Annotated in this window: 90 protein-coding genes, 1 tRNA gene and 2 pseudogenes (2 of these 93 cut by a window edge); 50 read left to right on the top strand and 43 right to left on the bottom strand. The window is 59.3% G+C overall.

Translation table 11 applies throughout. The features are described 5' to 3' along the window. Window positions 1-4434 carry the 3' portion of a dermonecrotic toxin domain-containing protein gene (locus tag AB4O45_RS26620; protein WP_460160871.1) on the top strand. Its footprint begins 414 nt before the window's first position, so the window shows 4434 of its 4848 coding nt (coding positions 415-4848); its start codon lies off the left edge, out of view; the stop codon is at window positions 4432-4434. Window positions 4435-4504: 70 nt separating this feature from the next. Here AB4O45_RS26620 and AB4O45_RS26615 read toward each other — a convergent pair whose 3' ends face one another. Next, complete coding sequence (locus AB4O45_RS26615) at window positions 4505-4774, bottom strand: PepSY domain-containing protein (RefSeq protein ID WP_252869499.1); 270 nt, start codon at window positions 4772-4774, stop codon at window positions 4505-4507. Window positions 4775-4927: 153 nt separating this feature from the next. On the opposite strand from AB4O45_RS26615, the gene AB4O45_RS26610 reads away from it, so the two are divergent. Beyond that, window positions 4928-5929, top strand: coding sequence for a FecR family protein (locus tag AB4O45_RS26610; protein WP_236168862.1), 1002 nt, complete (start codon window positions 4928-4930; stop codon window positions 5927-5929). Window positions 5930-5982: 53 nt separating this feature from the next. Here AB4O45_RS26610 and pvdQ read toward each other — a convergent pair whose 3' ends face one another. Then, window positions 5983-8328, bottom strand: coding sequence for a bifunctional acylase PvdQ (gene pvdQ / locus AB4O45_RS26605; RefSeq protein WP_460160870.1), 2346 nt, complete (start codon window positions 8326-8328; stop codon window positions 5983-5985). A 243-nt stretch (window positions 8329-8571) separates the two neighbouring features. On the opposite strand from pvdQ, the gene AB4O45_RS26600 reads away from it, so the two are divergent. After that, complete coding sequence (locus tag AB4O45_RS26600; protein WP_041480968.1) at window positions 8572-8949, top strand: fe2+ zn2+ uptake regulation protein; 378 nt, start codon at window positions 8572-8574, stop codon at window positions 8947-8949. A gap of 9 nt (window positions 8950-8958) precedes the next feature. Here AB4O45_RS26600 and AB4O45_RS26595 read toward each other — a convergent pair whose 3' ends face one another. Beyond that, entirely contained in the window at window positions 8959-9147 is a 189-nt protein-coding gene (locus AB4O45_RS26595) for a hypothetical protein (RefSeq protein WP_041480969.1), read from the bottom strand. A 359-nt stretch (window positions 9148-9506) separates the two neighbouring features. On the opposite strand from AB4O45_RS26595, the gene AB4O45_RS26590 reads away from it, so the two are divergent. Genes AB4O45_RS26590 through AB4O45_RS26570 form a run of 5 tightly spaced genes read left to right on the top strand, consistent with a single transcriptional unit; the run spans window position 9507 to window position 16557 of the window. Further along, complete coding sequence (locus AB4O45_RS26590) at window positions 9507-10754, top strand: MFS transporter (RefSeq protein WP_315435037.1); 1248 nt, start codon at window positions 9507-9509, stop codon at window positions 10752-10754. Between the two features lie 10 nt (window positions 10755-10764). Beyond that, a complete protein-coding gene (locus AB4O45_RS26585; protein ID WP_460160869.1) occupies window positions 10765-11895 on the top strand; it encodes a LuxE/PaaK family acyltransferase in 1131 nt (376 codons plus the stop codon). A 1-nt stretch (window position 11896) separates the two neighbouring features. Beyond that, window positions 11897-14299, top strand: coding sequence for an aldehyde dehydrogenase family protein (locus tag AB4O45_RS26580; protein ID WP_460160868.1), 2403 nt, complete (start codon window positions 11897-11899; stop codon window positions 14297-14299). A 43-nt stretch (window positions 14300-14342) separates the two neighbouring features. Further along, window positions 14343-15653, top strand: a complete 1311-nt coding sequence (locus AB4O45_RS26575) for a phenylacetate--CoA ligase family protein (protein ID WP_460160867.1) — start codon at window positions 14343-14345, stop codon at window positions 15651-15653. Further along, on the top strand, window positions 15622-16557 hold the full coding sequence (locus AB4O45_RS26570) for a GNAT family N-acetyltransferase (RefSeq protein WP_460160866.1): 936 nt from the start codon (window positions 15622-15624) through the stop codon (window positions 16555-16557). The genes AB4O45_RS26575 and AB4O45_RS26570 overlap by 32 nt, the downstream gene beginning before the upstream one ends. 45 nt (window positions 16558-16602) lie before the next feature. On the opposite strand, the gene AB4O45_RS26565 is transcribed toward AB4O45_RS26570, so the two are convergent. Continuing rightward, window positions 16603-17130: a hypothetical protein gene (locus tag AB4O45_RS26565; protein ID WP_310215854.1), complete on the bottom strand. Its 528-nt coding sequence runs from the start codon at window positions 17128-17130 to the stop codon at window positions 16603-16605. Between the two features lie 353 nt (window positions 17131-17483). On the opposite strand from AB4O45_RS26565, the pseudogene AB4O45_RS26560 reads away from it, so the two are divergent. The 19 genes and pseudogenes from AB4O45_RS26560 to AB4O45_RS26470 all read left to right on the top strand — a co-directional run. After that, window positions 17484-18566, top strand: a pseudogene (locus AB4O45_RS26560) (cache domain-containing protein); the annotation flags it as partial. A 390-nt stretch (window positions 18567-18956) separates the two neighbouring features. Continuing rightward, a pseudogene (locus AB4O45_RS26555) lies at window positions 18957-19475 on the top strand (methyl-accepting chemotaxis protein); the annotation flags it as partial. 240 nt (window positions 19476-19715) lie between these two features. Then, entirely contained in the window at window positions 19716-20162 is a 447-nt protein-coding gene (locus AB4O45_RS26550; RefSeq protein ID WP_252878133.1) for a DUF411 domain-containing protein, read from the top strand. Beyond that, a complete protein-coding gene (locus AB4O45_RS26545; RefSeq protein WP_056785840.1) occupies window positions 20162-20596 on the top strand; it encodes a YqaA family protein in 435 nt (144 codons plus the stop codon). Before AB4O45_RS26550 ends, AB4O45_RS26545 begins: the two co-directional genes overlap by 1 nt. 86 nt (window positions 20597-20682) lie before the next feature. Further along, window positions 20683-21729 (top strand): alpha/beta fold hydrolase, encoded by a 1047-nt coding sequence (locus tag AB4O45_RS26540; protein WP_252883778.1) that lies wholly within the window; start codon window positions 20683-20685, stop codon window positions 21727-21729. Window positions 21730-21741: 12 nt separating this feature from the next. Further along, a complete protein-coding gene (locus AB4O45_RS26535) occupies window positions 21742-22695 on the top strand; it encodes a D-2-hydroxyacid dehydrogenase family protein (protein ID WP_460160865.1) in 954 nt (317 codons plus the stop codon). Between the two features lie 590 nt (window positions 22696-23285). After that, window positions 23286-24872 (top strand): glycogen synthase GlgA, encoded by a 1587-nt coding sequence (glgA, locus tag AB4O45_RS26530; RefSeq protein WP_016774645.1) that lies wholly within the window; start codon window positions 23286-23288, stop codon window positions 24870-24872. Window positions 24873-24889: 17 nt separating this feature from the next. Further along, complete coding sequence (gene treZ / locus AB4O45_RS26525; protein WP_460160864.1) at window positions 24890-26692, top strand: malto-oligosyltrehalose trehalohydrolase; 1803 nt, start codon at window positions 24890-24892, stop codon at window positions 26690-26692. After that, window positions 26689-28767, top strand: a complete 2079-nt coding sequence (malQ, locus tag AB4O45_RS26520; protein ID WP_095179954.1) for a 4-alpha-glucanotransferase — start codon at window positions 26689-26691, stop codon at window positions 28765-28767. The genes treZ and malQ overlap by 4 nt, the downstream gene beginning before the upstream one ends. After that, complete coding sequence (locus AB4O45_RS26515; RefSeq protein WP_460160863.1) at window positions 28764-31538, top strand: malto-oligosyltrehalose synthase; 2775 nt, start codon at window positions 28764-28766, stop codon at window positions 31536-31538. The genes malQ and AB4O45_RS26515 overlap by 4 nt, the downstream gene beginning before the upstream one ends. Window positions 31539-31559: 21 nt before the next feature. Continuing rightward, window positions 31560-31898 (top strand): DUF2934 domain-containing protein, encoded by a 339-nt coding sequence (locus tag AB4O45_RS26510; protein WP_252885989.1) that lies wholly within the window; start codon window positions 31560-31562, stop codon window positions 31896-31898. 241 nt (window positions 31899-32139) lie between these two features. Continuing rightward, complete coding sequence (glgX, locus tag AB4O45_RS26505) at window positions 32140-34299, top strand: glycogen debranching protein GlgX (protein ID WP_024012878.1); 2160 nt, start codon at window positions 32140-32142, stop codon at window positions 34297-34299. Between the two features lies 1 nt (window position 34300). Beyond that, window positions 34301-35299 carry an acyl-CoA dehydrogenase family protein gene (locus AB4O45_RS26500; protein WP_041480984.1) on the top strand — a complete coding sequence of 333 codons (999 nt, stop codon included), beginning with the start codon at window positions 34301-34303 and terminating at the stop codon, window positions 35297-35299. Further along, window positions 35296-36054 (top strand): PIG-L deacetylase family protein, encoded by a 759-nt coding sequence (locus AB4O45_RS26495; RefSeq protein WP_252878128.1) that lies wholly within the window; start codon window positions 35296-35298, stop codon window positions 36052-36054. The genes AB4O45_RS26500 and AB4O45_RS26495 overlap by 4 nt, the downstream gene beginning before the upstream one ends. Next, a complete protein-coding gene (locus AB4O45_RS26490) occupies window positions 36051-36650 on the top strand; it encodes an SAM-dependent methyltransferase (RefSeq protein ID WP_056785814.1) in 600 nt (199 codons plus the stop codon). The genes AB4O45_RS26495 and AB4O45_RS26490 overlap by 4 nt, the downstream gene beginning before the upstream one ends. After that, on the top strand, window positions 36647-37306 hold the full coding sequence (locus AB4O45_RS26485; RefSeq protein ID WP_460160862.1) for a glycosyltransferase family 2 protein: 660 nt from the start codon (window positions 36647-36649) through the stop codon (window positions 37304-37306). The genes AB4O45_RS26490 and AB4O45_RS26485 overlap by 4 nt, the downstream gene beginning before the upstream one ends. Before the next feature lie 178 nt (window positions 37307-37484). Continuing rightward, window positions 37485-38243, top strand: coding sequence for a PIG-L deacetylase family protein (locus AB4O45_RS26480; RefSeq protein WP_095179945.1), 759 nt, complete (start codon window positions 37485-37487; stop codon window positions 38241-38243). A gap of 198 nt (window positions 38244-38441) precedes the next feature. Beyond that, complete coding sequence (locus AB4O45_RS26475) at window positions 38442-39224, top strand: endonuclease/exonuclease/phosphatase family protein (protein ID WP_056786852.1); 783 nt, start codon at window positions 38442-38444, stop codon at window positions 39222-39224. A gap of 379 nt (window positions 39225-39603) precedes the next feature. After that, window positions 39604-40656, top strand: a complete 1053-nt coding sequence (locus AB4O45_RS26470) for an autotransporter outer membrane beta-barrel domain-containing protein (RefSeq protein WP_150742077.1) — start codon at window positions 39604-39606, stop codon at window positions 40654-40656. A gap of 116 nt (window positions 40657-40772) precedes the next feature. On the opposite strand, the gene glgB is transcribed toward AB4O45_RS26470, so the two are convergent. The 3 genes from glgB to AB4O45_RS26455 all read right to left on the bottom strand — a co-directional run bounded on the left by glgB (window position 40773) and on the right by AB4O45_RS26455 (window position 48532). Next, the gene (gene glgB, locus AB4O45_RS26465) at window positions 40773-43004 is read right to left on the bottom strand and encodes a 1,4-alpha-glucan branching protein GlgB (protein WP_236168877.1); all 2232 of its coding nucleotides are present in this window, start codon (window positions 43002-43004) and stop codon (window positions 40773-40775) included. A gap of 2 nt (window positions 43005-43006) precedes the next feature. Further along, on the bottom strand, window positions 43007-46348 hold the full coding sequence (treS, locus tag AB4O45_RS26460) for a maltose alpha-D-glucosyltransferase (RefSeq protein WP_460143209.1): 3342 nt from the start codon (window positions 46346-46348) through the stop codon (window positions 43007-43009). A 186-nt stretch (window positions 46349-46534) separates the two neighbouring features. Next, window positions 46535-48532 carry an alpha-1,4-glucan--maltose-1-phosphate maltosyltransferase gene (locus AB4O45_RS26455; protein WP_095179938.1) on the bottom strand — a complete coding sequence of 666 codons (1998 nt, stop codon included), beginning with the start codon at window positions 48530-48532 and terminating at the stop codon, window positions 46535-46537. Window positions 48533-48749: 217 nt separating this feature from the next. Here AB4O45_RS26455 and AB4O45_RS26450 point away from each other — a divergent pair, with 217 nt between their 5' ends. Further along, window positions 48750-48908, top strand: coding sequence for a hypothetical protein (locus AB4O45_RS26450; RefSeq protein ID WP_167351302.1), 159 nt, complete (start codon window positions 48750-48752; stop codon window positions 48906-48908). Between the two features lie 69 nt (window positions 48909-48977). Here AB4O45_RS26450 and AB4O45_RS26445 read toward each other — a convergent pair whose 3' ends face one another. After that, window positions 48978-49490 (bottom strand): MgtC/SapB family protein, encoded by a 513-nt coding sequence (locus AB4O45_RS26445; RefSeq protein WP_460160861.1) that lies wholly within the window; start codon window positions 49488-49490, stop codon window positions 48978-48980. A 121-nt stretch (window positions 49491-49611) separates the two neighbouring features. Between AB4O45_RS26445 and AB4O45_RS26440 the strand changes: the two genes are divergently transcribed. The 3 genes from AB4O45_RS26440 to mapR all read left to right on the top strand — a co-directional run bounded on the left by AB4O45_RS26440 (window position 49612) and on the right by mapR (window position 53264). Further along, the gene (locus tag AB4O45_RS26440) at window positions 49612-49860 is read left to right on the top strand and encodes a DUF3203 family protein (protein WP_056785796.1); all 249 of its coding nucleotides are present in this window, start codon (window positions 49612-49614) and stop codon (window positions 49858-49860) included. Between the two features lie 195 nt (window positions 49861-50055). Continuing rightward, window positions 50056-51486 (top strand): cytochrome c oxidase accessory protein CcoG, encoded by a 1431-nt coding sequence (ccoG, locus tag AB4O45_RS26435; RefSeq protein WP_460160860.1) that lies wholly within the window; start codon window positions 50056-50058, stop codon window positions 51484-51486. A 368-nt stretch (window positions 51487-51854) separates the two neighbouring features. Beyond that, a complete protein-coding gene (gene mapR, locus AB4O45_RS26430; protein ID WP_041480995.1) occupies window positions 51855-53264 on the top strand; it encodes a GntR family transcriptional regulator MpaR in 1410 nt (469 codons plus the stop codon). A 131-nt stretch (window positions 53265-53395) separates the two neighbouring features. On the opposite strand, the gene AB4O45_RS26425 is transcribed toward mapR, so the two are convergent. The 10 genes from AB4O45_RS26425 to AB4O45_RS26380 form a co-directional block, all read right to left on the bottom strand. Beyond that, complete coding sequence (locus AB4O45_RS26425) at window positions 53396-54142, bottom strand: SDR family oxidoreductase (protein WP_460160859.1); 747 nt, start codon at window positions 54140-54142, stop codon at window positions 53396-53398. 178 nt (window positions 54143-54320) lie between these two features. Beyond that, window positions 54321-56402: a putative bifunctional diguanylate cyclase/phosphodiesterase gene (locus AB4O45_RS26420; RefSeq protein ID WP_041480997.1), complete on the bottom strand. Its 2082-nt coding sequence runs from the start codon at window positions 56400-56402 to the stop codon at window positions 54321-54323. Window positions 56403-56703: 301 nt separating this feature from the next. Then, window positions 56704-58173, bottom strand: coding sequence for an efflux transporter outer membrane subunit (locus AB4O45_RS26415; protein WP_252883767.1), 1470 nt, complete (start codon window positions 58171-58173; stop codon window positions 56704-56706). After that, window positions 58170-61277 (bottom strand): efflux RND transporter permease subunit, encoded by a 3108-nt coding sequence (locus AB4O45_RS26410; RefSeq protein ID WP_041480999.1) that lies wholly within the window; start codon window positions 61275-61277, stop codon window positions 58170-58172. The genes AB4O45_RS26415 and AB4O45_RS26410 overlap by 4 nt, the downstream gene beginning before the upstream one ends. 136 nt (window positions 61278-61413) lie before the next feature. After that, window positions 61414-64515: an MdtB/MuxB family multidrug efflux RND transporter permease subunit gene (locus tag AB4O45_RS26405; RefSeq protein WP_375123669.1), complete on the bottom strand. Its 3102-nt coding sequence runs from the start codon at window positions 64513-64515 to the stop codon at window positions 61414-61416. Continuing rightward, window positions 64512-65816, bottom strand: coding sequence for an MdtA/MuxA family multidrug efflux RND transporter periplasmic adaptor subunit (locus AB4O45_RS26400; protein WP_041481001.1), 1305 nt, complete (start codon window positions 65814-65816; stop codon window positions 64512-64514). The genes AB4O45_RS26405 and AB4O45_RS26400 overlap by 4 nt, the downstream gene beginning before the upstream one ends. A 174-nt stretch (window positions 65817-65990) precedes the next feature. Next, window positions 65991-66491 (bottom strand): thiol peroxidase, encoded by a 501-nt coding sequence (gene tpx / locus AB4O45_RS26395; protein ID WP_076563099.1) that lies wholly within the window; start codon window positions 66489-66491, stop codon window positions 65991-65993. Window positions 66492-66779: 288 nt separating this feature from the next. After that, the gene (locus tag AB4O45_RS26390) at window positions 66780-67457 is read right to left on the bottom strand and encodes a DUF3313 domain-containing protein (protein WP_071172345.1); all 678 of its coding nucleotides are present in this window, start codon (window positions 67455-67457) and stop codon (window positions 66780-66782) included. A 129-nt stretch (window positions 67458-67586) separates the two neighbouring features. Further along, window positions 67587-68561, bottom strand: a complete 975-nt coding sequence (locus AB4O45_RS26385; RefSeq protein WP_150635397.1) for a hypothetical protein — start codon at window positions 68559-68561, stop codon at window positions 67587-67589. Between the two features lie 429 nt (window positions 68562-68990). Beyond that, window positions 68991-69482 carry a hypothetical protein gene (locus AB4O45_RS26380; protein ID WP_375123667.1) on the bottom strand — a complete coding sequence of 164 codons (492 nt, stop codon included), beginning with the start codon at window positions 69480-69482 and terminating at the stop codon, window positions 68991-68993. Between the two features lie 197 nt (window positions 69483-69679). Between AB4O45_RS26380 and AB4O45_RS26375 the strand changes: the two genes are divergently transcribed. After that, complete coding sequence (locus AB4O45_RS26375; RefSeq protein ID WP_095179921.1) at window positions 69680-70372, top strand: aspartate/glutamate racemase family protein; 693 nt, start codon at window positions 69680-69682, stop codon at window positions 70370-70372. Window position 70373: 1 nt separating this feature from the next. On the opposite strand, the gene AB4O45_RS26370 is transcribed toward AB4O45_RS26375, so the two are convergent. Further along, window positions 70374-70892 carry a GNAT family N-acetyltransferase gene (locus AB4O45_RS26370; protein WP_460160858.1) on the bottom strand — a complete coding sequence of 173 codons (519 nt, stop codon included), beginning with the start codon at window positions 70890-70892 and terminating at the stop codon, window positions 70374-70376. A 627-nt stretch (window positions 70893-71519) separates the two neighbouring features. Here AB4O45_RS26370 and AB4O45_RS26365 point away from each other — a divergent pair. The 3 genes from AB4O45_RS26365 (at window position 71520) to AB4O45_RS26355 (ending at window position 75696) form a co-directional block, all read left to right on the top strand. Further along, a complete protein-coding gene (locus AB4O45_RS26365) occupies window positions 71520-71879 on the top strand; it encodes a DUF6124 family protein (RefSeq protein WP_252878118.1) in 360 nt (119 codons plus the stop codon). A 402-nt stretch (window positions 71880-72281) separates the two neighbouring features. After that, complete coding sequence (locus AB4O45_RS26360) at window positions 72282-74864, top strand: hypothetical protein (RefSeq protein WP_460160857.1); 2583 nt, start codon at window positions 72282-72284, stop codon at window positions 74862-74864. Between the two features lie 472 nt (window positions 74865-75336). Further along, complete coding sequence (locus tag AB4O45_RS26355) at window positions 75337-75696, top strand: DUF6124 family protein (RefSeq protein WP_095179914.1); 360 nt, start codon at window positions 75337-75339, stop codon at window positions 75694-75696. Window positions 75697-76290: 594 nt separating this feature from the next. On the opposite strand, the gene AB4O45_RS26350 is transcribed toward AB4O45_RS26355, so the two are convergent. The 10 genes from AB4O45_RS26350 to AB4O45_RS26305 form a co-directional block, all read right to left on the bottom strand. Continuing rightward, complete coding sequence (locus tag AB4O45_RS26350; protein WP_460160856.1) at window positions 76291-77271, bottom strand: LysR substrate-binding domain-containing protein; 981 nt, start codon at window positions 77269-77271, stop codon at window positions 76291-76293. 165 nt (window positions 77272-77436) lie between these two features. Further along, window positions 77437-78384 carry a peptidylprolyl isomerase gene (locus AB4O45_RS26345; protein WP_460160855.1) on the bottom strand — a complete coding sequence of 316 codons (948 nt, stop codon included), beginning with the start codon at window positions 78382-78384 and terminating at the stop codon, window positions 77437-77439. Next, window positions 78381-78851, bottom strand: a complete 471-nt coding sequence (locus tag AB4O45_RS26340; RefSeq protein WP_460160854.1) for a YbjN domain-containing protein — start codon at window positions 78849-78851, stop codon at window positions 78381-78383. The genes AB4O45_RS26345 and AB4O45_RS26340 overlap by 4 nt, the downstream gene beginning before the upstream one ends. A gap of 17 nt (window positions 78852-78868) precedes the next feature. Continuing rightward, the gene (locus AB4O45_RS26335) at window positions 78869-79498 is read right to left on the bottom strand and encodes a DNA repair protein (RefSeq protein ID WP_460160853.1); all 630 of its coding nucleotides are present in this window, start codon (window positions 79496-79498) and stop codon (window positions 78869-78871) included. Between the two features lie 17 nt (window positions 79499-79515). Continuing rightward, a complete protein-coding gene (locus AB4O45_RS26330; protein WP_056785750.1) occupies window positions 79516-81213 on the bottom strand; it encodes a putative porin in 1698 nt (565 codons plus the stop codon). Between the two features lie 39 nt (window positions 81214-81252). Beyond that, window positions 81253-81957 (bottom strand): energy transducer TonB family protein, encoded by a 705-nt coding sequence (locus AB4O45_RS26325; protein WP_122692655.1) that lies wholly within the window; start codon window positions 81955-81957, stop codon window positions 81253-81255. Window positions 81958-81960: 3 nt separating this feature from the next. Continuing rightward, window positions 81961-82386 (bottom strand): ExbD/TolR family protein, encoded by a 426-nt coding sequence (locus tag AB4O45_RS26320; protein ID WP_003201710.1) that lies wholly within the window; start codon window positions 82384-82386, stop codon window positions 81961-81963. A gap of 11 nt (window positions 82387-82397) precedes the next feature. Beyond that, window positions 82398-84197: a DUF2341 domain-containing protein gene (locus AB4O45_RS26315; RefSeq protein ID WP_460160852.1), complete on the bottom strand. Its 1800-nt coding sequence runs from the start codon at window positions 84195-84197 to the stop codon at window positions 82398-82400. A 12-nt stretch (window positions 84198-84209) separates the two neighbouring features. Further along, window positions 84210-85808 carry a ShlB/FhaC/HecB family hemolysin secretion/activation protein gene (locus tag AB4O45_RS26310; RefSeq protein ID WP_095179900.1) on the bottom strand — a complete coding sequence of 533 codons (1599 nt, stop codon included), beginning with the start codon at window positions 85806-85808 and terminating at the stop codon, window positions 84210-84212. A 54-nt stretch (window positions 85809-85862) separates the two neighbouring features. Next, entirely contained in the window at window positions 85863-86474 is a 612-nt protein-coding gene (locus AB4O45_RS26305; protein WP_080902524.1) for a transposase, read from the bottom strand. A gap of 376 nt (window positions 86475-86850) precedes the next feature. On the opposite strand from AB4O45_RS26305, the gene AB4O45_RS26300 reads away from it, so the two are divergent. From AB4O45_RS26300 to AB4O45_RS26285, 4 genes are all read left to right on the top strand, one after another. Beyond that, on the top strand, window positions 86851-88473 hold the full coding sequence (locus tag AB4O45_RS26300; RefSeq protein ID WP_122704468.1) for an NADP-dependent glyceraldehyde-3-phosphate dehydrogenase: 1623 nt from the start codon (window positions 86851-86853) through the stop codon (window positions 88471-88473). A gap of 102 nt (window positions 88474-88575) precedes the next feature. Beyond that, the gene (locus AB4O45_RS26295) at window positions 88576-88932 is read left to right on the top strand and encodes a DUF3302 domain-containing protein (protein WP_016774599.1); all 357 of its coding nucleotides are present in this window, start codon (window positions 88576-88578) and stop codon (window positions 88930-88932) included. Between the two features lie 2 nt (window positions 88933-88934). Continuing rightward, the gene (locus tag AB4O45_RS26290) at window positions 88935-89894 is read left to right on the top strand and encodes an HlyD family secretion protein (RefSeq protein ID WP_056785734.1); all 960 of its coding nucleotides are present in this window, start codon (window positions 88935-88937) and stop codon (window positions 89892-89894) included. Window positions 89895-89951: 57 nt separating this feature from the next. Then, window positions 89952-90992: an FUSC family protein gene (locus tag AB4O45_RS26285; protein ID WP_041481018.1), complete on the top strand. Its 1041-nt coding sequence runs from the start codon at window positions 89952-89954 to the stop codon at window positions 90990-90992. 3 nt (window positions 90993-90995) lie between these two features. Here the strand turns inward: AB4O45_RS26285 and AB4O45_RS26280 are convergent, their stop codons facing one another. Continuing rightward, complete coding sequence (locus AB4O45_RS26280) at window positions 90996-91889, bottom strand: DMT family transporter (RefSeq protein WP_460160851.1); 894 nt, start codon at window positions 91887-91889, stop codon at window positions 90996-90998. Between the two features lie 147 nt (window positions 91890-92036). Between AB4O45_RS26280 and AB4O45_RS26275 the strand changes: the two genes are divergently transcribed. Together AB4O45_RS26275 and AB4O45_RS26270 are read left to right on the top strand one after the other, a co-directional pair. Continuing rightward, entirely contained in the window at window positions 92037-92474 is a 438-nt protein-coding gene (locus tag AB4O45_RS26275; protein ID WP_056785725.1) for an Lrp/AsnC family transcriptional regulator, read from the top strand. Window positions 92475-92533: 59 nt separating this feature from the next. Continuing rightward, window positions 92534-92863: a YceK/YidQ family lipoprotein gene (locus tag AB4O45_RS26270; RefSeq protein WP_041481021.1), complete on the top strand. Its 330-nt coding sequence runs from the start codon at window positions 92534-92536 to the stop codon at window positions 92861-92863. A 65-nt stretch (window positions 92864-92928) separates the two neighbouring features. On the opposite strand, the gene AB4O45_RS26265 is transcribed toward AB4O45_RS26270, so the two are convergent. Then, entirely contained in the window at window positions 92929-93600 is a 672-nt protein-coding gene (locus AB4O45_RS26265) for a Bax inhibitor-1/YccA family protein (RefSeq protein ID WP_008006561.1), read from the bottom strand. A 123-nt stretch (window positions 93601-93723) separates the two neighbouring features. On the opposite strand from AB4O45_RS26265, the gene AB4O45_RS26260 reads away from it, so the two are divergent. Both AB4O45_RS26260 and AB4O45_RS26255 read left to right on the top strand, forming a co-directional pair. After that, window positions 93724-93811: transfer RNA gene (locus tag AB4O45_RS26260), tRNA-Ser, on the top strand. Window positions 93812-94107: 296 nt separating this feature from the next. Then, on the top strand, window positions 94108-95556 hold the full coding sequence (locus tag AB4O45_RS26255) for a PucR family transcriptional regulator (RefSeq protein ID WP_460160850.1): 1449 nt from the start codon (window positions 94108-94110) through the stop codon (window positions 95554-95556). Between the two features lie 57 nt (window positions 95557-95613). Here the strand turns inward: AB4O45_RS26255 and AB4O45_RS26250 are convergent, their stop codons facing one another. The 4 genes from AB4O45_RS26250 to AB4O45_RS26235 all read right to left on the bottom strand — a co-directional run bounded on the left by AB4O45_RS26250 (window position 95614) and on the right by AB4O45_RS26235 (window position 100385). Continuing rightward, window positions 95614-97125, bottom strand: coding sequence for a CoA-acylating methylmalonate-semialdehyde dehydrogenase (locus tag AB4O45_RS26250; protein ID WP_460160849.1), 1512 nt, complete (start codon window positions 97123-97125; stop codon window positions 95614-95616). 61 nt (window positions 97126-97186) lie between these two features. Next, entirely contained in the window at window positions 97187-97537 is a 351-nt protein-coding gene (locus tag AB4O45_RS26245) for a cupin domain-containing protein (RefSeq protein WP_460160848.1), read from the bottom strand. A 13-nt stretch (window positions 97538-97550) separates the two neighbouring features. Continuing rightward, window positions 97551-98933 (bottom strand): NAD(P)/FAD-dependent oxidoreductase, encoded by a 1383-nt coding sequence (locus AB4O45_RS26240; protein WP_460160847.1) that lies wholly within the window; start codon window positions 98931-98933, stop codon window positions 97551-97553. 51 nt (window positions 98934-98984) lie between these two features. Further along, window positions 98985-100385, bottom strand: coding sequence for an amino acid permease (locus tag AB4O45_RS26235; protein ID WP_460160846.1), 1401 nt, complete (start codon window positions 100383-100385; stop codon window positions 98985-98987). A 615-nt stretch (window positions 100386-101000) separates the two neighbouring features. Between AB4O45_RS26235 and AB4O45_RS26230 the strand changes: the two genes are divergently transcribed. The 4 genes from AB4O45_RS26230 (at window position 101001) to AB4O45_RS26215 (ending at window position 104839) form a co-directional block, all read left to right on the top strand. Beyond that, on the top strand, window positions 101001-101369 hold the full coding sequence (locus tag AB4O45_RS26230; protein WP_313325410.1) for a hypothetical protein: 369 nt from the start codon (window positions 101001-101003) through the stop codon (window positions 101367-101369). Between the two features lie 247 nt (window positions 101370-101616). After that, window positions 101617-102495, top strand: a complete 879-nt coding sequence (locus AB4O45_RS26225; protein ID WP_460160845.1) for a DUF4145 domain-containing protein — start codon at window positions 101617-101619, stop codon at window positions 102493-102495. Window positions 102496-102811: 316 nt separating this feature from the next. Next, window positions 102812-103624 carry a hypothetical protein gene (locus tag AB4O45_RS26220; protein WP_460160844.1) on the top strand — a complete coding sequence of 271 codons (813 nt, stop codon included), beginning with the start codon at window positions 102812-102814 and terminating at the stop codon, window positions 103622-103624. Window positions 103625-103936: 312 nt separating this feature from the next. Continuing rightward, the gene (locus AB4O45_RS26215; protein ID WP_313325416.1) at window positions 103937-104839 is read left to right on the top strand and encodes a hypothetical protein; all 903 of its coding nucleotides are present in this window, start codon (window positions 103937-103939) and stop codon (window positions 104837-104839) included. A gap of 438 nt (window positions 104840-105277) precedes the next feature. Here the strand turns inward: AB4O45_RS26215 and AB4O45_RS26210 are convergent, their stop codons facing one another. The 5 genes from AB4O45_RS26210 to AB4O45_RS26190 all read right to left on the bottom strand — a co-directional run bounded on the left by AB4O45_RS26210 (window position 105278) and on the right by AB4O45_RS26190 (window position 109246). Next, window positions 105278-105589 carry a hypothetical protein gene (locus AB4O45_RS26210; protein WP_460160843.1) on the bottom strand — a complete coding sequence of 104 codons (312 nt, stop codon included), beginning with the start codon at window positions 105587-105589 and terminating at the stop codon, window positions 105278-105280. A gap of 128 nt (window positions 105590-105717) precedes the next feature. Then, complete coding sequence (locus AB4O45_RS26205; protein ID WP_460160842.1) at window positions 105718-106164, bottom strand: hypothetical protein; 447 nt, start codon at window positions 106162-106164, stop codon at window positions 105718-105720. Between the two features lie 1014 nt (window positions 106165-107178). Next, window positions 107179-107949: a molybdopterin-dependent oxidoreductase gene (locus AB4O45_RS26200; protein ID WP_039760272.1), complete on the bottom strand. Its 771-nt coding sequence runs from the start codon at window positions 107947-107949 to the stop codon at window positions 107179-107181. Beyond that, window positions 107946-108503, bottom strand: a complete 558-nt coding sequence (locus AB4O45_RS26195; RefSeq protein WP_460161526.1) for a cytochrome b/b6 domain-containing protein — start codon at window positions 108501-108503, stop codon at window positions 107946-107948. The genes AB4O45_RS26200 and AB4O45_RS26195 overlap by 4 nt, the downstream gene beginning before the upstream one ends. Window positions 108504-108637: 134 nt before the next feature. Continuing rightward, window positions 108638-109246, bottom strand: coding sequence for a hypothetical protein (locus AB4O45_RS26190; RefSeq protein WP_042609816.1), 609 nt, complete (start codon window positions 109244-109246; stop codon window positions 108638-108640). Between the two features lie 215 nt (window positions 109247-109461). Between AB4O45_RS26190 and AB4O45_RS26185 the strand changes: the two genes are divergently transcribed. Together AB4O45_RS26185 and AB4O45_RS26180 are read left to right on the top strand one after the other, a co-directional pair. Further along, window positions 109462-110157 carry a heavy metal response regulator transcription factor gene (locus AB4O45_RS26185; protein ID WP_039760267.1) on the top strand — a complete coding sequence of 232 codons (696 nt, stop codon included), beginning with the start codon at window positions 109462-109464 and terminating at the stop codon, window positions 110155-110157. After that, window positions 110130-111518 carry a heavy metal sensor histidine kinase gene (locus tag AB4O45_RS26180; RefSeq protein ID WP_460160841.1) on the top strand — a complete coding sequence of 463 codons (1389 nt, stop codon included), beginning with the start codon at window positions 110130-110132 and terminating at the stop codon, window positions 111516-111518. Before AB4O45_RS26185 ends, AB4O45_RS26180 begins: the two co-directional genes overlap by 28 nt. On the opposite strand, the gene AB4O45_RS26175 is transcribed toward AB4O45_RS26180, so the two are convergent. After that, window positions 111490-111996 carry a nuclear transport factor 2 family protein gene (locus AB4O45_RS26175; RefSeq protein WP_042609814.1) on the bottom strand — a complete coding sequence of 169 codons (507 nt, stop codon included), beginning with the start codon at window positions 111994-111996 and terminating at the stop codon, window positions 111490-111492. The two genes, AB4O45_RS26180 and AB4O45_RS26175, sit on opposite strands and share 29 nt — an antisense overlap. Before the next feature lie 79 nt (window positions 111997-112075). Continuing rightward, entirely contained in the window at window positions 112076-112834 is a 759-nt protein-coding gene (locus AB4O45_RS26170; RefSeq protein WP_130926593.1) for an SDR family oxidoreductase, read from the bottom strand. Window positions 112835-113002: 168 nt separating this feature from the next. Here AB4O45_RS26170 and AB4O45_RS26165 point away from each other — a divergent pair, with 168 nt between their 5' ends. Continuing rightward, complete coding sequence (locus tag AB4O45_RS26165) at window positions 113003-114514, top strand: MFS transporter (protein ID WP_460160840.1); 1512 nt, start codon at window positions 113003-113005, stop codon at window positions 114512-114514. Window position 114515: 1 nt separating this feature from the next. Here AB4O45_RS26165 and AB4O45_RS26160 read toward each other — a convergent pair whose 3' ends face one another. Further along, window positions 114516-115343: the 3' portion of a LysR family transcriptional regulator gene (locus AB4O45_RS26160; protein ID WP_460161525.1), read on the bottom strand. The gene runs 33 nt beyond the window's last position; the window shows 828 of its 861 coding nt (coding positions 34-861); the start codon falls outside the window, past its right edge — the gene reads right to left on this strand; the stop codon is at window positions 114516-114518.

Here is a 115343-nt window from a genome sequence, read left to right as displayed (position 1 = left end):
GGTATCACTCTGACTTGCGAAACCATCGAAGGTGATGTGTTCGAGGACCAGCAATTGGCAATCGGCGACTCTCTGGAGAGGTGCGCCCGTGACCTGCTGGACGAGCTTAAACGCCTGCCATCCCTTGCAACGCTGCTGGAAAAGATTCTCGACGAACTGCTCGAAGCGCATTTTGGCGCGGTGCAACAATCGCTTACCCGGGTCGGTTTCTATTCGGTGACTTCTTCGGATGGGAAACAGTGGGTCGACTCGCTGTCGCTGACTGAGGCGCTGTTGGTGCACTTTCACCGTCAGGGCTGGCCCCACGGTCAGCTCGTAGAGTTTACCCATCCCGCCCGTTCGGTACGCGAAGACGATCAGTCGGCCTGGACCAATGCGATCAAGTCGGCATCGGGAAAACTGACCATGCTGTTGTTTCGACAGCTTGAGGTGTTTTGGAACGGCGCCTCATTCGAAGGCTCGCCCAGACGTACTTTCTTCAGCCAGACGGTGCAGGATCAGGCGCGCGCGGATCTGATGATCAAGCGCGAAACGCAGATCCTCACCGCCAGCGAGTTCTACGCCCTGCACAGCCTGGTACGTGAGCCAACCGTTGCGGTACGGCGGCCAACGTTCGAAACCGTGTGCCTGAGCGAAGAAACAGCCTGTGTCGAGCTGGCCGGTTCGCTGATGATCAATCACGACAAGGCTTATCTCTATACGCCCAGCCAGGGCCTGCAGGTACTCGCCGACTACGCGGATCTCAAACAGACACTGACCGCGAAAATGCGGGCTGCCGGACACGAAGACGAACTCTACGGGCTGATGAATCTGCAAGAGCGCAATCGTTACCTTGGCTTCGCTAACGCGCAGGTATCCGGGGAAAACATTGGCGGTGAGATCATGACCACGTTGTTCGAGGCCATCATCACCAAGCAACGTCAGAACGTTGAATTCGTTCTGCAGCGTTTTCGTCAGAGCGAGCGCACCACTGACATCCATGCGCTCTTCGACAAGGCGTTGGATATCCGCTCAATGATTCATGAACGGCTGCTCAAGCTCGACGTCAATCAGCGCTGGAGTACCCGGCCGTTGTTTACCAGTACACCGCCATCGTCACTCGTGCAGGCAGACAAGGCTGCGCAGCAGGCGACACTTCTGGGACGGACGCTGGATAATCTGACCAGCCACTTCAAAGACCAGCCGACCGCGCACGGCGCAGAACAGCGCGTCTTTTTGGAAGGCATTCTGTGGAAACTGGCCCAGGCATTCGAAGACGGCCTGCGTGGTGAGGCGTACCTGCGCAGCCTCAGCGGGTCATGGCTGGAGGCGGAACGAAAGATCGTCGACACCGTGTTCGATTCCAGGCACCCGACACGCAGGGACCGCCAGTCACTCAATGGTTTTCGCCCCGATGCCTGGTCACTGACCCTCATCGGAACCGAGCCCAACGCTGCGCTGCCGCTCGCTCACTGTGTGCTGCTGACCGAGCGCGGCGGCATGAACGTGAAACATTCCGGGCGCGCCATCCTCTGGACACCGGCCCTGGGCCTGGAGCTGTTTGACGACATCGCCAATGCGCAAAAGCAATTGCAACAACGACTGGACGACAACAATCAGAGCCACACGCTGCTGGAAAATCTGCCAAAGGCGCAACACAGACTGGACCAGCAATACACCCTGGGCGAGTTTCAATTGATTAATGGCAGTGTCTCCCGAGACCGCATGCAATCTGCCATTGAACAGTTCTTGGCGGAATGTGAACTGCTGCGAGTTTGCATCAAGGAGCCAAAGACATTGGCGAGCTTCCTTGATCAAATGAAGAATGCTGTCATCGATACCAACCTGCGACGCGCGATCGATCTTGCAAGAACCCTTTCGCGTCATCTGGATTACCCGGACTGGTTGCGAATGGCCTCGGCGACGGAGCAACGCACGCAACTCGCGCTGCTGGATGAACTGCGGCATGCGTTCATCGATGGCAAGGATTTCCTCGATGAGGTCCCGGCGCTGGCCACTCATATCGAGCAGACCCTCAAAACCCTGCTCGATGCCCGCTTTCCAGGCAACGGGCTCAAGCCACAGGACATCCGGATCACCCCCAATCTGATATTGGCCGGCCCTGCCTGCAACTTGCTGGAATTTGCCTTGCATCACTACAACGTCGTGCAGGGCAGCGGTTTCAAAGTCGCCTCGACAACGGCCACAGCCTTACCAAAAGAGTTTGCCCAGGCCGCGGTACGGCAATTACTGCAATCTCTTGATGTTGCTACCACCTACACCGCGAAAGTCACCGAAGCGCTGTCAGCCGACAGCCCGTCTGCTCGCACCAGCAAAGAACGATTCTTGCGCCAGTTGCCCTGGCAACTGATGCAACACGCCCACTCGATGAAATTGCAGCAACAGCTCTCGGATACCGGCTATGACTACATTTGCCAGGTCCTCGACATGCCCGACGCGATAGCGCGCGCTGCGGTCGAGGGCGCTCATGCCATCGCTTGTCCGCTATCGCTGATCAAGACCCCAGGCGCTGATTGCGTCGACACACTCGGTTTGTATGTCTTCGGTCCGGGCGCAGGGCAAACAGGCCCCCGGATCCTCTATGCGCCTTACTCCAGGTATGTGTTTCGCGAATTCGAAAACGAAGCGCAGCTGATCGAAGCACTGAATACCCCCGGGCACTTCCAGGATTTGATTATCCGGCGTCTGCCTGAAGCTCAGCAGGCGATATTCAAGAGTCTGTTGAAAACAACGATCGGCAAAGACAGTGAAATCACTCTTCATGGCGCGCCCATCAATGGCAACGTGCTCGAGCGGTTTCACCAGGACACTCTGCGTCTTCTGCCGCAACTGTTGCGCAGCCAGCCACAGATCAATGGCCAAGCGGATTGGGAAGCGGTGAAGTTTCTGTTCAGTCACGGCGTGCGCCTGGTGCCACATTTGCTACCGGGCAAACTCGCGTCCGGTTTTTTTCTGTGGCGAAGCTACCAGGACTTCAAGGCGTCCGCCGAAGGCCTTCAGGATCACCACTGGGCAAATGCCCTGAAAAGCTTCATCGCAGGGGCGATTACCCTCTTCAGCCTGGGACGTCTGTCATGGGAAAGCGAGGCAGACACGGCCGGCTCCGAATTCGCCGCAGAGGCGCAAGCACCTGCGGGTACAGCCACAACGGTGCAAGTCGCCTCTCGCTGGGCAAAGGTGTCGCCCGTCACGCCCGCTCGGATTGATTTGCAGCCCTTTGAAAGCAGTACGGCGCTGGAATCCCTCAAGCTTGATGCCAATAAGCTGGTCTATGGGGATTCGTCAACGACGCAAAAATACGCCGCCATTGCCGGCAAGGTGTATCCGGCAGTCCAGCTCGAAAAAAACTGGTATTTGCGCAAAAAAGACGGCAGTCAGGGGCCGGCACTCGAAGAGAAAAATGCCCGTCTGGTTGTTGCAAGCGCCAGCCAGCCGGTTCATCGCTGCCGATCAAAACGTCGTGACCCTGCTCAACATGAAGTCGAGGAGAACCGCTCAATAGAAATGTATATCCAGGCCAGAGGCATGGCCCAGATCCACCGTCGCTATCCGGCCAGGGCGTTCGTGATACAGCAAGCCGTAAACCGTGCAAGAGAATACGCAGTCAACTGCCTGCATAACTACGTTACACAGCGCAGCCACCCTGCAGGCACACGGCTGGAGAGGGTTTTGAAGGAGTTCTTCGAGGTGCAAGAGGTAACGCCCTTGCTGCTTACAAAACTCGAGAAAGTGATCATTCCTGTCTGCCAGGAACTGACGAACCCAAAAGATGATTTGCTCTACACCGAGCGCTTCTTTACTGGTCTGAATGGGCCTGGCAGCGCTAATACCGTTGCCTTCGTTTTCAAACAGGACAAACAAAAAATAATTCATCTCACCGAGGTTTTTTTCAATCCCAGAATGGACAAATACACCGCCCATCTGCCTCCTCGATTCAATGTTGATTCACACGCACGCGCGGTAACGATTATCCATGAACTCTCGCATCTGGTTTGCGACAGCGAAGATCTGGTGACGATCCAGGCCATGGGGCCTTATCTCGACCTTATCGACACGACGACGGCAGAGGGGCAAGCGGCCAAGGACTCGCTTGAACGTTATCGCAGGTTATTGTCGCGCTACGGCAATCTCTCGCACCTTTTTGCGGTGAAATCCGATAACCACGTCTGGACCGATCTGGACAAAATGCCGACGCATGCCGCGGATTACCTGAAAATCCTCAGCCTTACCAAAACCACAAACCTTGCAGACGCGCGCCGAGCGTTTCGCAGTCCTGTTTCAGCAGATGCGCGGGTCGACGTGATGCTCGCCAACGCCGACTCGATCGCCCTGCTCATCAGCGAACTGGGGCGCCAGCTCGACCCGCTTCCCGCGCCCATACCGCTATCGGCGCCGGTTGCAGATCAGGCGGGATCCTCGCAAGCGCTGGCGTGAAGACAAAAAAATGCGCCGGCGTAACGCCAGCGCATTGCTCATGCCAAGAATCAACGAGTGAGACGGTGCGTTAATCCTTCTGATCGCGCAGTACATTGCCCGAGGCGCCGTCGATACGGAACTCGTAGACAATGCCGTCAGCCTTGCGCCCTTCGCCTTCCCAGTAGCCGTCATTGTCGGCGCCGATCTCATAGACTTCGACATAGCCAGCTTTGGTCTTGGCGACCTCGATGGCTTTTTCGATGGTGATCCAGCCTGCGCCCGGCTTGTCCGCCAGAGCGGCACCGGCACCGAGCAAACCAGCAGTGGCGATCAGGGCTGCGAATGTCTTTTTGATCATTTTTTCACTCCATTTATGGATAGTAGGCAGTTGCTTCCTGTTTTTTTGGGCGCCACAGGGAAAAATAAGTTCCACGTTGATGGGTAAATGCCATGACGGATGTTCTCGGCAGCCTGCCGGCGAGGTTAGAATGAGCGAAATCAGGACGAGTCAATGACCCAAGACACTCTCTCGGAAGCCGAATACGATGCGATCACCGATGCCGCCGCGCACTGGTGCATGCGTCTGCACGCCGCTGACTGCACGGACGAGGAGCGTCGCGCATTTGAGACCTGGCACGCTGCACATCCTTTGCATGCCTTCGAATACGAAGCCATGCAAGAGATCTGGGAAGTCGCCGGAGATCTGCCTCGAACCGAGCCCGAGGCACTCGCCGCGCAGCGCAAGCCTTCGCGTTCGTGGCGCAAGTTCGCGGTCATTGCTGGCGCCTGCGCCCTCGCCTTGCCACTCGCGGCCTACAGCGGCTGGAGTCTGGGCTGGGTGCCCGACAGTTATCAGCATTACGCCGCCACCGACAGTGTGCGTCAGATCACCCTGAGTGACGGCAGCCAGCTCGAACTCAACCTGCACACCGACCTGAGCTTCAGCAATTACAAACATGAACGTCGCGTCACCCTGAACAAGGGCGAGGCGTTTTTTAATGTCAGCCATGACGCGTCTCATCCGTTCGTGGTTCGCGCCGGCGACGGCAAGATCCGCGTGACCGGTACGCGGTTCAATGTGTGGATGTACGAAGATCAGGTGCGGGTCAATCTGATCGAAGGTTCGGTGCTGGTCAGCAGCAATCGCGACTTGCCTGGCGACGGTCTGCGCCTCAGTCCCTCGATGCAGGCGCGCTACCGGCATGGCGATTACGCGCCGCAAATCAGTCAGACCTACCCTGGCGATACTTCGCTGGCCTGGCGCAGCGGCCGATTGGTGCTCGACAACCTTGCGCTGCACGACGCCCTGCCGCTGATCAACCGTTACCTCGACAAGCCGTTGATGCTGGCCGACACCAATACCGGCGCGATCCGCGTGGGCGGCGTCTACAACATCAAAGAGATGAACCACCTCGCCAACAGCCTGCCGAAAGTGCTGCCGGTCTATTTGACGCGCAACAAGGAAGGCAACCCGGTAATCAATTCGATGCCGCAACGCCCGCCGAAAAGCTGAAGGCCGCGTCCCTTGCGGGAAGCGGCCTTCGTTTGTTTCGAGCTATGACTGTTTTACTGCGCTGCCATCTTCCCTTCCTGATCCTGTGCCTGTTGAATCGTCTGCACCTGATATTGCGGATCCGCCTGGATCTGCTGTTCGGTGAACGGCAGGACACTCCACTGTTTCTTCGAAAACGCTTCAGTCTGATCCCGCGAGTATTTCGACATCGGATCACTGGATAACGAGAACGCCAGCAGCCCTTGGGCGTGCGGGCCTTTTTCATCGAAGCTCACCACTTGCAGATAGCTGGTGCCGCTGACCACTTCAAGTTTGCCATCCTCACGGGCCACGCTTTGCATCGCGTTATAGATGCCCAGCGTCCCCGGCCCGCCATGAATCGGCGTTTGCTGCCCGCCGCTGCTGACCACCTGGATATCACCCCAGCGCGTGTCAGGTTTCAGGCCCATTTTTTCGACCCGCTCGACCGACGCCAGCATCGCTTCACGCAGTGCTTTGGCGACGGCGGGTTGTTCGACTGCCAGGCCGCGAGGAGTGTGTTGCGCATCTGCCGGATTGAATGCAACACGCCAGATATCCGCTGATTCAAGCAGCGCCTGCATGATGTTCTGAAAATGCACCAGACCGAGCCCGGAATCCAGATTTGCGCGGCCGTCCCAGGCTTTGAGGCTGGCGCACGCAGACTTGAGTGTCGCGGCATCGCTGCCCAGATCGGCGCCGCAGAACTTCCGCAGATCGGGCATGACCTGCGCGGCCAGATAGACCTGATCGTCCATGACCATGTGCTGCAGATCCTTGACTGCCAGCGGGCCTTTCTTGCTCAGTTCACCCAAACGATCAAGCGCGAATCGTGAGCGCAGGCCCAGCGGTTGTCCTTCCTGACTGATCAGCGGTGAATAGCCGGTGAGCGGTTGAGCCGGGTTGGCCAGCCATGCCGAATCATTGGAGTGCTGAACGAAATCCCTGCGCAGCAATTGCGGCAACTGGCTGGAGGCGAAGATGCCCTGCTGCGCGGCTTGCGGATCGACATCCCAGGCACAGCCGCTGTTGGAACCGTCCAGCACGATCATGCGCAGACCGAGGCGTGGGTCGCTGCACTTGGCCAGTTTTTCCGCGCTTACGTTCGGTACCACCGACAGGTTCATGTACAGCGTCTGGCCCTTGTCATCCACTGCCAGGGTGTTGACCCACGGAATGCCCTGGATCTTGTGCACCGCGTCTTGCAGATCCTTGAGATTGCTGGCCTGGTTCATCGCATACCACTGTTCGAGCACGCGATCGTTGTCGAGGTTGGCATCGCGCAAGCTGTAGGCATATTGCTTGTCCCAGTCGAGCTTGCCCGGCCATTGCACGATCGGGCCGAACTGCGAGCTGTAGATGTCGCGCGCAACCGCTACGACCTGCCCGTCAGCCTGCTTGACCTGCACGGTAACCGTCTGTTTGTTCAGCGGCAGCGACTTGCCATCGAGCAAATACCGAGTCGGATCCTTTGGATCAAGTTGCAGGCGATACAAGGTGAAGTGTTTCGACGAATCGACGGTGTGGGTCCAGGCCAGATGCTGGTTGAAACCGATGTTGATCATTGGCAGACCCGGCAATGCCGCGCCCATGACATCGAGCTTGCCGGGGATGGTCAGGTGCATCTGATAGAAGCGCATGCCCCCGACCCATGGGAAATGCGGGTTGGCCAACAACATGCCACGGCCATTGAACGAGCGCTCGCTGCCGACCGCCACAGCGTTGCTACCGCGATCCAGAGCAAAACGTTGCTGACGCGCGTCGGCCAACTGGAACGCCTCGGTGTCGTGCTTCACCTGCGCGGTCACTTGCGGCGGCGTCGCGCCAGCAAGGGCTTCGGCGAACTGCCCCACCCCACCTTCAACCAACAGGCGCCGCGTCAGTTTGACCAGATCCTCGGCGCTGATATCACGTACCCACTCGCCTTGGCATTGCTGCGGCAACCCTTGCTGACGGCGTTCAGCCAGATAGCGGTTGTAACCGGCGGCATAGCCTTCAACCAGATCATGCACCTGCGCCGGTTGTGCCTGCCAGAATGCTTTGACTGTTTCAGGAGTATTGAGCCAGGTGAAGAACACATCACTGACGCGGTTTTGCCGTTGTTCAACAGTGAACTGCTCCGGGCCGAAATATTGGGAGCGCTGACCATTGACCGTGACGATCTCGTTGGCCAGGAGGCACAAATTGTCCTGGGCGTAGGCGTAACCGATGCCGAAACCCAGACCGCGCTCGTTTTCAGCGCGAATGTGCGGCACGCCGAAACTGGTGCGGCGAATATCGGCGCTGGTTTGTGCAGCCGGGCTCAGTGCATGGGCTGACAGGCTCAGCCCGAACAAGGTGCTGGCGAGGGCCAGCCCGGTGAGTTGCCTGGAAATAATCACGCTTGCTCCTGATCGAAAGGTCGATTGCCCCTGCGTCCACGCGCAATGAGCCTGTCGAAGAAACGAAGCTGAAGGAAAAAATTTAGCGGGTAGCCCATTGGGGCAATGCCGTCATCACAAGGCTGAGACGAATTAGCGACGAAATTTCTACATCTTTTCTTTCATGATTTGTCGTGCTGAAACGTCTTGTTTAGAGAGCGCAACAAAACCTTTCCCGATCTGGCTCTGAAAAGGAGTAATCGCATGTACAACTCGCAACTACCAACGGACGGTAGCCAGACGCCACAGGGCGTTTCCATGAGTTCGCACTCTGGCAATTTCACCCAGCGCGGCGAGCGCCCGGGCAACGAGCGTATTCGCGTGCTGCTGAAGAGCTTCGGCCTGCGCACCAGCCTGATTCGCCTGAAAGTCATCGACGCGCTGCTCGTGGCGGCACAGAGCAATCGTCGCCTGGGCGTACGTGGCGTGCATAGCCAGTTGCTCGATCTGGACGTGCCGCTGTCGTTTCTCAGCGTGCGAGAAGTGCTTAAACGCTTGTGCGCCGAAGGCGTGATCACCTTCAACGCCGACAAGAGTTACAGCCTGCACCCGCAGGCTGCAGCGGTCCTCAACCACGAATGAGGCTCGCCTTCAGGGCTTGACCTTGCGGCGCATCACGCCGTTGATGATGACTACCACGACCGCCACGCCGATTGCCACGTACTGGAAAGTCTTCTCGGTGATCATGCCGGCATTCTGCAGCCAGGACAGGCCCAGCATGATCGCCAGTACCGACAGAGCGATCAGAATCGAATAAATCAAGCGTTGCTTCTGGGTCATTGCGGTTTCCTGAAACATTGAAATGTAGCCGGTTGCGCGCCGAGCGTTTCCCGGATGAGGGGGATGCGCCGGGGCAAACGGGTGCTCATGTTACCGCCCCTGAGGTTTTTTGGCTGCATGGGCACCCAACCCTGAGACATGCCCCGCCCTCCCTGATCCAGCGCAAACAATGCCCGCACTGACGCGGGCATCGTTGTTTGCGCCGCAATGGCAGCCAGGTAAACAGGTTTCACGCCGCGCCAATCCTTTAAACATGCCGTAAGTTTTTGAAATCTGCTGACGCAGCAAACGGCTAGGTCGGCTGTGCGCCTGCGCCTAGGCTCTGCGAACTTCCTACCACTCATAAAACAGGGATGTTCATGCAGAGAACACTTATCAATATCGGCCCCAGACAGGTTGCGGGTTTCTGTCTGGCGCTGACCGCTTTCGAACTGCTCACTTACATGGCCAGCGATGTGATCATGCCAGCGATGCTGGATGTCACCACCGACCTCGACGCGGACGTACGGCATGTTCCCCATGCCTTCAACCTGTATCTGTTGGGTGGCGTGTGCCTGCAATGGTTACTCGGCCCGTTGTCCGATCAATACGGCCGACGACCACTGTTGTTATCGGGCAGCGCGCTGTTCGGATTGTCGTGCGCGGCAGCTTTTTTCACCGACAGTATTGGAGCGTTCAACCTGTTGCGGCTGTTGCAAGGCATGGGTCTGGGGTTTGTCGTCGCAGTCAGCTATCCGGCGCTACAGGAGGTGTTCTGTGAAGCGGACGCCGTCAGGCTGATGGCGTTGCTCGGCAATGTTGCGTTGTTATCGCCGCTGCTCGGGCCGCTACTGGGGATCCTGTTGCTGGAATGGCTGAGCTGGCGGGAAATCTTTCTGCTGCTGGGATTCACGGCAGCGCTGGTCTGGCTCGGTCTGTTGCTGTGGATGCCGGAAACCGTAGGCGTCGAGCGCCGCGATGGTCATCGAACACCCCGTGTGCCCTTCTCCTGGCGTTGCACTTCACGGCGCTATGGCGCGTTGTTAGGCAACCCGCGTTTTCTCTGCGCCAGTCTGGCGCTGGGCCTGATGAGTCTGCCCCTGATCACATGGATAGGCCTGGCACCGTTGCTGCTGGTGCGGGTGCTGGAACTGCCGCCGCTGGAATATGGCCTGTGGCAGATTCCGGTTTTCTCAGCGGTGATTGCCGGCAATCTGATTCTCGACCGCTTGCTGCAGACTCATTCTCTGACGCAATTGATTCAACTGGCGCTCTGGCCGTTCTGTCTGGGCCTTCTGTTTCTGGCCGCGTGCGCATTGTTCGGCGCGGGGCTTGGTCCGGTGGTGGCGAGTTTATCGCTGTACGCCGTCGGGCTGGGCATGAGCAACGCCGCGGTGTATCGCCTGGCGCTGTTTGCCAGCGACGACAGCAAAGGTCTGGTGTCGGCGCTGACCGGCATGATTTCGATCGCCGTCATGGGCCTTGGCGGTTCGCTGATTGCGGCCATCGGTGGCGGCGGCCGTCTTGAATACTTCGCTCTCTGGGCCGCATTCGGCGGGCTGATGTGCCTGCCCATGGTTTACCGGCTCCTGCAAACCACCACAGCTGATGTGGCCTCGCCTCAGTAAGGAACTACTGATGACTCACCTACCCTATGCCGACGCGCTGTGCGCGTTGAAGCAACCCTATTGCGCGGATTCAGCCGCGCCCGGTCTGTTTGATCGGGCGATGACTGAAATCAGCCGCTTTCACTGCGACCACACCCCGGGTTACGCCCATTGGCTCAACGCCCATGGGCTGGCACCGCAAGACCTCGACAGTCTTGATGACTGGTCACGTCTGCCGCCGATCTTTGCCAGTTTCTTCAAGCAACACTTGCTGCTCAGCAGCACCGGCGCAGACGCCCTGGAACTGACCTCGTCGGGCACCAGCGGACAGAAAAGCCGGATGCGTTACGACGAACGCAGCCTGGCGCGGGCGCAGTTCATGGTTGCGCAGATCTTTCGCCATTACGGTTGGGATACTCCGGATACGCCGTGCAATTACCTGCTGCTGAGCTACGAACCCGAGGGTCACATTACCCTCGGCACTTCGTTTACCGACCAGTTTCTCTGTCGGTTTGCCCCGGTCAATCGCGTGGTTTACGCCTTGCGCAACACCGGTAGCGGCCATCAGTTCGACGTATTCGGTGTCATCGCCGCATTGCAGTCATTCGCTGAAGAAGGTTTGCCGGTACGGATTTTCGGCTTCCCGGCGTTTCTCTGGCAGACCCTGCAACGCATGCAGGCTACCGCTGTACAGGATGTGCAATTGCCCGCCGGTTCGCTGGCCTTTTTTGGCGGCGGCTGGAAAACCCTGGCTGCGCAGGAAATTCCTAAACAACAGTTTTATGCCCATATCCATCGGCAATTGGGCATCGAAACCGCCCGCTGCCGCGACGGTTACGGTGCTGTCGAACACGCCGTGCCTTACATCGAATGCGCCCGTCACCGCTTTCATGTGCCGGTGTATTCGCGAGTGCTGATTCGCGATCCGGCGGATTTTTCTCTGCTGCCCTATGGCCAACAAGGCCTGCTCGGTTTCGTCTCGCCTTACATCTCATCCAGCCCGGCGCATGCCGTGGTGATGAGCGACCTTGCCACGCTACACCCGGGCGCAAGTTGCGGCTGTGGATTGACCAGCGACTGGTTCGAACTGCACGGCCGCGCCGGCACCACGGCCGGCAGAAGCTGCGCGATGGCCGCCGCCGAATTACTGGGAAGTCACTGAAATGTATTTGATAAATGGACAACTGCACGACATTTACAGCCTCGACCAAGCGCTTCAAGACCTGCAACACGAGTTGCCCCAGCGTTTGGCGACGTCACTAGACAGCAGCACGGTCATCAAGGCGATAACCGTTTTTGCCCAGCTGCTGCGTGACTCGCGCATGGATCTGCCCCTCGACAGCGAACAACGGCAGGCCTTGATCGATTTCTGCCAACCTGAAACCTTGACGACCAAACGTCAGCGCGAACTTGGCGCCGAAGCCGATTCCCTGCGCCGTATCGATTATCGCCTGCCGCGCTTCGAAGCCTGGCGCCCGCTCGGGCTGGTGGTGCACATCACCCCGGCCAACGCGCCGCTGCTGGCCTTTTGCGCGGTGGTGGAAAGTCTGCTCGCCGGCAACGTCAACTGGTTGCGCCCCAGCCGCAGCGATCAAGGCCTGACGGCGCGACTGTTGCGGGCGTTGGTGAACTGCGATGCGAGCGGACAACTGGCCGGTCACGTGGCGGTGGTTCCAGCGAGCACCGAGCAGATCGACCAATTATGCAAATCTGCCAATGGCGTCGCGGCGTGGGGTGGCGAAGCGGCCTTGCAAGCCATTCGGCAACAGCTCGCGCCGGGTTGTCGCTGGATCGACTGGGGGCATCGCATCAGCTTCGTCTATCTCACTCCTGCATCAGCTACGCCAGAGGCGCTTGATGCCGTCGCCGACGAAGTTTGCCGACTGGATCAGCAGGCCTGCTCCAGCCCGCAATGGCTGTTGGTGGACAGCGACGACACGCAAGTCTTGCGCGATATCGGTGAACGCCTGGCGCAGGCCCTGCAACGACGCGCCGCACAGTGGCCGGCACTGGTGCCGACACGCCAGGAAGCTTCGCAAATTACCACGCACACGCAAATGGCCCGCCTCGGTCAGAGTTTCGCCGGTCACACCGGGCAAGTCTGGCACGGCCCAGGCTGGCGGGTGATCTGGACCCATGATCGGCAACTCGCACCTTCACCGCTGTTTCGCAGCGTATTGCTGCACCCGGTGCCGCAGGCGCTGCTGCCCGCCACTCTGCTGCCGTGGCGCAACGTCCTGCAAAGCTGTGCGCTGGTATGCGCACAATCGCAAATTGTCGAGCTTACCCATGCGTTGATCGCTGCCGGAGTCACGCGGATCGCACCGATCGGCAACATTCACGACGGGTACGAGGGCGAACCCCATGATGGCGTCTATGCGCTGCAACGTTTGAGTCGACGGGTATCGTTGAGTCTTGCAGCCACGCAACTGCCGAATCAGGCCAGTCTCGATCCAGCACCATCAGCGGCGACGCCGTGCGCTGCGATCATGGACAAAGAAGCCTTCGTTGCCCAGCCCATCAACGATCAGGCGCAGTTGTATTTCCGCTCTGGAGGCAGCAGCGGCACCCCTGCTCTGGCCGGCTACAGCTATCGCGACTTTGATCGGCAGATGCGCGCGACCGCTGATGGCCTGTTCGCTGCCGGTCTGGATCCAGCACAAGACCGAGTCATGAACCTGTTCTTCTGTGGCGGGCTGTACGGCGGCTTTCTCAGCTTCAGCAAAACGCTGGAACTGCTCGAGGTGACGCACCTGCCCATGGCCGCCCCTGCTGATGACGATTATCGGGAGATTGCCCAATTGATCATCGACCAACGGGTCAACGTGCTGGTCGGTATGCCCGGCACCCTGCATCGTCTGTTCCTCAATGAACAGGAGCGTCTGCGTGCTTATGCCGGAGTCGAAAAGGTCTTTCTCGGTGGCGAGCACCTGAGCGATCAGAACCGTGAATTGCTGCGCAGTTGTGGCGTCTCGACCATTCGCTCGGCGATTTACGGCAGCGTCGACGCCGGTCCGCTTGGGCATGCCTGCGAGGATTCGGCGGATGGGGTTTTCCATCTGATGAGCGAAATCCAGCAGTTGGAGATTGTCGCGTTCGATGAGGATGTGCCGGTGATCGACGATCAGGTGGGCCGGCTGGTGGTGACCTCGCTCGCCCGCGAGGGTGGCCAGCGCGTGCAGCGTTATGAGATTGGCGACAGCGGACGCTGGCTCCCGGGCGTCTGCGCCTGCGGGCTGACGTCGCCACGCTTCGAGCTGTTGCAACGCCACGGCAAGTTGTTGCGTATCGGCACTGACTTTATCTCCCTGAGCGAATTGGCGTCACGGCTGCAAGTGCCGTTTCAGTTGCATCTGGACCACAGCGCCGAGGGCGTCGAGCGCATGCAACTGCATTGCGAACTTACAGCCGCCACCGTTGAAACACGTCTCGCCGATTACCTGACCCTGACGACCATCATCGACAGCGGATTGCTGGTGCTGCAGATCGAGCAATGCTCGCCCGAACACTTCGCTCGAAACAAACACAGCGGCAAGACGCCGCTGGTCATTGACTCCCGCCGCTGACGCTTGCCGTGAGCTGGCTCATTCGAATCAAGAAGAACACACCGTGAAAACAACCGACTCGATTAGCGAATTAACGGGTTTCGCCCGAAAGCATTCGCCCTACTACAAGAACAGTCTCGCCAACATCCCCGAGGCGATAAGTTCACCGTGCGAACTGCCACTGCTTGATCCGGCAGACTTCTGGAAAGACAGCGCGGATCTCGCGCAATGGCCGGTCCTGACGGCCCCCATTGGGCACGCCCTGGTGTTCAAGACCGGTGGATCAACCGGCGGTGGCAGGCTGTCCGTGTATGCCCGCACGGAATGGCAGCGCACGGTGGAAGATTTCGGCCGCAGTCTGAGCGAGCAATTCAGCCCCGGGGACCGTGTCGCCAATCTGTTCTTCGCTGGCGACCTTTACGCCAGTTTTCTGTTTATTCATGACTCACTCGCCTATGTTCAAACAGCTGTCAGCGAGTTTCCGTTTACCGGCGAGGTTGATCCACCGAAGTTGGCCGATGCCATCAACCAGCATCGGATCAATGTACTGGCTGGCGTGCCCGCGCAATTACTGACCTTCGCCAGTTGGCTCAAACAACGCGGCCTTACGTTGCCCCTGGTTGATAGCGTGCTTTACGGCGGGGAGAGCCTGTTTGCCTCACAGCGCCAGCTCCTTGAGCAAGTGCTGCCCAACGCGCGCATTGCCTCGATCGGCTACGCCAGCGTCGACGGCGGATTTATTGGCGCCAGTCATCCTGACTGCGTCGAAGGAGAACATCGCACACCCGACGGTCACGTCCTGTTGGAGATTGTCGATCAGCACAGCGGCGCAACGATCGAGGCCTGCAATCAAACCGGTCTGCTCGTATTGACCAATCTGCATCGCCGCTTGATGCCGCTGATCCGCTATCCCGTCGGAGATCTTGCGTGCTGGCGCGAACCGCCGGGCACTGCACAACGCAAATTCGCCCTGAGGGGACGCAGCGGCAATAGCCAGCGGGTGCGGGTCGGCATTCTGTCGCTGATGACCGATGAAATCAGCGAAAGCGTACGGAGCATCACTGGCAGCGACGATTGGCAATTGCTGATCGAACAAGCCAAAAGCGCAGATGTGTTGACGTTGAAATACGCAGTCATCGAACGATCGGCGCTCATCGACGAGAAACTTGAGGCCCGCTTGATCGAACTGTACCCGCCGATCGCGCAACTGCGGGCTGAGCGGTTATTGGAGCTGCGCATCCAGAGTTGCCGGTTCGAGGATTTGGCGCGCCATCCTCGCGCAGGGAAAAGCCTGCGGATAGTCGACTTGCGCTGCTATGGCCCGGACGAGAGGGAGGTGCGTGATGGAGTCGTTGATTCTGCGCAATTACCGTGACACCGATGCCAAGGCCGTCAGCCAGCTGTTTCGCGAGGTCTACGGTGATCATTACGTGCAAACCGACGTTTACATGCCCTGCCTGATCAATCAGAACCACGCCGACAAACGCTGGCATTCACTGGTTGCAGTGGAGGGTGAGCGGATTCTTGGTCATGCCACTTTGTATCGGCAAAGCGAAAGCTCGCACGATGCCGAACTGGCCTTGAGCGTCGTACATCCCGATACCCGTGGAAAGAACATTGCCACGCGGCTGGGCGGACAACTGCTGACTCATGCGCAGGCGTTGGGTTGTCGTAGCGTCTCGATCAAACAGGTCACCCATCACCCTTACACCCAACGCATGGCTATCAGCCTGGGTTTTCACAACACTGGATTGTTGCCGGACTATGTCCGCTCACCCTTTGGTTGTAAAAAACCCGAGTCGATCGTGTTGGGTGTACGTACTATCGATGGCTATCAACGACCATTGCCAGAACAGGCATGGCCAGCCAGTTGCCGCCCCTTGATGGTGCGTCTGAGCGCTGTGTTCGGCGTCGGGGCTGATGCAGGACGCTGGCGCGGAGCTTCGGTTCAGGTCCAGCAGCACGGCAGCCGCCATGAAATGTGGCTGGAAAAACTCAATCCGGAACTGCTCGACCAGTTGCGATCACTGCCCGGGCATTGGCTGGTTTCGATTCGTCTACAGCTTTCGCGACAGTTTGCCGTGGATCTGCACAGCCTCAACGCCATCGGTTTTGCTTTCACCGGCCTGGCGCCTGCACAGGATAATCGAGGGGGATGGCTGGCGCTGTTTCATCGTGGCTACCGCACGCGCAGGCTGACATTGCATTGTCCGCACATGCAGCAGTTGCATGACCAGGCACAACGTCACATCACTCGGCAAGCCGTGCCGGCGGCGTAAACAGCATGAGCCCGCACACGGATGAGCGGGCATCATCAGCAGACGTTACGCCTTTGCCTTCAGGCCTTTGTCAGACGGAACTGGCGCATTGCCTTCGCCATAGGTCTTGAGATTCTGCAGGACGTAAATGGCTTTCTTGAATTCGGGAATCAGGCTTTTGCCGTAATAATTGCCATTGAGGCTGTTGGTCTGGATGGCATCGAGCTGAGTGGCGAAATATTCCAGCGCGTTGAACTTGGCCTCCGGGTCTTTCTGCACGCCGAAGCGGTCGAATTTGTCGCCGGCATTGAGCAAAGTGATCGAGGTGATCTCGGAAATAAGGCCGCGCCCGCGCAGGAACTCGCTGAGGTTGCCCAACTGCTTGACGGAAACGTTGGCCGGGTCGAAGCCCTTGATCTGCTTGCGCAAACCCTGCTTATCCATCTCCGCCACATTCAGCGCATTCGGATCGTTGCCGACCAGCGTCAGCATCTGCTGCACTTTGACGCTCTGCGAAACCTGCTTTTTCGCGCCGGTATCACGGACCATTACGCCTGCCTTGCTTTCCCAGGCGCCGGTATAGCCGATCGTCATGCGAGGATTCCTTGTGCGATGAGCATGAAATGTCCTTGTTCCAACCAATTGAATGGGCGCGAGTATCGGCCGATGCGCCTGATCGCACCAAGTCTTTTGTGCGCTTTTTTACAAATCTCGTACATTCGTGACACAAGCCTGCATCCCGTAAACATTGGTTCAGAGCCGTCATCTTGATGTAACAAACGTGGCAATCCGGGGATTTGTACCCATCCCGATACCAACCGGTCATCGCCCAGCGTTGTTTCGGCGCGCGAGCACCTAAAGCTTCGGCCCGCAACGACGATACGCTGTGATACCCGCCCTGTTTTATTCCTGCCCTCCAACAAAAAAGCCGCTCAAGGATCAGTTCCATGCCCGCACTGCGCACTATTCAGGCTCGCTACACGCTGTTTCTGATTCTGTTCATTCTGCTGTTGTCCGTGCTGACCGTGGTCGGCATCAGCCAACTGGTGGCACCGACCCTGCGCGATACCGAAGAGAAGGTCGTGCTCAACCGCATCGCCGAAGTCGCCGTGCAGATTCAGGGCGAACTGAACAAGGTCCAGGCGCAGCAACGCAGCATCACCCAGACCATCCCACTGCTCGACAGCGCCGCCATCGACGTGGTGCTGCCAGGGCTGGTGGATCAGTATGGCGAGCTGAAAGTCTTCGGCGGCGGCATCTGGCCGTTACCGGGCCAGCGTGAAGCCGGGCGCAACAAATTCAGCACTTTCTGGCACCGTGACGCCTCTGGCCAACTCAAGGTCAACACGTTCTGGAACAGCGATGCGGCGCCCAACTATTACGACCAGAGCTGGCACAAGGGCGGCATGGCCACTCCGCGCGGCCAGTGCGCGTGGGCCGCTGCCTATAAGGACGACGCCAGCGCCGAGCCGCGCACCAACTGCGCCATGGCGATCTACAAGAACGGCAGCGCCTGGGGCGTTTCGACCATCGACGTGACCCTGGGCTTCTTCAACGATTTGGTGGCGCGCAAGGAAAAGGACCTCAACGCCGAAATGCTCATCGTCGAGGCGGACGGCAAGATCATCAGCAACAGCTCGCGCATCAGCGGCCCGATCGTGTTGAAGAACATCAGCGAACTGACGGCCAGCTCGACCTTCGTCAATCAGATCAAGACCGGCCTGCAGAATCGCGATACAGCGCAACGCGTCGAGTTCGATAACAACGGTGAAGACGCTACATTCTTCATGCGCCCTATCGAGGGCACACCGTGGTTCCTCGCCACTGCCCTGCCGACCAAGATGCTCACTGCCCAGCGCGACGACGTGCTCCATAGCCTCAGCCTGATCCAGATTCCGCTGGTGATCCTGCTGGTGCTGTTGCAGGTTTACGCGATTCGTAAGCTGGTGCTGCGCATGAAAGCGCTGAAGGCCAACATTGACTCGCTGTCCAGCGGAGACGCCGATCTGACCCGCCGAATCACCATTCGCGCCGAAGACGAACTGGGCGCCATCGGTCACTCGGTCAACACCTTCATCGCCTATCTGCAGAACATGATCGGCGAAGTCACCCAGGCCACCGGCGCCATGGCTTCCAGCCTCGACAACCTGCAGCGCACCTCGGCACATACCGGCCAGATTCTGCTGCGTCACGCTTCGGAAACCGATCAGACCGTCACCGCCATCAACGAAATGAGCTCGACTGCTGAAAGCGTCGCGCAAAACGCCGCTGAAACCGCTGCATTCACCCAGCGTGCCAATGAGAACGCAGACCGCTCGCGCGTTGTGGTCGGGGAAGCGACCAACAGCGTGGTCGCGCTGATCGACGAAGTGGCCAGCGCTACACACAAAGTTGAAAACATGCAGCAGGACGCCCAGCGCATCACCGAAATCCTCGGCGTCATCGGCGCGATTGCCGGCCAGACCAACCTGCTCGCCCTCAACGCCGCGATTGAAGCGGCCCGGGCCGGTGAACAGGGTCGCGGCTTTGCGGTGGTGGCGGATGAAGTCCGCGCCCTCGCCGCCCGCACTCAGGCCAGTACCTCGGAAATCAACGAAATGTTGACCCGTCTGACTCAAGGCGTGAGTTCCTCGGTCAGCGCCATGGAAAACACCCAAGCCAGTTGCCAGTCCGCTGCTGACGCCACCGCCCGAGTCAACTCGGGGCTGGACGAAATGGCCGGTTCGGTCAGCCACATCAACAGCCTCAGCACGCAGATCGCCACCGCCGCCGAACAGCAAAGCGCAGTGACCGAAGAGATCAACCGCAGCATGGTGCAGATTCGCCACATGGTCGATGAACTGGTGCAGAGCGGCCAGGCCAGCGAGCTCAATACCCGCCAATTGCTCGAAGCCAACAGCCGCGTGAGCGCGATCATGGGGCGGTTCAAGGTCAGTTAAGCCAACCGCGACCACGGGGATTTTGGCCTTTAAGCCAATCCCCTGTGGGAGCGAGCCTGCTCGCGAAAGCGATTTTTCAGTCACTGTATCTGCGGCTGGTCAACCGCAATCGCGAGCAGGCTCACTCCTACACTGGTCCGGGTGTTTTGTAGCAACTGGAAACACTCAGTTGATGCCGGGATGGAAAAACCGGTCAAAATGCGCTCTTGCTGACCTTCACCGAGTCGAGAGCCCATTCCCATGCGAAGCCAACTGCGTCTGATCGCCCTGAGCACCCTGTTCATCTCCTCCCTGGCGCAAGCCGCCGAACTGATCCCGATCGAAGTGCACCGCGATGCCAATTGCGGCTGCTGCAAAAAGTGGATCAGCCATCTCGAAGCCAATGGCTTCAAAGTCGAAGATCACGTCGAAAGCGACATGAGCAGCTTTAAACAGCAGCACGGCGTACCACCGCGTCTGGCGTCCTGCCACACGGCGATCATCAATGGCAAATTCGTTGAAGGTCATGTGCCGGCCGATCAGGTGCTTGCGTTGAGCAAGCGCGACGATCTGCTGGGTGTGGCAGCGCCAGGCATGCCGATCGGCTCGCCGGGTATGGAAATGGACGGCATGAGCGATGCGTACCAAGTGATCGGTCTGAAGAAGGACGGCGCCGACGTGGTGGTGGCGGACTACCCGGCCCGTTGATGGGTGCGGCTTACTTCGGCCTGTTCTTTGCTGCGTTCGGTGCGGCGACATTGTTGCCATTGCAATCAGAGGCGCTGCTGGTCGGTTTGATCGTCAGCGAGCGTTACTGGCTGTGGGGTTTGCTCGCAGTGGCGACGCTGGGCAACGTACTCGGCTCGCTGGTCAACTGGTGGCTGGGCCGTGGCATCGAGCGGTTTCAGGATCGACGCTGGTTTCCGGTCAGCCATGGGCATATGGCCAAGGCACGCAAGCACTATGAGCGCTATGGGCATTGGTCGCTGCTGCTCAGTTGGCTGCCGGTGATCGGCGATCCGCTGACCTTGATAGCAGGCGTCATGCGCGAACCGCTCGGGCGCTTTCTGTTGATCGTGACGCTGGCCAAAGGCGCGCGCTATGGCGTGCTGGCCTTGCTGACACTTGGCTGGCTAGGTTGAACCAACCCTCAGTGTGATTGCCTTTGTTTAACGTCGGCGTAATCCCGACCTTCCAGAGTCGGCCAATTTTCAAGGAGTTTGTGCTTATGTCCGTCACGCTTTCCCGCTGGCTGCCCGGCCTCGTCCTCAGCGCTGCCCTGCCATTAATGGCGCACGCGGCCACTGAAACCGCCCCCGCCGAAGGGCCTGCCTATGGCCCGGAGTTGCAAGGTTTCCAATACCCCTACACGCTTAAACATTTCGCCTTCGAATCCCAAGGCCAGAAGCTGCAAATGGGCTACATGGACGTCGCCGCCAATGGCAAGGCCAACGGCCGCACCGTGGTGCTGATGCACGGCAAGAATTTCTGCGCAGCGACCTGGGACAGTTCGATCAAAGCCCTGAGCGACGCCGGCTACCGCGTGATTGCGCCGGATCAGATCGGTTTCTGTACATCCAGCAAACCTGAGCATTATCAGTACAGCTTCCAGCAACTGGCCACCAACACCCAGCAATTGCTCAAGGCTTTGGGCATTCAGAAAGCCACTGTGCTCGGCCACTCCACCGGCGGCATGCTCGCCACCCGTTATGCGCTGCTGTTCCCTGAGCAGGTTGATCAACTGGCAATGGTCAACCCGATCGGTCTGGAAGACTGGAAAGCCCTCGGCGTTCCGTATCGCACCGTCGATCAGTGGTATCAGCGTGAATTGAAGGTCACGGCCAAGGGCATTCGCGATTATGAGCGCACCACCTATTACGACGGCCGCTGGAAGCCGGAATTCGATCGTTGGGTCGACATGCTCGCCGGCCTGAGCAACGGTCCGGGCAAGACCCAGGTCGCGTGGAACTCGGCGCTGATCTACGACATGATCTTCACCCAGCCGGTGTACTACGAGTTCAAGGATCTGAAGATGCCGACCCTGTTGCTGATCGGCACCTCCGACACCACCGCCATCGGCAAAGACCTCGCGCCGCCGGAAGTGAAAGCCAAAATCGGTCATTACGAGGTGCTTGGCAAACAGGTCGCCAAGCTGATTCCGCAGTCGACGCTGATTGAATTCCCGGGCATGGGTCATGCGCCGCAAATGGAAGAACCGGAGAAATTCCATCAGGCGCTGCTCGGCTGGCTGGGCAAGACTCCTTCCGTTCCTTGATGAGGCAAGCCGATGACGGTGCAGATTGCAGTGATCGATGACTGGCAAGACGTGGCCCGCGACGTGGTCGACTGGTCCGTGCTGGAGAGCATCGGTGAAGTGACCTTTGTGCATGATTACCCGGCCGACAACGCCACACTGGCCGAGCGCCTTGGCAAGTACGAGGTGATCTGCGTCATGCGCGAACGCACGCGCTTCGACGCCGATTTGCTCGGGCGCTTGCCCAATCTGAAGTTGCTGGCCACCGGCGGCATGCGCAATGCCGCGCTGGACATACCGGCCGCAGCAGCTCTGGGCATCAAGGTCTGCGGCACCGATAGCTACAAACACGCCGCGCCGGAACTCACCTGGGCGCTGATCATGGCGGCCACCCGTGATCTGGTGAAGGAAGCCAATGCGCTGCGGGCCGGCCAGTGGCAGCAGGGCCTCGGCGGCGATCTGCACGGCAAGACGCTGGGTATTCTCGGTTTGGGCAGCATCGGCCAGCGGGTCGCGCAGTTCGCTCAGGTGTTCGGCATGCGGGTGATCGCCTGGAGCGAAAACCTCACCGCCGAACGCGCTGAACAGGCCGGCGTGACGTACGTCAGCAAGCAACAACTGTTCGAGCAGGCCGACGTGCTGTCGGTGCATCTGGTGCTCAGCGAACGCAGTCGCGGTCTGGTTGATGCCCAGGCGCTGGACTGGATGAAACCGAGCGCGCTTTTGGTCAACACTGCTCGCGGGCCGATCGTCGATGAAACCGCGTTGATCAAGGCGCTACAGAAACGGCGCATTGCCGGAGCAGCGCTGGACGTATTCGAGCAAGAGCCGTTGCCGGCCCTGCACCCGTTTCGCACGCTGGACAATGTCCTCGCCACGCCGCATGTGGGCTATGTCAGTCGGCAGAATTACGAGCAGTTCTTCCGGCAGATGATCGAGGATATTCAGGGTTGGGCAGCTGGGGAGCCGGTGCGTCTGTTGAACTGAGTCCATTACTTTAAAGTTGAGTTGCTTCAACCGCCCTCTTCGCGAGCAGGCTCGCTCCCACAGGTTGTACGCGGTCCAATGTGGGAGCGAGCCTGCTCGCGAAGAGGTCATCTCAGATACCACTCTGCAATACGCTCGCACCACAACGGTGCAACTCGCCCATCCCCTAGCACAAAACCGTGACTGCCCAGTCACTGTTTTGGCCCACTCCGCCCGAAAAACATGCCCTTCGTCGGAGCGTTTTCCCTCCTGAACCCTCGCTTACATCCCGACACAACCGATTGTCGAACAATTTACCCATTTGCCCCGACCCGCTCTAGGATCTGGCCTAGACTCATTTTTCAGTGGCCAAACCACTCGGTCATACCGACGAAAAAAAGTCGAAACTTTTGCTTCACGCCACAGGTCATCAGAACAACTGGGCGAAAGCGACTGGTGTAATCCTTGCAACGGCCTCACCACCCATTCTGCTTGCGCGTGTTGGGTCAGCATTTGCTCACCGATGCGTGGCGCCTTTGCGCCCGGCCACAGGACTTGGCCACGAAACAGCTTGTTCGAGACAAGAATCAGATCACACACGGGAGATACATATGATCAGTGCGGCATTGGATATTCAGGGAGAGCGTGCTCACCAGTCGCTTGGAGAATCGAGCACCATCAGTGTTCCCGGCAGCCGACAGATCAACGTACCCGGCACCAAGACGCTTGCTCCGGTAGCAAGCCAGAATCCCAACAAGAAAAAAGTGTTGTTCGTGACCTCTGAGATCGCCGATCTGGTCAAGACCGGTGGCCTCGGTGATGTCTCCGCCGCCCTGCCCCGGGCGATGGCCCACCTGCATGACGTGCGGGTGTTGATTCCCGGGTATCCGCAAGTGGTGCACAGCGAAAACCCGATTCACATCATCGGCGAGCTGGGTGGCCACGCCGCGCTGCCACCTTGCAAGATCGGTCGTATGGACATGCCCGATGGTCTGGTGATCTACGTGTTGATCTGCCCTGAACTCTACGAGCGTGAGGGTGGCCCTTACGGCGCCAACAACGGTCGCGACTGGCCGGACAACCATATCCGCTTCGCCCGTCTCGGCCTGGCTGCTGCCGACATCGCCGCCAACCTTGCGCAAATCCACTGGCGCCCGGATCTGGTGCACGCCCATGACTGGCCGGCTGGCCTCGCGCCCGCTTACATGCACTGGCGTGGGCAGCGCACGCCAACGCTGTTCACCATTCACAACCTTGCCTACCAGGGCGTGACCAGCCTCGGTTCCTGCCCGGAGCTGGGGATTCCCACCCATGCCCTGCAACAGGAAGGCATGGAGTTCTACGGCAAGATGTCGTTCCTCAAGGCCGGCATGGCCTATTCGAGCCACATCACCACCGTCAGCGCGACGTATGCGCAAGAAATCACCACCCCGGACTTCGGCTGCGGCCTCGACGGTTTCCTTGCCGCCAAGACCCAGCAAGGCCTGCTCAGCGGCATTCCGAACGGCATCGACGAGAGCTGGGATTCGGCGACCGACCCGCACCTGTTTGCCCCGTTCGCCATCGGCGACTGGGAAGGCAAAGCGGTCAATGCCGCCCATGTCCGTGAGCTGTTCGGCTTGAATGACTCCACCGGTCCGCTGTTCGCCGTGGTTTCGCGCCTGGTCTATCAGAAAGGTCTGGACCTCACCGAAGCGGTGTCCGAGTTCATCGTGCAGAACGGTGGTCAAATCGCGATCATCGGTCGCGGCGAGCCGGAAGAAGAGCAAGCCATGCGTGAACTGGCCCTGCGCTTTCCTGGCCAGATCGGCGTGCGGATCGGTTTCAACGAAACCGATGCCCGACGCATGTTCGCCGGCAGCGATTTCCTGTTGATGCCGTCGCGCTACGAGCCTTGCGGCCTGAGCCAGATGTACGCCCAGCGTTTCGGCTCGCTGCCGGTCGCGCGCAACACCGGCGGCCTGGCCGACACCATTGAAAACGGCGTCACCGGTTTCCTCTTCGATGAGTCCACCGTTGATAGCTACAAGGAAGCCCTGAGCCGCGCGTTCAAGGTTTTCGCCTTTCCGGAACTGCTCAACGCCATGCGCTGCCGTGCCATGGCTGCACCGTTCAACTGGAGCAAAGCGGTTGAACCGTACGCCGAACTTTACGAACAACTGGTCGCCAAGGCGTTGGGTAAAGCCAGCCACAAATAACCAGGGAGTTGCAGAAAATGCCGTCAAGGACCCAAGAAACCTGGCCCCACGGCGCGATCATGCTGGATGCCGAGCACACGCAATTTGCGTTGTGGGCGCCTGACGCGTTCTACGTCAGTGTGGAACTGGAAGATGGAAAATCGTTGCCCATGCTGCCCCAGGGCGACGGTTGGTTTGTAATCAAGGCCAATTGCCCGGCGGGCAGTCGCTACCGTTACTGCATCGATGGCGAACTGGAGGTGCCGGACCCGGCCTCCAGAGCGCAAGATGGTGACCTTGACCGCCACAGCGTGGTGGTCGACCCCCATGCCTATCAATGGCGGCACACGACCTGGAATGGTCGGCCGTGGAGTGAAGCGGTAATTTATGAGTTGCACGTCGGTGCGCTCGGTGGATTTGCCGAAGTCGAACAGCATCTGGCGCGCTTGGTGGCGCTGGGCATTACCGCGATCGAACTGATGCCGCTGGCGCAATTTCCCGGTGATCGCAACTGGGGCTACGACGGGGTGCTGCCCTACGCGCCTCAAGCCTCCTACGGCACACCGGAACAACTCAAACACCTGATCGACAGCGCCCACGGCCATGGCCTGGCGGTGATTCTCGACGTCGTCTACAACCACTTCGGCCCCGACGGCAACTATCTGCATCGTTACGCCAAGGGCTTTTTCCGCGAGGACAAGCACACGCCTTGGGGCGCGGCGATCGATTTCCGCCGCCCGGAAGTGCGCGAGTTCTTCATTGAGAATGCACTGATGTGGCTGCTCGAATACCGTTTCGACGGCCTGCGTCTGGATGCGGTGCACGCGATTGAAGACCCGGATTTCCTCAGCGATCTGGCCCGGCGCATTCGCCAGCAGATCGACCCAAGCCGGCACGTCTGGCTGACCGTCGAAAACGAGCTGAATCAGTCGAGTCTGCTGGAAAACGATTACGACGCGCAGTGGAACGACGACGGTCATAACGCGTTGCACGTGCTGCTGACCGGCGAAACCGACGCCTATTACGCCGACTATGCCGCGCAGCCCACCGAGCAATTGGTGCGCTGCCTGAGTCAGGGCTTCGTATTCCAGGGCCACATCACTCGCCATGGCGAACCTCGCGGCGAGCCGAGCGAACATCTGCCCTCCACCGCTTTCGTGTTGTTCCTGCAGAACCATGACCAGATCGGCAACCGTGCCTTTGGCGAACGTCTGCATCAGCTTGCCGACCCGCGTGCGGTGCAGGCGGCGACGGTGTTGTTGCTGCTGTCGCCGATGATTCCGCTGATGTTCATGGGCGACGAGTTTGCCGCCGAGCAACCGTTCCTGTTTTTCACCAGCCACCACGGTGAACTGGCGGAACTGGTGCGTGAAGGCCGGCGCAACGAGTTCGCCGCATTCAGTGCTTTTACCGATCCGCACAAGCGCGAACAGATCCCTGATCCAAATGCCCAGGACACCTTCTACGCTTCGCAGCCGCGACTGTCCGGGAGCGGCACGCCATTGCAACAGCAGACCCAAGAGCTCTACCGGCAACTGCTGAAGTTGCGCCATCAGTACATCATTCCCCATCTCTCCGGGACCCAGGCTCTGGGCGCGCAAATGCTCGGCTATGGAGCGGTCAGTGCGCGCTGGCGACTGGGCAACGGCAGTGAGCTGCGAATTGACCTGAACCTCAGTGGCACGCCAGTGGTCAACCCTGCACAGACCGATACCGAGTGGCTGTTTCAACAGCCAGCGGCGATCGAACTGTCGGACCCGAACCAACTGCCGGCGTACACCGCGCTCGTCAGCCTCACGGCCGCACCCCTTTTGCACCCCCTGGATGGAGAGCGCCTATGAGCGATGCGCAACTGGAAATACTCGCCAGTCGAGCCGGCCTTGCCGTCGACTGGATCGACGCCAACGGGCGTCAGCAAAAAGTCGCTCCCGCTGTGTTGCGCAATGTCCTGATCGGACTCGGCCACCCCGCCAGCACCGCGCAAGAAATCGATGCCAGCCTGTTGCAACTGCAAGAAGTCCAGCAAGACCGCCATCTGCCGCCCCTGCTGACCTGCGACGTTGGTGTTGCCCTCGACCTGAGTCGCTACTTCACACCGGAGACGCCCTGCGAGATTCATCTTGAAGACGGCTCGCAGATGAACCTCAAGCTGGACAACGAAGCCATGTTGCCCGGCTTGATTCCGGTCGGTTACCAGCAAGTGCACATCGGCGATCAGTATTTCACTCTCGCTGTGGCGCCTGAGCGTTGTTTCAGCGTTGGCGATGCGGTCGATAGCCCGATCCCGCGCGCCTGGGGTCTGAGCGCCCAATTGTATTCGCTGCGCCGTCCGGGTGACGGTGGTTTTGGCGACACCCAGGCGCTGGAGGAATTGGTTCGTGTAGCGGGTGAACGTGGCGCCGATGCACTGGCGATCAGCCCGATGCACGCGATGTTCAGTTCCGATAATGGCCGCTATAGCCCCTATTCGCCGTCCAGCCGCTTGTTTCTCAATTCACTGTACGCAGCGCCGGGCAGCATTCTCGGCGAGCGCGCATTGCGTGACGCAATCGATGCCAGTGGCCTGGCCGCGCAGTTCGACCAGTTGGAAAATCTCAAGCTGATCGACTGGCCTGCCGCCGCACAAGCCAAGCAGAAACTGCTGCAAGCCTTATATGACGGTTTCGTCGCTGGCGAGCATCCGCTGCACGCCGACTTCGCCAGCTTCCGGCATGCCGGTGGCGAAGCGCTGGAGAACCATTGCCGCTTCGAAGCCATTCAGGAAATGCGCGCCGCCCGTGGCGAAAGCCTCGACTGGCGCGAATGGCCGGAGCACTGGCACGACCCGCGCGGCGCGGCGCTGGGCGCTTTTGCCGAAGAATATGCCGAGCGCATCGGTTATTTCGCCTTCTGCCAATGGCTGATCCATCGCTGCCTCGAGCGCGTGCAATCTGCCGCGCGCAGTGCCGGCATGGGCATTGGCCTGATCGCCGACCTCGCCGTCGGTGCTGACGGTGCCGGCAGTCAGGCCTGGAGTTTTCAGGATGAATTGCTCGCCTCGCTGACCGTCGGCGCGCCGCCGGACATCCTGAACCGCAGCGGCCAGGGTTGGGGCATTTCCGCGTTCTCGCCGGAAGGGCTGATCCGCAACGGTTTCCGTGCCTTCATCGAGATGCTGCGCGCCAACTTCGCCCACGCCGGAGGCCTGCGCATCGACCATGTCATGGGCCTGCAACGCCTGTGGGTGATTCCCAACGGCGCCGCCCCGGCCGATGGCGCCTATCTGTATTATCCGTTCGACGACATGCTGCGTCTGCTGGCCCTCGAGTCGCATCGGCATCAAGCCATCGTGCTCGGCGAAGACCTCGGCACCGTGCCGGAAGGCCTGCGGGAAAAACTCGCCGCGCGCTCGATTCTCGGCATGCGCGTGCTGTTGTTCGAACAGGACAATACCCGCTTCAAACCGATTCTCGACTGGCCGGATGACGCGCTCGCCACCACCAGCACCCATGACCTGCCGACACTCAATGGCTGGTGGCATGGCCGCGATATCGACTGGAACGCGCGCCTCGGTCTGGTCGATGCCAACGGCGAAATCGACTGGCGCCGGCATCGCGAGCGTGAACGCGAAGGCCTGCGCGATGCGCTGCGTCAGGATCCACAGAACTTCCGCGAAGAGTCCCACGAAGCCGATCAAGTGGTCGATGCCAGTGTGCGTTTCCTCGGGCACACCCGCGCGCCGCTGGTGCTGCTGCCGCTGGAAGATGCCCTGGGTATCGATGAACAGCCGAATCTGCCTGGCACCACCGATTCACACCCGAACTGGTCGCGACGTTTGCCCGGTCCCAGCGAAGCGTTGCTGGACGGCCCCGATGCCGCCCGCCGCCTGGAACTGCTGGCCTGCGCGCGCCTTCAAGCCTCTGAGCGTGACCAATGAATCAACAGCAAATCCAGCCACTGCGCGCCACGTTGCGCCTGCAATTTCATAAAGGTTTTACCCTCGAACAAGCGGTGCCACTGGTGCCGTACTTTGCCCGACTCGGCATCAGCCATATCTACGCCTCGCCACTGCTGGCGGCGCGCGCCGGTTCCATGCATGGCTACGACGTGGTCGACCCGACCCAGGTCAATCCGGAGCTGGGCGGCGAGCCGGCATTGCGCCAACTGGTCAGCACCCTGCGTGAACACAACATGGGGCTGATTCTCGACATCGTTTCCAACCACATGGCCGTGGGCGGCAATGACAACCCGTGGTGGCTCGACCTGCTGGAATGGGGACGCCTGAGTCCGTATGGCGAATTCTTCGACATTCAGTGGCACTCGCCGGACCCGTTGATGGAAGGCCAATTGCTGCTGCCGTTTCTTGGCAGTGACTACGGCGTGGCGTTGCAGGAAGGCACACTCAAGCTCAAATTCAACGCGCAGACCGGGACTTTTTACGTCGAGCATTACGACCACCACTTCCCGATCTGCCCGAACAACTATGGCGAGCTGCTCAAGTCCGACGACACGCTGAAGTCTCTGGCAGATCGCTTCAGCACACTCAGCTATCAGACCGACGCACATTCGCTGGCGATGCCGCTCAAGCAAGAGTTGCGCGAGCTGGCGAGCGATCCGCGTGTTCTGGCGACTATCGAAGGCAACCTCGCACAGTACGATTCCACCACCGAGGAAGGCTTTCACAAGCTTCACGAACTGCTGGAACGGCAAAGCTATCGCCTGGCCAGTTGGCGCACGGCGGCGGACGACATCAACTGGCGGCGCTTCTTCGACATCAACGAGCTTGGCGGCCTGCGCGTCGAGCGCCCGGCGGTGTTCGAAGCAACCCACGGCAAGATCTTCCAGTTAGTTGAAGAAGGTCTGGTCGACGGCTTGCGCATCGACCACATCGACGGCCTTGCCGACCCGCGTGGCTACTGCCGCAAATTGCGTCGGCGTCTGGATCACTTGGCACCGGGACGTCATCTGCCGATCTATGTCGAGAAGATCCTCGGCGAGGGCGAAACCCTGCGCCGCGACTGGAGCGTCGACGGCACCACCGGTTACGAGTTCATGAATCAGCTGTCGCTGCTGCAACACGACCCGGATGGCGAACATGTCCTCGGCGAACTCTGGCAGCGCCGCACCGAGCGCCCGGCAGCGTTCATGGAAGAAGCGCAACTGGCCCGTCAGCAGATTCTTAACGGTTCGCTGGCCAGCGACTTCGAAAGTGTTGCCCAGGCGCTGCATCAAGTCGCGCGGGATGACTTGATGACCCGCGACCTGACCCTGGGCGCGATTCGCCGCGTGCTGCATGCGTTGATCGTGCACTTCCCGGTTTATCGCACCTACATCAGCGCGATGGGCCGGTCCGAGCAGGACGAAGCGATTTTCCAGCACGCCATGGACGGTGCGCGGCAAACCCTCAGCGAAGCTGACTGGCCAGTGCTCGACTCGGTCGCCAGCTGGCTTGGCGGCACGCCATGGCGCCGCAAGCCACGGGGGCGCTCGCGCAAGATTCTCAAACATGCCTGCGTGCGTTTCCAGCAACTGACCTCGCCGGCAGCGGCCAAGGCTGTGGAAGATACTGCGCTGTATCGCTCGGCGGTGCTGCTGTCGCGCAATGATGTCGGTTACAACACCGAGCAATTCAGCGCGCCGGTCAGCGAGTTCCACGAAGTCAATCAACAGCGCATGGCCGAGTTTCCTGACAACCTGCTCGCGACTGCCACCCATGACCACAAGCGCGGCGAAGACACCCGTGCCCGGCTGGCCGTACTCAGTGAGCGCAGCCATTGGTACGCCGATCAGGTCGAACTGTGGCGCGCCCTCGCCCGCCCGGTGCGCATGGAAGATGACGCGCCGTCTGCCGGCGACGAGTTGATCCTGTATCAGGCGTTGCTCGGCAGTTGGCCGCTGGACCTGCAGGACGACGACAAGGCCGGTTTCGCCGATTACGCCAAGCGCATCTGGCAGTGGCAACAGAAAGCCCTGCGCGAAGCCAAGCTGCAAAGCAGCTGGAGCGCGCCGAATGAAGCCTATGAAAACGCGGCCCAGGCTTTCACGGAGAAGCTGCTGACCGGTGAAGAAGGCGAGTTGCTGCGCGCGGCGCTGAGCAAGACCGTCAACAGCATCGCCGCTGCCGGCGCGCTCAACGGGCTGGCGCAAACCTTGCTGCGCATGACCGTGCCGGGTGTGCCGGATCTGTACCAGGGCAATGAGTTTTGGGATTTCAGTCTGGTCGACCCGGACAACCGCCGCCCGGTGGATTACGCCGCCCGCGAGCAAGCGTTGCAGGCATCCGTGCCGGGTACCGAACTGCTCAAGGACTGGCGTGACGGGCGCATCAAACAGGCGCTGATCAGTGAGGTGTTGAACCTGCGCAAGGAACACGGCGAGCTGTTCCGCCGTGGCGATTACCAACCATTGGAAGTACTGGGCAGTCAGGCGCACAACGTCTTGGCATTCGCGCGTGAACATCTGGGCGTGCGGGCGATTGTGGTGGTGCCGGTGCGTTGCGCAACGTTGCTGGAAAACAGTGCCATCCCGCAGGTCGATGCGCTGCGCTGGGGCGATACGCGGGTCGTTTTACCGTCTGCCGCTTCGGATGCAAACCTGAAGGGACTTTTTGCAAGCAGCGTAGTCACACAAAACAGGGAGCTGAATGTCAGCGAAGCGCTGGGGGATGTCCCGGTCAATCTCTTTATCCAACACTTAACACAAGCATGAGTTCAGTTCAGGAGCATTGCGATGAGCACCGACGATAAACGCATTCGCGAATTCGCCTATCAGATCTGGGAGTCGGAAGGGAAACCTGAAGGCCACGAAGAACGTCATTGGGAAATGGCGCGCAAGCTGGCCGAGGCCGAAGCGCTGGCACCCAAGAAGCCACCCAAGGCGGCCGGCAGCAAAGTGGCTGGCAAGACTACAAGCGCAGCAGCGAAAAGCACCGACGGCAAGACACCGGCAGCCGCCAAAGCCAAACCAGCGGCGAAAGCCAAGCCTGCGGCCACGGCCAAAGTAGTCCCGCCGGGCGAAAAGGCTGCCGAGAAAAAGCCGCGAGCCGCGAAGAAGCCTCCGGCGAACTGACCCGATCCATATTTGAACTGAATGACTGTGTGGCGAGCGTGCTCGCCACAAGGGGTTCTTGCGCCCCGAAGAAAGCCCTTCTTGGGGGGCAAAACACACCACCCTGTGGGAGCGAGCCTGCTCGCGAAAGCGCTAGGTCAGTTGGTGAAAACGTCGAATGTACCGACGCTTTTGCGAGCAGGCTCGCTCCCACAAGGAAATCTCATTGCCTGAACTGTCCCGTTTTTTTGCAGGAGCAATCATGACCCGTCCAAAGAAAGCCGAACCCGCTGCGCACGCCGAGCCGTCGAGAATCCGTGAAGGCCTGCCCTTCCCGCTGGGTGCGACCTGGGATGGTCTGGGGGTGAACTTTGCTCTGTTTTCCGCCAACGCCACCAAGGTCGAGCTGTGCATTTTCGACGATGCCGGCGAAGTCGAACTCGAACGCATCGAGCTGCCGGAATACACCGATGAGATCTACCACGGCTACCTGCCGGATGCGCATCCGGGGCTGATTTACGGCTACCGCGTTTATGGTCCTTATGACCCGGCCAATGGTCACCGTTTCAACCACAACAAACTGCTGATCGACCCTTACGCCAAACAATTGGTCGGTGAGCTGAAATGGTCGGAAGCGCTGTTCGGCTACACCATCGGCCACCCCGACGCCGACCTCAGTTTCGACGAGCGTGACAGCGCGCCATTCGTGCCCAAGTGCAAGGTCATCGACCCGGCCCACACCTGGGGCAATGACCATCGCGTCAGCGTGCCGTGGGACAAGACCATCATTTACGAAACCCACGTGCGCGGCATCAGCATGCGTCATCCTTCGGTGCCGGAAAACCTGCGCGGCACCTTTGGCGGCTTGATGGTCGACGACGTGCTTGAGCACATTCGCAAGCTCGGTGTTTCGTCTGTCGAACTGCTGCCGATTCACGCCTTCGTCAACGATCAGCATCTGCTGCAAAAGGGCATGACCAACTATTGGGGCTATAACAGCATCGCGTTCTTCGCCCCGGACCCGCGTTATCTGGCCAGCGGCAAGATTGCCGAATTCAAGGAAATGGTCGCGCACCTGCACGATGCCAATCTCGAAGTCATTCTCGACGTGGTCTACAACCACACCGCCGAAGGTAACGAGCAAGGCCCGACCCTGTCGATGCGCGGTATCGACAACGCCTCCTACTACCGCTTGATGCCCGACGACAAGCGCTACTACATCAACGACTCCGGCACCGGTAACACCCTGGACCTGAGTCACCCGTGCGTGCTGCAAATGGTCACTGACTCCCTGCGCTACTGGGCCAGTGAGATGCACGTCGACGGTTTCCGTTTCGACCTGGCAACCATTCTTGGCCGTTACCACGATGGTTTCGACGAGCGCCACAGCTTCCTCGTCGCCTGCCGTCAGGACCCGGTGCTGCGTCAGGTGAAGATGATCGCCGAACCCTGGGACTGCGGTCCCGGCGGTTATCAGGTCGGCAACTTTCCGCCGGGCTGGGTTGAGTGGAACGACAAGTTCCGCGACACCGTGCGTGCGTTCTGGAAAGGTGACGACGCTCAGCTTGCCGATTTCGCCAGCCGCATGACCGCTTCCGGGGAGATGTTCAACCAGCGCGGGCGCCGGCCGTATTCGTCGGTGAACTTCATCACCGCCCACGACGGTTTCACTCTCAACGATCTGGTCTCGTACAACGACAAGCACAACGAAGCCAACGACGAGAACAACCAGGATGGCAGCAACAACAACCTGTCGTGGAACCACGGCGTCGAAGGCCCGACCGACGATCCGGAAATCAACGCTTTGCGCCATCGGCAGATGCGCAATTTCTTCGCCACCCTGCTGCTGGCCCAAGGTACACCGATGATCGTCGCCGGTGACGAGTTCGCCCGCACCCAGGACGGCAACAACAATGCCTATTGCCAGGACAGCGAGATTGGCTGGGTCAATTGGGACCTGAGCGAGGACGGCAAGGCCCTGCTCAAGTTCGTCAAACGCCTGATCAAACTGCGCCTGACTTATCCGATCCTGCGTCGCGGACGCTTCCTGGTCGGCGAGTACAACGAAGATATCGGCGTCAAGGACGTGACCTGGCTGGCACCAGACGCCACCGAGATGACCACCGAGCACTGGCACGATGCGCACAATCGCTGCCTGGGCATGCTGCTCGACGGTCGCGCACAGGAAACCGGCATCCGTCGCAAAGGCGCCGACGCGACGCTGCTGCTGGTGGTCAACGCACACCATGACATTGTCAACTTCACGCTGCCAGAAGTACCGGACGGCGGCTTCTGGACCTGCATGATCGACACCAACCAGCCGTCGATTCGTGGTCAGGAACGCTTTGACTTCGGCCATGAATATTCGGTGACCGGGCGTTCGTTGCTGTTGTTCGAACTGCAACGCGATGAAGAAGATTGATATGGACTTTCAACATTATCTGGCTCGCCGTCCGCCAGATTACGCCGACACCAATGCCCTCGGCCGTTGCCTGCGGGCGATGGTCGAGGCCGGCCTCGACCGCTTGCCGTTGCCCGGCAGCGGTCACACGCTGGAGCGCTTCCAGCGTCTATCGGAGGTGGGCGGACACGATCTTGGGCTGTGCAAACTCTATGAAGGCCACACGGATGCGCTGGCGATCATCGAGCAATTGGGCGGTACGCCAACCCCAGGCAGCACGTGGGGCATGTGGGCTGCCGAGCCGCCGCAGGCGCGGGTAAAAGTTACGCCGGCCGGGCATATGGTGACGCTGAACGGGCGCAAGGCCTGGTGTTCTGGCGCGGCGGTGCTCAGCCACGCCTTGCTCACTGCGTGGGACGCTGATGATCAGCAGCAATTGGTTGCAGTCGCACTCGATCAACCTGGCGTGACCATCACCGATCAAGGCTGGCAAGCGGTGGGCATGGCGGCCACCGGCAGCGTCGAAGTGCTGTTTGAAAACGCCGAAGCGCAGGCCATTGGCAACCCCGGTGATTACCTGCAACGGCCGGGGTTCTGGCAGGGCGGGATCGGTATCGCGGCTTGCTGGTACGGCGCTTCACGGCGGATTGCCGAAGGGCTGCGTCAGCATTGCGCGCAACGCGATGAACCGCACGCCCTCGCCCATCTCGGTGCGACTGACACAGCACTGCAAGCGGCGGCCGACGTGTTGCGCTTCAGCGCGTTGCAAATCGATGCGCAGCCTGAGGCTGACGCTGAACTGCTGGCCCGTCGCGCCCGCGCGGTGGTCGAACAGTCTGCCGAACAGGTCATGCGTGAAGTCGGGCGGGCGCTGGGTGCCGGGCCGTTTTGTCAGGATCGGCATTTTGCGCGACTGAGTGCCGACTTGCCGGTGTTTCTGCGCCAGAGTCACGCCGAGCGCGACCTTGCTGCGCTGGGCCAGCGGATTGCCGGTCAATCCTGCGAGGTCTGGGCGTTATGAAGGACAACCCGATCGTCGGCCAGGGCACTTCACTGCAGCAATGGCAGGGTTCGCGGCGTTTGGCCGAACTGCCCGCCATCGACGTTCTTGACCTGGTACCGCTGGGTTCGCGGGCGGTGATCATCGCGCCGCATCCGGATGACGAAGTGCTCGGTTGCGGCGGCATCATGCAGTTGCTGGCGGCAGCCGGACGGCCGTTGCAATTGATCTCGGTCACCGATGGCAGCGCCAGTCACCCCGGCTCGCAACGCTGGACGGTCGAACGCTTGAGCGTAGTGCGACCACAAGAATCCGCCGAAGCCCTGCGCCGCCTCGGCTTGCCGATGCACAGCCTGAAATGGCTGCGCGGCGGGTTTACCGACACCCAAGTGGCGGCTCAGGAAACGGGGTTGAGCGAATTCATCGCCGGGTATCTGCATGCCAGTGACGTGGTTTTCACTACCTGGCGCCAGGACGGCCACAGCGATCATGAGGCCGTCGGCCGCGCCAGTGTCGAGGCGGCGCGACGCGTCGGTGCGACCTGCCATGAACTTCCGGTCTGGACCTGGCACTGGGCAACCCCGGAAGACGCCTCGGTGCCATGGGAACGCGCGCGCAAGATTCTTCTGTCACCCACGCACATCGCGCGCAAACGCCACGCGGCCCACGCGTTCGCCAGCCAGCTGGAAGGCGACCGCGACGTCGGGCTCGGGCCGGTGCTCGCTCCCTATGTGCTTGATCGTTTGCTGCAACCTTTTGAAGTGGTGTTTTTGTGAGCGTCGATGACCGCTATTTCGACGGCCTGTTCGCGGGCAACGACGATCCATGGGCGTTCCGCCAGCGCTGGTACGAGCAGCGCAAACGCGCGATCACCCTCGCCGCCCTGCCCCGTCCGCGCTACAGGTCGGTGTTCGAACCGGGCTGCGCCAACGGCGAACTGAGTGCAGAACTGGCTCCGCGCTGCGACCGCCTGTTGTGCTGCGACACGGCGAGCGCGGCAGTGAAGCTGGCGCGTACTCGCTTGAGCGTGTTCGAGCATGCCGAAGTCCGTCAGGGCCGCCTTCCGGCTGACTGGCCGGAGGAAAAATTCGACCTGATCGTATTCAGCGAAATCGGCTACTACCTCGACGAAAAAGATCTGACAGAAATGATCCGCCGGATCAGTGAGTCATTGACGGCCGACGGACAATTGCTGGCCTGCCACTGGCGCCCGCCGATCGAGGGCTGCCCGTTGAATGCACGTCAGGTCCACGATCAGATCCACGATCAATTGGCTTTGCCGCGTCTGGTGCTGCATCAGGAAGCGGATTTCATTCTCGAACTGTGGAGCCGCGAGCCACGCTCGGTGGCGGCACTGGAGGGCTTGCGTTGATCGGTATCGTGATTCCTGCACACAACGAAGAGGCGCTGCTCGATGAGTGCCTGCGCGCCGCCCTGCGCGCCGGCCAGCATGGGCAACTGGCAGGCGAGCCGGTGGAAATCCTGGTGGTGCTCGACAGTTGCAGCGACGCCTCGGCGCAGATTGTCAGCGCTTATCCGGTGCTGAGCCTGCAGATCGACGCACGCAACGTCGGCGAAGCCCGAGCCGCCGGTGCGCGACTGCTGCTCGAGCGCGGTGCCCGCTGGATCGCCTGTACCGACGCCGACAGCCGCGTCGCCGATGACTGGCTGGCGGCGCAACTGGGACTGGAGGCGGACGCAGTGTGCGGCACGGTGACCGTCGAGCACTGGCACGAATCGATCGATGAAGCGGCGCAGATTCGCTATCACCGCCATTATCAGGCGCGCGATGGCCATCGACACATTCACGGCGCCAACCTCGGTGTCAGCGCCGAGGCTTATCGCCTGGCCGGCGGTTTCAAACCGCTGACCTGTGACGAGGACGTGCAACTGGTGCGTGCGCTGGAGCGCAGCGGTGCGAATATCGCCTGGAGTCATCGCCCGCAAGTGCACACCAGCGCCCGTCTCGACAGTCGGGCCAAGGGCGGATTCGGTGACTTTCTGCGCAATCTGGCACAGCTGGAATAAAAAAATACGGATCAGATTGATCTGTGACGCGACGAATCGGCTGTCTTGAGCAATACTCTGCCTCGCAGTAATCCAAGGGTTGGAGCACTGCACCGTTGCTATTCATTTGCCTTCACGGGCCGCGATCAGCGTTGGCTGTTCACGACTGAGGGCGAGATACCACAAGGACGTCGCACTCATGAAATCGTCATTGCTCAACGAACACGGCCTGCCAGCACAGATCTGGAACAGCGCGCCGCAACTCGACAATATTCCCGTCATCAACACCCACAGCCTGGTTCCCGCCGGCGCCCGCGCCGTGGTCATCGCCCCGCATCCGGGCGATGAAGTGGTCACCTGCGGCGGTCTGCTGCAATTGCTTTCCAGCCTTGGCCATCCACTGCAATTGCTCTCCATTACCGACGGCAGCGCCAGCCACCCCGGCTCGCGGCAATGGTCGGAACAACGCCTGAGCGTGTTCCGCCCGCAGGAAAGCGTCGAAGCCCTGCGCCGCCTCGGCCTGCCCATGCACAGCCTGAAGTGGGTGCGCGGCGGCTTTACCGACAACGCACTGAGTGATCAGCAAAGCCAGCTCGCCGAGTTCATCGGCCGTTATCTGCGACCGGGCGACGTAGTGTTCAGTACCTGGCGCAAGGATGGCCCGCCGGATCATGAAGTGGTTGGCCGCGCCAGTTTCGACGCGGCGCAAAAGGCCGGGGCGACCTACCACGATGTGCCGGTGTGGGCCTGGCACTGGCCGGAGCGCGAGCAGCAAATGATTCCCTGGGAACGCGCGCGCAAGCTGCGTCTCGACACCTGGACGGTAGCGCGCAAGAGCCACGCCACCCACGCTTACGCCAGCCAGCTCAAGGGCGAACCGGCCATCGGCATCGCCCCGCTGCTGCCCCCGGTGCTGCTGGAGCGGATGCGCTTGCCGTATGAAATCGTCTTCTTCTGAACGGCGGAAGCTCACAATACCTGTGGGAGCGAGCCTGCTCGCGAAAGCGGTGTGTCATGTGTCAGATGTATTGAACGTGATGAAGTCTTCGCGAGCAGGCTCGCTCCCACATTGGCCCAGCAGTGAATCATCGGAAGGAACTGCCACCCCCTCAAACCAGTCGCATGAACAGGCATGGCCCAAATCAGAGGAGTGAACGTGTCCAGCGATCCCAAGCGTCAAGTGGTCGACGCGCCAGTCATTCATCGCCTGCGGGTACTCACGGTCAACACCCACAAGGGCTTCACCGCGCTGAATCGGCGGTTCGTTCTCCCGGAGCTGCGCGAAGCGATGCGCAGTACCTCGGCCGATCTGGTGTTTCTGCAGGAAGTGGTGGGTGAACACGAACGCCATTCGAGTCGCTACAACGACTGGCCGCAGACCTCGCAATACGAATTCCTCGCCGACAGTATGTGGAGCGATTTTGCCTACGGCCGCAACGCCGTTTACCCCGACGGCCACCACGGCAACGCGCTGCTGTCGAAATACCCGATCCGCGAATACCGCAACCTCGACGTGTCGATCACCGGGCCTGAACGGCGCGGGCTGTTGCACTGCATTCTTGATGTGCCCGGGCATGCCGAGGTGCACGCGATCTGTGTGCATTTGAGTCTGCTGGAGAGCCATCGGCAATTGCAGTTGCAGCTGCTTTGCCAGTTGCTTGAATCACTGCCCGACGATGCGCCGGTGATCATTGCCGGTGATTTCAATGACTGGCAGTTGCAGGGCAACGCCGCCCTCGCCCGTCGCGACTATTTGCACGAAGCTTTTGAACGTCATCATGGGCGCCCGGCGAAAACCTATCCGGCGCGTTTCCCGCTGTTGCGCCTGGACCGGATTTACCTGCGCAATGCCAGTAGCCACGATCCAAGGATTCTCGGCAACAAGCCATGGACGCATTTGTCGGATCATCTTCCCTTGGCGGTTGAAGTGCACCTCTAGCTGCATTTTTGACAGCCATCCAATGACAGGTCGTTCCGGCAATAACCGCTCGGAAGGACCTTTCGTCGGCGGCAAAAAACCGTCAGATGCACCCTTCGCAAGCGTTTTTCCATGCAAACAAGCACTTAGTTATGTGCAGAAAAACAAACGCTTGCGGTTGCTGATTTAAGCGCGCCATTCATCGTGCATTTTCTTGACGCGCGAGCATCGCTCTTCTTATCTCTACCTTACTACCCCCGGAATCACTACTGGGGCTGACCTTCCGGCACTCGCGAAATCGAGCAGCCGCGGTTCGCCCCGCTCTATTCGGTCGCCCCTCGTTCGGGGTAGGAGAGACGCCAAACTCGAGATGACGCATGCGCTTGCAAGGTAGACCTCCATGAAAACTTCACTGACCCCACATGAATTGAAAATCACTTTTTGCACAGTGTCAGGTTCGCTGTTGCTGTGCTCGTCCATGGAGGCGCATGCGGAATTTTCGGCGGATGAACCCGCGTGGTATCGCGCCGATGTCCCTGTGATGACCTTGCCAGTGACCGTGATAACGCCCGGACCGCTGCCATTGAGTCAGCAGAGTTCGCGCCTGCTCACCGAAGATCTTGCCCCGTCTGCCTGGGACGAGCTGTACGGCAAAAGCGCTCGACAAGCACAGACCGACGCACTGTCTTCCGGCTATGCGATGGCCGGTGGCGAGTTCAAAGGTCCGGCCGTGGTCACGTTGAAAAGCGCTAACGGGACTACCCAGACCCTTGGTCTCATAGGTGGCGACAATCAGGTCCAGCTGAATGCCGATGGTTCGCTGACCCGACGTGCCCTCGCCGACCGCAACACTGACAGCCTCAACCTGCAAGGCCAGAGCCTTGGCGCCTATTACAGCCTGGTCGGCGCGCAGGGCTGGCACGTCGACCTGTCGGCCAGTGGCGGTCGGGTCAGCGGTTTCAGTCGGACCCCGCAAGGCAATCGGCAAGTCACCGAAGGCAACGCGATGACCTTTTCCGTTGAAGGCGGTTATCCGATCGGCTTGAGTGACAACTGGGTGGTCGAACCACAGGCGCAACTGATCAACCAGCGCATCAGCCTCGACGCGCCTTATGCAGGCTCGGGCAACGCCTCGTCGACCGACCTGACCGCGTGGAGTGGCCGTGTCGGTGCGCGATTGAAAGGCAGTTATGACTTGAACGGGTTGCCTGTTGAACCCTACGTGCGCACCAACCTTTGGCACACGGTGTACACCGGCAGCACGGTGACCCTCGATCAGGTCGACAAGATCAGCAGCAGCCGCAAGTCTTCAACAGTGGAATTGGGCTTGGGACTGGTGGCGCGGGTCACACCGGCGGTAAGCCTGTACATGAGCGCCGATTACAGCAGCGATGTGGATGACAATGACCTGAACGGCATTATCGGCAGCCTTGGAGTGCGGATGCGTTGGTGATCTGCTGAACGCTGAAGAACCTTGTGGGAGCGAGCCTGCTCGCGAAAGCGGTGCCACCTTCAACATCATCGTTGACTGACATGGCGCCTTCGCGAGCAGGCTCGCTCCCACAGGTGCTAGCCGTGCGGCTTGAGAATCAACACCGCCAATGGTGGCAGGTTCAGTTCCAGCGACAACGACTGACCATGGCTTGGCACTTCTTCGGTCAACGCTCCGCCGCCATTGCCATAGTTGGAGCCGGCATAAATGTCGGCGTCACTGTTGAACAGCTCGGTCCAGCGCCCGGCAAACGGCACGCCGACCCGATACGCCTGGCGCGGTACCGGGGTGAAGTTGGCAACCACCAGCACTGGCGAGCCATCCTTGCTCCAGCGCAACCACGCGTAAACGCTGTTGATCGCATCGTCGCCAATCAACCACTGGAAGCCCTGCGGCGCATCGTCCTGGTCGTGCAGCGCCGGCTCTTCACGATACAGCCGGTTGAGATCGCCAACCAGTTTCTGCACGCCCTTGTGCTCGGAATACTGCAGCAGGTACCAGTCCAGCTGCTGATCGTGGTTCCACTCGCGCCATTGGCCGAACTCGCAGCCCATGAACAACAGCTTCTTGCCCGGATGCGTCCACATGAAGCTCAGATAGGCGCGCAGGTTGGCAAACTTCTGCCAGCGATCGCCAGGCATCTTGTCGATCAAAGAGTGCTTGCCGTGCACCACTTCGTCGTGGGAAATCGGCAGGATGAAGCGTTCCGACCAGGCGTAGACCAGACCAAAGCTCAACTCGTTGTGGTGATGGGCGCGGTACACCGGATCTTGCTGGATGTAGTGCAGCGAATCGTGCATCCAGCCCATGTTCCATTTGTAGGCAAACCCGAGACCGCCCTGCTGGGTGCTCTGACTGACGCCCGGCCAGGCGGTGGACTCTTCGGCAATCACCAGCGCACCCGGCGCTTCCAGCTCAACCACGTCGTTCAAATGCCGCAGGAAGTCGATGGCCTCCAGGTTCTCGCGACCGCCGTGGCGATTCGGCACCCATTCGCCCGCCTTGCGCGAATAGTCGCGGTACAGCATCGAAGCCACCGCATCGACACGCAGGCCGTCGATATGGAAGTGTTTCAGCCAGTGCAACGCCGAGGCGAGCATGTAGCCGTGCACTTCAGTGCGGCCAAGGTTGTAGATCAGCGTGTCCCAATCCTGATGGAAGCCTTCCAGCGGGTTGCCGTACTCGTAGAGCGCGGTGCCGTCGAACTGCGCCAGACCATGGGTATCGGTGGGGAAATGCGCCGGTACCCAGTCGAGAATCACCCCGATGTCGGCCTGGTGACAGGCGTTGACGAACTCGGCGAACTGATCCGGCGTGCCATAACGCGCACTCGGGGCGAATTGCGAAAGCAGCTGATAGCCCCAGGAACCGCCGAAGGGGTGCTCCATGATCGGCATCAGTTCGATGTGGGTGAATCCCAGCTCTTTGACATAAGGAATCAGGCGCTCGGCCAGTTCCGGCCAGGTGTACTGGCGCGCGACCTCGCCGAGATCATCCAGCTCGCACTGCCAGGAACCGGCGTGCAACTCGTAGATCGACAGAGGTTTGGAGCGCTGCTGGCGATCCTGACGGGAATTCATCCAGTCGTGATCCTGCCAGTCGATCTGCAGGGGCGAGGCAACTTTCGAAGCGGTGTCCGGCGGCAGGCTGGTGGCCAGTGCCATCGGGTCGGCCTTGAGCGGCAGAATGCCGTGGGCGCCGAGGATTTCGTACTTATACAACTCCCCCGCTTGCAGACGCGGGATGAACAGTTCCCAGACACCGGACGGATGACGCAGCCGCATCGGGTGGCGACGGCCGTCCCAGACGTTGAAATCGCCGACCACCGAAACACGGCGGGCATTCGGTGCCCACACGGCAAAGCGCACACCGTCCACGCCATCAACGGTCTTCAGCTGCGCACCGAGGCAGGCGCTGAGGTCGCGGTGGTTACCCTCGGCGAACAGATACAAATCCATCTCGCCGAGCAACTGGCCGAAGCTGTACGGGTCTTCGGCAACCTGCTCGCCACCGGCCCAGCGCGTGCGCAACAGGTACGGTCGCGCCTGATCGAAATGGCCGACAAACAGCCCCGGCGTCTCGGTCATCTCCAGCGGGCCAAGCTCTTCGCCGCTGTCCTTGTCCAGCACCGTCACACTCAGCGCACCTGGCAAATAGGCACGGATGAACTGCCCGCCGGCGCCATCGCCGTGCGGGCCGAGAATGGAAAACGGGTCCTGATGTTCAGCGCGCACCAAAGCATCGATGTCGCGCGCCGAGGGTAACAATGCTTCCTTTACCACACCCTGTTCCTTGTTCGAGAAACTCATGACTACTCTCCACCAAGATCGGAAAAGGGTTTAAGCCCTGTCAATAATCCATACAAGCCGTGCAATGGCACGGGCAGCCACGTTGGGCGGTTTTCTGCCTCGTAAGCCACTTCATAAGCGGCTTTTTCCAGGCCGAACAACGCCAGCGCGGCGTCGGCACCCTCGGGATCCTGCCAGGCATGCTCAAGACTAGCTGCTGCCTCGCGGTATGCCTGGACAAATACCTCGCGTGCCTCACGCAGATAACGCTCGGCGACCCGTTTGCGCGCCGCTTCGGCTTCGACGCTGTTATCAACGTTATGCACATTGATGGTCATCGCCGCTGCGTAATCGAACGAACGCAGTACGCCGCTGACGTCCTTGTACGGGCTGTGTTTACCGCGACGCTCGCTCAATGGCCGCGCCGGTTCGCCCTCGAAGTCGATCAGGTAGGCGTCGCCCTTGATCACCAGCACCTGGCCCAAATGCAAGTCGCCATGCACCCGAATGCGCAAGCCGCCGGTGGCTTTCTTCGCCAGATCCTGCACATGGGCAAGAATGGTTTTCTTCTCGTCGAGCAGACGCTTGACCAGTTTCTGATCCGCCGCGTTCAACTCGCCTTGATGCTGCTTGAGCAGTTTCAAGGCGTGTTCGACCTGGGCGGTGACATCCTTGCCCGTCGCGGCCATGTCCTTGCTCGACGACACTTGCGGCGCGAAGTCGGCATTGTCGGTTGGCGCAGCGAGCACCTGATGCATCTCGCCCAGACGCTGACCAAGCATGCCGGCGAAGTCTCTCAGCTCGCCGAGGGCGTTGTAATGCTGCTCCTGCTCGGACATGGCGTCGGCTAGTTCATCGCGCAGCGCCCGTTCGAGGTTGTTCTGCGTCCATTCCCATGCGTCGCCCTGATTGCTCAGATAGCCTTGGGCGATCATCAGCAAGTTGTCTTCGCCTTGCGCGTCGCGGCGAATCACCGAACCAAGCAGTGGAGAGATATTGGCAAACCCGGCCTCGGTCAGGTAAGCGCTCATCTCCAGTTCCGGGTGTACGCCAGAAGCGACTTTGCGTATCAGCTTAAGCACCAGACTGTTGCCGATTACCACTGAACTGTTCGATTGCTCGGCCGACAGGTAGCGCACATCCGACTCGGCGCCGAGGCCGAGTTTTTCCAGATGATCTGTCTGTTCGAAGCGGATTTCGCCTTCGATCGACTCCAGTACGGTGTTGTTCTGCATGCCTTGCAGAACGGCGCGGACGAAGGTTTCCAAGGTGAACGCATCGGTGATCAGGCCGACCTGACGCACACGGCGTACACGCGAAAGCGCCAATTGCTGCGGCAATGGCGGGCCGACATGGTCTTCGCCAATGAAGCCGAACGGCAGCTGATAACGGTTGGTCTGGCCGCCACTGGTGACTTCGATTTCGCTGAGCAGCACTGGGTGCTGGGCGTCACCGAAGCGCACGCCGTAAGCCAGATTGACCTTCTCGATCGCCGCATCCTTGCCGGCAAACCAGCGACGATTCTGCAGCCAGCTCGGCAGGATGCTTTGCTCCAGCGTCGTCCGCGATGGCGCTTCGAGCAGTTCTTCCATGCGCTTTTTCAGCACCAGCGTGGTGAAGTCCGGCAGGCTCTGCGCCGGCTCGACGTGCCAGCTCGGCATCTGGTTTTCTGCCGCCAGTGCAAACCAATAGAAACCGTACGGCGCCAGGGTCAGGAGGAAATTCAACTGACCGATCGGCGGGAACGCGTTACCACCGAGCATTTCCACCGGCACCATGCCGACATACGCCGACAGGTCCAGCTCGACCGCTTGCGCACTGCGCGAGACGTTGGCCACGCACAGAATGATTTCGTGCTTGCCGTCGGCATCGGTGTATTCGCGGGTATAAGCCAGCACGCGACGGTTGGCCGGCGAGAGCATTTTCAACGTGCCACGGCCGAACGCTTTCGATTGCTTGCGCACGGCCAGCAGACGGCGCGTCCAGTTCAACAGCGAGTGCGGATCGCCGGACTGGGTTTCGACGTTGACCGACTGATAGCCATACTGCGGGTCCATGATCGGCGGCAGTACCAGACTGGCCGGATCGGCGCGGGAGAAACCGCCGTTGCGGTCGATCGACCACTGCATCGGTGTACGCACGCCATCGCGATCGCCGAGGTAGATGTTGTCGCCCATACCGATTTCGTCGCCGTAGTACAGCGTCGGCGTGCCGGGCATCGACAGCAGCAGACTGTTGAGCAGTTCGATGCGGCGACGATCGCGTTCCATCAACGGTGCGAGACGACGACGGATACCGAGGTTGATCCGCGCGCGACGGTCAGCCGCGTAGTAGTTCCACAGGTAATCGCGCTCACGGTCGGTGACCATTTCCAGGGTCAGTTCATCGTGGTTGCGCAGGAAAATTGCCCACTGGCAATTCGCCGGAATTTCCGGGGTCTGCCGGAGAATGTCGGTAATCGGGAAGCGATCTTCCTGCGCGAGCGCCATGTACATGCGCGGCATCAACGGGAAGTGGAAGGCCATGTGGCATTCGTCGCCATTGACGCCAGCGGCGTCGGTGTCACCGAAATACAGCTGGGTGTCTTCCGGCCACTGATTGGCCTCGGCCAGCAGCATGCGATCGGGATAGTTGGCGTCGATCTCGGCACGGATCTGCTTGAGGACGTCGTGGGTCTCGGGCAGGTTTTCGTTGTTGGTGCCGTCGCGCTCGATCAGGTACGGAATCGCGTCGAGGCGCAGGCCGTCGATGCCCATGTCGAGCCAGTAACGCATCACCGACAACACGGCTTTCATCACTTGCGGGTTGTCGAAGTTCAGATCCGGCTGGTGCGAGTAGAAGCGGTGCCAGAAGTATTGGCCAGCGACCGGATCCCAGGTCCAGTTGGACTTTTCGGTGTCGAGAAAGATGATTCGCGTGCCGTCGTATTTCTGATCGTCATCGGACCACACGTAGAAATCCCGCGCCGCTGAACCCGGCTTGGCTTTACGCGCACGCTGGAACCACGGGTGCTGGTCGGAGGTGTGGTTGATGACCAGCTCGGTGATCACCCGCAGCCCGCGCTTGTGCGCTTCGGCAATGAAGCGCTTGGCATCGGCCATGGTCCCGTAGTCGCTGTGCACACCACGATATTCGGCGATGTCGTAACCGTCGTCGCGACGTGGCGAGGGATAGAACGGCAGCAGCCAGATGGTGTTGACGCCGAGGTCGGCAATGTAATCGAGTTTGGCGATAAGCCCGGGAAAGTCACCGATCCCGTCATTGTTGGAGTCGAAAAACGATTTGACGTGAACCTGATAGATCACCGCATCCTTGTACCAGAGCGGGTCTTTGATGAAGGCGGCTGCCTTGGGTTTCTTCGCCATGTGGAACTCCTGAAAAATTCTCTGATACACCGAGGGACTCGCAGTGGTGAGCCCCTGTGGCGAGGGGATTTATCCCCGTTCGGCTGCGCAGCAGTCGCAAATTGTTAACGCGGTGCAGCTTGAAAACAGGGGCCGCTGCGCGCCCCAACGGGGATAAATCCCCTCGCCACGGAGGCGGTGCAAATGTTACGAAGCGGTAATCCGCCAAATCCCGAACGGCTGATACGCCGGATCGATGCGCATGAACTGATATTTGCCGTGCCAGTCCCAGCGATGGCCGTTCATCAAGTCTTCGCCATGGGTGGTGGCATCGTCCGGCAGGCCCATTTCCCACAGCGGCAGTTCGAAATTCGCTTCCTGCACGTTATGCGGATCGAGGCTGACTGCGACCAGAATGAAATTGCTGCCATCGGCGCTGCGCTTGCCGAAGAACAGAATATTGTCGTTCCAGGCGTTATAGATTTTCAGGCCCAGATGCGTGTGCAGCGCCGGGTTCTGCCGGCGGATGCGGTTGAGCTGGGCGATTTCGGCAATGATGTTGCCCGGCGCGGTGAAGTCGCGGACGCGGATTTCGTATTTCTCCGAATCCAGGTATTCCTCTTTGCCCGGCACCGGTGCCGATTCGCATAACTCGAAGCCGGAATACATACCCCACAGGCCCGAGCCCATCGTTGCCAAGGCAGCGCGGATGAGGAAACCGGGACGCCCCGACTCATGCAAAAACGCCGGGTTGATGTCCGGGGTATTGACGAAGAAATTCGGCCGGTAGCATTCGCGCCACGGCGACTGATTGAGTTCGGTGAAATATTCCGCCAGCTCGGCCTTGGTATTGCGCCAGGTGAAATAGGTGTAGCTCTGCGAGTAACCGACCTTGCCCAGACGCGCCATCATCGCCGGCGTGGTGAAGGCCTCGGCGAGGAAGATCACTTCCGGATACAGCGTGCGAACGTCGGCGATCAGCCATTGCCAGAACGGCAGCGGTTTGGTGTGCGGGTTGTCGACGCGGAAGATCTTCACACCTTCCTTGACCCAGCCGACGACGATGTCGCGCAACTCGACCCACAGGCTCGGAATCGCATCCGGCGCATAGAAGTCGACGTTGACGATGTCCTGGTACTTCTTCGGCGGGTTTTCGGCGTATTTGATCGTGCCGTCCGGGCGCCAGTTGAACCAGCCCGGATGCTCCTTGAGCCACGGATGGTCCTGGGAGCACTGGATGGCGAAATCGAGAGCGATTTCCAAGCCATGGTCGGCGGCGGCAGCCACCAGGCGGCGGAAATCTTCACGGGTGCCGAGTTGCGAGTGAATCGCTTCGTGCCCGCCCTCCTCGCTACCGATCGCGTACGGGCTGCCAGGATCGTCAGGGCCGGCGGTAAGGGAATTGTTGCGGCCCTTGCGGTGGGCGCGGCCGATCGGGTGAATCGGCGTGAAGTACAACACGTCGAAGCCCATGTCCTGAATCATCGGCAGACGCGAGTGCACGTCGTTGAACGTGCCGTGACGCTGAGGATCGTCAGTGATCGAGCGCGGAAACAGCTCATACCAACTGGCGAACTCGGCGAGTTCGCGCTCGACGTCCATGGGGAATTCGGCGCTGATGCTGAGGTAGGCGCGGTGATCAGCCTGGGCCATCAGCTCTGCACTACGCGAGTGCAGAAACAGCGCAACCTGCTCGGTTTCGAGCAGGCCGGACAATTCATGGTGCAGCGCGGCAAGCTGCTCGCTGAGCTGACCTTCGCTGCGTTCGGCGGCCTGTTGCACCATGGTCCGGCCTTCCTGCAGCTCCAGGGAAACCGGCACAGCAGCGTTGTGCTTCTTTTCCAGTTCGTACTGGAAGCTGGCGAAATGGTCGATCCACGCTTCGATGCAATACAGATAGCGGCCCTGCTCTTCGGGGCGGAACTGGCCTTGCCAGGTGTTGTTGCCCTGATCGGACATGACCTCGGTCTGCCAGGTTTCCTGGCCTTCTTCGCGCCAGCGGATGCGTACGGCGAGCTTGTCATGGCCGTCGGCAAACACTTTGCTGGTCACCACCACTTCGCGCCCGGCAATCGACTTGACGGCAAACTGGCCGCCGTCGAGGGTCGGCATGGTGTTTTCGATGACGATTCGAGGCAGCAGCAACGCCTGCGACAATGGCATGTGCGGGTTGTAACTCAGCTCTGAAGGTCTTTCAGCAGTCATTGAGCATCTCTCCTTAACGCCCCAAGGACGCTCTTGTGCCGGAACAGTATTCGCGACAAAGCGCCGGCCCTGTCATGAACTCACTTAGGTTCCGAGCAACCGGCGCGGGGAAAAGTTCAGATGAAATTAACAAGACAAACCGGCGGATCGAATTTGTCGTGGCCGGGTCAACTCACTTAAGCACGTCCCACGCCATGTGCCATATGGAGGTCATCAGATGAACATCCCGATCCCGGCGGAAACGCCTGATCCGAACATCGACAAACCCACCCTGCCGGATACCGAGCCGCCACCGGTGCCCGAGCAAGAGCCACCCGGCACCACGCCACCGCCGAAAGAAGAGCCACCGAATACGATGCCGCCAGTGATCGTCTGACCCTGCCCCCTGATAGTTCCCACGCGAAGCGTGGGAACTATCAGGCAACGACCATCAGCCGGCGGGAAGTCAGAGGTGGTCGTTCTTGTCGCCATCCTTCTCGAACACTCTCACCACGTAAGGCATCACGCTGAAGATCGCCAGTGCCAGAATGGTACTGAGCAATGCCGTCGCTTCCTTGCCCAGCCCCGCCGCCACGCCGATCGCCGCCGTCATCCATAAGCCCGCCGCCGTGGTCAGGCCTTTGACATGGGCCTCGTCGCCCTGCTGATTTTTCAGAATGGTGCCGGCGCCGAGAAAGCCGATCCCGGCAATCACACCCTGCAAGACCCGACTCATGGCATCGGATTCTGCGCCCGAGGTCTGCGGCACCAACACGAATAGCGCAGCGCCCAACGCCACCAGCATGTGCGTGCGCACGCCCGCTGCCTTGCCTTTATGCTCGCGCTCAAATCCGAGTATCCCGCCGAGAATCGCCGCCATCAGCAGGCGTACGGTGATCCGGGTCATTTGCGAGGCGTCGCCGATATCGGCAAATTCGGCTTGCATCGTGGCCCACACTTCATCCCACCAGTCTTCCATCGTGCTTCCCTTGTTATTGGCTTGATAAGCGATGGACAACAGCGACCATTAATCGGTTGCGCAGAACGAACTGCGCGCTGCGTTTCCTAACGTGCAGACCTCACTTGAAAGGACTGCCGCCATGACCGTTCGAATCGATGAATCCAACCCTGAGCAGAAAGTGTGTTTTTTCACCGTCGAGCATGGTGAGGAAATCCGTATCTGCGACACGTTGACAGTCGAGACCGATAGCGAAAAAGCCATGTCGTTCGTGGAAATCGAAGGCAAACGCGCCTACATCACCGAAGCAGAAGCCGATGTCTTGACCGTCGCCGGGGCCAAGGACGGGCGCAAACATCTGAAGGCCGATGACAGTGATTCGGTGGTTTGATTGATCTCGATCAACACCCGGCGCAGGCGCCTGCAATAGGCGTTTGCGCCGCGCCTGGCAGGTTGCTTCAAGTTGTCGCAGGCAGTGCGCCAAACCTCATCTGAACCGCTTTTTATTGCCAAACCTGAGTCTGTTCTGCAAACAGATCGGCGCTCATAGTGCATCGGCCTGATGGAGGCTGATGAGCGAACGACCATGAGCGAGCAAATCCCCGTCCGAACCGTAGAAGCATCGCCAACGATAAAAAGCGTACCCGCGCGCCCACTGAAGGCGACTGCCGGCTCCACCGACAAGCAGATCCACACCCGCAGTTTCACCGGCCTGTTCCGCAACCTGCGTATGAGCGGTGCCGGGTTTCTGTTCCTGCTGTTCTTCGGCACCGTGTGGCTGAACTGGGGCGGTCGGCAGGCGGTGCTGTGGGATCTGGCGGAAAGCAAATTCCATATCTTTGGCGCGACGTTCTGGCCGCAGGATTTCATTTTGCTCTCGGCGCTGCTGATCATCGCTGCGTTCGGACTCTTCGCCATCACCGTGTTTGCCGGTCGCGTCTGGTGTGGTTACACCTGCCCGCAGAGTTCGTGGACGTGGATCTTCATGTGGTGCGAGAAGATCACCGAAGGCGAACGCAACCAACGGATCAAACTGCAAGCGGCGCCGTGGAGCCTGAACAAACTGGCGCGGCGCGCCGCCAAGCACACGTTGTGGCTGGCGACCAGCGTGATGACCGGCCTGACCTTCGTCGGCTACTTCACCCCGATCCGGCCGCTGGCCGAAGATTTGCTGACCCTGCAGATCGGTGGCGTCAGTCTGTTCTGGGTGCTGTTCTTCGCCGCCGCCACCTACATCAACGCCGGTTGGCTGCGTGAGGCAGTGTGCATGCACATGTGCCCGTATGCGCGGTTCCAGAGTGTGATGTTCGACAAGGACACGCTGACCATTGCCTACGACGCCGCCCGCGGCGAAAACCGTGGTCCGCGCAAGCGTGACGTGCGCCCGGTCGAAGCCGGCCTGGGTGATTGCATCGACTGCCAGTTATGCGTGCAGGTCTGCCCGACCGGCATCGACATCCGCGATGGCTTGCAAATGGAATGCATCGGCTGCGCAGCGTGCATCGACGCCTGCGATTCGATCATGGACAAAATGCATTACCCGCGCGGCCTGATTCGCTACAGTTCCGAGCGCGAATTGCAGGGCGGCAAAACCCATCTGCTGCGTCCGCGTTTGATTGGCTATACGGCGGTGTTGTTGGTGATGATCGGAGCGTTGGCGCTGGCATTGATCGAGCGGCCGATGGTGTCGCTGGACGTGACCAAGGATCGCGGGTTGTTCCGCGAGAACGCTCAGGGGCAGATCGAGAATATTTATTCGCTGAAAGTGATCAACAAGACTCAGCAGCGACAGGAATACCGGTTGAGTCTGGTTGATGGCGACGGGTTTGAGTTGCAGGGCAAAACGGCCCTGAGCCTGGCGCCGGGAGAGATTGTCGATGTGCCGGTGTCGGTGGCGATGACCACCGAGCGCCCGGCGAGCAGTTCGCAGACATTGAGTTTCAGGATTGAAGACAGTGACGAGCCGCAGGTATACAGCGTGGCGAAGAGCCGGTTTGTGGCGCCGATAAATCGTTGAGAATTTGGCATTGCTGCCCTCACCCCAGCCCTCTCCCGGAGGGAGAGGGAGCCGACCGAGGTGTCTGTCGCTATGCATCGACCTGAAAGACCGAGTCGATTATGGATTCGGCAAAGCACTGTCAGGCCGGCGTATTTCATCAGCATCCCCCAATCAGTCCCCTCTCCCGGAGGGAGAGGGAGCCAACCGAGGTGTCTGTCGCTATGCATCGACCTGAAAGACCGAGTCGATTATGGATTCGGCAAAGCACTGTCAGGCCGGCATATTTCATCAGCATCCCCCAATCAGCCCCTCTCCCTCTGGGAGAGGGCTAGGGTGAGGGCTCCTTCCCTGACACCCCACAAAATCAAGTCCACCAAGGCCCACCGATGAAACGCTACGAAAAATTCGCCGACGACATCGCTGAACTGATCCGCTCCGGCGTCCTCGGCCCCGGCCAGCGGGTGCCGTCGGTGCGCTACGCCAGCCAGACCTACGGCGTCAGCCCGTCCACGGTGTTCCAGGCCTATTACCTGCTAGAACGCCGCGGCCTGATCCGCGCCCGACCGCGCTCCGGTTACTTCGTCAACGCCCATACGCCGAGCACATTCTCCGAGCCGGTAATCAGCAGCCAGGTCAATGAATCCACCGAGGTTGACGTCAGCGAACTGGTGTTCTCGGTACTCGATTCGATCAAAGACCCCAACACCGTGCCCTTCGGCTCGGCCTTCCCCAGCCCGACACTGTTCCCGCTGCAACGCCTGTCGCGCTCCCTGGCCAGCGCCGCGCGGGAGATGGATCCGCGCATGGTCGTCACCGATATGTCGCCGGGCAATCCGCAACTGCGCCGGCAGATTGCCCTGCGCTACATGGTCGGCGGGCTGATGTTGCCGATGGAAGAATTGCTCATCACCAACGGTGCCCTCGAAGCGCTGAACCTGTGCCTGCAAGCGGTGACCGAGCCCGGTGATCTGGTGGCCATCGAGGCCCCGGCGTTCTACGCCAGCCTGCAGGTGCTCGAACGCTTGAAGCTAAAAGCCGTGGAAATACCCGTGCATCCGCGTGACGGCATCGATCTCGGTGTGCTCGCGCAAACCCTCGAACGTCACCCGATCAAGGCCTGCTGGTGCATGACCAGTTTCCAGAATCCGATGGGCGCGACTGTGCCCGAGGCGAAGAAACAGGAACTGGTCGAACTGCTGCGTCAGCATCAGGTGCCGTTGATCGAAGACGACGTCTACGCCGAGCTTTATTACGGGCAACAGGCGCCAAAACCGGCCAAGGCTTTTGATACCGAAGGATTGGTCATGCATTGCGGCTCGTTCGCCAAAAGTCTCGCGCCCGGTTATCGCATCGGCTGGGTGGCGGCCGGGCGTTTTGCGCAGAAAATCGAACGGCTGAAGCTGATGACCTCGCTGTGCGCTTCGATGCCGGCGCAAGCGGCTATCGCCGATTATCTGCAACACGGCGGCTACGATCGGCATCTGCGCAAACTGCGTTATGCCCTGGAAGAACAACAGAGCGCGATGCTCGCGGCGATTGCCCGCTACTTTCCGGCGCAGACCCGGGTCAGCCAACCGGCGGGCGGCTACTTTCTATGGCTGGAATTGCCGGAGCAGATGGATTCGCTGAAGCTGTTTCAGATGGCACTGGCACAAGGCATCAGCATCGCGCCGGGGCCGATCTTCTCGCCGACCCAGCGCTTCAGGAATTGCATTCGGTTGAATTACGGCAGCCCCTGGACCGAGGAATCGGAAAAGGCCATGGAGACGTTGGGGCGGATTGTGCGGTCGTTCTGAGGGATAGATGTTGTCTGGACTGGCCCCTTCGCGAGCAGGCTCGCTCCCACATGGGGTCTGTATTCACAAATCCACTGTGGGAGCGAGCCTGCTCGCGAAGAGGCCGGTTTTAACACTGCAAACCCACCGGTTTACCGCCCACCCCCCAAATCAACAAACGTCCCGGTCGCATACGATGCCTTGTCCGACAGCAACCAGACAATCGCCTCCGCTACTTCATCCGGCCGCCCGCCCCGGGCCATGGGAATCGCCGATTCGAGCTTGCTGACCCGATCCGGGTCGCCGCTCAGCGCATGGAAGTCGGTATAGATGTAACCCGGACGCACGGCATTGACGCGAATGCCCTCACCCGCGACTTCTTTCGACAGACCGATAGTGAAGGTGTCGAGCGCACCCTTGGATGCGGCGTAATCAACGTACTCGTTCGGCGAACCGAGGCGTGCCGCGACCGAGGAGACGTTGACGATGCTGCCCCCCTGCCCGCCGTGTTTGGGCGACATGCGCAGGATCGCGTGCTTGGCGCAGAGGATCGGCGCCAGCACGTTGGTTTTCATGATTTTGAGGATGCGGAATTCGGACATCTCATCGACCCGCGATTTCTGTCCGACGGTGCCGGCGTTGTTGACCAGCGCGGTGATGCGGCCCAGTTCGGTGTCGACGCGATGAAACATCGCGATCACTTCGTCTTCGATGCTGACATCGGCGCGAACCGCGATGGCCTGGGCGCCCAAGGCGCGAACCTGCTCGAGCACGCTGTGTGCGGCCTGTTCATCCGACTGATAGTTGATGCAGATCCGGTAGCCCTGTTCGGCTGCCAGCAGTGCCGTAGCCGCGCCGATTCCGCGCCCGCCACCGGTGATGACAATGACTTTATCCATGCTGGCCTTCCCCCACGTGCACACGTAACAGTCGGGGCCAAGAATAACTGCCATTCATGGCTTTTGCATGAGTTCTATGGTGTTTGCACAAGCGCCTTCGCGAGCAGGCTCGCTCCCACAAGGGAATGCGATCACCTGTGGGAGCGAGCCTGCTCGCGAAGAACGATGACTCGGTATGTCAGACCACCGCCAGCCGTTGCCCACGCACGATGTCCTGCATGAAGCGCTCCGCCGGCATCGGGTGGCCAAGCAGATAGCCCTGCAGCGAATCACAGCCCAGTTTGGTCAGGAAATCCTGTTGCGCGCCGGTCTCGACACCCTCGGCGACAATCCGCAGATCCAGGGCCTGCCCCAGCGCAACAATCGCCGAGACGATTGCAGCATCATCGCTGTCGTGCTCCAGATCGCGGACGAAACCGCGGTCGATCTTCAGCTCATTGGCCGGCAGGCGCTTGAGGTACATCAGGCTGGAATAACCGGTGCCGAAGTCGTCGATCGACAGGTCGACACCCATGTCCGACAGCTCTTGCAGCACGGTCATGCTCGCATCGGCGTCGCTCATGGCCGTGGTTTCGGTGATTTCCAGAGTCAGGCTGTTGGCCGGCAGGTGATGGGTCGCCAGCGCCTTGGCCACGCTTTGCACCAGCCCGGCATGGCAGAACTGCAAGGCCGAGAGGTTCACGGCGATGCGCCAGTCGGTGTAACCGAGCACGTACCATTCGCGCATCTGCCGGCAGGCTTCGTTGAGCACCCATTCACCCATCGGAATGATCAGCCCGGTTTTCTCCGCCAGATCAATGAACTTGTCCGGCATCAACATGCCGTGCAGCGGATGCTTCCAACGCAGCAGCGCTTCAGCACCGACCGGACGGCCATTGGCGGCGTCGAACTTGGGCTGGTAATGCAGACAGAACTGGTTGTGCTCGATGGCCGCGCGCAGATCCTGTAACAGTTGCAATTGTTTGCGCGCGTTGGTGTTCATCGATGCATCGAAGAAGCTGTAGCCGTTCTTGCCGCCGCCCTTGGCGTGGTACATCGCGGCGTCGGCGTTCATCAGCAGTTCCTGGGCGTTGTCACCGTTGCCCGGGTAGAGGGCAATGCCGACGCTGGCGGAAATCTGCAGATCATGTTCAGCGACGCGGAACGTGCGACCGATCAGGCTGACCTGACGCGCAGCCAGGCTCAAGGCGTCATTGGGCTCGCTCAAACGCACCAGCAGAACGAACTCATCGCCGCCGATTCGCGCAAGAGTGTCCTGGCTGCGCAAGTCTTCACGCAGACGCGCGCCGACCTCGCGCAGCAATTGGTCGCCCATGTGATGGCCGAATGCGTCGTTGACCGGTTTGAAGCCGTCGAGGTCGATGAACATCAAGGCGAAGCAGCCACCCTGCTCTTGCACCTTTTTGATCGCCTGATTGATGCGGTCGTCGAGCAGCATGCGGTTGGGCAGACTGGTCAGCGGATCGTGCAGGGCCAGTTGGGTGAGTTCGCGGTTGGCCACCGTCAGCGAGTGCGCCAGATCAGCCGTGCGCGCTTCGAGGCGGGCGTCGAGAATCGAGGTCAACAGGGCAATCGACAACACCGCCAGCGTAGTGACCACGACCAGGCTATCGAGGCCATTGCCCTTCAAGCCATTGAGCGTCGCGCCGCAGAAACTGCCGTCAGGAAATTGCGCAGCAGCCATGCCGGTGTAGTGCATGCCGACAATCGCCACACCCATGATCACCGCCGCGCCGGCACGAATCAGCCGCACATAGGGCGATTGCTGACGCAGGCGAAAGGCAATCCACAATGCCGCTGCCGAGGCGCCGACGGCGATCAGCAGGGAGGCGCTGAACAGGGTCGGGTCGTAATCGATGCCCGGTGTCATGCGCAGCGCGGCCATGCCGGTGTAGTGCATGGCGCTGATGCCAGAACCCATGATCAGCGCACCGAAAGCCAGTTGCGCCAGTGGCAGTTTCGGTTGGCTGACCAGCCACAAGGCGAAACCGCAGGACAGCACCGCGATCAGCAGCGACAGCGCAGTGAGGGCGAAGTCGTAGCCCAGGTCGATCGGCAATTTGAAGGCGAGCATGCCGATGAAATGCATCGACCAGACGCCAACGCCCATCGCCAACGCCCCGCCCGCCGTCCAGAAATGCACGGCCCGGCCTTTAGCCGTGGCAATGCGCCCGGTGAGATCGAGCGCCGTGTAGGAAGCCAGAATGGCCACGCACAACGAAATGAAAACCAGGGTGAAGGAGTAGCTGCCGATGAGCATGGACGTTCTCGTGACAAGCCGAAACCGTACTGCTTCCATTCTCGGTCGGGCAAATGCGGCGATTGTACTGATTGCGCGGAAGAACGCACTGACAAAGTAACCAAATTGCCATCAAGCCGATGAAACGCTTGTTCGATCGTCCTACAAGGCTCTGCGGTGGGCTTTAACCTCACCCTGTGAAAGCGATCTCATGCCAGACAAAAATCCCCGTGGGAGCGAGCCTGCTCGCGAAGGCGTCGGCACAGCCACCATCGTAGTTGCCTGCCCCACCGCTTTCGCGAGCAGGCTCGCTCCCACAGGTTCAGCGGTTGTCGCTGACGTCGAGTTGGCCGTCCCAGCCGCCGCCCAGCGCGGCGATCAGTTGCACGCTGGCGATCAGTCTGTTCTGCAGAATATTCAGCACACTGCGTTCGTTGCTCAGCGCCGTGGCTTGCACCACGACCACGTCGATATAGGCAATCAGCCCGGCCTTGTACTGGTTTTCCGTCAGGCGCAGAGAATCGCGGGCAGCATCCAGCGCTTCCTGGCGCACTGCCGCTTCGTCCTCATACACCTTGAGCTGGACCAGGTAGTTTTCCACTTCGCGGAAACCGTCGAGCACGGTCTGGCGGTAGCGCGCGACGGTTTCGTCATAGGCCGCCTCGCTGCGGTCAACCTCGGCCGAACGAATGCCACCGTCGAACAGCGGCAACGACAGCTGCGGGCCGACCGACCAGAAACGGTTCGGCAGGCTGATCAGGTTTTTCGAGGTACTGCTGCTGTAGCCGCCGCTCAAACTGAGGGTCAGATCCGGGTAATAGGCGGCTTTCGCCACGCCGATATTGGCGTTGGCGGCGATCACCGAACGCTCTGCCGAAGCGATGTCAGGACGGCGTTCGAGCAATTGCGAAGGCAGGCTCAACGGCACTTGCGGCAGATTCGGGATGTTCTGGCTTTCGGCAATGCTGAAGTTGGCCGGGGCTTCGCCAGTGAGCACGGCAATGGCGTTTTCAAACTGTGCGCGCTGCCAGATCAGGTCGACCAGATCGGCCTGGGTGCTTTTCAACTGGGTTTGCGCCTGCGCCACCGCATCGCGCCCGGAAACCCCGGCGCGGTACTGGTTCTGCGTCATCTTCAGTGATCGCTCGTAAGCGGCAACCGTGGCTTCAAGCAAACGCTTCTGCTGATCGATGACGCGCAGTTGCAGGTAGTTCTGCACCAGCTCCGACTGCTGACTCAGACGCATCGCCGCCAGATCGGCAAAACTCGCCTGGGCGTTGGCCTCATCCGCCTCCAGCCCACGGCGCAGCTTGCCCCAGACATCGGCTTCCCAACTGACGCCCAGTTGCGCGGTGTAGGTATCACGAATACCGCTTGAGGAACTGCTCAGGCTCGAACTGCTGCTGCCGGTGCCCTGACTGGAGCGGTTCTTGCCCAGACTCAGGTCGACACTGGGGTAAAACGCCCCGCGCGCGCTGCGCACCAGCGCCTGCGCCTGACGAAACTGCGCCTCGGACTGGGCGACAGTTTGGTTGGAGCTGTTGAGTTTTTCCACCAAGGCATTGAGCTGCCGATCGCCGTACAACTCCCACCAGGCGCCCCGGGCCAGCGAGTCGCTGGGGTTGGCCTGACGCCAGCCTTCGGCTTCCTTGAACTGAGCGATTTCGGCAGTTTGCGGGCGCTGGTAGTCCGGGCCGACTGCGCAAGCGCTGAGCAGCGCCACGCACAGCGACAGGCTCAATAGGCGCGAGCCGCGGACGGTGGCCAATTGGATAAGCGAACGGTCAGTCATAGCGGAGTTTCCAGAGCGGCATCAGTACGCACGCCACGCCATTTGTTGAAGCGATGGCGCAGCTTGTCGAGATAAAGGTAAACCACCGGGGTGGTGTAAAGGGTCAGGACCTGGCTGAACACCAGGCCGCCAATGATGGTCAGGCCCAGCGGCTGGCGCATTTCCGCACCCTCGGCGCGGCCGAGCAGCAACGGCAAGGCGCCGAGGATCGCCGCCAGCGTGGTCATCAGGATCGGCCGCAAGCGTTGCAGACAGGCGCTGCGGATCGACTCCAGCGGCGACAGGCCCTCATGCCGCTCCAATTGCAGCGCAAGGTCGATCATCAGAATGGCGTTCTTTTTCACCACGCCGATCAGCAGGAATATCCCCAGCAGGGAAATCAGGCTGAACTCGCCGCCCAGCGCATAGATCGACAGCAACGCGCCAACCCCGGCCGAGGGCAAAGTCGAGAGAATGGTCAGCGGGTGAATGTAGCTTTCATACAGCACACCGAGCACCAGATACACCGCCAGCAACGCACCGAGGATCATGAACGGCTGGCTCTTCTGCGTCGCGGCGAAGGCGTCAGCGGTGCCGGCCATTTTCGCAATCACATCCTCCGGCAAACCGACCTTGGCGATCGCTCGTTCGATGGCGGCACTCCCCTGCTCCACGGTCACGCCTTCGGCCATATCAAATGAAATGCTTTCGGACGCAAACTGGCCTTCATGGCTGACGCGGTCGTTTTCCAGGCTGTTTTCGTAATGGGCGAACGTCGACAGCGGCACGCGCGCACCGTCAGCGGTAATCACCTCGACCTGCTTGAGCGTCACCGGATCCTGGGCGTATTTCGGATTGACCTCCATCACCACCTGATACTGATTGAGGCTGTCGTAGATCGTCGAAATCTGCCGCTGGCTGTAAGCGTTGTTGAGCACGGCGGTGACCATGTTCATGTCGACCCCCAGGCGCTTGGCCTGATCCCGGTCGACAATCAGTGTCACCTGCTGCGCCCCGGCACCTTCGCGGGCATCGATGGCGGTCAGCTCGGGCAAGGCGCGCAACGCGGTGACCACTTTCGGGAACCACTTGCGCAATTCAGCGAGGTCGCCGCTTTGCAGGATGTAAGTGTATTGCGAACTGGTCTGCTCGCGGCCGCCGCCAAATTGCAGGTCCTGGTCGGCCATCAGCATCAACTGCGCCCCGGGCACCTTGGGCATTTCCTTGCGCAGACGTTCGATGACCTTCTGCGCTGAAAGCTGGCGCTCCTTGATCGGCTTCAGGCGCACGATCATGAAGGCGTTGTTGGTGCCGTTGTTACCACCAATGAAGCCGGCGACACTTTCCACCGCTTCGTCCTTGAGCACGGCGCGGCGGAAGGTTTCCATTTTCGGCTGCATGACGTTGAACGACAGACCGTCGTCGCCACGCACGAAACCGATCAACTGGCCGGTGTCCTGCTGCGGCAGGAAGGTTTTTGGCACCACCACATACAGCGCAATGTTGACGCCAACGGTGAGCAGCAGACTGAACAAGGTCAGACGGCGATGACGCAATACCCAGTCGAGGCTGGTGGCGTATTTGCCGACCATCCAGTCGTTGGTCTTGTGGCTCCAGCGTTGCAGGCGGTTTTCCTGCCCCGGCGTGTGCGGCTTGAGCCAGCGGGCGCAGAGCATTGGCGTCAGCGTCAGGGAAACCACCAGCGACACCACAATTGCCGCCGCCAGGGTGATGGAAAACTCGCGAAACAAGCTCTCGACCAGCCCGCCCATGAACAGGATCGACAGGAACACCGCCACCAGCGAGACGTTCATCGACAGCAGGGTAAAGCCGACTTCCTTGGCCCCAAGGTACGCGGCCTGCATCGGTTTGACGCCTTCGTCGATATGCCGGGAAATGTTCTCCAACACCACGATGGCGTCGTCCACCACAAGACCTGTGGCGAGAATCAGCGCCATCAGCGACAGGTTGTTCAGCGAGAACCCGTACAGGTACATCACCGCAAAGGTCCCGACCAGCGACACCGGCACCGCCAGGGTCGGGATCAGCGAGGCGCGGAAGTTACCCAGAAACAGGTACACCACCAGCACCACCAGGGCGACGGCGATCAGCAAGGTCATCTCGGCTTCATGCAGCGTGGCCTTGATTACCGGCGAGCGATCCATGGCCAGATTGAGTTTGACGCTGGCCGGCAGCACCGCTTGCAGCGCCGGCAACTGCGCCTTGATCTCGTTGACCGTCTCGATGATGTTGGCGCCGGCCTGACGGTTGATCACCAGCAATACCGCCGCGTCGTCGTTGAAGAAACCGCTGTTGTAACGGTCTTCGACGCCATCGCTGACTTTCGCCACGTCCTTGAGACGCAATGCGGCGCCGTCAGCGTAGTGAATGATCAGCGACTCGTAATCCTTGGCTTTCTCCAACTGATCGTTGGCCTGGATCTGCCACAAGCGCTCGCCGTCCTCGACCGAACCCTTGGGCCGGCGCACGTTAGCGTCGGCAATGGTCTTGCGTACATCGTCGAGGGCCACGCCGTACTGGTTCAGCGCCTGCGGTTCGAGCTCGATGCGCACCGCCGGCAGCGAACTGCCACCGATCTGTACTTCACCAACGCCCTGCACCTGCGACAGGCTTTGCGAGAGGATGGTCGAAGCCAGGTCGTAGAGCTGGCCTTTTTCCAGCACGTCCGAGGTCAGCGACAGCACCATGATCGGCGCCTGCGACGGATTGACCTTTTTATAGGTCGGCATGCTGCGCATCCCGCTAGGCAGCAGATTGCGCGAGGCGTTGATCGCCGCCTGCACTTCCCGCGCCGCGCCGTTGATGTCGCGGTCGAGGTCAAACTGCAGAATCACCCGCGTCGAACCCTGACTGGAACGGCTGCTCATGGTATTGACGCCGGCAATCGCACCGAACGACCGCTCCAGCGGCGTCGCCACCGTCGAAGCCATCACCTCGGGACTGGCGCCCGGCAGACTGGCCTGGACGACAATCACCGGGAAATCCATCTGCGGCAACGGCGATACCGGCAACAGCCCGAAGCTGACCCCACCGAGCAACATGATTGCCAGGGAGAGCAGCATGGTTGCCACGGGGCGTTTGATGAAAGGGCCGGAGAGGTTCATCGACTCTTGTTCTCCCCGCATACCTCTGTGGGAGCGAGCCTGCTCGCGAATGCGCCCTTACCTTCAACTTTGGCAGTGACTGACCTCCCGCTTTCGCGAGCAGGCTCGCTCCCACAGGGGAGATATATTCCGACAGTCATACCGCGACCTCTTCACCTTCGGCTTTGGATTTGCCAAAGCGCCTTCCGAGGCGGTCGAAGTACAGGTAAATCACCGGCGTCGTGAACAGCGTCAACACCTGGCTCACCAACAAGCCGCCGACCATCACCAGACCCAACGGCTGTCGCAATTCAGCACCAGACCCAGTGGCCAGCATCAGCGGCACTGCGCCGAACAACGCCGCCAGCGTGGTCATCAAAATCGGCCGGAAGCGCAGCAACGCCGCTTGATAGATCGCCTCTGCCGGGGCCATGCCCTGGGTGCGTTCGGCGTCGAGGGCGAAGTCGATCATCATGATCGCGTTCTTCTTGACGATACCGATCAACAGAATGATGCCGATGATCGCGATCATGCCCAAATCGTTGCCGCTGAGCAGCAACGCCAGCAAGGCACCGACTGCGGCGGACGGCAAGGTCGAAAGAATGGTGATCGGGTGGATGTAGCTCTCGTAGAGCACACCGAGGACGATGTACATGGTCACCACGGCCGCCAGAATCAGCAGCAAGGTGCTCGACAGCGAAGCCTGGAACGCCTGCGCCGCGCCCTGGAACTGAGTCTGCACGCCGACCGGCATGCCGATGTCCTGCTGCACCTGCTCGATGATGTCCACGGCATGCCCCAACGCCACGCCCGGCGCGAGGTTGAACGACATCATCACCGCCGGGAACTGGCCGATGTGAGTGATCGCCAATTGCGCCTGACGCTCTTCAACATGCGCCAGACTCGACAGGCGTACCTGCGCGCCGTCGGTGGTCTTGACGTGAATCTGATCCAGCGCCTGCGGGCCGATCTTCTCCCCGGCCTGGGCTTGCAGCACCACGCGATACTGGCTGGCCTGGGTGTAAATGGTCGAAATCTGCCGCTGGCCGAACGCGTCGTACAGCGCATCGGTGATATTCGCCACCGACACGCCAAGGCGCGATGCGGCGTCGCGGTCGATCACCAGATAGACCTGCAAGCCTTTGTCCTGCAGATCACTGGCCACGTCGGTCAACTCCGGACGCTGGGCCAGGGCTTCGACCAGACGGCCACTCCACTGGCTGAGCAATTCCGAGTCCGGCGAGGACATGCTGAACTGGTACTGGGTGCGGCTGACCCGGTCCTCGATGGTCAGATCCTGCACCGGCTGCATGAACAGACGAATGCCGACCAGTTTGTCCAGTTGCGGTTGCAGGCGGGAAATCACTTCACTGGCCGTCAGATCGCGCTCGCCATGGGGCTTGAGGTTGATCAGCAAGCGGCCGCTGTTGAGCGTGGCGTTGTCGCCGTCGACACCAATGTAGGACGACAGGCTCTGCACCGCCGGATCTTCGAGGATGATCTTGGCCAGTTGCTGCTGCCGCTCGCCCATCGCCGCGAAGGAGATCGACTGCGGCGCTTCGGAAATGCCCTGAATCACCCCGGTGTCCTGCACCGGAAAGAAACCCTTCGGCACGATCACGTAAAGGAATACGGTCAACGCCAGCGTGCCGATGGCGACCAGCAAGGTCAGCGGCTGATGCTTGAGCACCCAGCGCAGCATCCGCCCGTATTCCTTGATCATCCAGTCGATGAACGCACCGCTGGCGCGGTAGAAACGGCCTTGCTCGTGTTCTTGCGGTTCACGCTTGAGCAGGCGGGCGCACATCATCGGCGTAAGGGTCAGCGACACCACCAGGGAAATCAGGATCGCCACCGCCAGGGTAATGGCAAACTCGCGGAACAGGCGCCCTACCACGTCGGCCATGAACAGCAGCGGAATCAGTACGGCGATCAGCGACAGAGTCAGGGAAATCAGGGTGAAGCCGATCTGTTTCGCGCCCTTGAGCGCGGCCTGCATCGGGCTGTCACCCTCTTCGATGAAGCGCGAAATGTTCTCGAGCATGACGATGGCGTCGTCGACGACGAAACCGGTGGCAATGGTCAGCGCCATCAGGGTCAGGTTGTTCACCGAGAAACCGGCGAGGTACATCACGCCGAAGGTGCCGATCAGCGACAGCGGCACGGCCACTGACGGGATGATCGTCGCACTGGCGCGGCGCAGAAACAGGAACGTGACCATGACCACCAGCGCGATAGCGATCAGCAGTTCGTGTTGCACGTCGGTGACCGAGGCACGGATGGTCTGGGTGCGATCGGTCAGCACCGTGACTTCGAGGCCGGCCGGCAGGTTGTCGGTGATGCTCGGCAGCAAGGCCTTGATGCGGTCGACCACTTCGATAACGTTGGCGCCCGGCTGACGCTGGATGTTCAGCAACACCGCCTGATTCTGGTTGGCCCACGCGGCCAGACGCTCGTTCTCGGCGCCATCGACGATTTCCGCGACGTCCTTGAGCCGCAACGGCGCGCCGTTCTTGTAGGTCAGGATCAGATTCGCGTAGTCCTCGGGCGAGGTCAGTTGGTCGTTGGCATCGAGCATCGACACCCGGGTCGGGCCATCGAAGTTGCCTTTCGGCTGGTTGACGTTGGAGGCGCCGATCAGCGTGCGCACGTCCGACAGGTTGAGGCTGTTGGCCGCCAGCGCTTCGGGGTTGACCTTGATCCGCACGGCCTGGCGCTGGCCACCGGCAATGCTGACCATGCCGACGCCGCTGATCTGGGCGATTTTCTGCGCCATGCGCGTATCGACCAGATCATTGAGCTTGGGCAGCAGCATGGTTTTCGAGGTGATGGCCAAGGTCAGAACAGGCGTGTCCGCCGGGTTGACCTTGTTGTACACCGGCGGTGCCGGCAGGTCGGTCGGCAGCAGATTGGTCGCGGCGTTGATCGCGGCTTGCACCTGCTGTTCGGCGACGTCCATGTTGATGTCGAGGCTGAAACGCAGGGTCAGCACCGAAGCGCCGCCGGAGCTGGTCGAAGCCATTTGTGTGAGGCCCGGCATCTGCCCGAACTGGCGTTCAAGCGGCGCGGTGACGGCGCTGGTCATCACGTCCGGACTGGCGCCGGGGTACAGGGTCATGACGCGGATGGTCGGATAATCGACCTGCGGCAAGGCCGAAACCGGCAGCAGGCGATAAGCGATCAGGCCGGCCAGAACAATGGCCAGCATGCTCAGGGTGGTGGCTACCGGACGGAGGATGAACAGCCGCGAAATGTTCATGCGCCCTTCTTGGCCTTATCGGCTGTGGTCGCATCGGGATTGGCGGCAGATTTGCCTTGCAGGTGTTCGGTCGGCGAGGTCGGCACTTCGCTGCTGTCATTGACTACTTCGACTTCGCTGCCCTCTTTCAGGCGATCGGTGCCTTCGAGCACCACGCGATCACCCGCGGCGAGGCCTTCGGTGACCACGGTGTTGTCACCGTCACTGGCACCGATTTTCAGTTGGCGAATGGTAACTTTCTTGTCGCCGTCCAGCGCATAGACAAAGGTGCCATTGGTGCCGAACTGAATCGCTGCCGACGGTGCCAGCACTACACCTTTGAGCGTGTCGGCCAGCAAATGAACATTAACGAACTGATTGGGGAACAGCGACTGGTCGCGGTTATCGTAACGGGCCTTGAACTTGAGGGTGCCGGTAGCGACGTCGATCTGGTTGTCGAGGCTTTGCAGCACACCGGTAGCCTGCAGCTTGGTGTCGCCCCGATCCCACGCTTCGGCAGGCAGTTTAGCTCCGCTGCGGTAACGCGCGAGCACGGTGTCGAGGCTGTTCTCCGGCAAGGTGAAGGCAACGCTGATCGGTTGCGTCTGGGTGATCACTGCGAGGAACGTCGTGTCATTAGCGGCGACGAGGTTGCCGACGTCGACCTGACGCAGACCGACGCGACCGGCAATCGGCGCGCGGATCTTGGTGAATTCGAGATTGAGCTTGGCGTCGTTGACCGCCGCCTGATTGGTCTTGACCGTGCCCAGGTACTGGCCAACCAGCGCTTCGGCGGTGTCGAGGGTCTGTTTGGCGATGCTGTCTTCTTTATACAGACCGCGGTAACGCTCGACGTCGACCTGGGCGTTTTTCAGTTGCGCCTGATTCTGCAGCAACGTGCCTTCGGCCTGGAGCAAAGCGTTCTGGTAAGGACGCGGATCGATCTCGGCCAGCAGGTCGCCCGCCTTGACCATCTGCCCTTCTTCGAAATGAATCTTTACCAGTTCGCCGCCCACGCGGCTGCGCACGTTGATGGTATTGAGCGCGGTAACCGTGCCCAGTGCCTTGTAATACAGCGGGAAGTCGCCCTTCACCGCCGGCGCCACACGCACCGGAATCGGCCCGGTACCGCCACCGAAGCCAGGCCGCATCATTCCCGAGCGCCCGGTATGCCCAGCGGCCGCTTTGTCGCCTCCCGCCTTGTCAGCAGAGCCGGCGGGCCAGAATTTCCAGCACAGGACAGCGATGACCAACAGGACGAGCAGGCTGATCAGCCAGCGACGGGATTTGCGGGGGGACGATTGCATGGAGTTATTGACCATTGGGCGCGTGGGCTTCTATTACGGGAGGCTGAACGATAAGCACTGAGTGGATTTAAGCAAAGCAGCTTTACCGGCAATTTACCTTCCACTTACGTTTCAAGGTGTGAGGCAAAACCCTGATACACAAATGAAAACGGCCTGGACAGGGCCAGGCCGTTAACAATTGTAAAAGCCTTACTTGAGAACGGACAGTGCCGCTTCGTAGTTAGGCTCTTCGGCGATTTCCTTGACCAGTTCGCTGTGCAGAACGGTGTCGTTTTCATCCAGCACCACAACGGCGCGAGCGGTCAGGCCTTTCAGCGGGCCGTCAGCGATGGCCACGCCATAGTTTTCGATGAACTCGCTGCCGCGCAGAGTCGACAGGTTCTGTACGTTTTCCAGACCTTCAGCACCGCAAAAGCGTGCTTGGGCGAATGGCAGGTCAGCGGAGATGCACAGCACCACGGTGTTGCTGATGTCGTTGGCCTGGGCGTTGAACTTGCGCACGGAGGTGGCGCAGGTCGGGGTGTCGACGCTTGGGAAAATGTTCAGGACTTTGCGCTTGCCGGCGAAGTCTTGCAGGGTGACGTCGGACAGATTGCCGGCTACCAGGGAAAAGGCTGGCGCCTTGGAACCGGCTTGTGGCAACTGGCCGTTGACTTGAACCGGATTGCCTTTGAGGGTGACTTGAGCCATGACTTGAGTCCTTCTGTTTTTTGATTGGAAAGCATGCAAGAGGCGGAAGTTAACCACGAAATCGGCTGACGACCTATGCCCTGTTGGAAATTGTTGGGTGCTGAGCGGTGACATTGTATACAACCCACCGCAGCTTTCCTGTAGGGCTGAGCCTGCTAGCAAAAGCGTTGTGCCATGCAGCACATTCGGAACTGATACACCGAAATGCGAGCAGGCTCACTTCCATACTGAATACGTATCCAGTGTGGGAGCGAGCCTGCTCGCGACAAGGCAACCGGCCTTACTGCATCATTTGGCTTCAGATTTGAGTTTCAGATAGGACTGATGCAGATCGCTTGCCCAGCCATCGATCACCGCTTTCATGTCGTCGGCTTTCATCACCTGGGAAGAGTTTTCCAGCGGTTTGCCGGTACCTTTGCGCACCACCTGCGCGATGACATGATTGGTCGCGCCGTCCATGAATACCGCTTCGGTGGCCAGCGTGGTTTCCTGGTCGCGGATGCCAGAGGCCGTACTTACCGCTGCGGCGACCAGTGCGATCGGGATCACTTCATAGACTTGCAGGCCTTCGGTCTTGCTGCTGACTGCGGTAATCGCCGGACGCACCACAATTACGCCCGGCCCGGGACCTGCGGCCAACGGCAGCGATTTGCCGAGTTCGCGCTTGAGCGCCTGATCGTAATAACTGGTTATGCCATTGAGAGTCTGCTGGGGGATTTTCTCGGTGGCTTGCGGCTTCGGGTAGAGCTGGCTTGGCTCTACGTAAACGCTGGTGAATTTATTGATGTCGAGTTTCGGGTCCATCCAGCGCATCACCTCGGCACCAGAGGGTGACTTGGCCTCCTTCAGCTGGCTGTAATCCTTGAGAAAGCCGGAATACTGGTCAGGCTCGACGGTTTTGCTGGAACAACCCACCACGCCAAGGGTGGCAATGCACAGCGTGCCCATCACGACGGCTAGCTTCATGCTGTAATTCCTTTGAGAAGGCCAAGACATTTTGCATAGGGGAGATACAGGTATAGCCAAAACCCCGGCAAATGCGATGGCCAATTGCAAAGTTCACATCCGACAGCGCGTGTGCCTCGCCAACCGGTATTACCAGGACGATGTCTCGCCACTGCGCAACGCCATCTCTCGCCGGCTATTGGCGCGCATCGCCTTGATCAGCGATACCGTTCCCACCAGCAGAATCGCCGCGCCAAACAAGAAGTCGATGTTGTATAGCTGGAAATCTTCCACCGGCCCGATCAGCAATGTACGCACCACCGCAATTCCCACCAGCGTCGCGAGAAAGTCGATCCCCGGTTCATCGCGGTAGAACACCAGCATCAGTGGCAGGCACAGCACCAGCAGAAGCAACAGCACCACGACCTTGAACGAGCCTTTGCGTTCGACGCTGAACGCGCACTCATGCGCCCCGTACGGCTTGTAGTCCTCATCGCGGATCATCGAGTTTTTCTCGTTGATGTAGTCGGCGCGGTTGTACTTCTGGATCGGCGTAAAGGTGTTGGACATCTCCATCAGCGTGGTGATGTTCTTGAAGCGCAAGTCGATGCGCTCGCTGCCCTTGAGGTAATACAGCACCGGTTTATAGCCGTAGCGATAGGTATCGAAGGGGAACGCGGCAGTCTGAGCGTGCACGCCGATTGCGCGAGGCTCAAGTTCGGCGAAGGCGCTTTTATTGGTCGACGAGAGGTTGCGGCTCAGCGGCTGCACCTTGACCTGCTCGAGGAAGATCGGCGTGACGCCGAACGACCACTGCAGCGGTTCCAGACGCAGGCGCAGTTCGTTGCGGCCCAGGTCGTAGCGGTTGAAGGTTCGTTCGGAAACCACCAGCGAGCCGCCAACCATGAATTCGCCGCGCAGGTTGTTGGTGACGCGCAAGGTCAGTTGATCCTTGCCCAGCAACGCCGCTTCACTGGTCGGCGGCGTGCCGCACCACGCGGTGCTTTCGCCGACACCGCCGAGCTGGCCGTTGCGGTTTTCCTTGAATACATAAAAGTAACTGGCCCACAGCGTCAGCAGCAAAAGCGACGCCGTGAGACCGAGGATTTTTTTACCCGGACTCACTGATCAGACTCCCTTCTTCGGTTCCATCGCCCAGCCGAAAACCCGCTGGCGACGGCGACTCTACCAAAAGGCCATCAGTGACCCAAGGGAAAATACCGGATTGGCACCGAACCTAAGGGTTTCCCCGGTCTACGCCTCACTCCTCCTGCGGATGTGGCGCTGGCCCGGCGTCATGCTCAGATTGCTTGAGGGCTCAGGTGATGGAGATGCTTTTTGATGCGCTGGGCGTGATGTTTTTGTGGCTGGCGGCGGGCTGCCCTCACCCTAGCCCTCTCCCAGAGGGAGAGGGGACTGACCGAAGTGTTTGTAGGACTCACGTCGACCTGAAATATCGCGTCGAGCTCAAGTTTTGAACATCACTCGGTCTGCCCCCTTTCCCCCTCGCCCCCTTGGGGGAGAGGGCTGGGGTGAGGGGGTAAGCTTTTGATCTTAACCGCGATCGCGAGGTATCAGGCTCTGCAATTGCTGAGCAAGGAAATCGGCGTCGAAGGCAAACGTATCCGGATCCTTCAAGCCATTGGTCTTACGCCACTGCCATGCGCCATCCGCCAGGCCAACCAGCGAAATACTCCCGTACCGCGCCGCCGTCAGCCCCATCACTGCCAAAGAAATCTGCCCGCCGCTGCCCATCACATCCGGCACAAATTCCACCGGTTTGCCGGCAATCACAATGCTCAATTTTTCCGTCTTGAACGTCGAGGTTTCCACCGGCACGCTCGGCCCGAACGCGACATACGCCTCGCGACTGACCTCCAGCAGATTCGGCGCCTTGACCGGTTCAAGCCATTGCTCGATCTCGTCGAACAGCGCGCCAATTCGAGCCGCCCAAGCAGCCGATTGCGTGGTGAACAGTTGCTTCTTGTGCGCTTCGCTTTCGGCATAGTGGCGAAGCATTTCGCCCAGTTGCTGTATGTCGTTCATTGCGGTGTTCCTCGGAAAGGACCTGCGAAGGGTGATAGTGGCAGATCCCCGGCGCGGCGTACGTTTAGTTCTTGCAGATGCACAGTTGCGGGAAAGATCGGCGGTACAGTCAGTCGGTACTGGCGTCGAGTCTCGAACAGAAGGAAACTTCAGGCAGCCCTGAATGCTCGACACTGACATTTGCTTGAGGAAATCCAATGCGCACCATCGGCCTTATCGGCGGCATGAGCTGGGAGTCCAGCGCCGAATACTATCGCCTGATCAACCAACAGGTTCGCGAGCGCCTCGGCCCGTTGCGCTCGGCGCAGTTGCTGATGTACAGCGTCGATTTCGGTCCGGTCGAACAGGCCCAGCACGCCGGGCGCTGGGACGATGCAGCGGCGATTCTGGTGGATGCCGCGCGCAGGCTCGAAGCTGGCGGCGCAGAATGCGTGGTGCTGTGTACCAACACCATGCACAAGGTCGCCGAGCAGATTCAGGCGGCGATCAGCATTCCGTTTTTGCACATTGCCGAACCCGCCGCGCAGGCTGCACTGGAAATCGACGCGCGCACCGTCGGGTTGCTCGGCACCGCGTTCACCATGGAGCAGGACTTTCTCAAGCAACGTCTGATTGCCCAAGGCCTGACCGTACTGGTGCCGGATGAAGCCGAGCGCAAAGAGGTGCACCGGATCATCTACGACGAACTCTGCGTGGGTGTGATCAGCGAACAATCGCGAGAAATCTATCAAGGCGTCATCCAGTCCCTGACCGCCCGTGGCGCCCAGGCAATCATCCTCGGCTGCACCGAAATCGGTCTGCTGATCAAACCCGAACACAGCGCCCTGCCCCTGCTCGACACCACCGAGTTGCATGCGCAGTCAGCAGTGGCGTTCGCACTGGGCGACTGACTCAGGCTTTCAGGCTATTGCGTAGACGGGCCATGCTCAGGGTGTCGACCCACTGCCCGTCGCGCACCGCATAATCACGCAACAGCCCTTCGGCCTCGAAACCGAACTTGCGATAAAGCCCGATCGCCGCCTCGTTATCGGCGTAGACCGTGAGTTCGACGCGGTGCAGATTCATCCAGTTATCGGCGACCTCCAGCGCCGCCGCCAACAACATCGAACCGACGCCCTTGCCCTGCCAAGCCGCCCCGACTGCCATGCCGAAGCTGCCGGCGTGGGCGCGGCGCATGCGGGAATAAGCTTCCAGACCGAGATTTCCGATCACCACGCCTTGGTCCAGGGCAACCAGTTTCAGCGCACGTTCGTTATCAGCCTGAAGTCGCTGGCGCCAGACCTCGGTGGATTGAAACGGCATTTGCAGCACTTGCCGTGCAACGGCGGGGTCGTTGTAAAGCGCAGTGATGCCTTCGAGGTGGGATTCGTTGGAGCGTTCGAGATGGATCGTGGAGGTTGGGTCTGACATGGGATCGGTCCGTGATCAGCGTGTGGCTGGTCACTCTAAACCGCTGATCTGGAATCTGGCGAGCGGCAATGGTGGGGGCGAGCCTGCTCGCGAAGGCGGTTGGCCAGTCACTGAAGCCTCGACTGGCAGATTGCATTCGCGAGCAGGCTCGCTCCCACATTTTGATCCAGCCCGGGCACAACCCCTGTGAGCACTGAAGATTCCTGTGGGAGCGAGCCTGCTCGCGAAAGCGACCTCATAGCCAACACCTGCTTCCCGGCAAAAACGTCTACCGTGCTGTCGCCAATTTTTTGCTTTTTAAACACCGCTGTTTAAAGGACACCTGCTGACACGCCTTCCAGGCTACAAATCCTTGCGTCGTTGCCTACAGCCAAGCCAGAATCCGCCGGCTTGTGCGCCTTGGGGGCGGGTTCTATTGTGGTGCGGTCGCTGACGAATCAGCGATCGGGTCTCGCAGCCCGTCGATCTCTGGACGCACAACACCCGCTGTTTTTATGGCGGCTGTACGTGGGAGACCTTCGGGTCTGCCGGTTCTAGAGTCCCGGTCTGCGACCCGCGTACAGCTGCCACCAACCATTTCGTATCGCAGCGAAAGGTGGCAGCTCCGTCGACTCTAGGAGCTTTACCATGATCAAACCCACACCCAACCCACCCCAAACCGACCCCACCTCTCCCTACGAATCCCTCGACTCAAAAAAACTTCACCAAGCCGCCGACCGCGCCCTCGACCACTACTTCTGCCCACCCGGCTCCACCCCGCCGCCCTTCAGCCCCCGCGCCATGTACGCCGTCACCGCCGACACCAAAAACGAAGACCTTCTGGCCAACGCCTGCGAAACCCTCGCCTCCGCGAAAACCATCGCCCAGGAATTCGCCGGATTGGTCAAGCCATCCCAGCGCCGAACGCTGATGGGGATTGCGCAGTTGATCATGCTCGGCGAACTGGCGGTGAATCGGGTGCTTGATAATCTGGAGTTGCCGCAGTAGCGGGCCTTTGATGATCGTTCCCACGCTCTGCGTGGGAATGCCTCAAGGGACGCTCCGCGTTCCAGCTCTGGGGGGACGCAGAGCGTCCCGGGCTGCATTCCCACGCAGAGCGTGGGAACGATCAACGCGTAAGCAGTGAAGATTCCTGTGGGAGCGAGCCTGCTCGCGAAAGCGTCGGAGCAGTCAGCATTGCAACCGAACATTACGACAAATTCGCAGGCTGGCTCGCTCCCACAACAACCGCGCAAACAAGAGCCGGCTCGACCGCTCGTCTGAATACCGCCTGTACCTGTCAGATCTGACAGGTGTGCTTTTTTTCAAACTGGAGTGAGATGGATCCCATTCAATGCACGGCACGGCACGGCACGGCACGGCACGGCAAAATTCTCAGGGAGCGCTTCCATGGATATCCAGTCTTCGATTTTCAACGAATTGTTTGTCTTGTATCCGGTCATCATCAGGGGCTGGGTCACACCGGTGAAGCCGCAGGGCATTGCCCAAGGCGGGATTCCCAAGGTGCTTTACGATGGCGAGACGCAGGGTCTGGAATGTCTGATAGATCCGTGGACGGAAATGCAGCTCGCTTCCTGGACCATGGCCGCTGATGACCGCGTCGATCTGTACGTCAACGACAACCCTACTCCCGCAACGGGCAAGACCGTTGCCCCGGGCGAAGAACAACAGCGGGTGCGCTTGTACTTGCCCCACGGCTGGCTCAATCAGGGCGTCAATCGCCTGTATTACAAGGTCACGCGCGTAGGAGGTAACGATGAATCGTCTCGGGACACGCTAGCCCTCTACCATTTGCGTCTGCCGGAATCTCTGGATCTGATCATTCCGCCGGAAGTAGTACGTGAAGGCGTGGGGCCGGAGCTCGCCGCACGAGGTGTGACATTTGCGTTTACTTACACCAACCGACGCCACTTCGACTCCATCGTTTTTGCGCTCGGCGATACCACCGTGCGCTTCGACGTGCCCGACGCGCCGGCCCCGATCAACCTGACGCTGCTCACCGATACCTTCCAGCGTGCCGGTGACAACCCGAATGCTGTGGCGGAATTCAGAGTATTTGACCAATTGGGCAATGCCGTCATGTCAGGTGAAAAGCGCGTGGACATTCACCTCGGTCGCCTTTCTCTGCTGGCACCCACCGTCCGTGGCATGAACGGCAATCAGTTCAGTCCGACCACTCCGGAAATCAGAGTCCTCGTACCGCAGGGTTCGTTACTGCCCACCGACACGTTGTGGGTGAACTGGCAAGGCGCGACGGCTGTCCCTGAAGGCTCCTACCCAAGCCCGCCCCGGCTGGTCAGTGCCGGCCTGGAGATTGCGGTACCGCGCTCGGTGCTCGCCTACAGCCTGGGCCAACGGGTTGCAGTCAGTTATTTTATCGACCGCGACGACAAACCCGTGGAGTCGGCTGTGTTGCTGCTGGACATTCTGCCGCTGCCGGCAACCGCCTTGAACTCCCCGAAAATTGTCGAGGCCGATGCCAACAATTTTCTCGACATAACGGCGCTTGGCACCAAAAACGCAACCATTCATGCGCTGCTGCATACCTTGATTGAAGCCGAACAGCCCTGCTGGCTGCGGCTAGAGGGCAAGAAGGCGGACGGCACTGCACATGACTTGACTCTCTGGGCTGGGTTGCCAGCTAGAGTCAACAGCACTTGGATCAGGCAAGGCTTCTGGCCGAAGTCGCTGGCTAACAGCTATCTCGTGCAATTGGGGCATGGCACGACACTGACGCTTAAGTACCTGGTGGCGCTGGACAAGAGCAATATCGAAACGAACGCAGTGAAATTTCCGGATCGGGTTTACACGATCAAGTCTGTGGAACTGGTTGTGCCGACACTGGACAGGGTATTGGACTCGAACGGTGAGGAAGTGCTGGAAGGGGGATGGACGGTCAGCACTAGCTTAACGTTGTCGGGAACTGCCAGTAAGGGACTGGATATCGAGGTGTTCGATGATGATGGGTCGAGCACTGTTGCCAAAGGGCGAGCGACGGCCGACCCGCTGACGGGGATCTGGACACGAGAAGTGACTGTTGCTGAAGGGAAGCACCGGTTATTTGCGAGATCGTTGTATCACAGTGGAGAAGTTGATTCTGGCGCGCGGAGTTTTACTGTGGCAGCTGAAGTTGCCCCGACGATTGATTCGGTGAAAGGATTGCCAAGTAACGCCGAAATTGAGGAAGGTGGAACTACTGCAGACACTTCAGTAGCAATGCAAGGCTTGGCCTCGAAAGATCAATGGGTCGAGGTGTCTGATAAAGAAGAGTTTAGAATCAAAGTCCCGGTGAACCACGAAGGCGTTTGGAAATACAGTGAAGATCTGACCGCAGGAAATCACAGCTATAAAGTCAAGGCACTGTATGGTAGTGGAAAAGTTTCCATCCCAAGAACTCTAAAAGTTGTTCCACCGCTATTGGTCGACATATCACCCGTACATCTCTCAGGGAGAAATTACGTCGTCGACCATGCCGCGCTTGGCTGGGCATTAACTGGAAACGATTTCCCAGATACAACCGCGACCCGGGCGGCGACAGGCGGGCAAGCACCGTACACCTACAGGTCGAGCATGCCCAACGTTGTATCTGTGGACGGCAACGGCATGATTCGTTCAATCGGGAATGGTGCAGCTAAAGTGATCGTATCTGACGCTAGCGGACAACTTAAAGAAATACCTGTCGTAGTAAGCAACGTGCAAAAGGTTTTAATTGGCGGCGCCAACTTTACACACGAAGCGGCCAGTGCCTGGATCGCGCGCGTGGGGGGCAGTCCATTTCCGAGCTACTTAAGCGAGATTGCACTTCTTAATATTAAATACAGACCGCTTTACGAAGCCCGGTACTTTTGGGGATATACACTTCCTAGCAACCCTCAGGTCGAATTCACATGGGCCAAGACCAGTTTTATATCGGCATCAACAGGTGCTACGTCCCCTTTTGCTTACACAGCGGTCTGCGTGGCCAGGGCCTAAAACTACACAACGGTTCAACAAGAGAGGTTAACCACCGGTATTCGGAAAAAGGGCGGATTTATTTAACCAGTGATTTAAACAGCGAAGCGCGATCCAGGCTTCTCTTCTGATCGCGAAAGGACCGTCAGGTTTGCGCAATTCTTTGATTTAAACGAAGGTGTTTAAAGGGCACCTCCAGACACGCCTTCCAGGCTACAAAATCTTGCGCCATTGCCTACAGCTACGCCAGAATCCGCCGGCTTGTGCGCCTTGGGAGCGGGTTCTATTGTGGTCCGGTCGCTGAATGTTCAGTGATCGGGTTTAGCAGCCCGGGTTATCTCTAGACGCACAAGGTCTTGCCGTTATGGCGGCTTTGCGTGGGGCACTTCGGTGCGCCGGGTTCTAGAGTCCTGGTCTGCTAACCCACGTACAGCCGCCACCTCCTTCGTTAGCAGCGAACGGTGGCAGCTTCACCACTCTAGAGGCTTCACCCATGATCAAACCCACACCCAACCCACCCGAATCCGACCCCACCTCTCCCTACGAATCCCTCGACTCAAAAAAACTTCACCAAGCCGCCGACCGCGCCCTCGACCACTACTTCTGCCCACCCGGCTCGACCCCACCGCCGTTCAGCCCCCGCGCCATGTACGCCGTCACCGCCGACACCAAAAACGAAGACCTGCTGGCTAACGCCTGCGAAACCCTCGCCTCGGCCAAAACCATCGCCCAGGAGTTCGCCGGGCTGGTGAAACCATCGCAGCGCCGAACGCTGATGGGGATTGCGCAGTTGATCATGCTCGGCGAACTGGCAGTGAATCGGGTGCTTGATAATCTGGAGTTGCCGCAGTAGCGGGCCTTTGATGATCGTTCCCACGCTCTGCGTGGGAATGCCTCAAGGGACGCTCCGCGTTCCAGCTCTGGTGGGGACGCAGAGCGTCCCGGGCTGCATTCCCACGCGGAGCGTGGGAACGATCAACGCGTAAGCAATGAAGATTCCTGTGGGAGCGAGCCTGCTCGCGAATGCGGTTTGTCAGTCACTGTGGCTTCGACTGGCGGATTGCTTTCGCGAGCAGGCTCGCTCCCACTATCGATACGGTTTGTTCAGTTACGGGTGTGGTGTCTGGGCTGGCGCCATCGCGAGCAGGCTCACTCCTACAAGGGGATCGGGTTAAGGCTGGAACCATTCGTGGCGTTCGTTGAAGGTTTTGATGATCGTCCCCACGCTCTGCGTGGGAATGCCTCAAGGGACGCTCCGCGTTCCAGCTCTGGTGGGGACGCAGAGCGTCCCGGGCTGCATTCCCACGCGGAGCGTGGGAACGATCAACGCGTAAGCAATGAAGATTCCTGTGGGAGCGAGCCTGCTCGCGAAGGCGGTGGGTCAGTCACTGAGGCTTCGACTGGCGGATTGCTTTCGCGAGCAGGCTCACTCCTACACGGGGGCGGATTAAGGCTGGAACCATTCGTGGCGTTCGTTGAAGGTTTGCTGGATGAGGTCGGTGAGGGTTTTGATTTCGGGGGAGTTTTGCGAGTCGGTGTTGACGGCGAGCCACGCGTGTAGCTGCATCGGTTCGGCGAATAATCCGGGCAGTGCGATGAGGCCACGGTCGAAGCGGCTCATGTATGCCGGCAGCAAGCCGATGCACGCGCTGCAGCGAATCATCTCCAGCATCAATTCATAGGACTGCATCTGCACCACCCCAGCCAACCTCTCCTCCACCAACTCATTCCACGGCCGAAAGCTCTCAACCTGTCGGTCATGCTGCCATTGCACCAACATGAAATCAGCCAGATCTTCCGGCGTTTCCGGTCGCGCTGTCACCCGCGAATAGCGCTTGGCAATGTGCGGCAGATACTCGATCCGCGCGAGGTGTTGCGGTTCGCTGGTGGCAAAGGTCGGGCCGGGGTTTGGGCGTTCGCCAGGAGCGAGCCAGAGGACGATGTCGGCACTGACCGCACGCAAGGCCAGTTCGCTATCCAGAGCAATAATTTCCAGGCGCAGGCTGGCGTTGCGCCGCAGCAGTGCGATGAGGTCGCGGCCGAGGATGTCGTGGAGGATGGATGCGGCGACGGCGAGGCGGATCAGTGGCTGTTCGATGACCGGGAGTTTGCGTTCGTGGGCCAGGGTGATGAGTCGGGCCTGCAACTGTTGGCCTTCGCGGGTCAGGCTGAGGGCGCTGCCCTGGAAGCTGAACAGGCTGCGTTGCAGTTGCTGTTCGAGTTGCGCGAGTTGTTTGCGCAATACAGTTGAGCGCACGTTGAGGCTGCGCGCGGCTTGCATGAAGCAGCCGCAGCGAGCACTGACCAGGAAGTATTGGGCGACTTCGCTGTCGATGGTCGCGGCCTGGTTTAGCCAGGGCTCGGAGCGGGATTGCGGCGATTGATAATCAACGGTGCCCGGGCGTCCTGCGGGTTCGGTGAATGACATTGATGACTCCCTGTCGATCTTTGTAGTTGTCTTGAATGCGCCCTGGACCCCTGTGGGAGCGAGCCTGCTCGCGAAAACGTTGGCACATTCAACATCTTCGCTGACTGACCCACCGCATTCGCGAGCAGGCTCGCTCCCACAGGGGTGATTGGTGTTCGGCTGACGTCAGTGTTTTTCCTCGAGGATTTTGTTCAGTTCAGCGCCGTCGATGCTCAGGGTGGCGGTGTTGAGCATGCCGTCCAGATAGGCCTGGGCGATCTGTTCCTGGCGTTGTGCGCGCAGGGCCTGGGTCAGTTGGTCGCGCAGTTCCTCCAGCGTCGCGGTGCGGGCCGGTTGCTGTTCGGTGAGTTTGATTACATGAAAACCGGCGGCGCTTTGCACAGGATCTGACACGGTGCCCACCTTGAGCCGCGCCACGGCGCTGCGCACTTCCGGCACCAGTTGTTGCAACGGTTGCAGGCCGGTATCACCGCCCCGCTCTGCCGTGACGCGATCCTGCGAATATTGCGTAGCGAGCGCCGCAAAATCAGCCGGTGCTGATTGCGCCTTCTTGCTCAATTCAGCGGCTTGTTTGCGCACCGTTTCCACATTCGCTGCGTCACTGACGCCAAGGAAAATCTGACTGACCCGGTACATCGGCGGCGTCTGCCAATTGGCCTTGCCGGCGTCGTACGCCTGCTGCAATTCAGCTGCGCTTGGATACTCCGCCGGCACCTGACTCACCGAGCGCAAATAATCACGAAACACGATTTGCTCAGTCGCTGCGCGAGTCTGCCGGGCGACGTCCGGACGCTGCGCCCAACCCTGCGCATCGGCCTGTTCCAGCACCGCTTTCTCGGTCAGCCGCGCACGAATCCAGCGCTCCAGCGCCTCACGGTTACCGCGCAATTGCTCGCGGGTTTGCGCCGGGACGGTGGCCAGCAGCGCCTGCAATTCCTCTGGCGAAACCTGCTGATTGCCCAACCGCGCGACTGCTGGCCCGGCTGCAACCGCCGGCAACGGCGACGGCTGCTGGGCGGCGACCGGATCACTTCCCGGTCGCAGCACCAGCGCCACGGCCACCACCAACAACGCCAGCGCTCCGGCGCCGATCACCATGGCAGGCTTCTTCACAGCGCGGCTTCCTCTGCTTCGGCGACAGCGGACTTGGCGGCTTGCACAGCAGTGGTCTGGCTGAAATCGCGCAGGTAAACGATGAACTCCTGCAACAGGCGATCCCACAACTCCAGATTGCAGCGCAGGTGCTCGTTGCTCACCCCTGCGGCCACGACCACGTCCATTTCCATCAGCAGAAACTCGCCCTGCAACGACAACCGTGCAAACCGCCGCGTCGCGTTCCACTGCTCGGCCACGCCTTGGGGCAAATCACCCTGCACGCGCAGCGCACAGCTGAAAGTGAAATCAACAAAGCTGCCCTGCTCCACCGCCGGGTTGCCGAAGCGCACGGCGTAGCCGATGCCCTGACTGGCGCTGAGCAGCTGGACGATGCCGTTCTGTTCACTCTGGTTGACGCGATAACCGGCTGCTTGCAGGACGTCGGTCAGCGATTGCGGGGAAACGTGGGTGATCAATTGAGTCATGTCTTTCTTCCTTGTTATCAGTGAGCGATCGCGGCTTGCGGCGCGTCGAATTGGGTTTTGTACAGCTCGTCGCCGAAGCCCTGGGCCAGTTCATCGAACTTGACCCGGGCGCTGCCGGCGAAGGGCTGGCGGATCTTCATCACTTCGGCGACGTCGATGTTTTCGTAGGCCGTGAGGATCTGTTTGGCGACGCCGTACATTTGCTGATTCTTTGCTGAACATTGCTGCACTTGTGTGTCACGTTCCGCCAGTTGTGCTTGCAGCTTCGAGCGTTCCGCTTCCTTGCCGCGAGCGAGGACCAGCAATTCGTCATAGGCTTTTTTGAACTTGCCGGTTTGCTCGGCACTGGCCGCCACTTGCGCCTGAGCCTGGCTGTGCAGGCTCTGTTGCTGCCCGGCGAGTTGCTCGGCGAGGCCTTTGGCCTTGGCCAGTTCGGCGGTCAATTGCTTGATTTGCGCCTGGGCTGCCTTGACTTCGTTCTGCGCCGCCAGTTGCGCGGCGCTGGCCTGGGCCTGTTGGCTTTGCAGGGCCTGCAATTGCTGGGTGGTGCTGCGCAGTTGCGTGCGCAAGCGTTCTTCCATGCCTTCGCCGTTCGCCCCGGTGGCAATCAACAAACCCAGGCCCAGCGCGAGAAAACGCGTGTTCATAAAGCTCTCCCGGCGCCTTAGAAGCGCGTGTTGATCTCAAGCTGCAAGACGTCGATGTCGAACGGCGCGCCGTACACCGCTTCGGTGCTCATCCAGCGACCCGTGGCGGAAACGTTCTTCGCCAGGCCGTAGTTGCCGCCCATGAAATAGCCCTTGGCGTTGGTGCCGCCGAGGTGGAACGACGAGTCGTTGAAGCCGTCGGGCAAGGCGTCCGGCTGGATGTACTTGTAGCCGGCGAACAGGTTCCAGTCGCCCTTGCGCTTGAGGTCCAGCGCGTTGCCGAGGGTGAACTGCACCATCCACGCGTTGGCGCCGCTTTCGATCTCGCCGTTGCTGTCGAGGTTGTTGACGATCTGCCCGGCGGAGCGCTTGCGCATGTCGCCTTCGTCGTAGCTGAGGTTGTGGATGTAGTTGCCCTGGCTGCGCAGTTTGAAGTCCTGCGGCAGGTCGGCGTCCCACACGACGTTGAGATCGAGCAGGTTGAATTCGGACGCAAGCCCGACGAATTGCGGCTGCGGCGTAGCGCTCGGGTTGAGCGGGTTCGGCGTGATGTCACGCAGCAGGAACACGCTGTTGCCCTTCTGCATGAACGCTGCGCGAGTGCCGTCGCTGTCGCAACCCGGTGCGCCGGCCCACGGTTCGCAGGGGCTGGAGCGCTGGCCCTGTATGTCATCGAAGCGGTAATAGGCCAGCGCACCTTTGAGGCGGTTGTTGCTGTTGATCGCCCATTTCGCGCCGAGCTGAGCGCCGTACAGCCACTTGTTGTCGCTCTCTTCCTTGTCGAAACCGTTGCTGCTGGAGGTGTCGTTGGTGTAATCCACCGGGAATGCGCCGACGGTGCCGAACACGCCCCAATCGCGGTTGAGCTTGTGATCGAAAATCGCCGCCACACCATCGAAATTCAGGTCATTGGAATAGAGCATGTCGGTGGACATGAACGGGTTGGCGAAGCGCCCGCCGGTCAGAGTCAATTCGTCCATTGGCTTCCAGGTCAGATAGCCCTGATCGAGCCAGATGTCCTTCTTGGCGAAGCCGCCGCCGAGGTTCTGCGTGGTCGATACCGGATTGTTGTCCGAACCGGTGCCGATGCGAATGCCGGCGGTCCATTCCTCGGAGATCAGCGCTTTCATGCCCAGGCGTGCGCGCAGGCGAAAGAGGTTTTCGCGGTCTTCGCGGGTATTGAGCAACGGCGGCAGACTGGTGCTGCTGTTGGGATTCACGTCGTACGGGCCATTGTTGTTGAGCTTGGCGAAGTCGACGATTTCGTTGCTGTTGTTGCCCGAGTAGTAACGCGATTCGTCACGCAGGCGAATGTCGCCGTCGAAGCTGATGCGCGAGGCCCAGTCCGGGAAGGTATTGGGCGCGGCCCAGTTTTCCTGTTTGGCGGTGGCCATGACCTCGGCTTTGACCTGATCGCGGATCTGGTCGCGCACCGCTGCCGGCACGTACTGCACGCGCACATCCCCCGGCGCGGCGACCGGCCCGGCCGCTACGGCAGTGGACGCGGCAGCCTGCTTGGCCTGCGCCGCTTCGTTCTGGGCCTGGGCGATCAGCGCGTCGGCCTTGTCCTGTTTGAGAATGCCCTGCTCGACCAGCAAGCGGATCAGATTGATCGTGGCGTTCTCCGAAGGCGCAGGCGCTGCCACCGCCTGACCGACCAGGGTCGCAATGACCATGCCGACCGCCAGGGACAATCGATTCACGTTGGAAATCATCTGCACACAACTCCTTTTGCCAAAGCTTGAATAAGTGAATTAACCCGGACGCCGCCCTTGCAGGGACAGGCGCACGGGCAAAGTGATGGAGGCCGGAGGCCTTTCGCTGAGCGCTGGCGCACCGCGTAAAGCGGCCAGCACCTGGGTATCGATTTGCGGGTTGCCGCTGGACTTGATCAGCTCGACACGGGTGATCTCGCCGACGCTGCTCAGCCAGACATCGGCCTGCAGCGAGAACGCGAGGTTGCGCAGCTCGGGGTTCTCGCGCAGCAAACGCTGGAAGGTGAACGCGAGAAACTGGCTGTACGTGCCCGTACCCAAACGCCCGCCGCCGGCACCGGCCATGCCGCCGCCCTTGCCCGCGCCGATGTTGAAAGCGTCGCTGCCGGCCTGCGCGTCGCCGTCCATTTGCATCGGGTTGGCCAGGTCGTCCGCCGGCGATGGCGGTGCTTCTTCTTCAGGCTTGACCTCCTCCGGCTCCGGCGTTGGCTCGGGCTCGACGACTTTTTCTTCCACCGGCGTTTCCGGCTCTGGCGGTTTCTCCGGCGGCGGTGGTGGCGGTGGCGGCAACGGAATGATCGTCGGCACCTTCGGCGCTTCGCGACGCACGCCGGCCATGTCGTTGGCCCACTGCCAGAGGAACCACGCGGCGAGTGCGCCGACCAGCAATCCGGCGCCCCACTTCACATAACGCAACGGCGACTTTTTCACGGGCGGCGGTTCGATCGGGAGTTGTGCGGTCATGACTCAGCCCTGACTCGGTTTGCCGGTGACGAGACCGACCTGGGACAGTTCGAGCCGGCGCAGCAGATCCAGCACTTCGATGACTTTCTGGTACTGCACCGTCGCATCGCCACGCACGATCACCGGAAAATCCGGGCTCTGCGCTTTCTCGATGCGCAGGCGTTCTTCCAGCTCCGCCAACGTCACGGGATAGGCATCGAGGAACACCTGGCCGCCGTCGTTGACCGAGATCGCCTTGGTCTTGGCCTCCGACAGCGACACCGAAGCGCTGGCCTTGGGCAGGTTGATCTGGATCCCGGAGACCTGCGCGGTGGCGGTGAGGATGAACATCACCAGCACCACCATCAGCACATCGACCAGTGGGGTGATGTTGATGCTGTCGACTGCGGCATCGTCATCATCGTCGTGGGAGGCATTTACGGACGCCATGGCAGTGCTCCTCAGGCCGGTACGGAGTGGTTGGCGTGATGGCCGCGCTGGTGCGACGCCTCACTGAATTGGCTCTCGCCATGCATCTCCGCCAGACGAGTGATGAACTCGTCGACGAACACGCGCATGTCGGCGCTGACTTCCTTATTGCGGGTGATCAGGCGGTTGTAGCCGAACAGCGCGGGGATCGCGACGAACAGGCCCATCGCCGTGGCCAACAGAGCGGCGGCCATGCCCGGCGCGATGGCATTGATATTCACGTCGCCGGCCATCGCCGTGCCGAGGAACACCACCATGATCCCCAGCACCGTGCCCAGCAGGCCGATATACGGACCGCCGGCGATGGCGTTGGACAGGGTCGAGAGTTTCGAACTCAGTTGCTGGTTCTCGCGGGTGCGCACACCGTCCATCGAGCAGCGGATGGCTTCGATGGTCGCGGCAGAGACCGACGAGGTATCGGCGCCCTGCTCGCGGCGGGTGCGGATCTCTTTGACCGCCACCAGATACAGGCGCCACAGCGACGAATGCTGCAGACGCTGAGCCAGTTGCGCGTCGTCGGCGAACATTTCCAGACGCGTGCCGACCTTGGCGAATTGCACGCGAAAGTCTTCGTTGGCCGCAGTGACGCGACTGAGGCTGCGGTTCTTGCGCAGCATGATGATCCACGACTGGAACATCATCAGCACCAGCACGGCGATGATCACCCAAGCGTCGATCGGCACCGCGTTAAGGAGGAAGCCGAGGCTGCCGAAGCCAAAGCCGGACTGCTCTTCATCGACGCCGTAAGCGACCAGTTTCGACTCGGCGCCTTGCGAGGTGGCATCGGCCAGCAACAGCGCAGCAGGTCGGGCAATTTTCGACAGGCGCAGTTCGTCGATGGCGCCAGAGAATGGCTGCAACGCGCCTTCCTGCAGATCAGCGCCGATGGCCATGACCGAGTTGAATGCCGGCATCGCCTGGGCCAATGCAGCGCTCTCGCGACCGTTGATGTACAGGGTGACTTTCGAGCCCTCGGCGGTTAGTGCGAGGTGTTGCCATTGCCCCGGCGCCAGCGCTTGGGTGGCAGCGGCGCGCTGGCCGTCGATTTCCACGAACGGCAGGCCTTGGCTAACGCCGATCAGCAGGCTCTGCGAGCCTTCGCGTCGAGCGAGAATCAGTTGCTCGCCACTCGCCTGATCCAGACGCAGCCAGGCGCTGAAAGTGAACGCGCTGCCGGCGTTGTGTTGCAGTGAAGGACTGGCCGGCAGCAGCAACGGTTGACCGCTGAACTGCAACGCACGGCCGACGACGCCATCGATCGCTGTGCCGGTCGCGCTTTGCGCGGTGTTGCCGTACGCCGCGGTGTCTTTCGCCGGGGTGCCGGTGGCGCCGTCGAAGTGATACAGCGCGGTGTAATTCGGATCGAAAGTCAGTTGGCCGTTGCCGGTAGCCGGGGCTTTCTGGTTGCCGTAATACATCCAGATGTCCTGACGTTGGCCACCCTCGACATTCGGCACATCGACCCAGATCAGCGCCATGCCCATCAGCGCGTCGAAACTTTCGATCTGGTGGTTGAGCACGGTCTTGTCGTCGGCAGCGACGAAGCGCAGATCGGAGCCGTCCTCTTTCACGCCGTCGAAGGTGAAGTTGCCGGTGTGCAGGCGCACCAGCAGCGCGGTGCGGCCGAGGGCCTGATTGATCGCCGCGCCCTGCGGTGTGGTGTCGACGGCGATCTGTTTGCGGTAATGCCAGTCGTCCTGCCACCAGGCCTGAGCCGTGGCCGGGAGCACGAAGCCCAGGCAGATCAACAACGAAAGGAAGAGGCGTTGCATGGACGTGCTCCGTTAGAAAGTGGCTTGAAGGTTGAAGTGCAGGCGCGATTCCTGCTTTGAGGTGTTCGGCCCTTCGAGTAGCGGGTAGCCCCAGTCGAGGCTGCCGGACAGCCATTTACTGAGGCTGGCGCGGGTGCCGAGGCCGACGCTGGCCAGGGCGTAATTGGCGTCCTGATCCGGCAGTTCGTCGCGCAGGTACAACTGCGCGCCTTCGGCGAAGGCATAGAAGCGCCAGTCCTGCATCCACGTGCCGGCGAATTTCGCCAGCGACGGTGTGCGCAATTCCTGGCTGAGCAGGTAGCCGTCATCGGCGGTACGTTCAGCCGCGAGATAGCCGCGCACCGAGGTGGCGCCACCGGCGGAGAATTGTTCGTTGGAAACCAGCGGCCCCGAGGCGAGTTGGAATGCGGCTTTGCTTGCGCTCTGCCAGTCGCTGTCGAAGGTCCAGGTGTAGTTGGTGTCGCCCTTGAGCACGGCGAAACCCGGTTTGGCGCGATAGCGTTTGTAGTCGAAGTCTTCGTCGTCGCTGCCGTAGCCGAACACGCTGCGCGTGGCGGCAACCAGACTCAGACCGAGACCGAGCTGGCTCTTTTCGCTGTAGCGATAGCCGTTGTAGGCGAAGGTGAACGGCGCGTATTTGAGCGGCACCTTGTCGCTTTCGCCGGACAGGCTCAGGCGCTCGTCGAAGTCCTTGAAGTCGATGCCGGCCGACAGCGAGTTCGACCAGTTGCCACTCGAGGGCAGCGTGTAAATTGCCGCGACGCCGTAGCTGTGACCCTTGCCGAGCACGTTGCTGCCGCCGATGGTGGCGACGTTGCTGTCGGACTGGTAACCGGAGAATTGCACGCTCCAGCGCTCGCTCAGCGGCGCGGTGTAGGACCCGGACCAGACCTTGGCGTTGTCGGTTTCCTGCGGCGCGGTGAAGAACGTCAGGTTGACGCTGTGGCCGAGCTGCCAGAGATTGTTGTAACCGAGGCTGGTGACGCTGCGCAGCTTTTCGGTGTCGGCGCTGTAGTCGTTATTGAGGCCGACGCTGGCAGTCCACGGGTTCTGGTCTTCGACCTGCAAGTCGACATCCATGGTGCCGGGGCGCTGCCCTTCGCGCACCAGTGGCATGACCTGGCGACCGGGGGTCTTGTTAAGTTGCGCGAGTTCGCCCTGGACCTTGGCGAAGTCCGGCACCTCGCCTTCTTTCAGCGCCGGGACGTTGTCGCGAATGTCCAGCGGCGAATAGTGTTTGGCGCCGACCACGCGCACCCGGCCGACCTTGGTTTCGCTGACTTGCAGATAGACGATGCCATCGGCCACGGCCTGCTCGGGCAGCTCGACAAACACCGATTGATAGCCGCGTTCCTGGTAGGCCTTCTGCAACGCATCACGGGCGCCTTCGATGTCGCTCAAGGCTTTCTGCGGGCCGAGAAACGGGTACACCGCTTCTTCGATCGCGCGGGCATCGAGCACGGTATTGCCGCGCACGAAGTATTCGTTGACGTCGACCAGTCGCTGCGCGGCGGGCGCTTCTGTGCCCTCCTCGGCCAGCGCCGGCTGCGCGCCCGCCGTCACCAGCAGCCAGCCCCACAGCGCCAGCCGTGACGTGAAAATCCGTTCCACATTACCCCCTGAAATTCGCGATGACCTGTGGGCGTTAGCGCCCGGTGTGCTGCGTCAATTGCTGATCGTTGTGGCGCAGGCGTGCTTGCCCAGCCAGGTGTGCAACAGCGCAAAGTTCAGCGAGAACTCGGGCATTTGCAGCAAGGCGCCGCAGAACACTTCGCCGATGATTTTCTGAATCAGCAGCACCGCACGCGGCTCGTTGAGCAGCGTGGCGATGTCACGGCTGAGGGCGGTGAAACTCCAGACCTTCTGGTTCAGGCCAAGGCCGACGAACCAGCGGAACAGCAGGTTGTAATTGAGCTGTTCATAGAGCTGCTGCTCGCTGGGCACCGAATACAGCAATTGCAGGAGCAGGATGTGCATCACCGTCTGCGCGGGAATTAGCATGCCGGGTGCGGCATTGAGATCGCGCAGCAGGTCCTGGTGGGCGTCGAGCAGATCGTCGATCTGCGGGCGCAGCAACACCAGCGAATGGCCCGGCGGAATGTAGCTGGACACTTCTTTCAGAGCGCCCTGCCAGTCCTCCTGCGAGACGATCCAGACCCACGGCGCGCCGTAGCGATACACCGAAACCGGCTTCTTGCGCGCGGCTTCGACGATCTTCGACAGGCGTTGATCGAGCTCCTGCATGCCCACTTTCGAATAGCGTTCCATAGTCCCCATTGCCTCACTCCCGGCGTCCCGCCTCGGCTTGCAAAGTGCGCCCCGAAAGGCCCCTCAAGCGCGTTACACAGGCATGACCGGACTGGCAAAGGGCTACCGAACTTTTGTCATAAAAGCTTCATTACCGAAGATGGATTGACGGATGTAGATGATCGACCGTGGGAGCGAGCCTGCTCGCGAAAGCGCTGTGTCAGGCGATGAGGATGTTGGATGTGCCGCCGCCTTCGCGAGCAGGCTCGCTCCCACAAGGTGGACTGTGGTTGCACCGTTGCGTGACATTCGCGTGACATTCACGGGGTTAAATCCCGGCCCGTTCAGGCGTATAACCTTCACAAGACTTTCAATAGGCACGCCGACTTCAACACAGGGTAGTGACATGACAGCAAACATCCTTGGCAACCTGTTCCCTTCGGTCAGCGACATCCCGGAAAAATATCGCCTCGACGCTCAGGTCGAGCAGCGTGAATATCTGGTCGATGGCCAGTTGCGCCGCTGGGACGGCCCGCTCGCGCAGGTGCGCAGCCCGGTCTATCTGAAAAGCGAAAACGGCGAAGAACAGGTGATCCTCGGCAGCACGCCGCTGCTGGATGCCGACACCGCCCTCACCGCCCTCGACGCTGCCGTTCGCGCTTACGATCGCGGCCAAGGCCTGTGGCCAACCATGCGCGTGGCCGAACGCATCCAGCACGTCGAAGCATTCCTTGGTCGTATGCGCGAGCAGCGCGAAGCCGTGGTCAAGCTGCTGATGTGGGAGATCGGCAAGAACCTCAAGGACTCGGAAAAAGAGTTCGATCGCACCTGCGATTACATCGTCGACACCATCAACGCATTGAAAGAACTCGACCGCCGCTCCAGCCGCTTCGAGCTGGAGCAGGACACCCTCGGGCAGATCCGCCGCGTGCCGCTCGGCGTCGCCTTGTGCATGGGACCTTACAACTACCCGCTGAACGAAACCTTCACCACGCTGATTCCGGCACTGATCATGGGTAACACCGTGGTGTTCAAACCGGCCAAGCTCGGCGTGCTGCTGATTCGGCCGTTGCTCGAAGCCTTCCGCGACAGTTTCCCGAGCGGCGTGATCAACGTCATCTATGGCAGCGGCCGCGAGACCGTCAGTGCGTTGATGGCCAGTGGCAAGATCGATATCTTCGCCTTTATCGGCACCAACAAGGCTGCCAGCGACCTGAAGAAGCTGCACCCGAAACCACACCGTTTGCGCGCCGCTCTCGGTCTGGATGCAAAGAACCCGGGAATCGTTTTGCCCGAAGTCGATCTCGACAACGCCGTCAGCGAAGCGGTCACCGGCTCGCTGTCGTTCAATGGTCAGCGCTGCACCGCACTGAAAATCCTCTTCGTACATGAAGACGTGGTCGACAGCTTCATCGAGAAATTCAATGCCAGACTGGCCACGCTCAAACCGGGTATGCCGTGGGACAGCGGCGTGGCGCTGACGCCGCTGCCGGAGTCGGGCAAAGTCGACTATCTGCACGGTCTGGTCGCGGATGCGCAAAGCAAAGGCGCCCAGGTGGTCAACCCGAATGGTGGCGAGTCCCACGCCTCGTTCTTCTACCCGGCAGTGCTGTATCCGGTGAATCCGCAGATGCGCGTTTATCAGGAAGAACAGTTCGGCCCGGTCGTGCCCATCGTGCCGTACCGCCACCTCGATACGGTGATCGACTACGTACTGGAATCCGATTTCGGCCAGCAGTTGAGCATCTTCGGCACCAACCCGGTGGCGGTCGGCCGGCTGGTCGACACTTTCGCCAACCAGGTCGGGCGTATCAACCTCAACGCCCAGTGCCAGCGCGGCCCGGACACTTACCCGTTCAACGGTCGCAAAAACTCCGCCGAAGGCACGCTGTCGGTTCACGATGCATTGCGAGTGTTTTCGATCCGCACCCTGGTGGCGACCAAGTTCCAGGAGAGCAACAAGGATCTGATCAGCGAGATCATTCGCGGGCGTGATTCGAGCTTCCTGACCACCGATTACATCTTTTGACGGGTGATCGGCAGGATTGAATGATCCTGCCGATCCGTCAGCCCCCCGGCGATTCAGTGACTACACTCAGCCCAGCATTGCTGGATGCCCGGGAGGCTGACCATGCTCGATTACTTCGCATTGGGTCTGTTGGTTTTTGTCGGTCTCGTGCTGTTTTACGGGATCATCGTGCTGCATGACATCCCGTACGAGATCGCTGTCCACCGCAACCACCCGCACCAGGACGCGATCCATGCCACTGGCTGGGTCAGTCTGTTCACCTTGCATGCACTCTGGCCATTTCTGTGGATCTGGGCGATGGCCTATCGCGAGGATCGCGGTTGGGGTTTCGGCGATGGCAAACCCATTCAGAACCACGTCAATCAACTGGAGCAACAGGTCGTCGAGCTGCAAGCCCGGATCGAGCGGCTCGAAGCGCAGTCGCCGGTTGCGCCTCAATCTGACAGCCGGGGGATCTGAGCATGGATCTGTTGCTCATCCTCACGTATGCCGCGCTCTGCGTCGCGATTTTCAAGATCTTCCGCATTCCGCTGAACAAATGGACGGTGCCCACCGCTGTCCTGGGTGGCGTGCTGATCATCGGCGCGCTGATTTTCACCATGAACTACAACCATCCCTATTCTGAGGTGGCGCGCTCCTACTTTGTCTCGGTGCCGGTCATTCCGATCGTCAGCGGCCAGGTTATCGACGTGCCGGTAAAGGGCAACGAACCCCTGGAAAAAGGCGACGTGCTGTTCCGCATCGATCCCACCCCTTTCCAGAACCGCCTGAAATCGCTCAAGGCGCAACTGGTTGCAGCCAAGGGCGACCGCTACCGCATCACCGAACTGATCCGCCGCAACTTCGGCACCCAGCGTGAACTGGACGCGGCCATCGCCCGCACCGACGATCTGCAGGCGCAACTGGACAATGCGCAGTTCGAGCTGGACAACACCGTGGTTCGAGCACCGAGCAAAGGCTTCGTCACCCACGTTTCGCTGCGCCCGGGAATGATGGCGAGCAAGCTGCCGCTGCGCCCGTCGATGGTGTTTATTCCGCAGGAAGGTCAGTACTTTGCTGCCTGGATGCGTCAGAACAGCCTATTGCGTCTGACCGTGGGCGACGAGGCCGAAGTCGCCTTCGACGGCATTCCCGGCAAGGTTTTCGCCGGTCGGGTGAAAAGTGTGATCGGGGTGATAGCCGAGGGCCAGGTGCAACCTTCCGGTACCCTGATCAGCTACACCGGCTCGCCACCGGCCGGACGGGTGCCAGTGATCATCGAGATAACCGATCCGGCGTTCGCCGAATACAGCGCGCTCATGCCGGGCGGCGCCTACGGGCAAGCGGCGCTTTACAGTCAGCACTTTCACCACATCGGCGCGATGCGCAAAATCCTGCTGCGCATGTCCGCCTGGATGAATTACATTTTCCCCTTCCACTGATTTGACTGACTCACGAGGTTCGCACTGACTACTTACAGCACCCACCGCCTGCCACCGCTGTTGCGCCGTATCCTGCGTCCGTTACTGGACCCGTATCGGCGCTACCGTCACGCCCGACTGATCCATTCCGTGCGGGTGGCCTTGGGGTTGCTGGCGACGATTCTGCTGACCACCGGCATCAATCTGCCCCACGGCGAATGGGCATCGGTGACCATGCTGGTGGTGATCGGCGGTTTGCAGCACCACGGCAACATCGGCAAAAAAGCCGCCGAGCGCGCCATCGGTACCTTGATCGGTGCAGGAGTCGGATTGGCACTGGTGGCGCAACATGCGTGGCTGGGCATGCCGTGGCTGACCTACTTTTCCATGGCCGTGGTGTGCGGTTTTTTCTCCTATCACGCGATTGGCAAGGGCGGCTACACTGCCCTGCTCTCGGCCATCACCGTGTTCATCGTCGCCGGGCATGGCGACAACCCGATCACCGATGGACTGTGGCGGGGCGTCGACATCCTGATCGGCATCGCCCTCGCCCTGGCGTTTTCCTTCGCCCTGCCGCTGTACGCGGTCTACTCGTGGCGTTACAACCTTGCCGATGCCTTGCGCGATTGCGCTACGGTGTACGGACGCATCATCAACGGTGAAGCGGTCAGCGCCGACGAACACGTGCGGCTGATGAGCAAGCTCGGCGCGGTGATGGTGCAATTACGTTCGCTGATGCCGTCGGTGTCCAAGGAAGTGAAAATCTCCATGACCGAGCTCGACGCGATTCAGCGCAACCTGCGCATGTGCATCAGTACGCTGGAGATCCTCGGTAATATCCGTCCCAATGCCAGCGACCCGCAGGCCACAGCCCATCTGCAAACGGCACTGAAGGCTGAGCACCGGCAGATTCGCGTGCAACTGATCGGGATGGCTCGCGCCTTGAAGACCGGGGCCTCGCAACGGCTGGAGCGGCCGATGGAGCTGCCAGCAGCGGACCTTGATGCGCCAGTCGCCAATACGCTCGACGGCTACCGGATGCTGACCCGGCAACTGGCGGCCAATATCAGCGAGATGCGCCAACGCTTGGCAGCCACCGCACCGCGCTGGAACATCTGATCCTTACTGCGCCGCCAGCCGCCGGGCTTTCCAGCCCCAACCTTGTTGCATGCCGGCGGCGGCCAGCAGGATCGCTGCGACGCCTATCCATTGCAGCAATTCGAGGCGATGGCCGAAGGCGAACCAGTCAACGAAAATCGCCGCGATCGGATATATAAAGGACAGCGCGCCGGTCAATGCCGTCGGCAATTTTTGAATCGCGCCGTACAGCAAAACGTACATCAGACCGGTGTGCACGATCCCGAGAGTCAGCAGACTGGCCCAGGCATCGACGCCTTGCGGCAACGCATCGGAATGCGCAAAAGGCGCGAGCAACAACACCCCGGTGCAGACTTGAATCAGCGCGATCAGATGTGGCGGCGTGCCGGTCAGGCGCTTGATGATCAGGGCGGCAATCGCGTAGAGAAACGCCGCGCCCAACGCCAGGGCAATTCCCATCAAGTAATCGTTACCCTCCTCGCCTTGCGTGCCATGGGCGCTGACGATCGCCAGCATGCCCATGAACGAAATCGCCAGCCAGAACAGCTTCTGCAGGGTAATTTTCTCGCCGAGGAACAACGCCGCCAGGCCGACCAGCATGAACGGCTGCACGTTATAGACCGCCGTACCAATGGCAATCGAGGCGCGGGAATAGGATGCGAACAGCAGCACCCAATTGCCGACAATCGCCATTCCACTGAGCACCGCCAGCAGAAACGTTGTGCGGGTCAGCATCCCCGGACGCAGGAAGCCGAACGCGGCGCAGACCAACAGCAAGGTGCCAGCGCCGAACACGCAGCGCCAGAACACCACGTCGAGCACCGGTTGCCCGGACACCAGCACAAACCAGCCGATCGTCCCGGATATGAGCATGGCGGCGGTCATTTCCAGCGAGCCGCGGCGAATTGCGTTGTCCATCATCTTCTCCTGAGGCTGTGAGCGAAGCATGGCAAAAGTATGCCAAGCGCACCTCGGGCTGCTCCAGCGCATAAAGCAGGCTAAACTTGGTTTTCGCCTTTTTTATCGAGGGTGATTTGCGCCCTTCGCCTAATCCGGAGTTTGAATGTGACTGACGATATCGATCAGATCCTTATCAGCGCGCTGATGGAAGACTCGCGGCGCTCGCTCAAAGCGCTGGCGCAGATCAGCGGCTTGTCATCGCCGAGCGTGGCCGAGCGGTTGCGGCGGCTGGAAGAACGCGGCGTGCTCAAGGGCTACACGGTGGAGATCGATCCGAAATGCTTCGGCTATCAGTTACAGGCGATCGTCCGTGTGCGGCCGCTGCCAGGGCAATTGCAGGAGGTTGAGCGGCAGATCATGTCGATTCCGGAGTTCACCGAGTGCGACAAGGTCACCGGTGACGACTGCTTCATCGCCCGCCTGCACGTGCGCTCGATGGAACAGCTCGATACCCTGCTCGACCGACTGAATACGTTGGCGGAAACCAACACCGCGATCGTCAAGAAGACCCCGGTCAAGCGACGCCTGCCACCGATGGCGTAGGTGTTTTTTTCCGTTGTTCGGCGTAGATTGTGGGTTTTTCGCGGCTAAGGAATGGCGCTATGAAAATTCAGGCAATGCTGCTGGCGGCCCTGCTGCTCGGCGGTTGTGGCACGATTCAAACGGTGGCGCGCAACGATCAGGCTGCTGTTGACGGACTCAAGCAGCAGAAAAGTTATTGCGGCGCGGTACCGAGAATCTACAGCGGCCTCGCTTATGACTTCTGCACGCTGAACGCTCCGCTGGCCTCAGGCATCGATCCCGATGATCACCGCAACGCGGCAATTCCGGTGGTGCTGGTGGACGCCGTGGTCTCCGGCGCGCTCGACACCTTGCTGCTGCCCTACACGATCTACCGTCAGCAAGTGGACGGCAGCATCGTCATCAACTGAGCAGACACCTTTGTCCAGACGATAAAAAACCCGCCGAAGCGGGTTTTTTATTGCAGCCATTACGATCAGTCGTCGCGGCTCATGATGCCGAACAGTTGCAGCAGGCTGACGAACAGGTTGTAGATCGATACATACAGGCTGATGGTCGCCATGATGTAGTTGCGCTCGCCGCCGTGGATGATCGCGCTGGTCTGGAACAGAATGCAGACCGACGAGAACAGCACGAAGCCGGCGCTGATCGCCAGTTGCAGGCCGCTGATCTGGAAGAAAAAGCTCGCCAGCGTAGCGCCCAGCAGGACAAAGAAACCGGCGGTGATGAAGCCGCCAAGGAAGCTCATGTCCTTGCGGGTGATCAGCACGTAGGCCGACAGACCACCGAACACCAGTGCGGTCATGGCGAAAGCCGAGCTGACCACTTCAGCGCCGCCCTGCATGCCCAGGTAACGGTTGAGGATCGGGCCGAGCAGGAAACCCATGAAACCGGTCAACGCGAAGGCGGATACCAGGCCCCACGCGGAATCACGGAGTTTGTTGGTGAGGAAGAACAGCCCGTAGAAGCCGATCAGCACCACGAAAATGTTCGGGTAGCCGACACGCATCTGCTGGGCTACGAAGGCCATCACGCCGCTGAATGCGAGAGTCAGAGCCAAGAGACCATAAGTGTTGCGCAGGACGCGGCTAACCTCTAGCTGCTCAGCCTGCACGCTGTTATTAACTGCGTAATCCTGTTCGCGCATGGCGACACTCCTGTTGGTTTGAAACGTTCAGTCGCAAAGATCATAACAGACGCTCTGTAACAAGCCATGCAGAGAGTTTGACAGTGTGTTTCATTCAGGTATTATGGCGCCCGCAACGCAAACGGAGGTGTGGCCGAGTGGTTTAAGGCAACGGTCTTGAAAACCGTCGACTGTAACAGGTCCATGAGTTCGAATCCCATCGCCTCCGCCATCTTATGTACGACAAAGCCCTGATTATTCAGGGCTTTGTCGTTTCTGCAGTACACGGTTTTCGCTACATCATTTAAGAATCGTTTCCGCATCATTTTGAGCATTTCCGCAACCCTGCCTCTTCAAGGCCCTTCTTCAGCGGCCTTTCCAGTAAATGTAAAACGACCATTAACCCGTATGCCATCAAAACCAATCATAGCCACAAGGCAAGTTAGCTCTAGGAATTACCACCTAACCGTGGCCCCAGCCGCACTCACCCGGTACCATTCCAAACTCTAATCGCACACTGGTATGACCATGCTCACAGTTCAGGATCTCATCAATATTGAACTGCTGAGACTCGTCCCCGTCGCCGGCCTGGCTGGCATTGGCAGGCACATCACGTGGGCCCATGCCGTTGACCTGCCCGACCCATGGCGCTGGATTTCACCCGGCGATCTGGTGATGACCACAGGAATGGGAATGCCCAGCGGCGCGCAGGATCAGGTTATGTGGCTCGAGCAATTGGTGCAGAGCAACGCCAGCGCATTGGTTGTCGCTCCCCGCGCGGATGCGCCACAGCTCTCGCCACAGATCCTGGAGGCCGCAGACCGTCTATTGTTCCCCATGCTGCAAGCCAGTTTCGAACTCGAATTCGTGAAACTCTCCCACTACGTGATCGAAAGTGTTCTCCAGGCCCAGCGCGAACGCTTCAATGCCAGTGAGCGTTTGTTCCAGACTTACGCCGAAGCGCTGCACAAAGCGCCTGACATGGCCGGCCGCCTGTCCATCCTGGCCCACTCACTCAATCTGACACTGGCGATTGAGGACGTCCAAAGCGGCAACACCATTCTCGACACCGGATGGACCACAACGCACGTGACAGAACAGGTCGAGCGCATCCCGATCGGTGGCCGCACGCGCGCAGCCTTGAGGATGGCCCACCCCGGCAAACGTACGCAGGGTGACTCCATTCTGATGCGGTCGCTGGTCGGCCTGCTGGGCGTGGAGCTGGAGCGACTGATGATCCACCGCGATCAAGAACGGGAGGAAGGCTCGGCCTTACTGCGCAGCCTGCTGGAGAACGAGACGGAATTGACCCTCGCTCGCCCGCTTCTGGAACGCCGCAGCCTTAACGGCACGTTGGTAAGCCTCGCGATAAAACCCGGCGCCAATGGTCCTTGGTCTGCGGATGAACTACACCATGCCCCTGCATTACACCACTCGACGCCATTGCTATTAGCGGACAAAGGTCTGCTGTTGGCGCTCTGCCGGGACGATATGAACGCTATTGATACGCTGCGGGCTAGTCTCGGTGCAGACACTGTCATCGGCATCAGCGGTGCCATTGCAATGGCCACTGGTTTTCGTGAAAGCATCCGTCAAGCGCGCCTGGCATTGACTCAGGCACAAGAGCTGGGTGCACCGACATTGCGTTATGGGGAAGCCGAAACCGGGCTGATCATGGCGCCCAAATCCCTGGAAGAAGCCCGGGCACTGGTGGGTCGCTACCTTGGTCCGCTCATCGAGCACGACCGCATCCAGAGTGCAGCGCTGTTGAAGACGCTCATCACCTTTCTTGAAAACGACGGCAACTGGAAAGCCACCGCCATCGACCTAGAGGTGCACCGCCAGACGCTCGTCTACCGGCTCAAGCTGGTGGAGCAACTGACCGGCATCAAACCCACCACAACCCAAGGCATCGCGCGCTTCTGGATTGCAATCCAGGCTGGCAAGAATACCGAACTGTTCGAGGACAATCGCTGAAATGCAAACGGCCCCGCTGCGTGGGCGGGGCCGTTGGCGTTCAACTAGTGCAACGCGTCAGTTGCTGGTCGGCATTGCGAACTCCGCGCCTTTGGCAATCGACTGCGGCCAGCGTTGCATGATGCTCTTCTGGCGGGTGTAGAAGCGCACCCCCTCCTCTCCGTAGGCATGCATATCGCCGAACAGGCTCTTCTTCCAGCCGCCGAAACCGTGCCAGGCCATGGGCACCGGGATCGGCACATTGATGCCGACCATGCCAACCTGAATCCGCCGGCCGAACTCGCGGGCGATGTGGCCGTCACGGGTGTAGCAGCTCACGCCATTACCGAACTCGTGGTCATTGATGAGCTGCACGGCCTCGGCGAAATCCTTGACCCGGATACACGCGAGCACCGGGCCGAAAATCTCTTCCTTGTATATACGCATGGAGGGGGTGACATCATCGAACAACGTGCCCCCCATCCAGAATCCGTCACCGCAGCCTTCGCCAGCAGCCTCACCGTTGAAACCCCGGCCATCGACCAATAGCGTCGCGCCTTCCTTGATGCCCTGCTCGATATAGCCGGTGATGCGTTCGTGGGCAGCACGGGTAACGATCGGCCCCATCTCGGCTTCCAGATTGGTACCGTCGAGCACCTTCAGCGTGCGGGTGCGTTCGATCAGCTTGGGCATGACCTTTTCGGCTGTTTCGTCGCCCACGAACACCGCAACGCTGATTGCCATGCAGCGCTCGCCTGCTGAACCGTAGGCCGCGCCAATCAGCGCGTCGACGACTTGGTCAATATCCGCGTCGGGCATCACCACCAAGTGATTCTTGGCCCCGCCCAAAGCCTGTACACGTTTGCCGTGGCGGGCGCCGACCTCATAGATATGGTTGGCAATGGGTGTGGAACCGACGAAGGAAATCGCCTGCACGTCGGGGTGTTCGAGCAGCGCGTTTACCGCTTCCTTGTCACCTTGCACAACGTTGAAGACGCCGTCCGGCAGGCCGGCTTTTTTGAGCAGGTCGGCAATGAACAGGCTCGGGCTCGGGTCGATCGGGCTGGGCTTGAGCACGAAGGTGTTCCCCGTCGCCAATGCCACTGGGAACATCCACATCGGCACCATGACCGGGAAGTTGAACGGTGTGACACCTGCCACTACGCCGAGCGGTTGGCGCAGCGTCCAGTTGTCGATATTGGTACTGACCTGATCGGTGAAGTCGGTCTTGAGCAATTGTGGCGCGCCGCAGGCGAACTCGACGATCTCGATGCCGCGCATCACTTCGCCTTGGGCGTCGGTAAACACCTTGCCGTGTTCGGCGGTGATCAACCGGGCCAGGTCGTCACGGTGTTCGTTGAGCAGCGCCAGGAATTTGTTGAGTACTCGTGAACGACGCAACGGCGACAGGTTGCTCCAGGCCGGGAACGCTGCCTGGGCGCTAGCGACGGCGGAGTCCACGTCGGCATGGCTGGCCAGTTGCACCGTGCCGGTTACAACACCGGTCGCGGGATTGTAGACCGGCTGTTGCAGGCCGCTGGTAGCTTGCGTAAGCGTGCCGGAGATCCAGTTTGTAATGGTGTTCGTCATGGATTTTCTCTCAATCTTGGATAATGCGCAGAGTGATTTGTGTCGTCGGCGAACCGGGTGCTCAATAGATCGCGTAGACCTTCCTGACCGTCTCGATCACATCCCAGCGCCCGGTCCATCCAGGTGGCAGGATGATCAGGTCGCCGCCGGTCACCAGCACCTCTTCACCGGAAGCATCATCGGTTAGCACCGCGCGGCCAGAGATGATGTAAGTAAATTCGGTGTCAGGCCGATCGACCACCGGCCAACCGCCTGGCTGGCACTCCCAGACACCGAGGTTTCCGACTGCCTCGGGTGCCAGTTGCTGGAGTGCTATCTGTGGGTCGCCTTTGTCCGCTCCGGCACGCTGGCCCGCCGGTTTCAACGGCAGCGACTCGATGGCGGCAGCCTTGATAATCGTGAAAGTTTTCACAGCATTTCTCCTGTTAATGCGCACCGGTCAGCTTTTCTAGCAACTTCGCAGTACGGGATGGACGGTGGGTGATGCGTTCTTCGAAATCGCTCAGTGAGGCGGCGGCGAGACCACCGTTGATGCCGATCCAGCGCAGTGGCTCAGGCTCCCACGATGGCGAGCGATGATTGACGAAAGGCAATGCGTTAATGTCTTCGTCTTGTTCCAGAATCAGATTGCGCAAGACACGCCCGGCCAGGTTGCTAGTGGCGACGCCGTCGCCAACGTAGTTGCCGGCCCATGCAATGCGGTTCTTGCGATCCATGCTCACGGTCGGGCACCAGTCACGAGAAACACCGAGTGCGCCACCCCATCGATGCGTGATGCGGGCGTCCGCCAGCGGCGGGAAAAATTCGATCAGCGTCTCGTGGATCTTGCTATGCACGTTGTCCACCAAATCAGCCTGTTCGGTTATCCGTGAGCCCCATTGATAGGGAGCACCGCGACCACCGAACACCAGTCGCCCTTCTGCCGTCACCTGTGCGTATACGCGCAGGTGGCGCATGTCATTGAAAGCCTGGCGATGATCGAGGTTTAACCTGGCAAGCAGGTCACGTGGTAAGGGCTCTGTAGCCAATACCAGTGAGTACAGCGGGATGACGAAACGCGAGTAACCGGGTTGTTGCGAGGTGAAGGCTTCCGTGGCGCGCACGGTAAATCCTGCCCTAACCGAACCCTGCGCTGTGTGCACCATTCCTGGCGCATGCTCTGTGACGGCTGAGCCCTCATAGATCTTCGCCCCCATCCGCTCAACCAGCTTCGCCAGACCACGCACCAATTTGCCTGGGTGAATCAGCGCGCAATGTTCGGTGTACAGACCGCCCAACACACCCTGGGCGCCGAGCCTGGCGCTGGCTTGCGCAGCATCCAGAGCCTGCCACTGGTCCGGCAGACCAAAGCGCGTCGACGCGTCGACCGTTGCCCGCACCCGATCAAGCTGCGGTGCACTGCGGGCCAATGAGAGGAAACCCTGTTTGGCATAGTCTGCTTCGACGCCTTCGAGGTTGAGCACCCGACCGATTTCATCGACCGTATCGTTCATGGCGAACTGCAGATTCAGCGCAGCCTGGTGGGAGTACATCTGCGCCACCCGGTCAAGGGAAATCGGGAAGATAGCCGATGCCCATCCACCATTACGTCCGGAGGCGCCGAAGCCCACCTGGTGTTTTTCCAACAGCACCACGCGCAGGGACGGATCACTCTTGAGCAGGTAATACGCCGTCCACAGTCCGGTGTACCCCGCGCCGATGATGACGACATCGGCCTGCTCTGCGTTTTCCAAGCTCTCGCGATGCTCGCTGGCCTCGAACCAGAGGGGCTGATTGGGTAACTGAGTTAAATCAAATTTCGCTGACATTTATTGGCTTCCTACCCTGAACATGGGGCCTATCTGAAACAGCTGTATGCGTTAAAGATTGCTCGCCGGACCGGCCTTGGCGCTGGCGTTGCTACGACGTGCGCGAGACATACGCAACAAAGCGTAGGAGGCGGCTATCGCAGCAATCGCCAGCAGGCATTGCACAAGGCTGATCCGCATCGTCGGGTCAAAAGCCATGCTGACCAATACGGCGATAATGGCGGCAGTGACCAAGAGCGGCAGCCAAGGATGGCCCCACATGGCGAATTTCAGCGTCCCCTCTGCCACCCATTTGGGGCGAAGCTTGATTTGCGACAGGCAGATAACCAGGTAGACGAACAGGAACACCGTGCCGGAGGAGTTGATGAGGAACTGGAAGACGGTGTCGGGCCAAAGTGCCGCGATGACCACACAGCCATACCCCACCAATGTCGAGGCGAGCACGCCACGTACCGGCACGCCCCTTTTGCTGACGGCAGCGATCCAGCGCGGCGCCTCATCATTTGAAGCAAGCACAAACAGCAGGCGTGACGAGGTGTACAGCCCGGCGTTAAGTACCGACAGCACTGCCACCAGAATCACTACGGTGAGCATGTCGCCCGCACCTGGAATGCCGATGTGTTCAAGGGTGGTCACGAAGGGGGATTTACCTGGAACGATGTCGGTCCACGGCTGTGCGACGACGATGAAAAACGTCGCCAGCACGAAGAACACCAAGATTCGCACCATCACTGTATTGACGGCCTTGCGGATGTTGCGCGAAGGGTCTTCGGACTCGGCAGCGGCGAGCGTGGCCACTTCCACGCCGGTCATCGAGAAGATGACCACCACGACTCCGGTGAACAAGGACCCCACGCCGTGGGGGAGGAACCCGCCATGATCAGTGAGGTTGCTGAAACTTGCTGTCGAGCCCGGCCAAAGATTGAAAACATAGGCACCCGCCACTGCCAGGAACACCACAATGGCCACGACCTTGATGCCGGCGAACCAGTATTCGGCTTCCCCGAAAGAGTGCACAGACATCAGATTCAGCAAGGTCATGCTAACCATCAGACCAAGAGCAATCACCCAGACCGGCAGGTCAGGGAACCAGCCATTGATGATCTGCCCGCCGACAACGGCCTCGAAGCCGACGACGATGACCCAGAAATACCAGTACAGCCAACCCGTCATGTAACCCGCCGGCCGGCCAAAAGCCATACGCGCGTAGTCAACGAACGAGCCTTTCGATGGATGCGCAGCAGCCATTTCACCGAGCATGCGCATCACGAGGGCAACGATCAGACCGGTGATGGCATAAGTGATAAAAGCGCCCGGACCAGTTGAAGCGATGACCGCGCTGGAGCCTACAAATAACCCAGCGCCAATGACTCCACCGAGTGCCAACATGCTTATGTGCCGCGTCTTGAGTGCACGCTTCAAGCGCGGATCGTGTTCTGACTGAATAGGCATTGCTCGTCTCCTTTTGTTTTAGTAATCGACACTGCCTATTCAAAGGGTATGCACGTTAGACGAGGGTGAAAATCGTCATATTCCACACCACTGAACGTCCGACTATACAAATGTATGACGAGCAATTTTTATGCTTGGAGAAATGCTTCACTTTGCCGGATGGGAAGCCATGGACATCAAAAGCCGAGACGGCAGAGATGTGAGAGATGGAGGGCAGGCCGAGTTTGGGATGGCGTATTCGACATTGAGCTATCAGCTTTGGAGAACTGGGTACTAGGCCCTCCCCTCCGTCCAAGCTTTTGGAGATAAGCGTCTTCTCCTACTTCCTCAGTCCATCTGCGATGAAGACTCGATATCTTGTGGCTTCCCCTGCCTACCGCAAACAACGAGGTAATCCTAACAAACCTGCCGATTTGCTGAACCATTCCTGGTTGCACTATCGGAGGCAAAATTCGGGAAAGCTCTGTCAATGGCCGTTGCTGACGGTCAGCTATTGGCTGAAAGCGGTCGTTGATGACAGGCTGCTTTCGGCCAAGAGCGGACTGTGGACAGGCAGCCGCGGATGTCTCTACGCTGGATGGTCTAGTGACAGCACAGCGCTAAAAAGGAGTAGTCATGTTGGAGGTTGCCATTGATCGAGATAGCGTTCATGCAGGAGATGATCTAGGAAGCCATGCGACCTGGATCACACTCGATTCTTCAGCAACGCTAAGTGCCTTAATCGAAGTGATAAAAGATTCGGGCTACTTACCCGATATTAATGGAGGCAAGGCTACTTGGATTATTTTTTCGTCAGACAAACCAATAGGTGTTTTAGCGCAGCAATGGCGAGAACCTAAATTGACCGTGCCGGCCGAGAGCATCGTGGATCAATTTTTCGGAAATACCAAATCTCGCCTTCTGTTCAGATATTGGTGCCAGGCAGATCCAGATCAGGTCTTTTCGCATATCAAGGCCGGGAAAGAGCCACCCTCACGATTTTAGGATTGGCGGTGGATATTTCTGTCGAACATTGCGGTACAGATGACTGCTTTGGGTCGTTTTGTGTCCTTGGCGACAGGCAACAATCGACCCGTTGCAGCCTTTCAAGCATAGAGGCAAGCAGCGATCATGAGTGCGTGATGGACAGAGTGCTGGCCAAATAGTAGCCTTTTGCATGCGACTGATCACATGAAATTACTTGAAGGTGTCCGCACCTAATTTTCTAATCTTACTCCGATGAGACCTCTTGATGACAACATCAAATACCGTATGGACGCCTTGCAGATCGTGTGATCGCGATACAAAACATAATGTAATCCATGAAACTGTTGACTCAGAATATGAGTATAGATCCGATGAGCTACACCAGATTGTTGAGTGTAGGGGGTGCGAAACTAAAAGTTTTCGAAAGGTGATTGTTTGGTTAGAGGACACTTACCAAGTCGGGGAGGAAGAGTGGGAAACGCCGGAAAACGTCTACGTATACCCAGCTATTCTGAAAGGGCACAGAAGAGTTGATGAAATAGACCGGGCTCCAGATATCGTCAATAAAATATATACACAGTCCCTAGTATCCCTAAAAAATGAGTGCAACATACTTGCTGGTATTGGATTGCGAGCCACAATCGAGGCAATATGCAACGAGCGGAATGTTACTGGACGGAATCTTGAAGCCAGAATCGATAAAATGGCCAAGACTGGGATAATTTCACAAAACGATGCCGATAGGCTTCACGCCATTCGCTTCTTAGGAAATGACGCTGCACATGAAATACAGCCAGGCGAAGAAAGAGGGCTTCTTGTTGCACTAAAAATTATTGAACATACGATAATCAATCTATACATTCTTGATGGTGATGCGAAGCTATCACTGGAAACGCTAATTAAGGACTATGCGTCACTTGAAATAATTCTTAAGAAAAAATTAAAAGCATTAAGCCCAGGAGATGAGCTTCCTCTTGGTAAAATCCTTGGTTCAGACTTTCGTAGGTTTCATGGATACATTAGAACTTTAGAAGCCGAATTAAAGGCAGCTATCAGCTCTGGAGTATTCACTGCTCTAACTATTGGGAAGGTTGACACGGTCTCTGGTTCGAAAGATAAGGTTCAATACTACGTAATTGTATAAGACAACTAGGTCATGTTGGTGGGGGGGACATTACATGCTATACCCTGCCATTATCATTTTGGCCGAAAGTTTTTTATCTCGAGCGTCTGCAACTATCCCAAACGACTAGCTCTGAGTGAGCGCTCTTAGTAGGAACTGACCAGATATGATGCACTGTTTTTGGTCAAAACAGGAAGCTAGGATCATTCAGAATTTTTTAACCAGTTAACCATTCGCAACCAATATACGTGACCTTATGCCAGCATTTAGAAGTCGAAACCTTCGATCCGGAGACATCGCAGAACAACTCGGACTACTGCTTCTACAGAGTGTCGGATTGGTTGCGCCAGTGCCAAGGACTGAGGATGTAGGAATTGACGCAGTTTTCACATTTCTGGAAGATTTCGACCGCCATCGCTTCAAAGCCTCGACCAGTTTTTTCGTACAACTGAAGTCTAAATCGGTCGATTCTATCGAGTACGTGGGAGAAGAAGTGCGCTGGCTGTTCGAATTAGAGCTTCCATTCTTCATAGGCAGTGTCGACCGATCTACGGGCAGTATGGATCTCTATTGCTGTCACAATCTGTCCGAAGCGTTTGTGAGTTCCCCAAGTTGTAATCGGATTTCCATCCGAACTGACCACGGTATCAAACCAACTGATTTCCATCCCGCTGCCGATGTTGTTAACGTGGGGCCGCCAGTTTTTTCATGGTCATTGGATGATGTCGAAACGAATCCCGAGCTCCGGAACCAGTTCAATTTGGTTTGTAAGGCTCACGCTCGGGCAGCGAAGACTTCAATCGAACAGCGACGAGTCGGAATGGTGGAGACGGTTACTTGGGAGACGAATAAGGTCCCGGAAATGATCGGCTGGAAATCTAGAGTCCTACAGGGAGACGAAGTAGTTGACGATATTGCCGACATTACAATGCCCTATCTCTTGATGTTTTGGGACGCATGTCTAGCGCGAGAAAACATGGAATGGCTAGACGAAATTTTATTGCTAACTCAGAAGTATCGAATGAATCTATTTTTTATGCAGGAAATGAAGAAGAATCCGGGCGGTAAAATTAAAATACCAGAAGAGTTCCAAGCTATTTACCAAAAAATGCGTGAGGAATTGAAGGATAAGGGGGCGCCGAACCTATAGTTGCTATGCTTGATTGTGATACCCATGCATTACCAAAAGAGCTCCTCCGGATAGTCCGGCCTCCACCTGAGGGAGTGGCTCAGTGTCCTAACAGGACAAGCGAGCTTCGAATGCATCTGGATGAGGATTGTCATGAGCGCAATAAATGCCAACAAATAGAGTTCGACTTCACCAAACGCATGAACTTGCACAACTCATTTGCTATCCAACTACAAGATCGAGCTTGTAGTGTGATAGGTAGTATGATAAATATGAGTAGTTTTTTTGTTTCTCGCTTGGCGTGCAATGCATGCCGTACAACATGGAGGTTGCATGCTGCTTCTAACTTCAGCGCTTTTTGACACCTTGAAGCCTTTACCTGGCAGGAATGTTAAGTACTATAGCTCATTCGTGTCGCAGCATATGATGGTCACAACATCAACAGTTGTTGCACAGTGCAACTTAATGCCGGAGATGTTTGGAGAGTCAAAACAAGTAATTGATGAGCATGTTGACGGCTTCATTGGTGAGCTGCCTGAGAGTTCTGAGGCGATAACAAAAAACTACAAGGCCTACTGTAAAGCGATGCATATCGATCCTGGAAAAGTCATCCAGGAAAACGAGCCAAGAATTTTTGCTTCCGATTCGTTTGAGGCGAAGTCGAAAGCATACGGAATATCCAACAGAGAGTTAGTAATACGAACGCTAAATGCTTCGGCGTTTCTTGAGTACTTTTTTTTATTTGAAAGCACAATTACAAATATATATAGGCGGAAGTATCAATCCGCAAATGAGCGACACCTCATGCTGGGCGGCAAAGATGTAATATCGAAGTGTTTAATGGGGAAGCTAAAGCGTGATGGTACTGAGGCGGCTTTTTTTTCTGACCTCCAAACTCGAAGCCAGTTCTTTACCAACTCCTCCCAGCTTGACTCTGTGTGGAGGCTTCTTAACTTTATAAGAAACCAGCAAGTTCATAGCGCTGGAATTTATTCTGGCCGCACAAAAAAGGCCTTTGGCATATATATTGATAAAATTTGCAGCGATTGCGACAACCAAGATGAAATGACCATTCCAGTCAATTTGTTATTGGATGTGCTGGAGCCGATACAAGAGCATATCGAAAGGCATGGCTATATTCTTTTCAAGGACTCTCTAGAAAACTTAATGAGAAATTTTTCTCTGTTTGTCATGGAGTCGCTATACTTGACAGAAAAACACTACGCCACTTCATAGATTTTCGTATCACGGATAGTGTGGCGCCATAACCTACTTGCTTTATTTATAGGTAAACCTGAGATAATTTGAGTAGGGACTATCTTGGGAACGGCAGCTTTCGGCTGGTAGTTCTGATGCGAAGGGCTGCTTTTGGCCGAAAGGAGTCACTCCTGTGAACTCAAGTGAATTATCGACGCTTTCGGTTTAGGGCAGAATTAGGGCAAACGAAGGGCCGTCGTAGGCCGTCACACGCCAAGGAGGAGCAGAGGAAAAGCTTTGTTTGCTGGCCGTGAGCGGCCTATGTCTGCCTTGGAAGGGGTTCGAATCCCTATCCATGCTTTCAGACTTTACGTCGGCAATCGAACCAAAGTGGTCGATCAACATCAATAAAATGTTCTCCCCCTGATTACCTTTAGGCCGGCGAGCCTGGTGCTGAGTATAAGTTGAGTCAGAGGGTCAGCAGGGTAGGTTGACGAATTCAGATGCTGGGTGTTTTTCAATAAGCCAACGAGCGATGTCTCCAAACTCGCCAATATCTTCCGAAAAAATGTGCGCCGTCCGTGGACTGATAGTTGGTGAGGCAACTAGCGGGCCTGGATACTTAATGACTTCATTCCTGAAAGCGTAATCCCAGTTGGCAACTGCAGCCAAGCGAAGGGAAAGTTCAGTATTTTTAACTAGTTCCCACATCGCGCGCTGGTTCACAATTGTCATTCGCTCACCCATTATGACTCCACGAATGCAATCAATTGGGATATCCATAGTCATCACTCGGTTTCCGTTTTCATCTTCTGCAACTTCGTTGCATTCCGATAAAGGCCGTGCGATTCTAATCTCTCTCTCATAAGACCAGTCATTTGGCTTGATACATAGATCTGCAACGGGAAACGGCTTCTCTAGAAAATCGGATATGTCGTAGATAGGACGATTTTTTTATAAGCAACGGAGATTTGGCCCTCGAAGAACGGGTGTCTTTCATCAAACTCAATGATTGCTCCACGATACTCATCTCCATAGTGCCCCCACATGAGAAGGCTGTCCGGGTTTCTGCTTAGGCATAGCAATCCAATGACATCATTCAATGATTTCACAATATTTCGCGCCTGAAAGTCGCCTTTATAGCGGTCCTCCTCCCTGACTCCGTTCCGGAGTATCCCTTTTCTGCGTGACCCAACACAGCCCACTGACAGAGAATATTCAGCCTGCTCAGTAATAGTCTTTGGTGTAATGAACTGCGGCAGGAGTTCAAATGGATCATTGAACGCCCCGGGTTGAGTAAATCGTATGCTTCCGTTGAGGATTTTTATGGCGGTCTTGGCTGTTACGTACTTATAAAGTGGCATCGTCTACTAATTCCGTTCAGCTATTATTGTTTCCAGAGCCTTTCAGTTCTTACCTGGGACGCGGCGCAGAGTTCCAAGCTTGCGCCTTGACTCACGCTGGATTATGACCAGATATTCAGTAGGCATTCTAAAAATTTGGAACAAACCACGTTCTTGATTCTGACGAGAGTCGGCTTAGGGCCTACTCTGAGTATCGTGACTGACCGCTCTTGGCCGGAAGGCGCCACATTCAAACGTCCGCTTCTGGCCGAAAGCAGCCGTTCACGAACGACTACCTTCGGCCAAAAGTAGCCCTGATGGAGGGCTATAACTCTCTGATGCTCAGAATAAACGGGGGATGACAGCGGGGTAGAAAAATAGGCTGTAAGTCGACGCTGCCTCATAACACCACCCACGATAGAGAAGCCATCGGGCTTTCTATTTTAGGCGAACGAAAGACCATTCAACGCTACAGGTGAGAATTGGCGGTATCTGCTTCTCCCTTAATAATACTGGCCTACGGCGAGCAAGCTTTCGAGACCCGTCTAATCGTAACCCCTATCCTCCGAATTTGACCGGTTGAGGAAGGAGCTCTCGGCTGAAGAGGGATTGCGGCGGCGAAAAGTCCGTATTCCAGGCGAACGCAGTGGCGCTCGAACAATTTCGGTCGGTACCCAGGTGACGGTTAGCGGCGAGAGAGCCACTGCAATGGCGAACGCATTCAGTCCCCCTGTGCCGATAACATCAGAGCAGATAGCTCTTTTTTCGCCATTGAAGGTACATGCGGCAAGATTATCAAAGAGCATCCGAGTGCGAGCTTTATCCGACTGTTGTAAAGGTTGCCTGGACTGAGCCTGCAAGAGAGATTGGAAATCTGCTCCATCACTCGTTGCCCGCATCCTGGATTCTAATGTCGGCAAGACGGATGGTGCTGGCGGTACTGCAGAAATACCGGTCATCGGCATGCCTCATATCACGCTTGGTGTCATGAATCTCGCCAGTGTTCCTGGCGTGACAGTTCCGTTCTTTGCTTCATCAGATCCCGCTGAACCAGTTGTAGCCCTGGTCTTCCCAATACCCGCCCGGGTTGTCGTTGCTGACGAAAATCTCGACAACATGCTTGGGGTTTTTGAATCCCAGTTTGGTGGGGACCCGAACCCTCAGCGGATAGCCGTACTCGGGCGGCAGCGCCACGTCAGCGTAATCCAGTGCCAACAGCGTCTGCGGGTGCAAGGCAGTCGGCATGTCCAGACTGGAGTAGTAACGATCGGCACATTTGAAACCGACAAATTTCGCTGTGGTGTCGGCGCCGATGTGTTCCAGGAAGGTTTTCAGCGGTACACCTCCCCATTGACCGATCGCGCTCCAGCCCTCAACACAGATCAGCCGAGTGATATCGCTGCGTTGCGGCAGCTTGCGCAAGCTTTCGAGTGTCCACGGCGCCTTGTCCCTGATCCGGCCGGAGACGGCGAGCGAGTAACTGGTCAGGTCTACTTCAGGGATATCGTCCTGACCATAGAAAGCGTTGAACGGAAACGGCTTGGTGATCTGCGCGCGGGCGAAGGTCGGCGCCAGTTTCCGTCCACTGAACAGCCACGCCTGGACCCGGTCGTTCCAACGCGACATGGCCCAAAGCACTTTGTCGACCTGATCGCCGTCCTGCAGGTTGCAACCGGTCAGCATCGACATCGCGCCAACCGTCAGGCCGGCCCGAAGAAAATGCCGGCGCTGAATGTTTTCCAGTTCAAGCTGTTGCGCAGGTTCAATCCTGACGCGCTGACGCGTTGTTATTTTAAATTCAGTCATGACCCATTTTTCTCGTTATTAGGCGTCCGCACTCCACCCGTGATCATTGGCACCAGGGTTTTTGGTACCAGAATCACCAAGACCAGGTGAATCACTACAAACGCTGCAATCATCGCCATGGCCGCAAAATGTACGTAACGAGCAACGTCATAGCCGCCCAGTAACGCGACCAGCTCTTGAAGTTGAACCGGTTTCCAGATCGCTACACCCGAGATCACGATCAGTACACCTGCCGCCAGCACGATCCAGTACATCAGGCGCTGTACTGCGTTATAGACACCCTTTTCATGCACCAGCCGAAAGCGCAAGGCATCGGTCAGATCATGCTTCAATGCGGCAATGCCGATGGGCAGCAGCTCACGTTTGAAATGACGACTGGCCAACCCGTACAGCACATAGATTGCGCCGTTGATCAGCAGCAGCCACATGAACGCAAAATGCCAGGCAAGTGCCCCGCCCAGCCAACCGCCCACGGTCAATGACACCGGAAACCTGAAACTGAACAGTGGCGAGGCGTTGTAGATAGCCCAACCGCTCATGACCATGCAGACCATGCAGGCCGCATTGAGCCAATGGGTGAGGCGAACCGGCCAGGGATGCAGTTTCTTCTGTCTCACGTGGTTCCCCTTGCAAGCCTTCCGTGTAGCGGAGCGTTGCGAGACGGCAACGCTCAAGCTTTCTCAGATGATTACATCGGTGGCTGGAAGCCATCCTTGCCGACTGCAATGCCGCGTGCGGTGCCATCTGCAGCGGGGAACACGACGATTTTCGTTCCTTTGACCAGCTCATCGGCTTTGCCTGGCTCGACGTAGGCGATAGGCACGTCATCCGGCACGACGATTTGTTTCTCGCCGCCCTGGTAGTTGACGGTCAACGTGCGGCCGTCGGTTTTGGACAGTTTGCCAACGGTGCCGTTGGTCATGGTGCCAGTGCTGCCGTCTGCGTTCTGCCAACCGTAATGACCTTCGCCGCTGCCCTTGAGCCTGGCGTCGAATACCGTGACCTCAAGCGCCTTCAAGGTTCCGTTGGCCTGCGGGATGGCCGCCGAGCCGATGAAGCTGTCGGATTTGATCGAGTCGATATTGGCCTTCGATACCCGGCTGATACCGGTCTTGTCAGTCAGTCCGATCGTCTGCTGGGCGCCAGAGCGGACAGTGAAGGTCAGCGTGTTGTTGCTGACGCTTTCCACCGTACCGCGCAGTGGTTTGATGACCGGCATGTCGGCGGCGGTGGCAATGACGGCAGCGCTGAGCATCACCAAACCGAACGTGGTAGACAGGGCGTTTTTGAGTTGCATGGCGACGATTCCTCATGGGTTGATGTGTCGCCATCCTCGACCGCAGACCGGGACGTCACGATGACCGTCGAATGACATTTTTGTCATTCGCCAACCCTGACCATGTATGACAGAAATGTAACCGACTGCGCCCGCTCATCCCGTTACACTGCACAGCCGAGATACCGATGTCGCGGACTTAACCCCGTCATGAAGAAACCCGAGCGCGCCTGACGATGCATATCCTGCTGATCGAAGATGACACCAAAACAGGTGAGTACCTGAAAAAGGGGCTCGGTGAGTCCGGTTACAACGTCGACTGGACCCAGCATGGCGCTGACGGCCTGCACATGGCCTTGCATACGACCTATGACCTGATCGTGCTGGACGTGATGTTGCCCGGGATTGACGGGTTTCAGATCATCGAGCTGTTGCGCGCCAGACAAGACGTACCCGTGCTGTTCCTTACCGCGCGCGACCAGTTGCAAGACCGCATTCGCGGTCTGGAACTGGGCGCCGATGATTACCTGATCAAACCTTTTTCGTTTACCGAACTGCTGTTGCGCATCCGCACTATTCTGCGCCGCGGTGTCGTGCGCGAAGCCGACCATTTCCACCTTGCCGATCTCGAACTGGATCTGGTCCGGCGCCGCGTGACCCGCCAACAACAGGTGATCGTGCTGACCAACAAGGAGTTCGCCCTGCTCCATCTGTTTCTCCGTCGAGCCGGCGATGTGTTGTCCAGGACACAAATCGCTTCGGAAGTCTGGGACATGAATTTCGACAGCGATACCAACGTGGTGGACGTCGCTGTCAAGCGCCTGCGCAACAAGGTCGACCAGCCCTACCCGATCAAGCTGATCCATACCATTCGCGGTATCGGCTATGTCTGCGAGGTGAGGCCATGCGGTCCCGACGCCAACCCTCGCTGACGCTGCGATCGACCGTGGCGTTTGCCATGGTCGCGATGCTGGCCGTGACCGGCGCGGGCTTCTATCTGTATCAGACGATGAAGGCCTCGGTATTGGTCTACAGCGATCACGCGGTGATGGGCCGTCTGGAGCATTTTCGCAAGCTCCTGCATTACGAACTCGCCATCGAAAAGCTGCGCGACAGCCCGCAGATTTTCAAGAACATGCTCGACAGCGAAGACGACATCTTCATCATTGAAGAGCCGGGGCAGCCACCGGTCATCCAGGTCAATCCACTCAACGTCACGTTGCCTGAACTGCCGGTGATCGGCCAGGACACAAAGCTGAGCGTCAGTGATCTGCGCAGCGGCGTGACCGACTCGGGAACAAGGCTGCGCGCCGCCTCCGTAGTCACGACGTCGGGTGGCCGTGTAGTCCGATTGACGGCCGCCCACCTTATGGGCAAGGAAATGGCGATGCTTGCAGCGTATCGCGAGCGCATCTACCTGGCCGTGGCCCTTGCCTTTCTGGCAACCGCGTTGCTGGGTTATCTGTTATTGCGTCGCGGGCTGCGTCCGCTGCGCAAAATGGCCGCCCATGCCGCAGCCATAACGCCTGAGCGTCTGCACAGCCGTATGGACAGCGCCGATACGCCGGTTGAATTGCAACAGCTGAGTGACGCCTATAACGCGATGCTTGATCGTCTTGCTCAGGGTTATCAGCGACTGACGCAATTTTCCGCCGACCTTGCCCATGAAATCCGCACGCCGGTCGGGTCGTTGATGGGACATTGTCAGGTTGCCCTTCGCCAACGCCGTAGCGAGGACGAATATCAGGCGCTGATCGCTTCGAACCTTGAAGAACTCGAACGGATCTCGCGCATCGTCGAAAGCATTCTATTTCTGGCGCGCGCCGATGAAGCGCAAGCCGTAGTGGAGCGCCAGCAACTGTCGCTGCATGACGAATCACAGCGCATCGCTGAGTATTTTGAGGGTTTGGCTGAAGAGCGGCGAATGAGCTTCCAAATAACGGGCGATGGTATCGTGCTCGCTGACCCCTTGCTGCTGCGCAGAGCGTTGAGCAACCTGGTGGCGAACGCTGTTCGCTACGCTTACGAGGGCACCGAGATTCTGATACGGGTATTGGAAACCCACGGAGGTGCCCGGATTGAGGTGGAGAACCAAGGGCCGGTGCTGGGCGACGAAACCCTGGGCAAACTCTTCGACCGCTTTTACCGTGGCGATGCGTCTCGGCACCAGAATTCCGACTCCTACGGGCTTGGCCTCGCCATTGTCGTGGCCATCATGCAACTGCATGACGGCCACGTGGGTGTCGAACAGCCAAGGGCCGGGACTATTCGTTTTTCGCTGTCGTTCCCTTGAGCTGCTCGAACGGTGCAAACTGTTCTTCGCCCGCTGCGGGTACCCAATCTTTTAACGGCGTCAGGAAATGCATTTCAAAACGACGTGACAGGAATGCCCACTTTCCGTCCCGACGTTCAAACCTGTCGTGGTAAAGACCGCTGACTTGCACCGGGCCTTTTTCAATGTCATGAAACAGGCAATCCGCAGCTACCGTGCCCACTGCGCTGTCACCCTCGATTTCAATCAGCGGGTTGGCCATCCAGTGGTGCATATGGGGCATCTGGCGCCAGCTGTTTTGCGCCATCGCCAGGATTTCGTCACGGTTTCCAGCCTGGCCAAAACCCGGTAGATCCAGTGTCGACTCTTCGTGCCAGATTGAGCTAAGAAGCGAGGCGTCGATGCGGTCGAAAGCATTGGCGTAGGCGCTGATCAGCGACTCGATGGCGGCGCGACTTTCCAGGGCGTCCAGTCGGGCTGTCAGTTGTTCATTGTTCATGATGAGGTTTCCTGCAGGGGCTGCGCATAAGCGAGGAAGGCAGCCCTGCGCGAGGGCTGCGCTACGGTTGAGCACGTGGTCAGATCTGCGACAGGCCGCCGTCGACCATCAACTCCACACCGTTGACATATTTCGCATCGGCAGACGCAAGAAACAGCGCCGACGAGGCGATTTCCTCAGGCTCGGCCATGTACCCCAATGGCGTGATCTGCTCGACGTGCTGACGCAGCGCGGCGACGTCGCTTTCGCTCATCTTCAAGCCGTTATCCATCAGCGGTGTGCGGGTGAAGCCAGGGCTCAGGACATTCGCTCTGATCTTGCGACCTTTGAGTTCGTTGGCCCACGTCCTGGCAAAGGAACGTACCGCGGCTTTGGAGGCGTTGTAGAGGCTCAGTCCTTCCATGCCATTGCTGGAACAGATAGAGGCCGTCAGCACGATCGAAGCGCCATTTTTCAACAATGGCATCAACGTCTGTACAGTAAAAAAGACTCCCTTTACGTTGATGTCGAACATGTTGAAATAGGCGGCCTCGGTGGTCTCGCCCAGCGGGTTCTTTTCACAAATACCCGCATTGGCAAACACTGAGTCCAGTTGATCGCCGTGCGCCTCAATCGTCGCCTTGAGCTCGTCCAGATCAACCTGGCGCGCGACATCGGAAATGACCGCGACCGCCCTGTCGCCAAGCTTGGCCACCGCAGCCTCCAGCGTGGCTGCAGAACGCCCGGTGATGTAAACGCGCCTGGCGCCCTCGGCAATCAAACCCTGTGCAATCGCAAATCCGATGCCGGTGGACGCGCCGGTGACGACTGCGACCTGATCAGCGAATTTACCTGACATAACTGACTCCTCGATTTCGGTTGTGTGGCTCGACTGGAACCACAGTGCGGCCATTTTGCGAGGAGGCAGGGGCGCAGCGGCACTGCCATAAATGAACATTGGCCGTTCATTTATGTGAGGCGTCAGCCAGGGTTTGATCGTTTAGATTGAAGTCAGCTTATTCAAAGCATGACTCGCAATCGAAAATATTCTGGAGCCGAAGGGTTTCAGAAAGGAGACCTTATGCCTGAGAAAATAGTAGCCCTTCCGGAACAGCGGCGCTGGCTGATGTTCGCCATCCTGTTGGTCGGTGCATTCTTGCCGCCGCTGGATTTCTTCATCGTGAACGTAGCGCTGCCTTCGATTCAGCAATCGCTGGGCACGGCCTCCTCTGCCGAACAGTTGATCATCTCTTCTTACGCGGCGCTGTATGCCGTGACACTGATCACCGGCGGAAGGCTTGGCGACATCTTTGGCCGCATGAGAATGTTCTTCGTTGGCCTGATTGGCTTTGCCGTCGCCTCACTGATCTGCGGTGTCGCCGAGTCACCCTGGGTGTTGATCGCCGGACGCTCGCTGCAAGGCGTGACGGCCGCTGTCATGGCGCCGCAGGCACTCGCTTCAGTGCAGGCGATATTCCCTGAGTCGGAAAAACCCTTGGCGTTGAGCCTGTACGGTGCGGTGTTTGGTTTGGCGTCGGTAGTCGGCCAGGCACTTGGCGGGATTCTGATCTCGCTCAACCTGATGAACCTGGGCTGGCGGTCGATATTTCTGGTGAATCTACCGATTGCGTTGCTGGTCATTCTGATCGCCATCCCCGTGGTCAAGGAAACCCGCGCACCCCAGACCAGCAAGCTGGATCTGGGTGGAACGCTGTTGTCGATGTTGACGCTTGCGGCGCTGATCGTTCCACTGATCGAGGGACGTGAAGCGGGCTGGCCGTGGTGGGCCTGGCTGTCGCTGGCGGCGGTGCCACTGCTGGCCTGGCTGTTCTGGCGCTACGAAGCCCGCTTGTATCAAGCGCAAGGCGCGCCGTTGCTGAACCCTGCTGCACTGCGTGCGCCCGGGCTGGGCCGGGCATTGCTGGTGGCGCTGACTTTTTACGCGATCGGCGTGTTCTTCCTGCTGTTTTCCATCTATTTACAGGGAGCGCTGCATACGAGCCCGCTCAGTGCAGGTCTGGTCTTTCTGCCATTCGGCGCTGGTTTCTTGCTGGGGCCGCTCGCCACCCATCTATTCCGGCGTTTGCTGGGGTCTTATGTGAATCCCTTCGGAATGGCACTCGAAGTGCTGGGGTTCGTGCTATTGGCCTGGCTCGTGGCGCACACGCCAACCGCCGTCACGCCCTCTGCGCTGTCCCTTGCCGTGATTCTCTTTCTGATCGGTTTCGGACAAGGACTGGCCCTTCCGACATTGATGCGCATGATCACTGGACGCGTGGCACCGGCGTATTCCGGCATGATTGCGGGCATCACCAGTTCCACACTGCAAATCAGCACGGCACTGAGCGTAGCGATCATCGGTGGCATTTTTTACACGCTTCTGGGCAAGGACACGGACGCGGCGGCCATCACCCACGCCTTCACCGTCGCCATACTGTGCATCGCTGCGTGTCTGGTGGTAGGCGCAGGACTGAGTCTGAGTCTGGCGCGCCAATCTGCTGCAGAGCTGCAAACGGCGGCCATGCAGCCGGCAGAGTGAATCAACCGCCTGCCTGAGTGCCAATCATGACGGAGGCCAGGTCGGCAAGCGCGCGCAGACTGTCCATCTGGCGCATGTCCTGGTGGTAGCCCATCCAAATGTCGCGGCCTGGTGGCGGTTCATCTGAATCGATCAGACGCAGCGCCGTCAACTGGTCGCCCAAAGCGCGGGGCAATACCGCGACGCCCTGCCCCTGCGCACACATTTGCGCCTGGACTGTGCGGCTGCTACTGGTAAACACGGTACGCGCCAGAGGGTAACGCTGCTGCAGCCACTGCACATCGGGATAATGAGACTGGGCAACACTCATGGTGATCAGACCCAGCCCGGCGCCCTGTGGTTCAGGGTCAGCAGATCCAACGGCTGCGTATAACCCGTAAGTCAGGGAGATCAGCTTGCGGTGCACGATATCGGGTTCGGTGAACGGAACGATTCGAAACGCGATGTCGGCGTCGCGGCGAGCCAGATCAAACAATCGATGCCCGGCAATGACCTCGGGCACGATCAATGGATAACGAAGGCGCAGTTCACTGAGCACCGGGGCCAGGACATAACAGGCGAACCAGTCAGCGCAGGAAATGCGCAGCACACCTTCGGGCTGTGCGCTGTCCCCCGCGAGGCGCCTTTCGATGGCCAACGCACTTTGCTCCATTTCCTGCGCGAGGCTGAAAAGCTTCTCGCCGCTGTCGGTCAACACGAGACCTTGGTTGGTACGCAGGAAAACGGGTTGGCCACTGAACTGTTCCAGCACCTGCAAGCGCCGCCCCACGGTCGGATGGCTGACCCCCAACAGCTTGGCGGCAGCCCCCAATGACCCGCTGCGGGCAAT

This window comes from Pseudomonas sp. S2_B10 (genome assembly GCF_054668425.1).
The sequence above is the reverse complement of the archived record's forward strand: the minus strand, read 5'-3'. Positions and strand labels throughout refer to the sequence as shown.

Bases quoted from the DNA above. Each gene is read 5' to 3' on its own strand.
- AB4O45_RS26380 (WP_375123667.1), bottom strand. From the start codon at position 69,482: ATGAACGACATACAGCAACTGGGCGAAATGCTTCGCCACTATGCCGAA.
- AB4O45_RS26545 (WP_056785840.1), top strand. From the start codon at position 20,162: ATGGGTGCGGCTTACTTCGGCCTGTTCTTTGCTGCGTTCGGTGCGGCG.
- AB4O45_RS26535 (WP_460160865.1), top strand. From the start codon at position 21,742: ATGACGGTGCAGATTGCAGTGATCGATGACTGGCAAGACGTGGCCCGC.
- AB4O45_RS26405 (WP_375123669.1), bottom strand. From the start codon at position 64,515: ATGAACATTTCGCGGCTGTTCATCCTCCGTCCGGTAGCCACCACCCTG.
- AB4O45_RS26595 (WP_041480969.1), bottom strand. From the start codon at position 9,147: ATGACCCAGAAGCAACGCTTGATTTATTCGATTCTGATCGCTCTGTCG.
- AB4O45_RS26185 (WP_039760267.1), top strand. From the start codon at position 109,462: ATGCATATCCTGCTGATCGAAGATGACACCAAAACAGGTGAGTACCTG.
- AB4O45_RS26355 (WP_095179914.1), top strand. From the start codon at position 75,337: ATGATCAAACCCACACCCAACCCACCCGAATCCGACCCCACCTCTCCC.
- AB4O45_RS26170 (WP_130926593.1), bottom strand. From the start codon at position 112,834: ATGTCAGGTAAATTCGCTGATCAGGTCGCAGTCGTCACCGGCGCGTCC.
- AB4O45_RS26480 (WP_095179945.1), top strand. From the start codon at position 37,485: ATGAAATCGTCATTGCTCAACGAACACGGCCTGCCAGCACAGATCTGG.
- AB4O45_RS26255 (WP_460160850.1), top strand. From the start codon at position 94,108: ATGCTCACAGTTCAGGATCTCATCAATATTGAACTGCTGAGACTCGTC.
- AB4O45_RS26420 (WP_041480997.1), bottom strand. From the start codon at position 56,402: ATGCTCATCGGCAGCTACTCCTTCACCCTGGTTTTCATTTCGTTGTGC.
- AB4O45_RS26540 (WP_252883778.1), top strand. From the start codon at position 20,683: ATGTCCGTCACGCTTTCCCGCTGGCTGCCCGGCCTCGTCCTCAGCGCT.
- AB4O45_RS26610 (WP_236168862.1), top strand. From the start codon at position 4,928: ATGACCCAAGACACTCTCTCGGAAGCCGAATACGATGCGATCACCGAT.
- AB4O45_RS26180 (WP_460160841.1), top strand. From the start codon at position 110,130: ATGCGGTCCCGACGCCAACCCTCGCTGACGCTGCGATCGACCGTGGCG.
- AB4O45_RS26415 (WP_252883767.1), bottom strand. From the start codon at position 58,173: ATGACTGACCGTTCGCTTATCCAATTGGCCACCGTCCGCGGCTCGCGC.
- AB4O45_RS26350 (WP_460160856.1), bottom strand. From the start codon at position 77,271: ATGTCATTCACCGAACCCGCAGGACGCCCGGGCACCGTTGATTATCAA.
- AB4O45_RS26375 (WP_095179921.1), top strand. From the start codon at position 69,680: ATGCGCACCATCGGCCTTATCGGCGGCATGAGCTGGGAGTCCAGCGCC.
- AB4O45_RS26200 (WP_039760272.1), bottom strand. From the start codon at position 107,949: ATGACTGAATTTAAAATAACAACGCGTCAGCGCGTCAGGATTGAACCT.
- AB4O45_RS26450 (WP_167351302.1), top strand. From the start codon at position 48,750: ATGAACATCCCGATCCCGGCGGAAACGCCTGATCCGAACATCGACAAA.
- AB4O45_RS26195 (WP_460161526.1), bottom strand. From the start codon at position 108,503: ATGGTCTGCATGGTCATGAGCGGTTGGGCTATCTACAACGCCTCGCCA.
- AB4O45_RS26315 (WP_460160852.1), bottom strand. From the start codon at position 84,197: ATGCAACGCCTCTTCCTTTCGTTGTTGATCTGCCTGGGCTTCGTGCTC.
- AB4O45_RS26280 (WP_460160851.1), bottom strand. From the start codon at position 91,889: ATGGACAACGCAATTCGCCGCGGCTCGCTGGAAATGACCGCCGCCATG.
- AB4O45_RS26495 (WP_252878128.1), top strand. From the start codon at position 35,296: ATGAAGGACAACCCGATCGTCGGCCAGGGCACTTCACTGCAGCAATGG.
- AB4O45_RS26215 (WP_313325416.1), top strand. From the start codon at position 103,937: ATGCTGCTTCTAACTTCAGCGCTTTTTGACACCTTGAAGCCTTTACCT.
- AB4O45_RS26510 (WP_252885989.1), top strand. From the start codon at position 31,560: ATGAGCACCGACGATAAACGCATTCGCGAATTCGCCTATCAGATCTGG.
- treS (WP_460143209.1), bottom strand. From the start codon at position 46,348: ATGGCGAAGAAACCCAAGGCAGCCGCCTTCATCAAAGACCCGCTCTGG.
- treZ (WP_460160864.1), top strand. From the start codon at position 24,890: ATGCCGTCAAGGACCCAAGAAACCTGGCCCCACGGCGCGATCATGCTG.
- AB4O45_RS26235 (WP_460160846.1), bottom strand. From the start codon at position 100,385: ATGCCTATTCAGTCAGAACACGATCCGCGCTTGAAGCGTGCACTCAAG.
- AB4O45_RS26600 (WP_041480968.1), top strand. From the start codon at position 8,572: ATGTACAACTCGCAACTACCAACGGACGGTAGCCAGACGCCACAGGGC.
- malQ (WP_095179954.1), top strand. From the start codon at position 26,689: ATGAGCGATGCGCAACTGGAAATACTCGCCAGTCGAGCCGGCCTTGCC.
- AB4O45_RS26390 (WP_071172345.1), bottom strand. From the start codon at position 67,457: ATGAAGCTAGCCGTCGTGATGGGCACGCTGTGCATTGCCACCCTTGGC.
- tpx (WP_076563099.1), bottom strand. From the start codon at position 66,491: ATGGCTCAAGTCACCCTCAAAGGCAATCCGGTTCAAGTCAACGGCCAG.
- AB4O45_RS26615 (WP_252869499.1), bottom strand. From the start codon at position 4,774: ATGATCAAAAAGACATTCGCAGCCCTGATCGCCACTGCTGGTTTGCTC.
- AB4O45_RS26330 (WP_056785750.1), bottom strand. From the start codon at position 81,213: ATGATTTCCAACGTGAATCGATTGTCCCTGGCGGTCGGCATGGTCATT.
- AB4O45_RS26250 (WP_460160849.1), bottom strand. From the start codon at position 97,125: ATGACGAACACCATTACAAACTGGATCTCCGGCACGCTTACGCAAGCT.
- AB4O45_RS26210 (WP_460160843.1), bottom strand. From the start codon at position 105,589: ATGACTATGGATATCCCAATTGATTGCATTCGTGGAGTCATAATGGGT.
- glgX (WP_024012878.1), top strand. From the start codon at position 32,140: ATGACCCGTCCAAAGAAAGCCGAACCCGCTGCGCACGCCGAGCCGTCG.
- AB4O45_RS26365 (WP_252878118.1), top strand. From the start codon at position 71,520: ATGATCAAACCCACACCCAACCCACCCCAAACCGACCCCACCTCTCCC.
- AB4O45_RS26455 (WP_095179938.1), bottom strand. From the start codon at position 48,532: ATGACTGCTGAAAGACCTTCAGAGCTGAGTTACAACCCGCACATGCCA.
- AB4O45_RS26325 (WP_122692655.1), bottom strand. From the start codon at position 81,957: ATGACCGCACAACTCCCGATCGAACCGCCGCCCGTGAAAAAGTCGCCG.
- AB4O45_RS26590 (WP_315435037.1), top strand. From the start codon at position 9,507: ATGCAGAGAACACTTATCAATATCGGCCCCAGACAGGTTGCGGGTTTC.
- AB4O45_RS26445 (WP_460160861.1), bottom strand. From the start codon at position 49,490: ATGGAAGACTGGTGGGATGAAGTGTGGGCCACGATGCAAGCCGAATTT.
- AB4O45_RS26440 (WP_056785796.1), top strand. From the start codon at position 49,612: ATGACCGTTCGAATCGATGAATCCAACCCTGAGCAGAAAGTGTGTTTT.
- AB4O45_RS26270 (WP_041481021.1), top strand. From the start codon at position 92,534: ATGAAAATTCAGGCAATGCTGCTGGCGGCCCTGCTGCTCGGCGGTTGT.
- mapR (WP_041480995.1), top strand. From the start codon at position 51,855: ATGAAACGCTACGAAAAATTCGCCGACGACATCGCTGAACTGATCCGC.
- AB4O45_RS26565 (WP_310215854.1), bottom strand. From the start codon at position 17,130: ATGACGATCGGCTATACCGGCGCCTGGGAAAGCAAGGCAGGCGTAATG.
- AB4O45_RS26585 (WP_460160869.1), top strand. From the start codon at position 10,765: ATGACTCACCTACCCTATGCCGACGCGCTGTGCGCGTTGAAGCAACCC.
- AB4O45_RS26500 (WP_041480984.1), top strand. From the start codon at position 34,301: ATGGACTTTCAACATTATCTGGCTCGCCGTCCGCCAGATTACGCCGAC.
- AB4O45_RS26225 (WP_460160845.1), top strand. From the start codon at position 101,617: ATGACAACATCAAATACCGTATGGACGCCTTGCAGATCGTGTGATCGC.
- AB4O45_RS26230 (WP_313325410.1), top strand. From the start codon at position 101,001: ATGTTGGAGGTTGCCATTGATCGAGATAGCGTTCATGCAGGAGATGAT.
- AB4O45_RS26425 (WP_460160859.1), bottom strand. From the start codon at position 54,142: ATGGATAAAGTCATTGTCATCACCGGTGGCGGGCGCGGAATCGGCGCG.
- AB4O45_RS26165 (WP_460160840.1), top strand. From the start codon at position 113,003: ATGACTCGCAATCGAAAATATTCTGGAGCCGAAGGGTTTCAGAAAGGA.
- AB4O45_RS26300 (WP_122704468.1), top strand. From the start codon at position 86,851: ATGACAGCAAACATCCTTGGCAACCTGTTCCCTTCGGTCAGCGACATC.
- ccoG (WP_460160860.1), top strand. From the start codon at position 50,056: ATGAGCGAGCAAATCCCCGTCCGAACCGTAGAAGCATCGCCAACGATA.
- AB4O45_RS26190 (WP_042609816.1), bottom strand. From the start codon at position 109,246: ATGCAACTCAAAAACGCCCTGTCTACCACGTTCGGTTTGGTGATGCTC.
- AB4O45_RS26305 (WP_080902524.1), bottom strand. From the start codon at position 86,474: ATGGGGACTATGGAACGCTATTCGAAAGTGGGCATGCAGGAGCTCGAT.
- AB4O45_RS26550 (WP_252878133.1), top strand. From the start codon at position 19,716: ATGCGAAGCCAACTGCGTCTGATCGCCCTGAGCACCCTGTTCATCTCC.
- AB4O45_RS26335 (WP_460160853.1), bottom strand. From the start codon at position 79,498: ATGAACACGCGTTTTCTCGCGCTGGGCCTGGGTTTGTTGATTGCCACC.
- AB4O45_RS26320 (WP_003201710.1), bottom strand. From the start codon at position 82,386: ATGGCGTCCGTAAATGCCTCCCACGACGATGATGACGATGCCGCAGTC.
- glgB (WP_236168877.1), bottom strand. From the start codon at position 43,004: ATGAGTTTCTCGAACAAGGAACAGGGTGTGGTAAAGGAAGCATTGTTA.
- AB4O45_RS26240 (WP_460160847.1), bottom strand. From the start codon at position 98,933: ATGTCAGCGAAATTTGATTTAACTCAGTTACCCAATCAGCCCCTCTGG.
- AB4O45_RS26470 (WP_150742077.1), top strand. From the start codon at position 39,604: ATGAAAACTTCACTGACCCCACATGAATTGAAAATCACTTTTTGCACA.
- AB4O45_RS26580 (WP_460160868.1), top strand. From the start codon at position 11,897: ATGTATTTGATAAATGGACAACTGCACGACATTTACAGCCTCGACCAA.
- AB4O45_RS26265 (WP_008006561.1), bottom strand. From the start codon at position 93,600: ATGCGCGAACAGGATTACGCAGTTAATAACAGCGTGCAGGCTGAGCAG.
- AB4O45_RS26400 (WP_041481001.1), bottom strand. From the start codon at position 65,816: ATGGTCAATAACTCCATGCAATCGTCCCCCCGCAAATCCCGTCGCTGG.
- AB4O45_RS26570 (WP_460160866.1), top strand. From the start codon at position 15,622: ATGGAGTCGTTGATTCTGCGCAATTACCGTGACACCGATGCCAAGGCC.
- AB4O45_RS26370 (WP_460160858.1), bottom strand. From the start codon at position 70,892: ATGTCAGACCCAACCTCCACGATCCATCTCGAACGCTCCAACGAATCC.
- AB4O45_RS26295 (WP_016774599.1), top strand. From the start codon at position 88,576: ATGCTCGATTACTTCGCATTGGGTCTGTTGGTTTTTGTCGGTCTCGTG.
- AB4O45_RS26290 (WP_056785734.1), top strand. From the start codon at position 88,935: ATGGATCTGTTGCTCATCCTCACGTATGCCGCGCTCTGCGTCGCGATT.
- AB4O45_RS26360 (WP_460160857.1), top strand. From the start codon at position 72,282: ATGGATATCCAGTCTTCGATTTTCAACGAATTGTTTGTCTTGTATCCG.
- glgA (WP_016774645.1), top strand. From the start codon at position 23,286: ATGATCAGTGCGGCATTGGATATTCAGGGAGAGCGTGCTCACCAGTCG.
- AB4O45_RS26340 (WP_460160854.1), bottom strand. From the start codon at position 78,851: ATGACTCAATTGATCACCCACGTTTCCCCGCAATCGCTGACCGACGTC.
- AB4O45_RS26205 (WP_460160842.1), bottom strand. From the start codon at position 106,164: ATGCCACTTTATAAGTACGTAACAGCCAAGACCGCCATAAAAATCCTC.
- AB4O45_RS26515 (WP_460160863.1), top strand. From the start codon at position 28,764: ATGAATCAACAGCAAATCCAGCCACTGCGCGCCACGTTGCGCCTGCAA.
- AB4O45_RS26175 (WP_042609814.1), bottom strand. From the start codon at position 111,996: ATGAACAATGAACAACTGACAGCCCGACTGGACGCCCTGGAAAGTCGC.
- AB4O45_RS26410 (WP_041480999.1), bottom strand. From the start codon at position 61,277: ATGAACCTCTCCGGCCCTTTCATCAAACGCCCCGTGGCAACCATGCTG.